This window comes from Paenibacillus sp. JJ1722 (assembly GCF_048282685.1).
Lineage (GTDB): Bacteria > Bacillota > Bacilli > Paenibacillales > Paenibacillaceae > Paenibacillus > Paenibacillus polymyxa_B.
This window is the reverse complement of the sequence record NZ_CP182500.1, coordinates 1,954,628-2,069,970: the sequence shown is the minus strand read 5'-3', so window position 1 is coordinate 2,069,970 and position 115,343 is coordinate 1,954,628. Positions and strand designations below refer to the sequence as shown.

Below are 115,343 nucleotides of genomic sequence, written 5' to 3'. Positions count from 1 at the left end.
CGATTCTGGCGGCGAATAAGCACCTGTTCATCATCCCATGCCAGTACAATGCCAACAACATCGTTGGACTCCAATCCATCGCGTACGACACGCACCTTTTCACCGGAGAGTCGATAAGCATCCAATTCTTCGTCCATAATCATCCTTGTCCCCTCCTTATTCACTTTTTTAACACAGCAACCATGATTCTATATACATGAAAAAAGTTTAAAAAGAGACCTAAACAATCATTTAGGTCTCTTCTCTCTTACTACTTATATGGATTGCCAACAGAGCGACAAATTATCCCGACTGGTTTACACTGTGATCATGTTCTTTTGTATCGTTCTTCTCGTACCAGAAGTCCAGCACTTGTGCAGACAACACTCGCTGATCTACATACTCCACTTGGTGAGCAGTAAATTCTTCTTTCCAAGAGAAGGACAATTCTTCGCATAGGTTAACCAACGTCAACAACTCAGACCAGGCCACATAGCGTTTATACCAAAAAAACTGAGGATGTTCAATCATATAGGGATACAAATCGTCGAATTCCGTATGCTTACAATCCAAGGCACGCTCAAAGTGTACTTTAGCCGCTGCCAGTTTTTCCAGAAAAAACTGTTCGGTCAATTGTTCTTTCCCCATGTTGCTGCCTCCTCTCCAAAACCTTATCTATATTATAAGCGAAATTGAAGCTCATGCAAAGGTTATTATTAGAAATAAGGCTCAGGAGTTTTGAATTGTTACTATTCAGCAAACTCAATCTTGCCGTCAGCTAACGACGAAATTTTGACCAATGACTCTACACGAATACCCTGCTCACGGATGGTTCTCGCTCCGGCCTGAAAGCTTTTTTCCACCGCGACACCGAATCCAATCAACTCCGCTCCGGAGCGTTGAATGATTTTAACCATGCCTCGTGCCGCATCACCATTAGCGATAATATCATCAATGAACAGAACACGATCATCTTCGTGAATAAATTGACGAGACAGCATAATATCCGTAACAATACCTTTAGTAAACGAAGGTACGCGTTCACATAGCGCGTCTGGATCAGCTAATAGGGTCTTTTTACGACGAGCAAATACCAACGGTACACCCAATTCCAATGCTGTCGCAAACCCGATGGCAATGCCTGAGGACTCCACGGTCACTACTCTGGTGATCTTCTCTTCCCGGAAACGTGCTGCGAACTCTCGTCCCATTGCCATTGTCAGCTCTGGATCAACCTGGTGATTAAGCAAACCATCCAGCTTCAGCACCTGATCTGATGCAATCACGCCTTCATTTAAAATTCGTTTCTTTAATACTTCCATTACATGACCTCCCACGACATTCCTATGCGGTAAAAGTACCATACTTCACCCGCCGCTTTCAAGCTGTAGCTGCTTTCCATGCGGTCATGTGACATTTTTTTTACGCTTGTTCCAGAACCATGCGGTGATTCCTCCCACAACGATTAAAAGAATAACGACCAGCCCTATCCGATGCGTCACCTTCTCCATTAGCTTCGCCACCTGCTCCCAATGCATGCCCACCGCATGTCCAATCCCCAAAAATGTACCGCACCACAGCAAAGCTCCTGCTGATGCATAACTGATATAGCGAAAAACGCCTAGACGGGTTGTACCTGCCAGATATGAGGATACATGTCTCAAGCCGGGGACAAAATATCCGAACAGGATTCCCCAGGTACCATAGCGCCCAAACCAATTTTCAGAAGAGGCAATTCTAGAAGGCGTAAGCCTCACCCATTTTCCGTATCGATGCAAAAGTGGTTTGCCCAGCAGACGCCCCAGGGTGTAGCTAAGCATCATACCCGTCATACTACCGAAAAATGTGACTGCCAGTGCAGCAATGAAGTTGTAGTGCCCTTGAGACACGAGCCCGCCGAAGGCGATCATTAGCACTTCGTCGGGTATCGGCATACCCGCTACTCCAAGTGCAAGCAAACCGAACATTGCCAAATATCCGTATTCCAGTATCCATGCAAGGATTTGACCCATAAATTACGCTCCCGTCAAGCTATTCATTAAATTCACTTTAATTATTTTCAGTCTCATCCAGTCATGTCCTATTTCAGTTGAACATAGTTTGTATTATATGCTCGCTGCAGCGTTATTCAAGCAGGCAAGGAGGGACTGGGGATGAAACGTAATATTCATGTTTTCCAGATTGCTTTTACATACATCGGTACAATCGTCGGTGCCGGATTTGCTACCGGACAAGAAATTCTGCAATTTTTTACGCAGTACGGTCGTTGGGCTACACTCACTATTATGCTATCCACAATCATATTTGTATGGTTGGGTACGAAAATGATGCTGATCGCTCATGATATTTCAGCCAAATCCTACGAGGACCTGAACAAACATCTTTTTGGCGCCAATGCCGGGAAATGGATTAGCTGGTTCACACTCATCGTGCTGATTGGCGTAAACAGCGTCATGCTGGCAGGAGCTGGCTCTGTTTTTGTAGAGCACCTTCACCTGCATTACCAAACCGGACTGCTTATTACACTGATTGGAACTTATTTGCTGCTAAGTAAAGGCATTAAAGCCATCTTGCACATGAACACCGTGGTTGTCCCTTTGATGATCATCATGTCTCTTCTGCTCGTTCACAGCACGCTCTCCATGCCTAATCCTCAGAGTTTTATTACGAATACGACAGATCACAGTACATTTCGAACCTTGCTCTCTCCACTGCTGTACACGTCCTTCAACCTGACTATGGCCCAGGCCGTGCTTGTACCACTTGGCAGCCAAACCTTTTCCCGAAGAACCATCCGCTGGGGCGGAGTTTTGGGAGGAATTGGTGTCGGATTTATGCTGATGGCTGCGCACTTTGCCATGTCAGCACATATGCCGGGTATTCAGCAATTTGAAATCCCTATGGGAAGCATTGCTTACCGTCTGGGTGCCTTTGTCGAAATCATATACATTCTACTCATTTTCATGGAAATCTTCAGTACCTTTGTAGCCGACATTTATGGAGTCAGTCTGCAAATTCGTCAGCATGTCCAAATTTCGCCCAAGCTCATCACACTATTCATTATGCTCACCTGTTTTTTAATCAGTCAGTTCGGCTTCAGTTCACTGTTATCTGTCCTTTATCCTATTTTCGGAATGCTCAGTCTGATGTGGGTTAGTAAACTGATCATAGCAGGACGCGGGAGACCTTTCCGTTCCTCACGTCCTCGCTCCAGCTTTCGGCATTCCGATTCCAAACCAGGTGATACTCGTCATGGTTAATGTGGAAATTTCAAATACATTTTCTTCAACTCGTTAACCGCTCGACTTAAAGAATAGCTTGATTTAGCCTTATCACAGGCAGATCTAGCCAGCTCATAACGATAGGCAGGGTCAGCAATGACCTTCTCTAAAGCGTCTGCCAGTGCCCTCGGATTGTCGGGTGGCACGAGCAGGCCATTTACCCCATCCTCAATCTGCTCCGGTATTCCTCCCACTTCTGTACCTACCAATGCCAGACAACTCAACGCTGCTTCCGCAAATACCGAACCAAAGGCCTCCGCCCGAGAAGGCAAAACAAATACATCAAAGAAAGGCATAAACTCTTCTGGATGAAGGGTATATCCATAAAAAATCGTCTCATGGTATATATCGAGCTGTCGTGCCATCTCTTCCAGCTCAGGGCGAACCGGACCGTCTCCAATAATATGAAGCACAAATTCCAGATTTCTTTTTTTAAGTTCAGCACAGGCCCGCAATAAAATATCCAGTCCTTTCGCCGGAACAAGGCGGCAAACGGTTATGAGCTGTGTCACTTCATTTTCGTGTGGAATGGGCTTGAAGCGCTTCTCATCATATCCGTTCGGAATGACTGCAATGTCTTGCGGATTCTGAACGTAAGGAGTTAAGTAATGCTGAAAAGAATGAGATACCGCTATCAAGCGATCTGCCTTCTGCTCCATTTCCCCATACAGTGACACCAAGAATTGGTGTTCAGGCCCGTTCTCCTCTATTTTCCCGTTTAGAATTAACTCCTTCTCATAGGAAGAGTGAATCGTCTGTACGAGCGGAATGTCAGGAAAAACAGTTTTCATGGCGATTCCGGCAATAGGATGATGGGCATGAATGAGGTCATAGGGCTTCTGAATACGAAGCCGTGTCCACCACAAATAGTCACGGTACGTCTGAATATATTTTTGGACGATTGGATATTGTTCATATCTCGTCCAGTCAAAGGTATCAAAAGTTACTTCGTCCCTACCCTTGTTGCGAATCCGTTTAGGGATTGAAAATAGCTCCATTTCCCAACGGGGGGATGTAAATCGCTCTTGCAGATATGGAATCATGGATGAAACGCCTCCCGGTTGCTCGGGTGGGAAAAAGAGAGCCTGTAGCAATTTCATGACGTGCTTCCCCTTTCAAGCATTAAACTGCCCGGATCACAGATTGTATGTATAGGTTTCCGGATTTTCTGAAAGATGATATATTGAGAATAAATGTTAGTCACAAAAGAAAATTATAACATTTTAAATGGGATAAATCCTGTCTATTGTATCGGAACGGTATCATCCGTTCAATAGATTGACTACTTTTGCAAATGGAGTCGGTGATGTTGACGTTGTTGTCCTTATCGGGAACCTTGGGTTTCCCATCTCTGGCCGGGGCCGTAAGTGCAGCCTGCGGTTTGTATATTATACTCATGATGGCACTGATGTGCGTGATCATATATAGCAGACAACGAAAAAGAGCCTATATCCTTTTTTCGGTTGCCGCTATTATTATTATGACATATGAAGCCATGAATCTCTATTCAGCAGGCGGAGGCAAGATGCAACTTCAAGGAATCGTGTGGAAAAATGCGCTGGAGGCGTCTGCCTTCGTGCTCATCAATGCCGCCGTATTTCAACTCTACCGGAAGCTGAAACGTGTGCAGACATGGACCTTGATGCTGCTGGGTGCGTTATTGATTTTGCCGGTTATTGCCTGGACTGCAGGTTTGTTACCCGCTTGGATCAGCACAGCGAAACTAGTTGGATTCACTCTGTTTTATCGAGTACTGGTACTTATACTGAGCCTTGTGTTCATAACCCCACGAATCGGACAGCCAAAGAAGTATGTAGCGGGCTTATTCATGTATTTGCTCTGGCTCGGCTATTTGTGGCTGCGAAATGACATCCCTGAAGAAGCAGGCAGGTCAAACGCAGTCCTATATATGTCATTTTTACCATTGCTGTACTACACTACGTTATTCATTATCCTATTTGAACGGATTGTGGAGCTGCTCCAAAGGATTTACCGTTCTTCCATCACCGATGGCCTGACAGGGCTATATAACCGTAAATATTTTTCGGGACGACTACGGCGATATATGGATCAAGGAATCCGCGTGTCGGTCATTTTTTGCGATATTGACAATTTCAAAAAGCTGAATGATACGCAGGGCCATGCTCGTGCGGATGAAGTACTCAAACAGGTCGCACAGATTATGGAGGATGAACTGGATGAAATCGGACTGACCGGACGATACGGTGGCGAGGAACTGGTCGCAATGGTTGTGGATCGACGTGCCAAGGTTGGACATGTCGCAGAACGTATCCGCGAGCGGGTCGCGGAAGAAAGCATTGTCACGATCAGTGTCGGATACAGTACAGTGAAGAAAGAAATGAACCCGGATGAACTGGTCAAGCAGGCCGATCAAGCAATGTACATATCCAAAACGACAGGTAAAAACAAGGTTACAGCTTATAAAGCAGCCGAAGTGAAAAAAAGCCGGGCAGCACGCGCACAATAATTCGTAAACTGCGATTCAGTGTTGAACGTTGAGTTTGAATAATTCTCTGTCAGGTTGTCTATATCATAAAATGACGCACAGGAATCTCATAAGAGCCTGTGCGTCATATATATTTAATCTGCCTATCAAACTTCTGACGTTGCAGATGCTATATCCCGGCCGATCCATGCCAATTCTTCGCTAGTCAGCTCTCGATAGCTGCCCAGTGGAAGCTGTTCATCCAGCTTCAATGGCCCCATGGCCGTTCTTTTCAAATAGGTCACCTTTTTACCAACCGCCTCGAACATACGCTTCACTTGATGAAACTTACCCTCATGGATTACAAGCGAAATATAGGAAATAACTTCTCCATCTGCCTGGTACGGATGTTCGTGACGAAGAATGGTCAACTGCGCGGGAAGGGTAACATACCCATCATTCAGTTCCACTCCTGCTGTAAATTGATGAATATCCTCCTCCGTGACATGACCCGACACGGTAGCCTCATACGTTTTAGGGACATGCCGCCGTGGAGAAAGTAGTTCGTGCGCTAGCTTACCGTCGTTGGTCAACAACAATAGTCCTTCTGTATCTTTATCTAAGCGTCCTACTGGAAAGGGCTCAAAATGTCGTTCTTCCGCACTCAGCAAATCCAGCACCGTCCGCTCCCTCGTATCTTCAGTTGCAGATATGACGCCCGGTGGCTTGTGCAGCATGATGTAAATATACTCCCGAAAAACAACAAGTTCCCCGTTCACTTCAATCTGATCCTGGTAGGGATGAACCTGTAAGCCGCTATCCTTGGTGGTTCTCCCGTTTACCGTGATCATCCCTTGCTTAACTTGTCTCTTGATATCACTACGGGAGCCATATCCCATATGGGTTAAAACTTTGTCCAAACGTTGCGTTTGTCTCCCTTTTCCACTCATACCGATGTCCACCTCCAGCCTGTAGGGTATTCATTTTTGAGCATGCCGTCCTGCCATTTGCCCCACCCAGCCGAATAACCATCAATGCACACGAGAGTATAGCCTTTGGGCTGGACTTCGTTCCGCAGTGCCATTCTCTCAACGGGGATGGACAAGGTCTCACCTTTTAAATACCGGATGGCCTCAGCATCTGAACTGGAGAGATTGATGCTTCTAACCGCCTCTGAAGGGCGTAATGCCACCGCCAGCGGATGTGAAGGCACAAAGCGACCATTCTTGTCGGTACCCATAAACCAGCCTGGTCGCACCACCTTAAGGCCGTCCAAACGATGTGATGCCAGTGGCGACTGATAAATGCGATCTCCGTAAACCACCGTATAGCCTGTTAAGCACACCTCCAGCTGCTCCTTCACAAATTGGTGATAGGACTCCAGCACATCCTGTGGGGAGCGTGCAGCGGATTTTACATTTTCTTTGCCAGAACGGGACTTATTGCCACCCAAGCCGCGCGCGGACTTTCCTTTACCGGACTTCCCGTCCATTCCTTTACCACTTCGTTTAGGCTCACCAGTCGCATGTCTTCCTTGACCGCTTGGCGTCAGCGCTTCCTTGACGGACAAAAACTGCTTCTTCCGTGGATACGCTGCATCTATGTTCAACGCCCTGTCATTCTTGTCCTCAAATGGAGTCAAATCCTCTGATTCAGTGTGATCTTCTGTCCCAGTGACACGACCACCCTGATGTTGCAACACAGCGATAAAATGGCCTTCTCCCTCTACGAGATGTGGCCAAAGGCGTGCTGTTCCCCGCAGTTCGGGGTGTGCTGCCGCGACCTCTTCACTCATCCATTCCGGGTGGCCTGGTGCAAAGCCTGCTTCCGATAGAACTGGGACTACGTCAAAATCGGGATGGGCCTCCAGAAATTCTGCGATCATTCCTTCATTTTCTTCTGGCGCAAAGGTGCAGGTCGAATAGACAATTCTCCCTCCTGCGCTCAGCATTGAGGCCGCTACACGCAAAATGTCCCGTTGCATGACTACACATTTATCCACCGAATGCGTCTCCCATTGTTTTGCCATATCCTCATCCTTGCGGAACATACCTTCTCCCGAGCAAGGTGCATCAATTAGTATCTTGTCAAAAAAATGAGGAAAGGCATCGGCGATTCGATCTGGGCTTTCATTCAGTACCACGGCATTACGCACACCGTACAATTCCACATTTTTAGCCAACGCTTTGGTTCGGTCCGTGCTAATATCATTTGTCACCAATACGCCGCTTCCTTGTAGTTTGGCAGCTATTTGGGTCGATTTCCCGCCCGGTGCAGCACACAAGTCCAATACAGCTTCGTCCTGAGCTACATTGAGCAGCTCAACTGGAGACATTGCACTCGGTTCCTGTACATAGTACAGCCCCGCATGGTAGTAAGGATGTAACCCCGGCTTTGTACCGTGCGGAATGTAGAAACCCGTGGCACACCACGGAATCGGCCGCAGTTCGAACGGAGAACGTTCCTTAAATTCCTCCACCGGAATTTTTAACGTATTGACGCGAATCCCGGCATGGGGCGTGTGGTCATAGGCGGTCATAAATGCTTCAAATTCGTCGCCGAGCAATTGCTCCATGCGCTTTACAAATGCTGTGGGGAGCTGTACACCCATAATCGTAATCATCCTGTCCTTTTAAAATAAATTTTATTGTACCATATTCAACCTGTTATCCTGCAATATCGGTGTGATTTACAAACTTTCACTACAAGCTGTAATGTTGTATAATAATGAGATTCATAGCTACATATTTTGAATTTTGATAGGAGAGATTGCATTGAACGCACAAAAATCCAACAAAAAAAAGCTTATACCTGTCATCGGCTTTTTTGTTGTGCTGGTCATTTTGCTTGGAGTGCTGCTCGCTTTAAATTCAGGCACTAAAAACAAGCTGTATGGCGTTTCCACAGCCTCGTTAAATCCTGCTACTCAAGAGCTGCTGAATGACCCGAACTATCAGCAAATTATTAAGCCAGAAGATCTACAGAGCAAAATTGACAAAAAGGAAAACTTCTTCGTCTATCATTTCGCGTCCGACTGTGTGCATTGCCGCGCCACTACTCCTAAGCTCTTGCCTTTGAGCAAGCAGGAGAACATTACGATGCACGAATTTAACCTGCGTGAGTATGAGGATGGCTGGGACAAGTATAAGATTGAGTATACCCCTACGCTCATTTATTACGAAAAAGGCGTGGAAAAGGAACGTATGGTAGGCGGGTTGAAGGAAAGTCCTTCGGACAATGGGTACACACTCGACGATTTCAAAGCCTTCTTTGAGAAATATAAAAAGAACGTAACCTCCTAGTCAAACGTTCACACACCTGAAACGATAAAGCAGCCCGATCCCCATGAAACGGATCGGGCTGCTTGCTTATCATGTGCTTCAAACTCAAGGCGCATCCTTCGTTTCCACCGAGACAGAGCCCGATCCGCCAGCGGCCTGTCTTCGCCTAATTGAAGCTTCCAGCGCCTGCTGACGCTGCTCATGCTTTTCCCCACGCCGAGGACCTCTCTGCTGCGGGATGTTGACTGGAATGGACGACGATGCCTTCTCCACGGCACGGCGCAACCCGGGCTCGACGATTTCAATCGTCAAATCCCGATAAACCGGCGGTTGGTGCTGAAGCTCCTCCGTGCAGGTCATAACAGCTTCAGCAAGCTGACGGGCGCAAACGCGCGCCTCGTCCACCAGCTTCGCCATATTAATGCCCAGCGCCTGCGAAGGAGCATGCTTCAACCGGTGGACCGCACTATCCAGCATCATATGTCCACCACGATAGTTACCATTCCGAAAATGATACAGTCCTGCAGCAACTTGCAGCAAACCTTTATATACAGGGTCACGGTCCAGCTTAAGCCACAGCTCTTCCAGTACCTCATGACATTCAAAGTAATCCCGATCCCGATTGAAGTATACCAAATAAGTCACGTACAGCGGTTCGTAGGAAAAGTTTGCCATTTAATATTCATCCCTGTCTTCTTCCTTGGTAGAGGCTTCTAGCATCTCTTTAACCTCATCGTGAAGCAGCTTGATTCCTTCCATGTCGTGCCGTTCCCACAGTTCATTAAATCTGCGCTGCGCATCAATCGTTTCACTGATCTTATGGTAGAAATACAGCCGATGCATACCTGTTAGCACTTTGGATACGATATTGGCTTCATCCTCGAACTTTTTCTGCGCTTCCAATATTTCAAGACGCATGGAAGACATCTCATTATCCAATACAAAGGCTGCCTCAGCTGCCTTTTTCAACCGTGTGCGCATATTATCAGGCAAGCTTTCACGATACTTATAGCTAAGAGAATGCTCAATAGTTGCCCAAAAATTCATAGCCAACGTACGGATTTGAATCTCTGCCAGCACGATTTTCAACCCCACTGCTGTCTGAACCGGATACTCCACAATCATATGAAAGCTGCGATAGCCGCTGTCTTTATAATTGGTGATATAGTCCTTTTCATACAGTACGGTCAAATCCTTACGTCTTCTGATATATTCGGCCACCCGCCGAATATCCTCTACAAATTGACACATAATGCGAATGCCTGCAATATCCTCGATTCCCGTCTCCAGCTGATCAGAAGGAACTTGTAATCTCTTCGCCTTATCGAGGATGCTTGATATTTTTTTAACCCGTCCGGTTACGAATTCGATAGGAGCGTATTCCTCGCGCTTTTTCAGCTCCGCACGCATTGTTTTGAACTTGACCTTAAGCTCTTCCACCGCCTGATCGTATGGCAGTAAAAATGTTCCCCAGTCTCTTCCGTCCATCCCCGTACCTCCTGTCTCTTCCGACAACACTTTTTTATCTGTGATCTGCACCAACAGCCTCGTTAATGTGTCTAAAGCCGTCCTTTCGAAGCAGCTCACGCAGGCCAGCATGTATAGCCCTATTTACTTCCGGCCCTTCGTAGATCAATGCTGTATAAATTTCAATCAGGCTTGCGCCTGCTTTAATTTTGTCATAGGCATCACGACTCGTGAAGATGCCGCCTGATCCGATAATAGGCAGCTTACCTTCCGTCTGGCGATACACCCGTCCGATGACCTCTGTGGAACGGTCACGCAGCGGCTTACCACTCAGCCCTCCTGTTTCACTCGCATTTCGGTGCGTCAGACCAGCTCTGGATATTGTTGTATTGGTCGCAATAATGCCGTCTACTCCACTGGCAGCAATCGCGTCTGTCATATATTCCAATTCCTCATCCGATACATCCGGCGCAATTTTAACCAGTACAGACTTGGCATTGCCATACTTTTTCGCCTGGACTCCCATCTCTGCCCGAACCGCTTCCAATAGCGACTTCAGTTCATGACCATGCTGGAGCTTTCGTAAATCCGGCGTATTCGGCGAGCTAATATTCACTACAAAGAAGTCCGCATATGGATACAGTGCAGAAATACACTTTTCATAGTCCTTATGAGCATCCTCATTGGGCGTGAGTTTATTTTTACCGATATTAACTGCGACCGGAACAGGTCGATGTTTGAGTGCAGCCAGACGTTTGGCCATGCTCTCAGCACCCAGATTGTTAAAGCCCATCCGATTGACTAACGCCTCATCGGGAGGCAGTCGGAACAAACGAGGTCGATCATTGCCGGGCTGTCCCACAGGTGTCACCGTTCCCACTTCCATAAATCCAAACCCGATGGAAGAAAAACCAGTAACCGCTTCTGCATTTTTATCCAGTCCTGCAGCCAGTCCAATCGGGTTGGGAAAATGAATGCCAAACAGATCAACGGCAAGATCCTCCGTTTCCTTGACTCCGTACATCCCTCGCAGTGTCGCTGCTCCACCAGGGAGTGAACCCGCATGTTTTAAGCCGTCAATGACTACATGATGGGCCGTCTCTGGACTCATTTTAAAAAAAACAGGTTTCGCAATCCTTCGATACAACACGATTCATCCACTCCGTTCTATGCCCTTGCACAATCCTAAAAAAACATCTCTACAAAATAGTTTAGCTTTTTCCATACCAAAAAGAAAGTAATTTGCGAGGTGTAGTATCAGAACAATTCAGTTGTCATGGAGATGTCATTGAAAATGTATAATCAAACCATTTACAATGGACATAGTAAGACAAGACCTTAGCCCGTTAGAAAAGAGGGATTGCTGATATGAAGACCAAGCGCAAGCCGCCCAGTCTGCAAAAGAAAAAGGATGAGGTGAACAAGAAAGCGATTGTATGGACCGCCGTCAGCTTTGTTCTCCTCATCATTGTGATTATTCTGGTCATTGTTTTAGCACAAGCAGGAAATCGTTAAACACCAAGTAGCAATAGCATCAAAACGTTAATTTAACCAGTGATAGGTTTTGCGGGGATTCGTCTGGTCATGCTGCGGCTCACTTGTAAATCGAGAACCAGGCACCAGCACTTGATCAGGCAATCCCCCGTTACCAATGACCACCTCCGTACCCGAAGGTACGAGTGCAAACAATTCCTCCACATCCTCTTTACCCATTCGGACGCAACCCAACGACTCATTTTTGCCAATGCTGTCCGGCTCGTTCGTGCCATGAATGGCATAATTCGTTGCAGACAGTTGCATTCCACGACTACCAAACTCACCGTTGGATTTACCGTTCGGATTTACTACTTTATCGGTAATCACAAATTTCCCTTCTGGTGTTCTTTCTCCACCCAAACCGATAGGATAATTTCGAATAAGTACATTGCCACTTACCAGGGCGAGCCTGTGCTTAGATTTGTCCACCACAATTCGCAGCGGTTGCCCCAGAAAAGGTCGTCCGTGCAATGACGATGCCAGTAATGGACTGCTTTCGGCCGACGAGTCAGCGTCTAAATCTACTGCCTTCCCTGTTCCCTGTCCAGGTGAAGCAAGTAAATTACGCACAGGTGTAAAAGCCTTCTTCATCCCGTCTGTCGTACCGTACATCGTGTTAGCGGGAAAGTCTCGAGTCAGTTCATCAAGACTCTGGGGAAGACGTTGATGCTGTGAGCGAAAAGCACGCATGGAGCTATTCAACACAGCTAATTCCTCCTGTCCAGCAGCCCATTTTAGACCTGCTTTGCGAAGATTTTCACTGTCTGACGGCTTGCAAGCACACGCAGCGGCGTCGTAAGACTGAACAGCTAATCCGCCGTTTCCTTTGTTCTGTACACTAAGTAATGGCTTCATGCCCTCTCTCCAGAGCAGCCACGAGCCCCCTTGCTCCATGCCCAACACCGTAGTCTTGGACGGCAATCGGCTAGTCTTAGCCAACATATCAGTAAGCCCCGTTCCAGCTCCACTCCCTTTTCGAGCTTGAGCCGTAAACACACCACCAACCACACCGATCTGGGCCATCTCCTTCGGATCAGCAGTGGCCACTTTCGTAACTTCAATATTATCAATTGCTGCCTGCTCAGTTCCGGATGGAACAGATGTATTTTCATTTGAAGGTCTCGGTGAATTGGCTGAAGGAACCCATATGAGCAGTAGTACCATTAACGCAGTTAACAGGTGGCGTGTTCGAGCCGTCCTTCGCTCCTTCTCCTTGGACATCTGAACCAGTTTATCCTGATATTCCATCCATACGTCTGCCGGAATCTGTTTATGCTCGAAGGCTTCGAACACTTCTCCTGCGCGATTGAAGCAATAATTTGCTTTGCCCTCCTGACCGCTGCTCTCATACTCTTTGCCGAGTAAATACCAGGCCATTTTATTATCAGGGTGTTTTTTTACATACGATTTAAGATGAGGCGAATGGTTCATCGGATCCTCCTGATCGTGTAATCTTGCATACTTCCTATTATGTATATCGGTAAAAATAGACTCGATGGACAGCACATAAAAAAAACGTCTATCGATGGACTTTCACGGAAGCCAGACCGCGTTTGGCAGAAGTTTTTTTAGATTATAGAATGGCTCAGCTCCGCTGAACTATTCTATAATCTAAAAAAACAGCACCGACAGCTTACTTTCACCGTTATACGGCGAAGGGAGCTGTCGGTGCTGTGCCTATCAAAGAAGCCTACGCTTAACCTTCTTTATTGAACGGCTCGTCTGCTACTTTAATGGAATCTGTAGGGCAACCGTCACAAGCATCCTGCATATCATCAAACAAATCATCCGAGATTGCCTTGATGCCTTGGTTTGCATCCCCTTCAAAGATCACTTCAGCCAAACCTTCATCATCATAATCATAAATGTCAGGTGCTGTAGCGCCACAGGCTCCGCAAGCAATGCATGTATCTTTTTCTACCCAAGTGTATTTAGCCATAACTTTTCTCTTCCTCCTATACAATCAAACAAACCAGCTTTTACATTCTATTCACATATTAATACAAACCCAATATTATTACAAATTATTTTCCTTTATCCTTCGTGTAAAAAATGCTTATAACGTAAGCTTCTGATGCTTGCAATAATCTATCCAAAAGTTCACTCCGGAGTTGGTAGATTGTCTTTTTGCAGCGAAGTTCCGCGCAGCTTGGAGTTGCGAAGAAGTACCGAAGGATCATCTCCCAGCATCCCAGCGGTCAAAATTGCATTTTCACCAAACTTATCGCGCAGTGCATCCATCGTCTTCAATAAGCTTTCTTTCTTAGGCTGATCCTGGTATTCAAATAGATCCATTTGAACGGCCGCTTCCTCCTTTGGAATGAGCTGCTGTAACGTAATCCCCAGTAAGCGTACAGGCTTATCTTCTCCCCAATGGCGACGATACAACGCACAAGCTTCCTTATATATGTCCTCTGCACTTTCCGTAGGAGTGCTCCTGACTTGAGAACGCGTAAAGGTCTTCATATCCGGCGTCCGAATCGTCAATTGTATACCTCCTGCCAGCATACCGTGTCGTCGAAGCCGCCGGGCCACCTGATCACTAATGTTAAGAAGTACCCGTTGGGCTTCTTCCAGCTTTACCACATCCATAGGCAGGGTAGTCGTGTGACCAATGGACTTGTTTGGCTCCCGTTCAGTGCTGACTGGTGAATGGTTAATTCCGTTAGCGGCCAATTTTAACCACGAACCCGTCACACCAAATACGCCAACCAGCATATGCTCATCGGCCTTAGCCAGTTGCCCAATGGTACGAATATTCATTTGTAGAAGCTTATCTGCCGTTTTGCGGCCCACACCAAACAATTGACCACAAGGAAGGTTCCACAAAATATTGGGTACATCACGCAAACGTAGAATAGATATCCCGCGTGGTTTTTTCAGATCAGAAGCCATTTTGGCCAGCAACTTGTTAGGAGCAACTCCAATTGAACAGGGCAGGCCCAGCTCGTCTTCTACTCTGCGCTGGATTTCCTCAGCAATTTCCATAGGTGTTCCAAACTGTTTGGAGCCAGAAATATCCAGATAGCACTCATCAATTGAAGTCGCTTCAAGCATAGGCGTATACGAATATGCAATGCTCATAAATGCTTTGGAATAACGACGATACAAGTGAAAATCAGGCTGTATTACAATGAGCTGTGGACAGATCCGGCGAGCCTGCTGAACGACCATCCCTGTTGAAATACCCAATCGTCGGGCTTCATAAGAGCAGGTTACAATTACACCTTTGCGCAGCTCACTACTGCCTGCCACCGCGGTAGGCAGTCCCTTATATTTCTCCGGCTCCTCCGCTGCATGAACGGAACAATAAAATGCATTCATATCCACATGCAGAATAACTCGCCCACCAGCCGGATAATAAGCACTGACATCTTTCATGCTCAACCCTTCTTTTTAACTGTAAATTCACCCATCATCGCGGGAATATGTGTTTTGATTTTATACTTGAGACACTTTTAAATGCTATTTCTATTTTACATAAAAATAATGGTTTTGCGGCTAAAAATGATAATTATATATTACAATTGAAGTCATAAGTTGATATAATCGACTAACATACGAACACGACAAACTAACGCTTTCCTGTTTTTAAGCGTTAAACAACTAAATTAATGTGCTTAAAAAAGCAGAGCATCACCAATCTGAGCAATCCGCAAAGGAGGAGTCCCTCATGTCCACCGCTATTTCTATCTTTGACACAACGCTGCGAGACGGCACTCAAGGAGAAGGAATTAGCTTGTCTGCTGATGACAAATTGAAAATCGCCAAAAAACTCGATGATCTCGGTGTTCATTATATTGAAGGCGGGATTCCCGGAAGCAACAGCAAGGATATCGAATTTTTCAAACGGGTACAAGAGCTGGGCCTTCAGGCAAAGATTGTCGCCTTTGGCAGCACGCGCCGCAAAGATAGCATCGCAGCACAGGATGTCAATTTGCAACGAATTCTGGAATCCGGCGCTCAGGCTGCTACACTTGTGGGTAAATCATGGGATTTTCATGTACACACCGCCTTACAGACGACACTGGAGGAAAATCTGTCTATGATTTACGACTCCATCGCCTTTTTAAAGCAAGGGGGCATGGAGGTTATTTTTGATGCCGAACATTTTTTTGACGGATATAAAAACAATCCCGAGTATGCAATGGCCGTTATGAAAAAAGCTGAAGAAGCAGGCGCGGATTGGCTCGTGATGTGCGATACAAACGGCGGTACCCTACCACATGAGATTCAGGAAATTGTCACTATGCTGCAAAGCCAGAGAACGAGGTCACAGTTGGGTATTCATACACACAATGACTGCGAATTGGCAGTAGCGAACTCTCTAAGTGCTGTACAAGCAGGCGCAAGGCAGGTTCAGGGTACCATCAACGGCTACGGTGAACGGTGTGGTAACGCTAACCTGTGCTCCGTCATTCCTAATTTGCAGCTCAAGCTGGGCTACGACTGTCTAGATATTGAAAAGTTAAATCAACTCCACAATACAGCCCGCTTTGTGAGCGAAGTCGCCAACGTCAATATGCCTGTGAACCAGCCTTATGTTGGCAATGCAGCTTTTGCCCATAAGGGGGGCATTCACGTGTCAGCCATTCTGCGCGACTCGCGAACTTATGAGCACATCGCTCCTGAACTCGTGGGGAACAAGCAGCGGGTTTTGGTCTCCGAACTGGCCGGGCAAAGCAACGTGGTATCCAAAGCGCAAGAGCTGGGCATCACCCTTGACCCATCCAGTGATGAGGCACGTGGCGTAATTAGCCGCATCAAGGAACTGGAGCATCAGGGATACCAGTTTGAAGGCGCGGATGCTTCGCTGGAACTGCTCATTCGTGAAGCAGGCGGTGAAGTGAAGGAAATGTTCTCTTTTGAGTCCTTTAAAGTGCTGGTAGAGAAAACAGCCGGCCGCCCGGTCGTATCCGAGGCATTCTTGAAACTGAATGTCGCAGGGACGAGTGTCTATACCGCAGCTGAAGGCAACGGTCCTGTCAACGCGCTCGATAACGCACTCCGCAAGGCTCTTTCTCAGTATTTCCCTGCCTTGCGGGACATGCATTTGGCTGACTACAAGGTACGTGTGCTTGACGAAAAGGATGCCACCGCCGCCAAGGTACGTGTGCTCATTGAGTCTAAAAATTACGAGGACGTCTGGAGTAATGTAGGTGTATCCGAAAATGTAATTGAAGCCAGCTGGGAAGCTCTCTTGGACAGTTTCCGTTACGCATTGTTGGAAGCACCAACTCCAAAAAACGATCAGGCAGAGCTTACTCATCATGGATTAGTTAATCACTAATCAGGTGCTCGCATGAGCTATAAGGTGCCTTTGGCGGTCTACTCGGCTCCCAAAGACACCTTCTTTTTTTGAAGAGTTTTTATTTTGCGTTCCAACTCCTGCTCACTGAGCATTCCGATTATGATTTCGCGGACCTGTCCATGATGATCAACCAGTACATGGGTCGGAAAAGCCACCCCTCCAAATCGTTCAAACAATGCTCCTTGCTCATCAAGTAAAATGGGAAATTGGAGATCCAAAGAGCGGGAAAACTTCTGTACATCCTCCAATCGATCATAGCGAGTTACATTGATACCATAAACATCCACATCATCTTTGTACTTACTATACAACTCATTCAGCATAGGTGCTTCTAATCGGCACGGGTCGCACCACGAAGCCCAAAAGCTAATAACCAAAGCTTTATTGCGCGTGGTCCCTACATCGTAGGACTTGCCATTTAACCCCTTTAAAATCAAAGAAGGAAGCCGTTGACCAGGCTTTATCTTTTTCATTACCTCTACCGCATGTGCTTCAGCCTCTACCTCTTTCTCAGCTTCAACTCTTTCTCTACCATATTCCTCTTTTAATGGTACATTTTTTATGGACAGGCTTGCTGCATAAGTTGTGTTTGCAATAACTCCCCATGAAGCCCCAACCACAACCAGCATAACCATCGCTCTGATGAAAAGAAATCTTTTCACGTCTTATCACCTGTCTTTCATCTAATGACCCTTACCTTCTCCATAGGATGCCCATACTGTTCCCACCTCTAACCTTCTAAATCTGAACAGGACGCAAAAAAACAGCAAACCCACGAAATCGCGAACTTGCTGTTTTTATGTGTATATGAATGCTATGCCTTGTACTGAATCAGGCATGACTTAAATGCGCGTAGACATCTGCCAAATTGGTCACGTTACGCTTCAGCATTTCCTGAACATACGCAACCCACAGCTTAGCCGTCATTTTCGCATCCTCTAACGCATGGTGCCGCCCTTCAATCGGAATGGATTGGTAGGCCAACAATTCATCCAAACTGTAGGTTTGATGTTGCTGTGGCTCGAGCCATTTGGCAAGCATCATCGTATCCAGAACACGATGAGTCAATTGGACTTTAGATGTTTTCCATAACGCAGCATTCAAAAAGGCCTTATCATGAGCGCTAGCATGTGCTACAAGTACTCGCCCACCTACAAAGGACATAAAGTCGTGCAGTCCATTCATAAGTGGTGGAGCTTGATCCGTCATTTCCCGGGTAATCCCAGTTAGCTCGGTAATGTGCTCAGGAATCACAGTCCGTGGATTAACAAGCGTATAAAACTGCTCTTTTTCCATAATCATGTCCCCGACAACCCGAATCGCCCCGAACGATAAAATCTCATCTCCATGCTGTGCTGAAAATCCCGTTGTCTCCAGATCAAAAACTACCGTCTCCAAACGATCCAGCGGGGTCCGCAATACTTCAGAGCGCCGTTGCTCCCGGGTTAAGGAGCGAATAAACGCCATCTGCTGAGCCGTAGGAGCCCCCATTACAGATGCGATCGCAGACGGTACTCCTCCTCTGCGGAGAGCGCTCCAGAAGCCACTTCCCTGCGCTGGTTCCTTCATGACCTTCTCCCTTCCATAAATCGCAACTGCCTTTGCAACGCACGATGCAGCCGTCGTACCGTCGAAAGCGCCTCGCGCAACTCATGCCAGCCTTTACCTTGTTTCAGCGGCTTTACAGCCAGGTAGCCATTGCTGACCAGCAATCCATCATTCTCCTTCACTGGCGTAGCCATTCGTAGCTGAAGCGCAATCCGAAAGGCTCGCTCGCAAGCATCGAGTAAAGGCAACGGTGCCGCTTCCAGCGATGCGAGACGACTGAGCCTTTTGAAGGTAGAGGTTTCCTCCACACCATGTTGCAATGCCAAAAAACGGACTGCGTTCACCAGCGGAATGTACAACCCGTATTTCACATCAAAATCGCCCGCATGCTCACCGAAGCGCTCGGTAACGATCTGACCTAAAATATTAAGTGTCGCTTTATGCCTCACTGTGTTCCTAAGTACCGCCGAGGGTAAATCAGGATGTTTTCGGAACAACTCATAAAAACTTCGTTTCCAGTTTGCAGATAGTCGCTCATCTCCAGCGATATGCCTCATATCAGACGAGATAATCAGATAACGGATCGGCTCCCAAGCAAAATCATCCGACCATTTCGTTAGCTGTTTTTGCCATCCAGACAATGTTTGACGCCACAACGACTCCGAGCACATTACTTTCCCTTCACATTTGGGATATCCCAAATACTCTAACATCGCAGACACTCTGCGACCAAACTCTCTAAAATACAATTCTTTGTCAGCAGATATTGTGTCACTGATAATCATACCGTTATCCTGGTCACTCCACAGCGTCGATTCCGAGCGCCCCATGCTTCCGAAGGCTATAAATGCGTAAGGGACGGGAGGAGGGCCGAAGCCATCCTCAACCATCCCTTTTTCGCACATTTGTACAGCTCTGGCCGCGATGCGGTCATGCATTTCATTCGCCGTTCGTAACCAGTCTGATAACGGAGCGGAGGCTTGGGAAGCCAGCAGCCATTTTTGAGAGTCGACCCTGGCCTGCCTTAGCGATTCAGGTGTATCTGCATGATCTATCGCTTCGGCGGAACTCACCCAAGGGGCCATATTTTGCAGTTCCATACTTCCATCTCCTCCGCTCATCCATACTGGTTCTTTATATTTTACATATTAGTTCACAATTCCAGAACGCTTTTCAGCCTCAGCAACCAACTTCATTTGCTCAGGATACCCGTACGTACCGTGTTCACTGATATCCAGTCCCATCGTTTCTTCCTCTTCCGTAACGCGAATACCCATAATTGCTTTCATCGCACCAAGAATAATGAAGGAAATGACGAACACGAAAGCCAAGGTGCCAATCAGTCCAAGCAGCTGTACTCCTAATTGGGTAAATCCACCACCATAGAACAGACCCGCTTGACCTACACCTGTTATTTTTACAAGCTCAGGAGTAGCGAAGAACCCTGTGGACACTGCGCCCCACATCCCTGCAACACCATGCACGGAGAAAGCATATACCGGGTCATCTACTCTTGCACGCTCAAACCATTGCGCTGTGAAGAAAGTGACGATCCCTGCAACTGCACCAATGACCAGTGCCGCCCAAGGTGCTACAAAGGCACAAGAACCAGTAATGGCAACCAAAGCCGCCAGCACACCATTTAACATAGCAGGAATATCTGCCTTTCCGTATACCATCCAGGATACGAGCAAAGCGAAAACTCCACCTGCCGCAGCAGCAATATTGGTAGTCAAGGCCACATATCCAAAGAATCCGTCGTTCATAGCCGATACCGCACTACCTGGGTTAAATCCAAACCAACCAAACCAGAGAATAATAACACCCAAGATAGAGTACACCTGATTATGACCAGGGATAATGTTCGGCTTGCCATCTTTATTGAACTTGCCCAGACGCGGTTTGAGCAGCAGTGTAGCGACGAGTGCCGCCGTAGCGCCTGTCAAATGGACTACCGTCGAACCGGCATAATCCTGCATTCCCAACTTACCAAGCCAGCCGCCGCCCCACACCCAGTGAGCTACAACCGGATAGATTACGATGGAGAATAAAATACCGAAGATAATGTATACACTTAATTTTGCACGCTCTGCCATCCCCCCGCATGCGATAGAAAGTGATACCGCAGCGAAAGCAAAGTGGAACAAAAACATAATTGTAATCGGAACATCCAGACCTGAAAGAGCATCAAACGATACTGCAGCATCCGTACCACTCATGAAGAAACCCGTCAGTCCCATAAATCCGTTGCCGCCATCATTACCAAAGCCGAATCCAAATCCAAGTGCCCAGAAGGACAAAGCCGCAACACCCGTGGTGAGAATCGTTTTACCAGCGACATGGCCCGCATTCTTCATTCGTGTCGAGCCTGCCTCCAGCAATGCAAATCCCGCTTGCATAAAAAATACAAGTATAAATGCCAAGAACGTAAAGGCCGTGTTTAACCCAGCTTGAAGTTGAATATTTGTCGGACCGTCAGCAGCAAACGCACCTACCGGAAAAGCTAATACTGTCAGCATGGCCAATAATACAACTAACCACTTTTTTCTCATGAAGCCCACTCCCTCGAATGTTAAGTTTCTTTACATTTCGTGAAATTCTTATTGTCATTATAATCAGAATACATGAAAGTTGACAAGATTTTTTTTATTATGTTAAAAAAAGATGGTCCCAAACAATCCATGTCACATTTACTAACTATAAAAGTAGCTTGTTTCTTCCGAAAAAAAGCATGACGTTTGACTGTATGGTTGGGAATCATGTAAAATATTCTTTATAAACACTCCGTTTGCAAATGCTAATATTGAAGGTTGAACGAAGAGCGCGAGGTGAAGACAGATGGGGATATGAAGCTGTATCGAATTGGTGAGCTAGCCAAGGCGGCTGGTGTCAGCGAACGAACTATTGATTATTACACAAAGCTTGGTTTGATCACACCTGAAGAACGATCATTGAAAAATTATCGGCTTTATAATGATGAAACCTTAAACAGGCTTGAACGTATTAACCAAATGAAACAAGAGAAATATAGCCTCGAGGAAATCAGACAGACACTGATTAAATGGAACTCGGTCGCGGGGGAAGAGCACGTCACGGACAAATTAACGAGTCTAGAAATGCACATGCAGCGTCTGGAACGTGAAGTCAATGAACTACAGCCTCTTCTGGGGCAGCTCAAGCCCGTTCAAGCGCGCAAGTTGCTTACTGGTCTACTACCACAAAGCGCCGCTTGTATCGAAGCTCTGAAGTATCTGCTGGAGCATAGTTCTATGATGTAGATGCCCGGGCTAGTGATGAACAATAATGGAGGGTTGCTTTATGATGGGTATGTATATATTGATTATTCTTGCGTTCGGATTATCCTTATGGGCGCAATTCCGTGTAAAAGGTACTTTTAATAAATGGTCTGATGTCCCAAATGAAAATGGGTTGACCGGTTATGATGCTGCTCGGCATATGCTGGATCGCAATGGTTTGCATGATGTGCCTATTGAACCAGTACCTGGTGCGTTGTCTGACCATTATGATCCAATGCAAAGAGTCGTACGGCTGTCCGAGCCCGTTTATTATGAAAAATCCATTTCTGCAGTTGCCGTAGCTTGTCACGAGGTCGGTCATGCCATTCAGCATAAAGAGCATTATCCCATGCTGGCACTCCGTCACCGGATCTTTCCGATCGTAAACTTCGCTTCCGGGATTGCACCGTTTCTGCTGATTGCCGGTTTCTTATTCAGCTACACGAACCTGATTGGCTTGGGTATCATCTTTTTCTCGGCTACTGTCGCTTTTCAATTAATTACATTACCGGTTGAATTTAATGCTTCCAACCGCGCCCGAGAAATTATGGTTTCCGAAGGGTTTATCCGTAGTGATGAAGAACGGGGTATAGCCAAAGTATTAAATGCTGCTGCATTAACTTATGTGGCTGCAGCTCTCGTTTCCTTGCTGGAACTAATCCGCTTAATCGGTATCTTTAACAGCCGGGATTAATTGCTTGTATTACAAAAAAGGTTGTTCCTCCACCAAGAGGAACAACCTTTTTCCTTTATCTAAAACCAATCAGCTATACTCACTGCCCTAAATCCGCTTTAGCACTTCCATTCGGAGTAGCAGCACTACCTTTAAGGCCAAAATATTGCAACAAAAAAGTTCGGAATGACTTTGCAACTAATGGTAGTTTGTCATCTCTGCGATGAATCAAGCCAATAGTTCGCGTGACCTCTGGATCAACAATCGACACTCTTGCAGGTTGAAGCGGGTTGGTCTGAAACAACGCCATTTCAGGCAAAAGACTGACTCCCATACCAGCCGCAACTAATCCGCGAATCGTATCTGTCTCTTCACCTTCAAAAGCGATATCCGGCGTAAACCCTGCCTCCAGACAAGCCTGCCAGACAATCGGACGTAACGAATATCCATCTCTGAACAGGATGAATTTTTCTCCTTTAAGCTGACTCAGCGTAATGTGTTTGGCCGTAGCTAAAGGATGATTGGGCGGGAGAACAGCAAACAACTCCTCGGTCAGCACCACATCCCCCTCTACATGATCATGACGATCCGGAAAAGGAGATACAAAAGCCAAATCCACCTCACCCGCTAACACATCACGAATTAAACTCGGGTACATCCCCTGTTTAAATCTGAATTTAACATTGGGATACCGCTTTCGGAATTCAGCCACCACCGTAGGAATAAGATGAATCCCCAAACTGTGCGGAAAACCGATGCGGATTTCGCCCCCCTCAGGATCCAAAAACTCATGAACTTCTAAAACAGCTCGCTCTAGATCTTTTATAATCGTCTCAACCCGTTTGCAAAATAGTTGTCCCACTGGCGTAAGCTGCAAATTGCGACCCTTTTGCATAAAAAGATTGACTCCCAGCTCCTCTTCAAGCTGATGAATTTGCCGACTTACCGCAGATTGCGCCACATGTAGCTCCTCGGCTGCCTGAGTGACATGTTCTTTTTGCGCTACCTTCATGAAGTATTGCAACTGTCGTAATTCCACTCCGATATTCGCTCCAATCTGTTTTTCAACATCCGGAAGAAGACGTCAATCGAACATCATCCTCTTTCTTCCCCTGCTAACTTACCGTAAAACTATCTTTAGTGACGTTTGCGTTGGCCAGTCAATCTGATCATTAATCCATAAAGGAAAAACCCACTGAGCAATCCCCCGAAGTGAGCGGTCCAGTTAATGTTCGCTACAGCGAAAGAAAACAGGATACCAAACCCAAGCAGCGTGTACAGCGTTTTACGCGAGGCGTCATCCATCAGTGACCGCTGGAACAGGGCAACGTATAGAAATGCTCCATAGATGCCATAAATCGCTCCTGAAGCCCCTACAGAGACTGTCGTTTCCGTCATCATATTGTAATGCGCGATGGACAGTATGTTCCCTACAATGCCCGTGACCAGATACAATAACACATAGCGGAAGGACCCCAGCAAACGCTCCAGCGGAGGAGCGAAGACGAGTATGGCGAAGGAATTGAACAGAAGATGATCAAACCCTGCATGTAAAAACATAGCTGATACATATCGCCACAGTTGATCAGTGAATGGCGCTTCATTAATCAAAGCTCCATATCGGATCAACGTCAAACTATTTTCCGATCCACCCTGTACGGTGAGTACAATAAACATCACAATATTAATGAGCAAAATCAGACAGGTTACTGGGTAAAACCGCAAATAACTTTTCCAGTTCTCATAACGTAAAAAAATCAAGGCAATCCTTCCTTCATGGGTGTCTCCACCTTATTCAAATTGGACAATGTCTTTTATAAAAGATTATAATAGATTTCGGCAACGATAACCAATGCTAAAAACCAAGGAGGCTATTACATATGGCACAAGAACGTACAGGAGCTGCTACTTTTAAAGGCAATCCTTTGACACTCTTAGGTCCTGAACTGAAGGTTGGAGATCAGGCACCTGATTTCAAATTACAGAAAAACCTGCTAGAAGCAGCTACGCTCCAAGACTTTGCAGGCAAAGTCAAATTGATCAGTGTTGTTCCTTCTTTGGATACAGGCGTGTGTGACGCACAGACTCGACGTTTTAACCAGGAAGCTGATTCCCTTGGGGATCAAGTCGTAGTGCTGACTGTCAGCGTCGATCTGCCTTTCGCTCAAGCTCGTTGGTGCGGTGCTGCCGGTATCGACCGCGTATTGACACTGTCCGACTATAAGGATCATTCCTTCGGCGAAGCTTATGGTGTGTTCATCAAGGAATTCCATTTGGATCATAGAGCTATTTTTGTGATTGATCAAAATGACAAAATCGCTTACGTAGAATACTTGAGCGAAATGTCCGAGCACCCTGACTATGAGCAAGCGATTGCAGCAGTGAAAAAACTCGTCTAAATCAAGACTGAATATTAAAAAAGCGAGTGAAGGGTTGCCTTCCTCGCTTTTTTTGACGTTTGGCTGCCACATCACTGCTCACACATCTACAATCACTGCACGACCTTATGAGCGGACAGCTTCTTGTCAATCACAGCGAACAATTGCAAAATGATGCGGTAATTCGCGCCTAAGTCCCCTAGCGATCCGCGTGAAGCAGAATAAATATCCACCGCACTCCGAACTGGCGAGACAGACAATATAGAAACGGTAATGTCGACGGTTCTACCGAACGCCGTTCGCTTCTCTAACGTAATCTCACCTACAGATGCTACCTCATGGAGTACCTTGTAGCCAGGAATTTTTTTCAAAATAGATGATACTTCTTCCCAAGCCTTGTCTCTCGATAAGTTATAATAGCGTGTCTTCATTTGGGGGTCCTTGACCCGGTCGCTTGTACCTTCTTGGCTGCGCACAATCCCTACCAGAGTCCTCTTCAACGACAAGACATTTCCTCCTTCACGATAATCGTTGCCATAATGCAGCACATCGGTTTTTTTGCTGCAAGCGCTTTATAAAAACGTTAAACAACAAAAATTTAACCGACCATACCTGTGGTATGCGACCTTAGTACCTCATGTCTTAGTTTAACATTGTTACATACAAAAAACACCCTGTTTCTGCACGAAGCATGAACAGAGTGTATTCATTATCTTTGGAGTACCCGCCGATGCCGTCCGACCATAGCGTCTTCTGAACCTGCTTTAGCAGGTGGGTGACCGCAGAATAAACTTTTGAAGTCCCCTTGTCAGGAATTGACAGGGCTTTTCAGCTGTTCATCCGTATAGATCTCCCTAGACATTGTCATTGGTTCAAAACAACAAATGACCGTAACGTGCATCGCAGGATGTGACCTTATTATAGCGCTTCTCACTCAGAAAGTAAATGCTAGGAGAAATATGTTTTATTTTTAGAGGTTATCACTTTTCTTGTCTTCAATGGTTGCCGTATCTTCATCTTTCTGCTTCATCTTTTCCATTTGATCTTGCATTTTGAGGAATGTTCCATAAAAATTAAAGAAAGCGAACCAGGCAACCACGCTGCCGATGAAGAATAGGAAAAGCACAGGATATTTGACTCCAATAAATATAACAACGGCGCTGCCGAGCATGGTGGAAAATACACGGAATGGTCGAATCAGCGTCAATAAAACCGCATTTTTAATAATTTGTCCGGTAGACATATGATAATGAGCCACCATCGAAAAGAAGTTAAACATAGACACAAGCAAAATAATGATAAGAATAAGCATAATTACGCCCACGATTTGCAAGTTGCTGAGTTGTGTCATATATACGGTATAATCCACATACATGATGACAAACAGCAATGTGTAAAAGATACCCCCGATCAGACTCTGCTTATAATTCTCTTTATACCCTTTAAAAAAGGTACGAAACACGCCCGTATCGGTATCACCCATTACCCATTTGCGAACCACTGTGAACATAGCCGATGTGGCTGGAAATAAAGTAAGCGGTGCCAAAATAGCCATCGCCCAGTTCATTTGTAAAGACTCATTAGCCAAATTCTGATTCATTACAAGTAGTTTCAGTATGAGGCAGAATACAAAAGGCGACGAACATAACACCCATAACAAATTTGTAGCCGCCAGTCGGGTAATCCACTCGGTCAGGCGGTAAATACCACCCATAGCTCCTTTAAACTCCAATGTCAGTCTCTCCCTCCGCAAGCCTTGGCAGTTCCAAGACTCATGTTGCTATGCCTATAAATTCCGGCTCTTGACTATATCATACCGTATTTCAGCCCTAATACGCCAGAGAAATCAATACATGACCCATTAAAGCAGATCGCTAAAAGGTTCATTCATACTGATCAATCATAACAAAAAAGCCGAAGCTTCATCTGCTTCGACTTTTCATTATTTCATTTCTTATTCGGAAGAGGAATCTTCACGTCTTGCAGGACGACGAGTTTCTCCATTGCTGCTCGGGCGTGGTTTACGATCTCCACTGTAGCGGCTTCCTGAATCACGGTTGTAGCCACCGCCTTCTTTGCCACGGTTGTAACCGCCATATCCACCTTTACTTCCACTACCGCCGGTACCGCCAGAACGGTTGGAATTGTAACCACCGTTGCTGCGACCGCTATAGTTGGAAGGCTTGCGACCGCCAGAACGCACGTCTGGTTTACGACGTTTTGCACGGATCGGATCTTCTGGAGTCAACTCAATCGATGCTTCTCTTTTCTCACCAGTCATCAGTTTCAGAGCTGCGGAGAGAAGTTGTACAGAATCATATTGCTCCAGCATTTGAATAGCCAAACCTTTGTACTCGTTCAGCTCACCGCTTTCTACAGCCTCTAGGAGACGTTCAGCAATGATACGTTGTTTGCCTTCCAGAGCTTCAGCCAAGGTTGGAAGCGGCTTGCGTGGAATGCGGTGACGAGTTACACGTTCGATAAAGTGCAAATGGTCAATTTCACGAGGCGTTACGAAAGACCAAGCTTCCCCTTCTTTACCTGCACGTCCAGTACGTCCAATACGGTGAACATAGCTTTCTGGATCTTGCGGAAGGTCAAAGTTCACAACGTGAGTTACGCCGGAAACGTCCAAACCACGGGCAGCTACGTCAGTCGCTACGAGCACATCGATGCTTCCGTCACGGAATTTACGCATTACAGCATCACGTTGGTTTTGAGACAAGTCACCGTGCAAACCGTCTGCAGAATATCCGCGTTTTTGCAGAGCTTCAGCCAGCTCGTCTACCCGACGCTTGGTACGACCAAATACGATAGCAAGTTCTGGGGATTCCATGTCGATCAAGCGGCTCAATGCTTCGAATTTTTGACGCTCAGGAACTTCGATATAGGCCTGATCAATCAGTGGAGCACTAACTTGTTTAGGAATAACTGAAACATGCTCAGGATTTTTGAGGAATTGCTCAGCCAATCTTTTAATATTAGGAGGCATTGTAGCCGAGAAAAGCATCGTTTGGCGCTCGTCAGGAACTTGCTTCAGAATGGATTGAATATCTTCCATGAAGCCCATATCCAACATTTCATCTGCTTCATCCAAAACAACTGTGTTTACATCTTCCAGCTTGATGGTTTTGCGATTAATATGGTCAAGCAAGCGTCCTGGCGTACCAATAATTATTTGAGGTTTCTTTTTCAAAGCACGAATCTGGCGTACGATATCTTGTCCACCATAGATTGGCAAAGTACGAAGACCTTTGAAACGGGAGAGTTTTTCGATTTCTTCAGCTACCTGGATAGCAAGCTCACGTGTTGGTGCCATGATCAGGGCTCTGATTTTTTCGTCGCTTCTAGAAATTTTGTTGATCAGCGGAATACCAAACGCAGCAGTTTTACCAGTACCTGTTTGGGCTTGGCCAATCATGTCTCTGCCTTGCAGTGCAATCGGGATGGATTGGGATTGAATTGGTGTTGCTTCTTCAAAACCCAGTTCTGTAATCGCCTGAATTACTTTCGGTTCAAGATCAAATTCTGCAAATGTCGTCAAATTTATTCAAACTCCTTCATAATGGTGGATGTGGTGGACAATCCACAATGTTGTCTGTATTCTTAAGTAGCGATATTATTGTATAAGTTTTCCCCAATACAGTGACAGTTTATTTAGACCTATAACTGCATCTTTCTGTAATGAATTTGGGGAACCTATCCGATACATCTTAAACGAATTTATCCTTTTTAAAACAGTTTAAATTTTAAGTGTTTCTCTGGACATAGGTCCCTACTCAAGAATATCCACATCGCATTATAGCACAGAACAATTCATGAATACCAGCAAGTTGCTTCCCGTATAATTTAAATGAGGTGAAATTAAGTTGTTAAAAATAGTGTTAAACTGCTTAACTGTCATTTTTGGAGCCGCTGCCATTGCATGCGGTTTTAATCTGTTTCTCGTGCCACACCACTTGCTGAGCGGAGGAGTAGCCGGGCTTTCCATGTTAATCGGCTACTTCACAAAATTTGATATCAGCGCGATGTATTTTATTATCAATATCCCGATGCTTATTGCAGGCTGGTTTATTTTAGGCAAGCGTTTTATTAGCCTGAGCATTTTATCCGTTGTCGTTACAACGTGGATTTTGGCGTGGGTGCCGGTGCAATCTGTCGTGTCGGACCCCCTGCTGGCCTCCGTTTTTGGTGGGGTAATGATCGGCGTTGGAGCAGGAATTTCCTTTCGGGTAGGAGGGTCCACGGGCGGTTTTGACATTATCGGTTCCATCGTCACTCGTTATCGTGACTTCCCCGTAGGAACTGTACTTGTTGGCATGAATGGACTGGTCATTCTTGCAGCAGGATATTTGAACGATGATTGGAATATTGCACTTGCGTCGATGCTATCTATTTTTGTGACTGGCAAGGTGTTGGATCAAATCTATGTCAGTCACACGAAGATTACCGTCTACATTATTACAGAGCACACCGACAAGCTACTGGAGCGGATGTTGACCACACCACGCGGTGTTAGCAAAATAAAAATTGAAGGCGCATTTTCACATACCGAAAAGGACATGCTGATGACTGTCACGACACGCTACGAGCTAGTTGAATTAAAACGCATCATTAAAGAAGTGGACCCTTCTGCTTTTGTCAATATTGTGGAAACGGTTGGGGTGATGGGTTCATTTCGCCGAAGATAAGCACAAACCTAAGTGTCAAAATACAGTTTCTGTGGTACACTATATGTGCGCTGTTCCCATAGTATATAAAGACCAGCTTTACCTGCTATTTCACAGGCACTTTGCTTTTCCGAATCGTATTGAATGATTCTTTTGGAATGATTCCGAGCAGGAAAGGGTGATTTTTGTGGAAATGGAAACGGTAAAACTGTCCGACATTGTCTTAAGATGGTACCCGGAAATGCTCCCTTCTCTCAAAAAGGATGAGCTGAACTCGATGATTGTGCTTCGGGACGGGATGGCCATACTCAAGCCAACGGATGCGCTAGAAATTATTCAGTACAGTATTTGCGAGCATCAAGACAATAATTATCTTCAATAAATTTCTTTACCAAGTGCCGCTTCTTCCGGTTGCATCTACGACCGCGAAGAGAGCGGCATTATTTATGCATTTTTATGGATTCAATGAACACCGGTTGGGTTAATCATGTAAGACTGTGCCTGATGATGATTCCAGTATTGGTTACAAGCGTGTTGTTTTTCGATACATAACTTTACGTATAATCAGGTAAGCGACATACATAAGGGAGAGAGTTAGGAAATGAATATGATTTGGGCAATTATGCTATTGGCGATGGGGATAGGCGGAAACGGGGATCAGTCAGCCAACGCTCCAAATGTAAAAGATACGGTGGCAACAACAATTAGCAGCGCCATGATTCAGGCTCAGCACAATAATATGAAGGTGGATGCCTCCAATCCTCCGGTTAAAATTGACCCACAACCGACGACTCCTGCTATCAAGGGCATCTATGTCACGGCTTATAGCGCAGGCGGTTCGCGTATGACCCAGTTGCTTGAACTGCTTGACAAGACAGAGCTCAATTCCATGGTTATTGATATTAAAGACGATGCAGGTTACATCACTTATCCAACGACCACTCCCGAGCTGCTCAAATTGGGCAAGCCGCAAAAATTCATTCGGGATATTTCCGGTTTGATGGACCGATTGAAAAAGCATAATGTTTACCCGATTGCTCGTATTGTCGTATTTAAAGATACTGTACTGGCCAACAAAAATCCCGAGATGTCTTTCCGTAACCCTGACGGCTCTGTCTGGAAAAACGGCAAAGGAGACGGGTTCGTTAATCCCTATAATAAAGAAGTATGGGATTATAATATCGCCATCGCTAAGGAAGCAGCCAAACTTGGTTTTAAGGAAATTCAATTTGACTATGTACGTTTCCCCGAAGGCTTTGAGAAAAGAGCAGACAAGCTGAAATATACCAAATCAGATCAATCCCGCTCGGATGCAGTCGCTGAATTCGTACAATATGCCCGCAAAGAGCTTGCTCCATTAGGTGTACGAGTATCGGTAGATATTTTCGGATATGCTGCATCCGTTCCTGCTGCGGAGGGGATCGGACAGGATTTCACTAAAATCTCCGAAAATGTGGATGTCATTTCGCCCATGGTTTATCCAAGTCACTACACCACAGGCTGGTTCGGTGTAAAAGATCCCGATAAAAATCCTTACCAGACGATTAAAGGCTCCATGGCCGATACCCACAAAAAGCTCGATCCGACGGGCAAGCTAAAGCCAATTATTCGTCCTTGGATCCAGGATTTTACCGCAAGTTGGTTGGGGAGCGGACATTATGCCAAGTATGGGAAAACTCAAGTAGAGGATCAAATTCGCGCGCTTAAGGATATGAAAGTGGATGAATATTTACTCTGGAATGCCACAAACCGCTATACAAGTGGAGTAACTTACAAATAATTTATCCCTCCGGACTTCTCGTTCTCTTATACAAAATTTAGAAATTATATAATTATTTCAAAGGCTGTCCCGTTGTTTGGCGAACGGGTGCAGTCTTTTTTATTACTGTTCAAATGTAGCGGTATCCCTTACAATAAATACTTACATGTTATGATATATACAAATAATCAATCCCTAGTAAATGAGGAAAACAAAAATGCAATTGACACTAACAACGGGGCAGAAATGGAAGCAGCTTTTCTACATTTTGCTCCCTATCCTGATTACCCAGCTTGCACTATCTGCCATGACTTTTTTCGATACGAATATGTCAGGGCACTTTTCCCCTGCCGATCTGGCTGGAGTAGCCATTGGAGTAAGCCTATGGGTTCCTGTACAAACAGGCCTTAATGGAATACTTATGGCTATCACGCCCATTGTATCTCAATTGGTAGGAGCACAGCGCAAAGATAAAGTCTCCTACTATGTCATTCAAGCACTTTGGCTCTCTCTCGCCCTGTCTATGGTCGTTTTGATTGCTGGCATTATTTTGGTCAAACCTATTTTGAACGGTATGAATTTGGAACTGAGAGTTCATAATGTGGCCATATACTACCTTTGTGCCATGGCCTTCGGGATTGTTCCTCTATTTGCCTACACTGTGCTCCGAAGCTTTATGGATGCATTGGGACAAACCCGCTTTACGATGTTAATCACGCTCATGTCGTTACCCATCAATGTATTGTTAAATTATCTACTTATTTATGGAAACTGGGGTTTTCCGCGTCTGGGGGGTGTGGGTTCCGGGGTAGCGACGGCGACCACCTACTGGATCATCATGCTGGTTGCCGGTATCACTGCGCATCGTGGAAAAATATTTGCCGAATACCGAATCTTTAACAAAATATACGGGATTGCTGCTGGTGCTTTGAAAGAGCTCATCAAGATTGGAGTACCGATTGGATTTGCTATATTTTTTGAGACTGCCGTCTTTTCAGCCGTCACCCTCTTCATGAGCAGTTATAATACAGCTACCATAGCCGCACATCAGGCCGCCATGAACTTTGCATCTACGCTGTATATGATTCCACTCAGCATTTGCATGGCACTTACGATTCTGGTTGGCTATGAAACAGGAGCTACTCGCCCGCGGGATGCCAAAGCTTATAGTGTAATGGGTATCAGCAGCGCAGTAGGTCTATCACTGATTACAGCTATTGTACTGCTTATCTGGGGTGAACAGGTCGCTCGACTTTACTCCACCGATCCGCAGGTCATTCAATTGGCACAGCATTTTCTAATCTATGCGATTTTCTTTCAGATATCTGATGCTGTCGCTACACCTACACAAGGAGCGCTACGCGGGTATAAAGACGTCAATCCAGCCTTTTTGCTCACATTCCTCGCCTATTGGGTCATTGGGCTTCCTGTAGGATATATACTGGCACGCTGGACTTCATTGGGGCCCTACGGCTATTGGATCGGTTTGATTACAGGATTGGCAGTAGGCGCTATTTTACTTCTCTGGCGTCTGGTGAAAGTACAACGTCGTTTCTCCGAAAAAAAACAACACGCAGAGGCTATCTAGCCTTTGCGTGTCTCGATTACATATGCTGCGCCTAAAGTTATTCGTTTTTTCTCCACAATCGCCACTTCGTTCAGCTTGGGAGGAAATAGAAAGTGTCTCTCCACATGTTGTTCAATCTCCTCAAATGCCTGTTCTTCATTTTCAGCGGCGAGAATAACGGTCAGCGCTCCTTCCGAACTGTCCACTTCGATTTTGAATAGGTACATGTATGACTACCTCCTGATAGGACTCAAAGCTAAAAAAATAGCGGATGACTCGGGTCATCCGCATAATTTTGATCTTTTCCAATATCAGAGCCGATCTATTTTACATAAAGGCTCTTATTATTGGGACAAACGCAAGGCCAGCTCATAAAGCTCCATATTGAAATCTTTTTTGGTATTTACAACCTTGTCAATATCTGTAGCTACCAACTTACCGTCGATCGTTCCGCAAGCCTTGTCAGATATGCCCTCAATCAATTGGCGAACAGCAAAGTCACCCAAACGGCTCGCCAGGTTGCGGTCAAACGCTGTTGGTGTGCCTCCACGTTGGATGTGTCCAAGCACTGTAACACGAGGCTCATAATCCGGACAGTTTTCTTGGATAACCTGTGCTACTGTTTCGCCTTTGCCTACACCCTCAGCAACAATAATGATACTGTGGCGTTTGCCATGCTTAAAGTTTTGTTTCATCCGATCGGATACTTCATTCAGATCAAATTCTACCTCAGGCACCAAAATCGTTTCTGCGCCAGAAGCCAGACCTGCATGGAGAGCAATATCGCCACAATGACGTCCCATAACTTCCACGATGGAAGAACGTTCATGGGATGACATCGTATCACGCAGCTTGTTGATTGCGTCCACTACGATACTAACCGCTGTATCAAAACCAATAGTGTAGTCCGTGAAAGAAATGTCATTGTCGATCGTACCCGGAAGACACATGGTTTTAATGCCTTGCTTGGTCAGTTTATTAGCTCCTTGATAGGAACCGTCTCCACCAATCACGACTACGCCGTCAATTCCACGGTTACGCAAAATTTGAGCGCCTTTTTTCTGTCCTTCTTCAGTCGTAAATTCCAGACATCTTGCAGATTGAAGTACAGTACCCCCACGTTGGATAATATCTCCAACGCTTCTCAGATCCATTGGAAAAATATCATCGTTCAAAAGGCCTTGATAACCGCGTTGAATCCCGAATACTTCCAGTCCAAAATACAATCCGCTACGTACGACGGCGCGAACTGCCGCGTTCATCCCTTGTGAATCTCCACCACTTGTTAATACTGCAATTTTCTTAACTGCTGTCATGATTTATGACCTCCTCAAAATAATCATATAAGCCTTCTTATCCATCGACTGTTTAATAAGAAAAACAAACGCATGAGCGGACTATTTTTCATTAAACGTCTCGAAACAGCGCGAACGTCCTGCTGCTCGCTAACTTTAGGGTCGGATAAATATAAAGCCAGCAATCCCTCGATAATCATCCGGTGAAAGGAGCTGGCAGGGACATCTGCAATATCAGCCCGCGCCCGATTCACAACGTAGGCGATCCGGTCTAGCATCATGTCGGTATCTTCATAATAATTGCAAAAGTTAAGATCTCCGCCCTTCCGGTCTTCGTCTTGATCGATTAGATAATCCAGCAAAATATGAAGACTGCACACATGTGGAAAATACGATGCATGTATTGAGGCAGCCCCTGCATCGGTCAGATGCTGGTCGCTGGCAGCAAGAAACAGCATAAAGACCCCCAGAGTTGAACCGGTAGCCGCAGCAAACTCATTCCAGCGCAACTCTGGTGTACGGTCTTTATGAAGCGACCACCAGTCCAAAAGCGCTTGTTCCCGCAGCTCGGGTTTAATATGCTTGTATACTTGCAAATCCGTGTATAATCGCGCCAAATCCTGAACGTAAGGCATTGCCGCCTCATAGCCCGGAAGCCTGCTTACACAAGACTGACAGGTTGTCACCAGCCCGGTCAAATAACCGCCATCCTCCTGCTCACGACGCAACTCATAATAATTCACTGGCCTAGCCGTCGGATTAACCGCATCCAGCATAGCCTGATGCAACAGCCTGAAATCATCCGGGTCCATGGACGTACTGCGATCACACAGGTTGTCCAGATAATCACTAATGGTCTGATACGCTACGATCAGCGGAATTAGCGTCTGCCGGGCAGACATATTGGCTGCGGCATAAACCGCCCCACCCACGCAGTGAAACGTCTTATCCGCTATGCTCGCAAGCGCCTGGCTTCGCAGCTCAGGGTCCGGAATTTGTTCGGCCTTGCTCTTCCAGTTACTCAATTCTAGTTTCGTTTCAGGGAGAATGTGCTTGTACATTCGGCTCATTAGACCTATGGGGCCTCTCGGTACTTGATAACGTCCTTGCTCAACATAACTCAAATGACGGTGCCTCCACATTGTTGTCTACGTAATTATACCTATCCAAACCATATCCATTATAATATGTTCGTCCTTTTAGCACAAATGAACAACCTCACTTTTTTCTTTAAAATTCAAGAAAAATGAGCTATTCTCACAAAAAGACTTTATACCTGTAATGTTTTATTAGTCAAAAATAGGAGTTACACAAAATCTATCCTTATAAGACTTTAATCGCAAATAGTATAAATGGCCTACCGCCTACCTATCCCTTGTCCTCTGCTGGCTTCACCCCTTGGATTCCCTCTCCCATGCTTGCCTGCTTCCATTTCCCGAAAGCATAATAGAAAATGACTGCTACGGCAGAGATAGCAAAACCAACAGGAAAACTCCACCATACAGCATCTAGACCATACTCATCGACAAATGCATAGGCCAAAGGTATACGAATGCCCCATAATGAAATAATGGTAATTAAAAGCGGTATCATTACGGAACCCGTTGATCGAACAACACCTGTAATGACATTGGTAACACCGAATATAACAAAAGACCACAAAGTGATCAGATTAATCCGCATGCCCAATTCCAATGCACCCCCCGTAGAAGGAAGGAACATGAGCAAGGCCTGACGGTTAAACATGTAAATTAATACCACAGCTCCACCAGTCAACACAAAATTATACACAATCCCAATCCAGGTTGTCATGCGCACTCGATCCCAACGTCCGGCTCCGATATTTTGAGCGGCAAAGGAAGATACGGCTGCACCTAACGCCATTGCCGGCATCTGCACATAGCTGGACAAATTATTGGCTGCTGTATAAGCTGCTGCTGCCACTGTTCCGTAGCCATTAATCAGATTCATTAAAGCAATCGCGCTGGTGGAGACAGCAATCATTTGCAACCCCATCGGCACTCCCTTACGGATTAGGGTCCAAATAATCTTCCAATCAAATCTGAGTAAATGAAGCTCTGAAGAAGTAATGCGCAAAAAATATTTTACTCGATATAGGTAAATGAGGATCAACACAAAGCTAATCCCTTGAGCGATCAGGGTAGCAGTAGCGGAGCCTCCAATGCCCATAGCAGGAATCGGTCCCCATCCGAATATTAACAGCGGGTTAAGTAGTACATCTAGTACGACGGAAACAATTAGAAAATAAAATGGTGTTTTGGAATCTCCAGCGCCTCTCATTACGGTCATTATGTAGTTATAGCCGTACAAAAAGGGCATGCCCGCAAAAATAATACGCGTATATGTGATCGCCATATCCACTGATTCGGCAGGTGTATTGAGTACATGAAGAATCCAAGGCGCACTCAAAAATCCGATAATACCTATAGCAAAAGCAAGCACCAGAAAAAAGACTGCACTTGTACCTACTACACGCTTGGTTTCAGCTACGTCTCCTGCTCCAATATTTTGTCCGATCATAATAGTGGCAGCCATGGTGACGCCAAAAATCGAACTGATAAGAAAAAACATTATAATATTTCCATTGGAAGCGGCAGTCAATGCGGCTTCTCCCAGAAACTTTCCAACCCAGATCGAGTTGATCGTTCCATTCAGGGATTGCAGAATGTTTCCGAACAGCATCGGCAAAGAGAACATAAACAGCGTTTTAAGATGTCTTCTGCTTAGTTTTATTACGTATAATACCCTATTCCTGCTCAATCTTCTCATATCGTAAACGTATTTACGCAAAAAAGCGCAGTCCCTTAAATTTAAGGAACTGCGCTCTCAATTCATAGTTTAACCGTAATATATAAGACATCCGTAGAAACGGAACCATTCTTACAATTCAGTTACACTTACAGTTTGATTACGTTAGCTGCTTGGGGTCCACGGTTACCTTCAGTAATTTCGAATTCAACCGCTTGACCTTCTTCCAAAGTTTTAAAGCCGTCGCCTTGGATTGCGGAGAAATGTACGAATACGTCCTCGCCACCATCCATTTGAATGAAGCCATAACCTTTTTCTGCGTTAAACCATTTAACTGTACCTTTCAAGTGAACAACCTCCTAAAAATACCGCCATCTATGGCGAATATCCATATTATACTTCATGCTTTTTCACAATGCAATTGATGTTTTTCCTGGTTTTTCGGGCTGGAATGATTTGCTTTTGCGGCGGAAACTGCGGTATCATGAACCAAAACATCTATAAAATCGGAGACATGCATATGATGAAAAAACACGAAATATACAAAAAAGACAATTGGAACATGATGACTGTCGAGGTGCAGGGCCGTTACATCGTTCTACGGGAAATATCCGATGATTGGGGCGAGGAAGCCCACACGTTTTTAAGCCGTCCGGCGCTGATGCATTGGGCTCAAAATCGGTTTCCCAAGCAGTCCTTTCAAGATAATGAGGAAGAGTGGCAGCGGATCATGAACGCTTTCAAACAGGTCTAGCCTATTCATGGTGTCCAACAGCTATCTCATCTTCATTATTCTGGCCTTCACGCTGGGCGGAGTGCTGATCATGAAGCGTGATACGATACCGACTCCTCTCAAAAAGTGGATGGCCCTCACTGCTGTAATCATGGTTTGCCTTGCCTTTTATCTTATTGTATACAGCTTATTAAATATAGGTTCCAACCCACAGTAAGGAAAATTATACTTTCGGGCGTAAGAGGTCATACTATGGCATAACAAGCCATGGTATAAGGAGGATCTGCCGTTACATGCATCCTGTAAAACCTCTTGCCCTGCTGCTTACGGTAAGCGTGGCGGTTTCTTCGTTTTGGCATCCGTCCCTTACTGCCGCAGCCCTACCCCACATTACGTTCGATCAGAGGAGGCTCTCCATGAGTGAAATTGTAAAACGCGCTGATGCGCCAGTGGAAAATACATGGAAACTGGAAGATTTGTTTCCCAACCGCAAAGCATGGGATCAAGAATATGAAGAAGTCAAACAACTAGCCAAAAAGGCTGAACATTTCCAAGGCAAGCTCAATTCAGCAGAGTCGATTGGCAGCTGCTTTAAATTGGAAGATGAATTGTCGCTTAAAACCGAGCGTGTATATGTGTACGCACATCTGCATCATGATGAGGATACAGCTGAACCTACATACCAGGGTCTTTCGCAAAAAGCAAAAAAATTAGGCGTTGAGGTTAGCGAGTCTCTTTCTTTTGTGACGCCTGAAATTTTGGCACTGCCGGATCATCAGCTTGATGCCTTCATTGAAGATCCAAAGCTTGCAGATTATCGGTTTACACTTCAAGAAATGAAGCGGGAAAAAGCACATATTTTGGGGAAGACAGAAGAAGCGCTGCTCGCTCAGGTTGGCAATCTGGCTCAAGCCCCGCAAACGATTTTTGGCATGCTCAACAACGCTGATCTGAAGTTTCCAAAAATTAAGGATGAGAACGGCAAAGAGGTTGAGCTGACTCATGGCAGCTACATTCAATTCCTCGAAAGTCCGCACCGCGAAGTACGCGAACGTGCTTTTAAAGCGGTATATGACACATATGCCAAAAATAAAAATACAATTGCTTCTACACTAAGTGCCAATGTAAACAAGAATATTTTTTATTCTCGTGTTCGCAAATACCCTTCTGTACTGGAAATGTCACTGTACGGTGACAATATTCCGAAGGAAGTGTACACGAATCTCATTGACACCATTCATGAAAGCTTACCCCTGCTCCATCGTTACATCAAACTGCGTAAAAAGTTGTTAGGTGTGGATGAGCTCCATATGTATGATTTGTTCGCTCCGCTTGTGGACGAATACAAGATGGACATTACGTATGAAGACGCCAAAACGCAAACAAAAGAAGGCCTTAAGCCACTGGGCGAGGACTATCTCGCTTCGCTGCAAAAAGGCTATGATGAGCGCTGGATCGATGTATACGAAAACGAAAACAAACGTACTGGTGCATACAGTTGGGGAGCTTATGGTACCCACCCATATGTGCTGCTGAATCATAAAGACAACCTGAACAGCATGTTCACACTTGCTCATGAAATGGGGCATGCGTTGCATTCGTACTATTCAGACAACGCATTGAAGTATAGAGATGCACAGTACACCATTTTCCTGGCTGAAGTGGCATCCACAACCAATGAAGCGTTGCTAATGGACTACTTGCTGAACAAATCAACCGATCCGAAAGAGAAAATGTACCTTCTCACCTACTATGCAGATCAATTCCGCACAACGGTATTCCGTCAAACCATGTTTGCGGAATTTGAGAAAATTGTACATGAACGCGCTGAACAGGGGGAATCCCTTACACCGCAGCTTTTATCGGAGATTTACTATGATCTGAATGTGAAATATCACGGGCCTGGCATGAAGGTAGACAAAGACATTGAAATGGAATGGGCACGGATCCCTCATTTTTATAACAGTTTTTATGTCTACAAATATGCTACTGGCTTCTCGGCAGCAACTAGTTTCTCGAAACAGATTCTGGAAGAAGGCCAACCAGCCGTTGACCGTTACTTGGGCTTCTTAAAGAGCGGTGGCAGTGATTATTCAATTAATATTTTGAAAAAAGCTGGCGTTGACATGTCCTCTCCGCAGCCGATCCGCGAAGCGATGAGCGTATTCGAAGAAGTCATTACAGAAATGGAAAAGCTAACTGAAGGAAAGTAAAACCGTGCGCACTTAAAATCCAGCATTGAAATGATGCACGGATAAATCCCTTGTCCATGGCGGGCAAGGGATTTTATAATGTAACGGGAGGAGGTGGCATTTTGAAAACACAATGGTCTTTGATCGCAGCTCTTGTTATTGCTCTGTTAACAGCTGTATTTGCTGTTATTAATGTGAATTCGGTTCAAGTGAACTTTCTATTCAGTATGGTTAGCATTCCTTTGATTCTGCTTATTCTTGGTTGCACTCTTCTAGGTGGACTTATTGTCGGTTCTTTCGGTATTTTCCGCCAATATAGGCTTCAGAGAGAGATTAAACGTCTGACTACTCAGCTTCATACATTACAAGAAGAGCACACATCCACGGTGGAAGCAAACGCGGATGTGACCTATGACACGACTGGGTCTTCCAGCACAGGGTCTACTTTCGACCAAGATATAGAGCAACCGTCCTCTAACCCTGATCGGTTGTCCAAATGAGGAGGAGCAACAAATGACGATTCAATTCAATGAAGATTATATGATGAACTTTTTAAATCAGCTACTGAACACGCCCAGTCCCAGTGGGTACACACACCATGTGATGGAGCTGATTCATAAGGAAGCTGAGAGCCTCGGGGTACCCATCGAATGGAATGCAAAAGGCGGTGCCATCTTGACTCTGGAAGGTCAGGAAACGGACCGTACGGTGGCGCTGAGCGCACATGTGGATACATTGGGCGCGATGGTACGTTCGATTACAGCACAAGGCACCCTACGTCTGACATCCGTCGGCGGTTTCATGATGAACAGCATTGAGAACGAATACTGCCTTATTCATACCCGAAGCGGACAAACGTATACGGGTACTATTCTGTCCAGCCATCCATCCGTGCACGTCTATGATGATGCACGAAGCTTTGAGCGCAAGGAGAGCCACATGGAGGTTCGGATTGACGAGCTTGTTGAGTCAAAAGAAGACGTGCTTCAGCTCGGTATTGCGGTGGGCGATTTTATTTCGTTCGATGCGCGTCCAGTCGTAACACCGAGTGGATTTATCAAGTCACGGCATCTGGATGATAAAGCTAGTGTAGCTGCACTGTTTGGTCTACTGGAATCTGCTGTACATGGAAACTGGAAGCCTCGACATACCGTTAAATTGCTCATTTCTAACTATGAGGAAGTGGGGCACGGAGCGGCTTACATACCTGAAGGAATCAGTGAGATGATAGCTGTCGATATGGGCTGTATGGGTGAAGATCTGAGCTGCAAGGAAACGGATGTTTCTATCTGTGCCAAAGATTCCTCCGGGCCTTACGACTATAATATGACGACCCGTCTGATTGAGCTGGCCAAAGAGCTGAATATTCCGTATGCGGTAGATATTTATCCGCACTACGGTTCGGACGCTTCGGCTGCACTAAGAGCAGGTAATAACATCCGTGCTGCTTTGATCGGCCCTGGCGTACACGCCTCCCATGCAATGGAGCGCACGCACAAGCAGGCCGTGGTGAACACTGCACGTCTGCTTGCAGCTTATGTGACAGTTTAATTCGAACGATAAAAACCGACCTGTTCCACTGGAGAATAGGTCGGTGAAGGCTTAGTGAAAGGAAATCACAGCTATGGATCTGAAAAAACTACGTTACTTTATCGCAGTAGCGGAAGAACTGCATTTTAACCGTGCTGCGAAAAAACTGAATATCACCCAACCTCCCTTGAGCCAACAAATTCAAAGCCTTGAAGAAGAGCTTGGTGTGAAGCTTTTGGAACGAACCAAAAGACAAGTTCGACTTACGTCAGCAGGAGCGATATTTTTAGAAGAATCCAGAAATATGGTTGCTCAATTGGAAAGATCTATTAAGATCACACAGCTTGCAAGTCAGGGGAAATTCGGACAATTATCCATCGCTTTTGTAGATTCAGCCTCTGGCAGTCTGATGGTTAATGCCTTGAAGAAATTCCGAGAGCGCTTCCCAGATGTGAAGCTTACGTTATTTGAAATGACATCTGCCCAACAACTAAAAGCCATACACGATGGCAAAGTTCATGTGGGCTTCCTGCGCAGTGCAGATCCATCTATACATATCACTTCTCGTCTTTACACCAACGAATCACTCATGGCCGTTCTTCCTCAGACACATCCGTTAGCCCACCATTCAACCTTGACTTTACGTTCTTTAGCGGACGAATCTTTTATCCTGTCTCCGCCTCATATGGGAGCTTCTTTTCATAATCTCATACTCGACTTTTGCGGACAACATGGATTTCAGCCTCAAATCGTACAGGAAGCCGTTCAAATGTATACGATCGTTAACTTGGTAGCGGCGGGTATAGGTATCTCCATTGTCCCCTCTTCCGTATCTGTCTTTCAACGCAGTGATGTCGTATTTCGTTCATTTCAAGAAGAGTCTCCGTCCATCCCACTTTATGCTGCATGGAAAACAGGTGCACATGAAACTGTTCTGACTCATTTTCTGGAAGTGGTTGAAGAAACAGCTTGTAACGAAGAGTTAGACATGTAAATCTCCTTGATCGTATATCTTAACCTGTTTTTCTCGGATCACGTTCAACAATACCATTTAAAACGCTATCCAATTGTCTCATGACCTGCCCATCTAGACGGACACCCGCAGCTTTTACGTTCTCTTTAACCTGCTCGGGCTTGGAAGCACCGATAATAGCTGAGGACACTTGCGGGTTTTGTAAAACCCATGCGACTGCAAGCTGGGGCAGCGTCAGTCCGCATTCTTCTGCAATCGGCTGAATTTTCTTTACTGCCAAAAGGACTTCTTTACGTAACCATTGTCCAGCCAAACGTTCGAAAAATGGTGACCCTGCTGTCGTAGAAGCTCGTGAACCCTCGGGTAACGGCTTGTCTGCTGTATATTTACCAGAAAGGATACCTTGTGCCAGAGGTGACCAAACCACCTGCCCAATCCCTTCCTGCTCACAAGCGGGAATCACTTCAGCTTCAATGACACGCCACAGCATGGAATATTGGGGCTGACTTGCCACGAAAGGGACCTTTAATTCCCTAGCCAGAGCAGCTCCTTGCTTTATCTGCTCTGCTGTCCACTCGCTTACTCCTACATACAAAACCTTCCCTTGCCGCACCAAGTCGGATAAGGCCAAAAAAGTTTCTTCAAGCGATACGGTTGGATCAAAACGGTGTGCATAATATACATCAATATAATCCGTTTGTAGGCGTCGAAGAGAAGCATGGCAGGCCTCCATGATATGTTTACGAGACAGCCCTTTATCATTCTGTCCGGTACCTGTGGGATGAAAAACCTTAGTACATAATTCAATACTTTCACGGCGTATTCCCTTTAAAGAATGACCCAAAACCGTTTCCGCAAGGGTATCCGAATACACATCAGCGGTATCAAACGTGGTAATCCCTGAGTCTAGTGCAGCCTTTACACAGGCTTGCGCTATGGTATCATCCACTTGGGCACCGTGGGTGATCCAGTTCCCCAATGCAATCTCACTTACCATCAAACCACTTTTTCCAAGTTTACGATATTCCATTTTCAATTCCTCCCCTCCATCTGCAATCCATTATACCCACTGTAATTTAATATTAGAAATATATAATTCACTCGCTTTTAATATGAAAAACGTATTAATAATTCGATAAAAAAAGCAAGCCCCCACTCTGAATGGTGACTTGCTTCTGTATTTTTAAGATTTACTTTGTTCAATCTGCTCGGCTAGCTCATTCAGGTAGGTCCAGCGTTCCATTTGGTGCTCCAGATGCTGTTCGGCCTTTGCTTGCTCAGCCATGAGCTCCTGTAGTCGTGCTGAATCACTGAAAGACTCTTCCATCTGCCGCTGAATGTCGGCCAACTTCTGTTCGGCTTGTTCAATCAGCTCATCAATTTGCTCATATTCCCGCTGTTCCTTGAAGGTGAATTTAAGCTTGGTTTTACTTGTCTCCTTGACTGAATCGGAAGGACCCGCAGACTTAGGCGCGGAAGAGCGATTCGAGGAAACCGTACTCGTCGAGACAGACGTATTCACAGAAGATTGAGCATTTTTACTGATCCATTCTGCATACTCGCTATAGTCGCCTACATGTACACGTACCTGTCCGTCCCCTTCAAACGCCAGTATTTTGTCCACTGTCCGATCCAGGAAATAGCGATCATGAGAAACAATAAACACCACGCCCGGGAATTCATCCAGATAGTCTTCCAAAACGGAAAGGGTTTGGATATCCAGATCATTTGTTGGTTCATCCAGCAATAGCACATTCGGTGCCGACATCAGAACACGAAGCAGATACAAGCGCCGTTTTTCGCCCCCGGACAGCCTGGAAATAACCGTCCATTGCGCGCTTGGTGCAAACAGGAAACGCTCCAGCATTTGTGCTGCTGTAATCGTCGAACCGTCTGCTGTACGAATCACTTCGGCTTCTTCCTTAATATATTCAATAACACGTAATGATTCGTTCATTTCCTGATGTTCCTGAGTAAAATAGCCTATCTTCACCGTCGGTCCCAGCACAACGCTGCCGGAATCGGGTTCTACACGCTGTGCAATCATTTGGAGCAGGGTGGATTTCCCACTACCGTTAGGACCTAGGATACCAACACGATCACCAGGAACCGCAATGTAGCTCAAATCCTGTATCAGCTTACGGGAATCTACCGATTTGGACAGATGCTCGATCTCCAATATTTTTTTACCCAGACGTGTGGAGGCGACAGACATATCTACAGATCCAGAACGAGCTTCCGGTTGCTGATCCCTAAGCTGCTCATATCGATCAATACGCGCTTTCTGCTTGGTGGAACGAGCCTTTGCTCCACGACGAATCCAGGCCAGCTCATTACGCAGCAAGTTCTTCCTTTTTTGTTCCGTAGACGCTTCCCGCTCCTCACGTTCTGCCTTCAGCTCCAGAAAACGGGTATAGTTAGCCTCATAACGGAAAAGGCGGCCATGATCCAGCTCCAACATGACATTTGCAACTCTATCCAGAAAATAGCGATCATGCGTGATCATTAACAACGCACCACGTCTTTTTTGCAAATACTGCTCCAACCATTCAACAGACTCATTATCAATATGGTTTGTAGGCTCGTCCAGAATGAGCAACTCGCAGGGTTGGATCAAAGCCGCCGCCAAAGCCACCCGCTTACGCTGCCCGCCGGATAGAACACCCATACGAGACTCAAACTGGGTGATCCCCAGTCGGGTAAGTATATTTTTGGCCTCACTCTCCAGCTGCCATGCCTGGAACGTATCCATTTGCTGACTTGCTCGCAATAGACGATTTTGAAGCTCCTCGCTACCCGGATTTAATTCCAACAACTCCATGATTTCCGTATATTCACGGACCGCCTTCATCTCAGGCTGGTTGCCATGAAAAATATGCTGGAGCACCTTCATTTCGGGATCAAACTCCGGATTTTGTGCTAGATACTGAATTCGCACATCGTTGTTCACTGCAATATTGCCATCATCTGGCGGCTCTAAGCCGGAAATTACACGTAAAAACGTTGATTTGCCGGTACCATTTACACCGACGACCCCTATTTTGTCACGTTCATCCATACCAAAGGAAGCATCCTCAAACAACATTTTCTCGCCATAGCTTTTCGTTATATGTTCAACGGTCATAATATTCATACGGATTCCCTACTCTTCCCCTATTTTGTGATGCATCCTGTTTATTTTAACACAGACACAGCCAATGATTAAAAAAACCGTTACCTGAACGAAGTCAGTACGGTTTTTTAGCAACAAGATGTCAGGATTTTTGTACCCCGGCTTTACAGCCATGCATAAATAAGTTCGCCGCTAATTCAGCCGTCTGATCTACGTCACATTCGCGGAAATCTTTATTCAATAAAATATCCATTTTTAGGCGTTCCAACATACCAATGAATGCCTTCGCATGAAACTCAGACTGCTGTACACCCTCTGACGCCAGTTTATTTTTGACCAAATCAGTATAGTCCTGGATAAATCCCCACATAAACTCCATTAGGTCGGGGTCACTGTTGGGGGTCATAAAAAATAATTTAGTATGCTGCTTGCGCTTGAAATAGTAGTGCAGATGCAAATTTGCCATCCGCAGCAGTCCTTCTCCCAAAGTACGATTGATTAATGCGCCTTGCATTTCGGCTAGGTATTGCTCGCAATCTCTACGTGTGACTGCTGTAAATAGCTGCTCTTTGCTTTTAAAGTACAAGTATACTGTGCCTTTGGCAACTCCCGCTTGTTCTGCAATCTCGGAAATTTTGCTTTCATAGAAGCCTTTGGTGCCAAAGACGGCGTAAGCTGCGTCCAAAATAGCTTCATATTTATCTCCGTGGATATCGCCCATCTTAGCACCTCCTTATACAAGGATTGAACACGGTTAATTCTTATAACAGTTAATTCCTTGTAACGATCTCCAGCCCTGTGTTCAGAGTATAAAAAAAATACCTGCAAGAGCGACCAATCCTCCGAAAATAGAACTAATGCTATTCACCCGATCATTGCTCATCCAACGCCAGCCTCGTACATAGACCGTCGTTTGTCCACAATGTGAGTCTACTTCTACTTCTCGTCCGCAAACCGTGCAGGAACGCATCATTTGCACTGTAGCACCTAGATAGGAATCAGCAAAGGCTCCCGCGCTACCGGATATACCTCCAACCAGTGCCCACAGCCATAACGGCAAGCTCGGCGTTCCTATGGCGTGTCCAAAGCCCCATGCACCTATGCCGATCAGTACACCCCCAGCCAAGGCCGCAGCCGTTCCCAATACAGATACTCCACCTGAGGTTCCGGGTGCCAGCACCTTCCCGTTAAGCACCGAACGGGGTGGCCTACGACTCAGGCTGCCAAATTCCGTTGCCCACGTATCGGATGTGACCGTAGCCATGACACCGACAAAAGCCAGCTGCCACGTAACATGGGGCCATATCGCATAGCCCAGGCATAACAGCATACCTAATCCCCCATTGGCCCATACTTGGCCTGCATCCCGGTTTCCAGTTTTGGCATACGATTTTTCCAGCTCAGCCTTGCGCTCCTTTTTGAACCTCGACAGGAGGGTCGACGTGATAAAGAACAAGAGCAATGTGCCGAACCAGAACAGGTTACCCGCCCCATAATATACGGTTCCCATCAGTACAGCCGCGGCAAAGCCTGATAAGGTTAAGGATTTTTTATAAAATGCAGCTCCCGCCACCACAGCAGCACAAAGCAATCCGATGATCCAGTCCATGATATACCCCCGCTTTTGAAATGAATCTCCGTTTTTCTTTTTTCGTTCTGTATATTATTGTACAATGCTCTACACTTATATAAAAGCCGTGTCCCATGCTTTGGCACAGGACACGGCCTTCACAATGCTTATCTACGGGAATCGCTCTTTACTTCCCAACTACCAAGAACATTCCCTTTTTTAATCCTCATCCATGAATGCCGTTCACAAATTTATGCAATGGTGAAGCTTCCCTGACGATCACTCCCCCACAAAAGCTCAAAGCGATCCCCGCTTGCTGTAGGCCCTACTCCTGCTGGGGTACCTGTAAAAATAATATCTCCTTCACCCAGCCCATAATGAGTAGCTATGTATTCAACGATATGCTGGATAGAAAAAATCATATCTTTAACATGTCCACGCTGGACTTCCTGTCCATTTTTGAGCAAGGAAAAATCCTGCTGCTCCAGCATGTCCAATTTTTCTAAAGGCAGGAATCGTGTCACAGGAGCAGACGATTTGAAGCCTTTGGCGGCGGTCCATGGATGGCCTTTTTTCTTGAGGATACTTTGTACATCACGCAGGGTAAAATCAATGCCGAATGCAAATGCGTTCAGACACGTATCTGCAGACATGCCTGGTTCGTATTTACGTCCTACAGCCACGACCAGCTCAGTCTCAAAATGAATATCTCCCTGCCCCTGGGGAAGCTCCAGCGTGGCGCCATCCAGCGGCACGACTGCATGAGACGGCTTCAAAAAAATCATCGGTTCTGCGGGAACCTCATTACCCAGCTCCTCCGCATGCAGCTTATAATTGCGTCCGACACAATAAACATTACGAATTTCCACGTTCATCACGATCCGTCACCCTTCCCGCGTATGTAGTTCAATTGATTAACGAATAAGTTTACGTATATAGTGCCACATCCGGTGCTTGGAAAGCAAAAAAACCTGCTCCCAGCGATCCGGCCAATTGGTGCAAATCATCAATTCAGGATGCATTGAGGACAATCTCCGCATTATACGGCGGTCATCCACCGTCCACGCCATGACAGCAATACCGCGTCCGGTGAGATCTTTCATCAGGTTTCGATCCAAACGCGGATAGCCTATGGATAAAAAAGTGCAATGTAGCTGCTCCAGTTGCGTTGCCAAATCATCTGGGCGCGCATCGATAATCAATCCGGTACGGATCTCAGGAGACAGCTCCTTAGCCCGGCGTAATGCGGCACGCTCAAAAGAGGTTAATACCACCTCTCCCTCCATCCCTCTCATCACAATTTCCCGGAGTACGGCTTTCTCCAGTCCCGGATACATATCTCCCGCTGTTTTAAGCTCAATATTGAGTGATACGCGGCCACGACATAAATCCAGTACCTGTGCGAGGGAAGGGATTATTTCTCCACGGTATTCTGCACTTTTCCAGCTACCAGCATCAAGTTGTTGCAATGCTTTCCAGTCTGAATCCTTTACTTTCCCTATACCATTCGTCGTGCGCTCCAGCGTAAAATCATGAATTACCACCGGAACACCGTCCTTTGACAGCTGTACATCCAGCTCAACCCAGTGTACAAACGGCTGCTCCAATGCAAGCTTAAAGGCTGCCATCGTGTTCTCGGGAGCAATACCCGAAAAACCGCGGTGAGCCACGCACAAATGATTCATCTTATTATGACCTCCATCCATAAAGGAGTCCCTCATAGGATCGTTCCGTCAATTCCCATATAAAAAATTTCTTTTCGAACTTCTATTGAGCGCTTACTTTACCATCCGTCCCTATCGAAACATTTCCTGGTGACAGTGCCGCCACTCTCTGCAAAATTTTACTGGCCTCCGTATCCTTCAATGGAATCGGTTGACCTAGCTCCGCCCGGTAAGGGGTCAGCTTCATTTCGCAAGCCCCTTTTCGGGTGCAGGTTGCCTGAAATATGGCTGTATCCCAAGTGGCTGGCACCGTTGATTTAGAAAAAATAAAATTGCCTGTGCTGTATGCGATCCATTTACCTTTATATTGCTCCATCCCTTGAAGCACATGTGGATGACCACCAATGACAAGATCAGCTCCAGCATCAATAAAAGCATGCGATAACTCGGTCTGATGGGGCTCAAGTGCAGTAGCGCGCTCCTTCCCCCAATGGGCAATGACAATCACCAGATCGGCCTGCATTCGTGCCTCACGGATGGACTTTACGATAGCGGACGAATCATAGGCTCCTGCTACACCGGGCAGTTTGGCGCCCGCATTCCAGTTGGCTTCAGGCATGACACGTGTAGTCCCCAACAACGCAATTTTGATCCCTTTACGTTCAAAATAATGCGGCGCATACGCTTCTTTTGCATTACGTCCGGCTCCAGCATGGGCTATACCTTTTTCATCCAGATACTTCAGTGTATCCAGTAATCCGCCTGTGCCCTGATCCAAAATGTGATTGTTGGCCAAATTGACAGCATCTATCCCTGCCGCAGCCAACGCAGTTAACGCCTTGGGCGAAGATTTATACACATACGTTTTATTTAACGCACCCACACCATTCGTTGTCACGGGCGTTTCCAGATTGGCAATCGTCAGATCGTCTTTATGAAACAAGTTTCCGAGATATTGATACGGAAACTCAAACCCATTCTGTTCCAATCGCTGCTCAACTTTACCGGAAAATTGCACATCCCCTACAAAGTGAAGCGTGACTGTCGGAGAATCTGCACCGTCTGTTTTGGATCTTTTTACATCCTCCGTTCCTCCCTTATCCGCGGATGGATTACCGTCGTATTCCTTATTGGACGTATCGTTCCCTGCTTGCCCGTCTTTCCCCGAGGATAATTTTGCTCCTGAAGAGCTGCCTTCGGGAGCATTTGTGTCAGACGTTGTCGCGGGACGATGGCTTGTGTCTGAAGCAGCAGATTGCTTCGTTTCATCGTCAGCAAATTGCTTATCTGCATGGGAGCCTTCGTCCAGCTGTTTATTTGACAAGTCTGTAACATTTTCACTGACCGAGGGAGTAGACCGCTCTTCACTAGCAGATTCCGTTTGGATTTTCTTCTCCGTTTGCGAATACCCGGCATTTTCCGCAAGAGAGGCACTGTTGTCGTGTTCAAATATGTAATAATAACCGAAAAGACCTACGATCATAAGCAGCAGGACCAGATTCGTAATAATCCAAGCCTTGCCTATTTTTGGTTTTCTTGCTTTCTTGCGACCTTCATTTCTCTGTGATCTGGGAGGGTACATTCTTCACTCCTTCTATGCTATTGCATATGCATAACTTCTTTATTAGCTGGCGAATTTTACACCTTCTCCATTATATATCAAATTTCAATATAAATAGAACCCCTCGCCTGGATCGCGAAGGGTTCATCATTGAACATTTACACCTGTACCTGGACCGCTTCCTGCTGTGTCGTTTGGACGGCATGGGAGGCCCATTCCTTAGCCTGACGGATGCAATCCGGTAAACCAATCGCATCATAGCCAGCACCCAACACATACACTCCCGGCATGGCAGTGCGTAACTCTTCCCGCAAATCAGCTATAGCCTGCGGATGCCCTACCGGATATTGCGGCATGGAATTGCGAAGACGTGTAATTTCCGTGAACAGCGGAGTTGCTGTAACTCCCATCATCTCTTTCAAATCCTTACGTACCAGTGCAATCAGCTCATCATCCGGTAACTCTACAGTGTCTTCAGCTCCTGCTCGCCCTACATAACAGCGCAACAGCACCTTATCATCCGGGCTAGTATGTAGCCACTTGGCAGACGTCCATGTGCAAGCGGTCACGCTGCGTCCTTCTTTGCGAGGGACCAGAAAACCAGAACCGTCAAAGACATTCTCAATATCATTTTTATCGAAGGCCATGACCACGTTTGCTACGGAGACATAATTAACGGCTTCCAGTGCAGCCACATTGACATGATCTCGCAATAGCGGCGCAGCAGCAAAGTTGGGAGTCGTTACAAAAATATCATCCGCCTCCAGCGTCTCTCCATTATCCAGCATAACGCGATATGGGCTGTCTCCACTTTCCGTGGTCTTTGTGAATTCTGTAACAGCCATTCCGGTGCGTAAATCACAGTCATACAAATCATTCAGCAACGCATGCACCAAACTTTGCAAGCCTTGACGGAAGGTCAAAAAGGCGCTTTTTTTCGTACCTGTATGTGTTTCAGCTGGTTTTCGGCCTGTCATCATCCCGTGAATGAGGCTTCCGTACTGCTGCTCTACCTCAGCAAATTGTGGGAAGGTCGCCTGCAAACTTAGCGTCTTCATGTTGGCAGCATAAATCCCCGCCAGCAGTGGCTCGGTTACATTTTCCAGCACTTCTTTGCCCAGTCGGCGTTCAATAAAATCACCCAACGCCTCATCTCCCGGTACACGGCGAGGCGGAATGACAAAATCCATCATAGCCCGCATTTTCCCGCCTAGAGAGATCAAGCCGCTGCGCAAAAAAGGTTTCAGCTCTGTTGGAATCCCCAGCACCAGCCCAGGAGGCATCGGATGAAGCTGTCCTTCATGCAAAATGTATGTCTTTTTAGCCTCAGGATTTGTGCTCACCAGTTCATGATCCAACTCCAGCTCTTTTGCCAGGTCTATCATGGCCGTTTTACGGGCCAGAAAGGAATCTGGCCCCTTTTCAATTACAAAACCATCTTTATGCAGCGTTTCAATTTTCCCGCCCAGCACGGAAGCTTTCTCCACCAACGTAATTCGAGGTGTATAGCCAGCTTCTTTGTACATTTTTCGTGTATAAAAAGCAGTGCTAAGCCCGGTCAAGCCTCCGCCTACAATCACAATATTACGTAACTTTTGCTCCATTATGTCCTCATCCCTTTTTCCATTGGTCTATGATGACATCACTAAGCGTCTCCATATACAGTGGATCACTGTTGAGTGAATCAATACGCTGAAAACGCATATCCAATTCCTTCGCTAACGCCTGTGCTTCAATATCCAGATCGTATAACACCTCTAAGTGATCAGAAACAAAGCCAACTGGCGCAGCCAGCACATACTCCACTTGCTCCTCTTTAAGACTGTGCATGGTATCCAAAATGTCTGGCCCCAGCCATGGCTCTGCTGTACGACCGGCGCTTTGCCACGTAAACTGCCAGTTGGTAATTCCCGCCTTGTCCGCAACAGCCTGCGATGTAGCCATTAATTGCTCAACATAAGGATCACCCATAGCCAAAATCCGTTCAGGCAAGCTGTGCGCACTAAACAGAACACGAACCTCATCCCGCTTGGCTCCAGCTTCTTCAAAAAGCGCCAGTTTGGCGTTTACACGCTCAGTCAGCGTCTTAATCAGCTTTGGATGAAGATAATAGCTCTCCACAAATGATATGGCTAGATCCAGTTCCTGTGCCTTAGCCTGTGCGCGCTTAATATAAGTGCCTACACTCATAACGGAATAGTGAGGAGCCAGCACGACACCCACCGCTGTACGAATGCCATCATGCACCATAGCTTCCACACCGTCTTCAATAAACGGTTTGGCATGTTTGAGTCCCTGATAACAGACAAATTCAATGTCCGGGTTGCGGTTTTCCCGATTTAAGGTTTCCTGCAAGTTTTGAACCTGCCGATCCGTGTTCTGCCGCAGCGGAAACACACCGCCTACAATAGCTTCATAACGATCCTTTAATTCTTTTAACTGCTCCGGCGAGGGAGCATTGCCGCGACGAATATGTGTATAATAGGCTTCCACCTGATCCAGACTCTCCGGCGTCCCGTAGGACATGACCAGTACACCCACTTTTGTTTTCATTAACAGATCACCTCTTAACATTTCTAATGTATTCATTTTTTGACAAAACCGAGCGGGAATACTCATGTACATAATTAGTAAGCTCTCTTAGCTTATCTAGCGAGGCCTCAGGAAATAAACCATGACCGAGATTGAAAATGTAACCCGGCTCCAAAATGCCTTCATCTACAATGGTTTTCGCATACTGCTTGATAACATCGATTGGCGCAGTAAGCACATAAGGATCCAGGTTTCCCTGTACACCAAAACCGTTCCCCAAGCGACGACGTCCTTCAGGTATACTTACCCGCCAGTCCAGTCCAATCACATCGGCTTTTAACCCATTCAAGTGTGGGAGCAATTCACCAGAGCTTACGCCCGGAAAATAAATTTTAGGTACATCCAGATCAGATAGTTCATGGAAAATACGTGTGATAGTCGGCAGCACAAAAGTTTGAAAATCATAAGGCGAGAGCGCACCTACCCAGCTATCAAACAATTGAAAAGCCTTACCGCCATTAGCGATATGGGCTCGCACGTATGTAATAACCATGTCTCCTAGCTTATCCATCAGGCGATGCCACAGCTCAGGCTCTCCATACATCATCGCTTTGGTGCGAATATATCCTTTCGAAGGCCTTCCTTCTATTAAATAGCTTGCAATGGTAAAAGGCGCTCCAGCGAACGTAATCAATGGCACGTTCAGTTCACGGTCCAAAATACGAATCGTTTCCAAAATATGACCCAAATCGCGTTCCACATCAATTGGACGCAACTTATCTACGTCTGCAGCTGACCGGATCGGATTATCAATAACCGGGCCAATATTTTTGACAATATCAAAATCAACCCCTAGAGAGGCTACCGGATTCATAATATCAGAATATAAAATTGCAGCGTCCACCCCAAGCTTGCGCACGGGCATCAAGGTCACTTCTGCGGCCAACTCGGGCTGGCGGCATATTTCAAGCAACGTATATTTTTCTTTAATTTTGCGATACTCAGGGTCATACCTTCCGGCCTGCCGCATGTACCATACGGGAATATGATCCACAGCTTGCTTGCGGCAAGCGCGGATAAAAGTATCATTGTAGGTCATGACTTCAGCCTCCAGTTCGAATCATAAATACTATATTTTATTATGCCCTTTTTCAAGAGTCGTAACAACCGCAGCTCTCGAACAAACCATGACAAACCCATGACATTTGGATAAAGTTTCAATGAAGTGTGCTATACTAGAGAAATGGCTTTTTTAAAGCTCCGGAGAAGTTATGCTTTGATAAGTAGGATTTACAACAGGATGAGAATGGGCAGAAAGGAAGTGAAAGCACATTGAAAACGTGGGAGACGTGGAAAATCAATCTCATTGTGCTTTGGTTCGGTCAGTTTCTGGTCAATGCGGGTATCACGATGATTACTCCGTTCCTCGCCCTGTATCTGGCTCAGGACCTTCATGTGAAGGGAGAGCACGATATTGGTCTATGGGCCGGAGTTATTTTTGCCGCTAACTTTTTGACCTCATTTATGTTCCAGCCTTTGTGGGGCAAGCTGGCTGACCGATATGGACGTAAAGTCATGCTGCTTCGCTCAGGCTTTGGTATGGCTTTGGTCATCGGATGTATGGGTTTGGTCACCCACCCGTGGCAACTGCTGGCGCTTCGCCTGCTGAACGGTACGATTTCGGGTTTCAATCCGGCATCGATTTCCCTAGTGTCGGGTACCACTCCCAAAGAGCGAACCGGATTCGCTATGGGGATTATGCAATCCGGTCAGATGGCTGGCACGATTCTCGGCCCTCTGCTAGGCGGATTTTTGGCTGACTGGGTCGGATTCAGACCGATCTTTTATATTACAGGCGCTCTAATTTTTATAGCCTCGCTCATCGCAATGTTTCTGGTTAAAGAAAATTTCAGCAAAACGGAAGCCGCACGTATACCGCAAATTTCGGTTCTTGCCGGATTAAAGGAGCTAAGCCATACGCCCCAGCTTCCGGCTTTGTTCACCGTAACGTTTCTACTCCAGTTTGCCATGATCAGTACGGTATCTCTGCTGCCGTTATATGTGCAAAAGCTGTATGGGTCGGCAGAAGGAATTGCGTTAATTGCCGGGTTCGTTACGGCTACTACAGGCGTATCCAATATGGTTGCTGCACCGCTCCTTGGAAGATTGAGTGACAAGATAGGAGCGCACAAGATCTTGACCATTGCACTGCTCGGAACGGCGGTTATGCTCATTCCGCAGGCTTTTGTCAATGAAGTATGGCAACTTGTCATTATCCGTTTTTTCATGGGTGTATTTATGGGCGGTCTGCTACCAAGCGTAAATGCGTTGATTCGCACGTATACACCGGAAGGAATGGAAAGCCGTTCTTTCGGCTTCAATACCAGTTCGCTAGCGCTCGGAAATATGCTGGGTGCTGTCATTGGCGGGGTGCTATCCGGGTTTATTGGCATCGAAGGACTGTTTATCATGTCAGGTGTCCTGTTAATCGTCAACATATTCTGGGTACGCATGAAGCTTTTTGATCGTAAGGCTACGCCTGATTTCAGGTAAGATAACCTTCGGGTAAGACAAGCCTGCCTTAACAGACAAGAACCACCTTGTTCACGCTGCCGTGGACAAGGTGGTTCTTTCTTTATATGTGGCTATACATGGAGAATGAACGCTATTTAACTCGAGCTAGCGCCAATCCATCGTACGCTGGCAAAAGCGTGCTGACCAGCCGTGGATCTGTTGCTATCGTTTCGTTAAAACGTCTCACGGCCTGGACGGCAGGGCCGTTCTTATCCGTATTCAGCGTCCGTCCGCGAAGGAAACAGTTGTCTCCCGCAATAATGGCACCCGGATTCGCCAGAGCAATCGCATATTCCAGATACACTGGGTAATTTTCCTTATCTGCATCAATGAAGAAAAAATCGAAAGTTCTTCCCTCTTCCTGAAGTTCCTTCAAGCTGTCCGCTGCGGGTCCGATACGATATTCGACACGGTCACCGTATCCGTTGTTTTCCATATGTCGATGTGCCAGCGCTGCGTACGCTTCTTTCAGCTCCAGTGACACAATGCGGCCCTTTTCTCCCAGCCCACGAGCCAGACATAATCCACTGTAGCCGCCTAATGCGCCGATTTCCAGTACATGCTGTGCGCCAGATACTTCAATTAGAAAGGTCAACAGTTTTCCGTAAGGATGAGCAACGGATACTTCCGGCATACCTTCTTTAACGATAGCCTCCCTAATACTGCGCAGTGCTTCATCTTCTTGTACCAGCTGGTCTACATATTGTTCAGGCGTCATATTTGGTGTAATTTCCACGGTTCATCTCTCCTTCTTGCTTAATCATAGCGCAGGTTGGACGTGATGTCCTTCGTAAATTTTTTACCTTAATGATTTGTCTCTTCGAGTACAATGACCTATACTATAGGGATTGAACCAAGCTTACATGATTATGGGGACGGAGTGAATACGTTTAATGACTCAACTGCAACTAATTGCAACTGCGCCAATGGGACTTGAAGCCGTCGTGGCCCGGGAACTCAGAGAACTCGGGTACGAAGATCTGACCGTTGAAAATGGCCGTGTCGTTTTTACCGGAGATTATATGGATATATGCCGGTGTAACCTGTGGCTTCGCACATCAGACCGCGTGCTTATAAAAATGGGTGAATTTGCTGCAACTACCTTCGACGAGCTGTTCGAGGGTACCAAAGCATTGCCTTGGCAGGATTGGATTCCTGTAGATGGTGAATTTCCCGTAGAGGGACGTTCGCACAAATCACAGCTTAGTAGCGTACCAGCCAGTCAGGGAATCGTCAAGAAGGCGATTGTAGAGAAGCTCAAGGAAACCTACCACACAGATTGGTTTGCTGAAGATGGCCCTCGTTACGTCATTGAGGTCATTCTATTGAATGATCGTGCATTGCTGACACTTGATACGACCGGTCCAGGACTGCACAAACGCGGCTATCGTAAGCTCGTTACAGAGGCGCCTCTCAAAGAAACGATGGCTTCTGCTCTTATTCAGCTTAGTCGCTGGAGCCCTGACCGACCATTCTATGACCCATGCTGCGGTTCCGGTACTTTATTGGTCGAAGCTGCCATGCAAGCCTGGAACATTGCGCCAGGCCTGAGACGTACCTTTAACTCGGAAGACTGGCCTGTCATTGGCAGAGAATTATGGGATCAGGCTCGCGACGAAGCGATGGATTTGACCCGCGATGACATTCCTTTTGAGATTGCAGGTAGCGATATCGACCCAAATGCCATACAAGTTGCTGAGGCAGCTGTAAAAGCAGCAGGCTTTGCTAAAGACATCCCTCTTAAGGTAATGCCTGTAACTAAAGTCAGACTCGAAGGACAATATGGTGTGATGATTACAAACCCACCTTATGGCGAGAGACTGAGCGAGCAATCCGAGGTGGAAAAGCTGATCCGTTCACTCGCACGCACGGCAGCCGAAATGAAGACTTGGTCCTTCTTTGCCATCAGCTCCACCAAGCAATTTGAGCATTATTGGGGCCGTAAAGCAGACAAGCGCCGGAAGTTGTTTAACGGCCGTATTGAATGCCAATACTATCAGTATCTAGGCCCTCTGCCTCCGCGCCGCAAAGATACTTCGCCGTTGCAGCCTTAAATATGATGAAGTTTAGGCCAGGAAACGAACCCTCTGTTCGTTCTTCTGGCCTGATTTGTGCTGTATTTTCTTTACTTAATCATTGAAATGCGCGAGATGAGCGCTATAATAATTAAAGGCATTTCGGTTTTAACATTACGTTAATATGTAGTTTATACTAGCCGAACATTTCTGCCGGAGGGGGTAAAGTGTTGGTTATTCGCACGTCCAGTGCAAGTCGCACTGGTAACACGTTCAGCAGAGTGCTGCTGTCTCGATATTTTGGATTAGGTCTGTTTTTTGTACTTATGATCGGCAAGCTCGTACTGATTCACTATAACTTGCATGCCCAAAATATTGACATGAATCCGCTGGATTATGTCATCGCTATTGGTTCTCTTTTACTTGTGAGCTTCTGGACCTTATGGCTACCACGTCGCGGACGTTTGATTGCTCTTGTGGTGCTCGATGTTTTGCTCACCGCGCTCATTTATTCCGACATGGTTTATTATCGGTATTTCCAGGATTTCATTACGATTCCCGTCTTACTTCAAGCCGGACAAGTTGACTCTCTGGGCGGAAGTATCGCATCCCTTATGTACTGGTGGGACATTTTCTTTTTTGCAGACTGGATTCTATTCATTCCGTATGTCATATTTGTGGCTTCGTTACGACGTCGACTTACAACGAATGATACTTATTTAGAAGCATCCCGAAGCTCGTTCACAAGGAGGTTCCTGCTTCGCTTCTCCAAAGGGGCATTGGCCTTCCTGATTGGCTATGTATTGACATTTGGGCCGATCAAATATTATACCTCCACATGGGCAACTGGCATATTTGTCGGCAACTGGTGGTCGATGGCCTTGTACAACGTAACCGGATTGATCGGATTTCATGGATATGACATCTACCGCTATGGTCAGGATCACCTTGGTCCCCAGCCTACATTGGCTCAAGCAGAATCCGATAAGGATAAGGAATGGTTTAATCAGCACCAAAAGTTGCTTCAGGTTAAAAATGATCTATCTGGCAAGTATAAGGGCAAAAACGTGATGGTCATACAAGCTGAAGCGTTCATGAACTTTTTTATCGGTAAACAGATCAACGGTCAAGCGATTACGCCTAACTTTGACAAACTGACGAAGGAAAGCATGTATTTCAACAATTATTTTCACCAGACTGCGCAGGGTCGTACTTCGGACGCGGACTTCTCTACACATGCTTCGCTGCATCCGCTCCCTACTGGCTCGGTATTTATCCGTTATGCGGACCATAAATTCGATACGTTACCTTCCATTTTGAAGGATACTGGGTATAGTCCCAATGCGTTTCACGTGTATGACAGCAGCTTCTGGAACCGTTACACCATGTATAAGGCAATGAACTATGACAAGTTCTACAGTAAAAAAGATTTTAAAATAGATGAGCCACTGGGTTGGTCACTGGGAGATAAATCCTTTTTCCGTCAAACGCTCAATGATCTCACCACCGAAGTTAAGCAGCCGTTCTACGCCTATATGGTCGGTATCTCCAGCCATCATCCGTACAACCTGTCACCTGACGCGGTAGATTTAGACGTTGGCGAGTTTGAAGGTACCATGTTCGGAGACTATCTGAAATCTGTCCATTATGTAGATGAAGCACTGGGCGAATTGGTAGATCAGATGAAGAAAGACGGACTGTGGGATGATACGATCCTGATGTTTTATGGGGATCATGACAATTCTATTAAAGACAAAGCACTGTATGAGAAGTTTTTAGGCAAGCCACTTACGGATCTGGACATGCAGAAAATCATGAATCAGGTGCCATTGCTTGTGCATCTTCCCGACGGAAGTCAGGCGGGCACGTATACGGAACCGGCAGGTCAGTTGGATCTGACGCCTTCCGTAATGCACCTACTTGGGATTTCTACAAAACCATATCATTTTATGGGAAACGATCTGTTTAGCGGGAAGCCTCGTATGGTTGTGCTGCGTACTGGTGCTTTCACCGATGGACGAGTGTACTACATTCCATCTGAAGACGGTACATTTTCCAAAGGGACCTGTTACAACCTGAATACAGGCCAGCCTACAGATGTAAACGCCTGCGGACCGGGCTATACCGAAGCTCTCAATCGGTTGAACATATCTGATCAGGTTATCACATACGATCTTATTCGCGAATGGGAACCACAAACAAAGAAGTAACTCCTTCTGTATCTAATAGACTTTCTGTGGGAGGTTGCTGACATAGCATCCTCCCCGAACTCTTTTAAGGATGCCGATCGCATACCCACCCTGTATATAACAAAAAAGCACGATCCATCAGCTTGTAAGTGCTGTGGATCGTGCTTTTTTATATGGATTGTCACTCGACTGCGCTAGGAACGCAACGTTTTTTTAGCTTGTTCAAGCCGTTGTACCTCTTCACCAAGCATGTCCTCTGCAACTTCTACTGAGTCGTCACCAAGGCTATCCTTTGCCTGCTGTATGGCATGTTCCGCATGAGTGCGAGATTGCTCCGCCTGTTCAATCAGTTGCTCAGCCGGATGTGACAATGCCTGAGAGACGGCATTGTGTAGCCTGTCCACCGAGTTTTGTGTTTGAGCTTCAACACTGTGATTGTCGAGATTAGAATCATATTGGGCCATGAGTCACTCCTCCTTCTGGGCAGTGGTCTACATCCATTAGCATGGATCAGAAGAAGGAGAACTATTCAAAAATTGCGAATGCTGCGTACTGGAACTATTTGATAAAGCGCGCAGCCTTCTCCAATACTTCATCCTCTGTGGCCGCACTCACATAACGTCCGTTCACATATACAAACGCTCGTTTCCCACAAGGACCGCAATACGATTTGCAGCCGATTTTGATCTCGGCATCTGGTGCCATCTTTTGCAACTTGGGCAAGATCGTTTTCAAGCGGATATGATTGCATTCATCACATACGCGAATATCATTGGCCATCTGTCATCCCTCCGAGCTCCGGCTTAGTGGTCGCCGTGATTACCTTGGGAAGGGTTAGTAATGACAAATCCTTCTTCGGGGAAGTACAAGTAATCAATTTTTACACCATCCAGCAGCGGCTGGCCGTTTTCCAAAATTACGTCAATGCCTTTATCTGTAGATACGACAGTATCTGTTTCTTTAGGCGTGTCCAAATCCAGCCCGTAATGAGCATGATCTCCATGAGCATGAGTAATAACAACGCGCAGGCTCTTCCCTTGATTCTCTTCCTTATCCAGTTCAAGTTTCAATACTTTAGCTGCGTTACGAGTAATTTTGCAGTTCATCAAACTTCATCTCCTTCATATTCATTAAATGAAATGTGGTTCATTGGATACATATCCACACCACACAACCTAGCGGGTAAAATCAACAACTCAAATAATTAGCCTCTATCCCAGAGGGAAAGAGGTACTATGGCAGCATAGCTGCGTCTGAAACATCATCATGAGCCAATAGATCACAATTATATTCAGCATAGCAAAAGGCAATATTCCTATTGTAAAGAAAATCGTGAAAAATCGCAATCACGAAATTCATAAGCTTATCTACCGAACACGTACATGCTGCTTTTCAAGCACATCTGGATATTTTCGTTCGGCACGGGTGACAAACCAATTCATAAGCAATAGCGTCACACCAATATCGTCGATGGGCATAAATGGCATGACATCAGGTAATACCCAATAGAGCAATACAGGCACCGCAAAGAGTAACTTTTCTCCCAGCGGAATCCTTGATGAAGTAATAAATCGGGGCATACGACGAAATACATGTGACCATTGACGGAGAGATAGTAATCTTTTCCACTTCATAGTTGTTCACTCCATTTCCAATGCTCCTAAGTATATATACCCCATTGAAGGGACATGTAAAGAGGAACACTTATAAAAAACGTGTTCCTCCTAATACGTGCAAATGATTCGATACGTTTCAGTAGGCCGAATTTTTCACCATGACAGCACTGTTGCCATTAACATGCCCACTTCTGCTGCAATATCATCGTAATCACGCATGGGCAGCGGATTTACACCTAGACCGACTTCAACGGTAAACCCTGGTTTACCAAATCGCTGTATAAACCAATCCTTGTACCCTGCATCGCTCCCACCCAGCTTTACCGCCCGGTACCCTGTTGCGGCAGCTAGCCGTAAGGCCCAATCTCGGCTCTCCTTAGGCTCTAGATCCCGATAATTCCAATAGATCTCCTGTCCCTGACTGTGTATGGATAACACCATGTCGAACTGTTCGCGCTCCGTCAGATCGGCAAGCGCCTTGGACTCTGGTTCAGACAAAGGTGCAGGTCCTGCATAGTCTCGTCGAGACGGACCTATTTTACCGCGTCTGCGTACCTCTTCTTCCCAATATGCCGGAAATTGATCGTTGAGGTCGACACCACGAATATTGGCCTTCCAACCGCGATAATCAGCACGTCCTTCATTCCACTTTTTGAGATCATGATACAACGGATGAGTTGGGAGTACACCTTGTTGCACCAGCTCTACCCCATCCGGGTTGACCATCGGAACCACCCATAGGGATGTATGCTCCAGCAAATCCTGCGGAGAACCTCCATACACCCATTGAGAGGTCCCTATATGTTTCCCATCGATCCCTTGTGCATATTGCTCTATAAAACGCAGCAAACAAGGCGTCGTCAGCCATTCATTAGCATGAACAGAAGCATTGGCATGAATTTTACGGGTTCCCTGCCCAATACGTACATAAGGAATATCCTTCCCCATGACACTGGTGCCAATGCTGCCAACTTCAATAAACGGATATCTGCGGGCCAAGGCCGCTAGGTCTTCCTTTAAATCTTCATATCCATACTCTCCACGTAATCGTACAATCTGATCCTCATGGTCTTCAGGAATAACAATTATTTTTCCTTCCGTAAAATCATGCTCCGCAAGTCCTGGATTGGCTAGCCGTAACTCATCAAGCTCCACACCAAACTGCTTGGCAATCTGTCTTGCAGACTCACCAGGCTGAATAACGTATTTACGATCCGTAGACGGACGAATATATAACACTTGACCACTAATCAGATAGGGTTGCGTGGCGGCCCACGGATTATCTACGATCAAAGTATCCGCCGATAGTTTAAAAGCCGAGGCGACCCGGTGCAATGTATCTCCTTTTTGAACGATATATTCCCTCATCTTACTACGCCCCTTCCATCTGCCTTACTGCATGTTATGCAGACGCGGCGTGTCTTGATGTAGCGAAAAGCAAAACAACCGACTTCTTTTGTCCAATGACAAAAAAAGTCGGCTGTCTCGTTAATCCAAATTGGTGACTTGCCAGACGACAGGCGTTTGGCGAATTTGCTCCCCGAGCCACTGTGCGGCAATGCGCTGGAACAATTCAGGATCGCCGGAACAAAAAAGCTGATGCACCGGCGTTTCGTCCCCAGCTTCCAACTTGCCTTTGTTATACAAAATGGTACTCGTCTCACGCGCCGTTTCATCTGCCGAGCTAATGAGCTTTACTGCAGGCCCCATGACTTCTTGAATCGTTTCCTTCAAAAAAGGATAATGCGTACAACCAAGAATCAGACAATCAATCGGATACGTTTGAATAGGTCTCAATGTCTCCTCCACAACCTGCGATGTCGTCTTGGAGCGGAATAACCCTTGTTCCACCAATGGAACAAGCGCAGGACAAGCATGGCTCACCACGTCTACATAAGGAGACAATTGCTTGAGCGCAGCTGTATACGCTCCGCTTCGAATCGTACCGACAGTCCCAATCACCCCGACATGCCCGGTAACCGTCGCGCTAATCGCAGCACGAGCCCCAGGGTGAATGACTCCGATCACCGGAATGGATACCTTTTGGCTTATATAGTCCAATGCCGCGGCAGTAGCCGTGTTACAAGCAATAATAATGACTTTCGGATCAAATTGAATCAGAAAATCAACCATTTGCTCTGTAAATTTTTTAACCTCTTCCGATGGTCGGGGGCCATACGGAGTGCGCGCAGTGTCTCCAAAATAAATGATTTTTTCCCGTGGAAGCTGACGCATGACTTCTTTTACAACCGTCAAACCTCCTACACCGGAATCCAATATTGCAATCGCTTGCTGCACGTACACACCGCTTCCTTTTTTGTTCAAATATGAGTTGTTTCATCTCGGAAAGCTATCCGTTGCTACATACCTTATGTCGTATTAATGTAAAAGGTACCCCAAAAGATTACCCTAAAACGAGGAAGTGATCAATAAAAAGGCTCCACCCCAACGGGAGAAGCCACGAATTCAAACCGTATTCAGTGTTTCACCTACGTTTTACAGACCGTTACAGAGCATCTTTTTCCGTATCTTCTTGAACAGTCGCTGATGAAATACTAACCTCAGGAATAATTTCACCCTTTTTACGCCATTGCCCAATTTCATGAATGACGGCTGAGGCTGTCTCCTTAATTTTGTCAGTATACTCAATTGAAGTGTCTGAAATTTTCCCCGCTAGCTCCTGTCCCTTATCACTTACGTTGCGCGCCTGATCTGTAATATCCTGACGCAGCTCACGACCTGACTTAGGGGCAAATAATAAAGCAGCTACCGAACCAACAATGCTGCCTGCCAACGCGCCTCGGATAAAACTTTTGCAGTTCTCCTTCACCTTCATCTCTCCCTTATGCCCGGGCGAATGCCCATCTGTTAGTGCATTATAAGCATGGAGAGCTTGTCATGATACAGAAAACAAGCCTGAAAAGTTTTACTTTTTTTTAGAGCGGATACGATACAGGCAACAACGGCCCCCATCCGCCAAACAATCCTCACGAACAACCTCGGCATCAAGCAGCTCCTCAAACATTTGCTGCTCGCATTCACAAGCCTTGCGGTAACGGCCTGCAATTTGAGAGATAGGACAATTGTATTCCACAATAGAGTAGCTACCATCCTCTTCCTCGTGCCACTCTGCCATATATCCGGAAGCATTCTGGATGCCCGAAAGCTTTTCCACACGTGAGGCCAGTGTAGTCTTCCCCTCCATGTGAGGGGCGTAGCGCTTCATCATTTTACGTTTTCTACCATCAAACAGCGAGTAAACAGCTTCCATTCCCTGTTCTTCATCCAGCTCCTCTAACAGTTCCAGTAACAGATGATCATAATTACGAGGAAACTGCTCGCTTCCCTGCTCGCTCAGACTGTATAAAAACGTCGGGCGTCCCATCGCCTGTCTCACGATCGTAGCCACGATCAGACCATCCTGCTCCATCAATTTGAGATGCCTGCGCACTCCCATTTCGGTAATGCCCAATTGAGCTGCCAAGCTTCCGACGCCCACAGGTCCCTGGGTTTTCAATAATGTCATGATCATGCGCCTAGTGGGCATTTCGGGTACGATATACTTATCCGTCACTTTTGCCTTTACACTCCCTCGGGCTGGGGACCCAATTCCTTATTTAAATAATCATACACGTTAGATGCAAAAAGCTCCAGCAACCCAGGCAGCTTTGGTGTAAGCGGGTGAAGGCTTGTCCGGTCCCAATGGAAGTACTCCTGTACTAGGGGTTTACGTAAGCCTACCAGCTCTACTAGCGAATGAAATACGGTATCATCCAGTACACCTTCCTCATGAATGATACCGATAATATCCTCATAGCTACTAGCGTCACGCATAATAAATCCGTCGATGATATAGCTTCCTACGTCCGTTACCGTCTCAATTGCCAGATGAAGGCAGCGCTCCTGCACTAGCCCCTGCAACAGATCGCCGTTCCAGGCAGCAGAAGTCTGGCGAAGTCCGGCGACAATGTCGGGAACAGCCCCTAGTCGAAGCTCAATTTGTTCCCGGTTGACATAATACAAGGTCCTGCACCTCCAGTAATCGCTTTAGATTTCATAATCAACTGCGATAGATACATCCTTTACTTCATTCATGTGTACAATAATTTCCTGATGGACAGGGTGTACCTGATACGTTTGCAAATCCTCCAGTGTTTCGACAACTGCGGTAAGGGAAATATCATAAGAACGTTCCGAACGAATCACATCCGTACCTACTTCGAGTGACAGCAGCTCTTTGATTTTGCCGTTCATGCTGCGCAAGATGGATGCTGTGTGCTCAATGCTTTCGGGGGAGCGGTCTTTCAATTTGAACAAAACAATATGTTTAATCATGCGTATAGGCTCCTTATCTTAAAATGTTCTCTTGAAAATTTTATCATAACGCCCCACATACGGAAAGAAACTTTGTAATTCTAGCGATCTTTTCCGCCATTTTTACCATCAGACTCCTTGTCCTTTAACAGGGCAAAAAAATTCTTGAGCTTCGGTGGGAGCGGTAGACCCATTCGTGAACAGTTTTCCGTAATAGAGATCAATTCATTGGATAAATAAAAGTACGTTGCCGCCCCTTTCATGATTTCGGTACCCATCAGGAGATCCACGTGATGCGCCAAAGAAATTACCATTAGCATTAAAGCCTTTCTAGCCAGCCCCCAAAAGCCGGCTTTACTGCTTAAACCTTGCCCAGTCTTAATTGCTGCGGCGACTCCAGTCACATAATCAACAGCCATTGCAACCGTGAATAGCACCATTAGCTGATTCCAGCCGCCAAAGGCAAACGTAATAAGGGCTCCTGCGGTAGCGCAAATCATACTAAACATACTCGGATTAATATTCATACCTCTCCTCCTCTCGGGGCGGTTACTGTAATATATGCAGCGACGTGGTAACCCGTAGAGTCATATGACCTGTGCATAGACATGAATTCATAGATTCATATAAAGCATGCTGCAAACTTCACAATTCCGAGCGAATACAACAAAAAGACACCTTTTCAACCACTATATAATGGTTGAAAAGGTGCCTTTTCTTTCATGCTATTCAATTAACGATGATCATTCCAAAAATTAAGCGGAGTCAGGTTATCATTCAACGGCTCGAACGAATATCCTTCTTTCTGCAAAGCGGCCATGATTTGTGGAAGCACCTTGATCGTAGATGGCTTATCATGCATAAGAACGACTGGTGTTCTGCCTTGCTTTTTCAATCTTCTAATATCACTTAGGACAGTCTGTACAAAATGCTCTGGATTTTTAGTATAACGCCAATCATTCGAATCTATGTTCCAGTCCCAAATATGATAGCCTGCACCTGTCAGTTGATCGCGGTATGCTTTCTTCAAATATGGTTTGCTGCCATAAGGTGTACGAATCAAAGAAGTGCGTTTCCCTGTGGCCTGAAATAAAATCTCGTTATCCTGATTCATCTCTGCGAGTGCTGCTGCCGGGGATGCATAGATTTTCTTCACCTGATGCGTCATCCCATGCAAGCCCAAACCGTGACCCGCCTCTACCATTCTTTTCATCACTGCGCTATGTTGACGAATTTCAGGTCCCAGCATGAAGAAAGTAGCCTTCGCATTATATTTGTCCAAAATATCCAGCAACTGCGACGTATGCGCCGTAGGACCATCATCGAAGCTCAAATAAATCGTACGGCTGGATGATGAGGCAGTTCCCTTGTTGCCTGAATTGCTGGCTTTGCCCGGTTTGACAGCTGCGTACTGTTTAATTTGTGTCGCGAATGTATTTAAAAATTGTGCATCTGACAAGCTAGCATTTGCGTTCTGAATTCGATACAGATTACTTGTTGGAAGCGTAATAGTGAAGCCAAACGCATCGGTCAAAGTGCGAATTGGCACCATTGTACGATCTCCACGCTCGAACACATCCCCCTTGTTCAAATCCAGCGTAAAGCTGCGATTATGTCCAGTCAGTACCAATGTATTTCCGTTGGCCGAAGTAGAAATCCCCATCTTTTGCCCTAATGTAACGATAGGAACATACAACTTATCATTTTTCATTACGGGCTGAATGGTATTCGAATCTAGCAACACATCATTGACCCCCAGCAAAGGAGCCTTCGCTTGTGCACTCGCCGTATTCGTATGTATACCTAGCAAACCCAAACAACAGATTGCCATCAAGCATACAGCCATCCATTTTGCATTTAAAAGCTTCATTCATTACACCATCCTGTGCTGTATTTTATAATGTGCGGGAGCTATCTCTAGCTTGTCTATGAAGTTATACAGACATGACGATATAGACATGGCAATATAGACATTCACTCAACATATAGAACATAAACGCGTATGAACCGACTGAACCTGACGTCTTTTCGTTCCCCCTATATATATTAATAGATTACCAGACTATAGTAGGTAAATATAGTAAAACAATTTGAAAACAATCTCGCAACCCCCCTGCCAGAGAAGGTTACAAATTTGTGAATAAATTGGCCGGAGTTAATAAGAGTACAAGCGATTAGTAGATTCTTTTGATGGAACTAGAACCTACCAGAAGAAAATGAAGGTAAGGTACTTGGAGCAAGATACAGTGGTATCTGAAGATTCTGGGTTTCTAATAGAAAATGGAATGTCAAAAAGGAGTATTATTTAACCCATTTACTTGATACTAGGTGTTGATATAAAAGAAAGACCTTGAGGATTGCCGCCCCCAAGATCTTTCCGTTTGCCTATTCTATTAATGATACCTCGAACCTCTTTTTAACTTCATCCAGATAATTAGCAAGAAACAAATCCTTATTTGTAAATCCTAAATAATATTCGTAGTCTTCCTCATCAATAGACGAATAATATTCCTGATGGAATAAAACATTGAAATGTTGTTTAAAATCTGAACCCTTCTTAATGACAATACATCTAAATAAATTATCAATTTCAATTGCTTTAATAATTTCTTCTTGTTTCATCGCCGAAAACCACATTATTTTCGGCGGTGTCTGATTCGGTTCATCCCAATGAGGTATAGATTCCCCCCATGGCAATACCCACTCAGAATTCACAAAAACACACCTCTCTAAGATGAATTCCTGTGTATTTACATCAAATAAATCCATATTCCTTTCGTAAAAGGAAAATAATATAATTGAATCCTTTTCAATAAATAAGCTTATCAAGTCAGCAATGTTCTCTGTTGACATATTATGCTTAATCACACCATAAGGCTGTTTAAAATTTATTTTCAAATTCATCATCCTATTCATTCGAAATAATAGTAATCCAATGTGGTTCTACCTGTCTTCGGGTCAATGAATTAAAAATGCATTGGAACATATTGATCAGGATCATAGATTTATTATCAGTCAAGAAGTTTTAATAACAAAGACCACAACACGAAACTATCTGGTATTGTGTACAGGCATATTAGAGGAATATTATACGGGAGAAATGAGGGTTAAGTTCGTTTGGACTTAGCCGCCCAATTCATTCGACACTGGGTAGGAGTAAAGTAAGACCTTGAGAGGATTTACTCGTCTCAAGGCCGTAAACTACAGTGGGTTCTAAGTCAAATTATACTATTTAGAAATATCCACATTGATTCTTTTTAGCTGTATCGCCAAGTTCCAATTCAAAGGTTTGGTCTTTGATGAGCTAAACCAGTTAGCCCCCTCACTTAGCCACCTAATCCTATATTCTTCGATTGACTCTGGAATGTCCTTTGCATCATCATCAAATCCAGACTCAAATCCACAACAATTACATATTTCGTGAGTTGGAAAACCATGTTTATCCCATTGAGGATAGTTCAACTCATTATAACTACAGACTGCACAAATAAATTTACTCATAATGGCATACTCATACTCTTTATGGATTGGTTGTTGTAATCCTCATGAAATAATTGTAACCGCATTTTGGTCACTACTTCCAAATTTAGGTTTATAAAGACTCCCTATGTGGTTAAATAATTCAAAATTCCACTTCAATACTTGTGCATTTCCAGCCTCTACATCATTAAAAAAACTCTAGCATCCATACCCTACCTACCGTTGTTATTTTCATCCAATGTTAGACAACTCATATTGATTCGGTACTTTTGTCGGTTTTAAAATCTCCAATCCCAGCCATCGCTACCTCCACCGGTTGACACATTTTTCAAATGCAATTGTTCTCGACTGTTCCTCTGAAAAGGATTGATTAAGTCAATACGATATTCATATCCACTCTTTCTCCCTGAATAAAATCAAACTGTACAATTCAATTCTGCTATTAACAATGTAAAGCAACTACTATGCCAACAACCTATTCAAAAATTATTTATAAAAAGAATAAAAATTACAATATGAAACCATTATAGTAGAATAATCTCCATTAGTCTTTACGAGTCTTGTATTAGTATCACCGGATTAATCGAATAGATTTTACCAGTAATGTTACAAAAAAAATAATAAATTTAGTGATTTTAGTACATGGCTCGCAAATATTGAAGTTCTGTGGTACTGTCCCATAGCTCACCCGAGTAATGAAATGGATTGGATACCTTCTCCAGTGAAGAAGTTATATCTCGCCAAATGTCATAGTTATGTTACTAGACTTATAGAATTATACGGGGGCGTAAAAAAGCACCTGAAATCACCATAAAGAATTTCAAGTGCTTTATAATTTTGTTTTAAGTTACTCGTATAGTCGTCCTTTGCAGCTTTGATAATGACATAATATACACGCGTTGAAAACTGGTTATTGCTGAACAAGCGAGAATAGTCTTCGTTTGTGGTCTAATAAAGCCCCTTCTCGAAAAAAGGAATTTTTCATCTTCCTCATTATTTGGCTTCAGGAAAATTATCCTTGATTGGTGGAGTAGAGTCCCAGCTTATCAGTTTAATACGGTACTTATCAAATAATTCATTTGAATTGGAAAATTGAGTGTTAATAGTCCTTCCATCATTTTCAAAAACCCTTCCATCTTTTTTAATGATAAAGCCTTCTTGTTCAATAAATATAGAGTCAGCAACGGTTTGCTGATACTCGTCGGTGCTATCCAAATCACCCATATAGTACTCTGCAATCCCTGGATGATAGGATATTTCTATTCTACCATTTACTTTTAGTAAAGGTAGAAATATACCTCCACTGGATAAACTTTCCTTCCACTTACGATATTTGCCGCGAGCTTCATTTGAACCAATGCCATCATATTCGCATATTAAAGTATCTTGAATAACCTTTCGTTGCCCGTTAATTTCATATTCCAAACGAAATGGAAATTTCCCATATGCGATTTCAGGATGTGAGGGATTGGGTTCTAATTGAATCCCTATGAATATTAGAAGCCAAGGTAAAGCAATGAACGCTATGATTGCAAATGCCAACAACAACGGAATGCTTAGAATTAACAATGTTTTCTTCACTTTCATTTATACCTCTTCTCCTGCAAAGCCTCTATTACTGAGCCCATTTTATGGTTTCTGATCATTTGCCAAGTCTTATATGCTTTAGAGTGCCACCACTTAATTTCATACTGCGTAGGTAAGTAAACCGTTTTTCCAGTGCCTACTTCACCCAAAGTCTTGTTCAAAATTTCGTCCTTAACTACATAATTCGTTGCTCTTGCAGTATAGTTCCTATCACTTAAACCATATTTACCTAGTGAAGGTACTGCAGGATTAATTGTAATGACATTTTTATTAGTCACTATAATCCTTACAATCGTAAGAGAAGAACATATTACCTCCATTTCCATTAATAATGTCACATTTTAATATATCGACACCTTAAACTTCCATTTTTATAGGCCAAATGGACCTTATTTTCCATAAACCGGTTAAGCCCATGGGATTAAAAGAAAATCAGGAGAGGAGTCACTTGCAAACCCCCCTTCGGGTATAGTAGTATGTGGTTAAAAAAAATCGGAGGGTATATGCCTAAACAACAAGATAAACATTCCATTCAGGCGTGGTCTCTGATCAATCGCAAATATTTGGGAAAAGGTGTGCGTGTCAAACGTTTTCGTAAACCAACACGCTGTCAAGTGCGCAATCGCGTTTTGCTTGCCGTTTTGATGGCTAATGACATTAAACTGTCCCAACTTGCCGAGGAGCTTTCCATTTCCTCCCGTAGTGTCAGTGCGTGGGTATATGAAGGTCGCATTCCCGGCAACACTAATCTGGAAAAGACGTGTAATACACTTGGTTATCCGCACCATATTCTATTTAATGAAGAGGTTGTCCGGCGTTCACCACTCATCTGTCAACCAGCGCCGTCCCGTTTTATGAAACGGACTGTGACTCGTTCTCCGGTTAAAAATCGGATCTTGGCGGGTCTATGCATGGTACATGATATTTCGGTGACCGATGTGAGTCATTGGATTGGTGTTCACCCCGGTACATTTCGGAAATGGTTGCATCAGGGTACCGTTCCTTCGCAAACCTTCCAGGATCAGGCGGAACAGTTTTTCCGTATTCCAAAATCCATTTTGTTTGCTGATGCCATGCTGAAAAAGTAAAAATGTCCGTAAAAGAGAAATAGTTGTAATTTTCATGAAAGTCTTTGAAAGGAACGCATTACCATCTTTCATCCGCTGAGACTTTCACATCATGTAATTCACAGAATATAAAAATGCAAAAAAGCACAGTCTGCCGATTCCTCGGCGCACTGTGCTTTTTAGATAACAGACCTTTAAATACTTCTTGCTTATATTTTGTCAGCTTTTTAAGAATGAATGCTTGCCGTTTCAGTTGAACGTTTGGCTTCTTCCTTGATGGACTTTAGCTTTTTCATCATCGGATTGCCTCCACGTCCAAAGTAGTCGTGAAGACGGCTGTATTCCTCGTACAGCTTATCATACACGGCCGCGTTCTCAGGGATCGGCTTGAAGCTCTCGTCCCGTACACGCGCCATATGACGCGCTGCTACGACGATATCGTCGTACCCTCCAGCTTCAGCTCCCGCAGCCACTGCTGCGAACATGGCTGCACCCAACGCAGGAGTTTGGGTAGAAGCAGCGACCTTAATTTCCCGTCCGGTTACGTCAGCATAAATTTGCATCAAAAGACGATTTTTCTGCGGCAATCCACCGCACGTATACAATACGTCTACTGGCACGCCGTTATGATGGAATGCATCGATAATTTTACGTGTTCCGAACGCAGTTGCTTCCAGCAATGTACGATACACTTCCTCTGGCTTCGTCAGCAACGTATATCCGACAATCAGCCCCGTCAGGTTGGTGTCAACCAACAAAGAACGGTTACCGTTCCACCAGTCGAGTGCCAGCAATCCGGTTTCGCCCGGTTTATATTCAGCCGCTTTACGCTCCAGCCATACATGGACGTTCACACCTTCCGCAGCTGCCTGCTCCTTCACTTCGCCCGGAACAGCATGTTCCACAAACCATGCGAAAATGTCTCCTACCGCCGATTGTCCAGCCTCATACCCGTAATAGCCCGGAATAATTCCGTTCTCTACAACGCCACACATACCTTCTACTTCTTTTTCTTCCTCACCGAGGAGCATATGGCAAATGGAAGTTCCCATCGCCATCACCAGCTTGCCTGGTGTGACGACGCCTACTGCCGGAACAGCCGCATGAGCATCCACATTGCCTACCGCTACTGCCGTTCCCGGGTTCAGTCCGAGTTTTGCAGCCATCTCCTCTGTTAATCCACCCGCACGGGCACCCAATTCATAAATCTCACCGCGCAGCTTCGTATCCGTCAAATTATCTAGACGCGGATCGAGCGCTCTGAAAAATTCACGATCCGGATAACCATCGCGATGATGGTAAATAGACTTGTAGCCAGCTGTACACTGATTACGTTTCAGTTCCCCGCTGAGCTGGGAAATTACCCAGTCGGTCGCTTCTACAAAGCGGTCTGTTTGATTATAAATGTCCGGTGCCTCGTTCAGAATTTGCCAAATTTTTGCGATCATCCATTCGGAAGAAATTTTCCCTCCATAGCGGGGCAGAAAGGCCTCTCCTCGCTGCGAGGCAATGGCATTTAAACGGTCCGCTTCATCCTGTGCTGCATGATGCTTCCACAGTTTCACCCAACTATGCGGGTTATCTTTTAGGTTCTCGTCAAAGCACAACGGTTGTCCTTGCGCGTCGATCGGCAGCATCGTGCATGCTGTAAAATCAATTCCGATCCCGATGATATCGTCTGGAGAAATGCCAGTCTCCTTCATAACGGCAGGTATAGAAATAGTCAGCACTTCAATATAATCAGCCGGATGTTCCAGCGCCCAATCCATATCCAACTTGCGTCTGCTACCAGGCAATACTTCATCAATAACTCCATGACGGTAAAGTGTTACATGTGTAGCAATTTCAGCTCCGTCAGACAGGTCAACAATGACCGCACGGCCAGACTCCGTTCCATAATCGACACCAATTGTATACTTGCTCATTTGTGTGCCTCCTCCTTTATCGTTGACCATCATAAGCGTTCGCCCCATGCTTGCGCAGAAAATGCTTACCCAGCAGCGCCAGATCCACTAAGGTGAATTCTGGATTCCGAACGAAAGAACGGTATAGTGCCAGATGATGTGTAGGCGTATCTGACGAAGGCCGAAGGTCAACCTCGACAATATCGCCTTGTAGAATCAGTACAACCAGTTGCTCCGCTTTCAGTTCTTCATAGGCCACTCCTTGGAAGAGCCAAATTGGCCTCCCATACTTCCTTTTTCAATTGTTCTAATATGTATAAAACACACCTTTTACTATCATTTCTGAAATCTGCAATGGAGGAGGTGACTGAAACTAACTTCAAATGGAAAATTACAGGAAGATCTTAACGACCCTTTATCCTTGGTTCCGCTTTCATTATATGCTTGTACGTACAACTTAGCTAGTCTTTTTTATGTATTTTCTCGATAGATTTATGTACTCATTTTCAGAAAAAACATAGCAAAAACAGTCTATTTCTGCAATCCAGAAAACAGACTGTTCGGTATGGCGAGTAACATGCCCATCAAATATTAAACGTTGAAGCTGTACACTTACTAACTTGTCCTGACATGTTAAGACTGATCTCCCAGCCTAGTGTTCTCCAGGCATTACCTGGACAGGCCCAGTAGATTCACGAACGATGAGCTCAGGAGGTAGAATTAACTGACGATCTTCTTCATGGTACCCCTTCTCTTCAATCATCGACAGCATGGTATCGGCAGCACGTAACCCCAATTCTTCCTTTGGATGCCGAATTGTCGTTAGCTTGATTTCCGTTGCTGTCGCCAAAAATGAATCATCAAACCCAACCAGCGATAGATCATTGGGAATGTTCAGGCCCGCCGAACGTACAATATCCAGGAGTCGAACAGCCAACTCATCATTATAGGTCACCCATCCAGTAGGACGCTCACCCGCCTCCATCGCCAGCAGCCTAGACGCACGTTGTAGCGGAATCTCATTTTTTTCTTCTGTCCGGTAAGTCGTTACTGCGTTCGGGTGTAATGTCACTCCATATTTGCGGTGAGCGGCCACAAATCCCTTCATACGAAGAATCCCCTGCATATCATCGGTTTTGAAAAACCCAGCCAAGCGTCGATGTCCCAGCTTAATCAGATGCTCGGCCGCCAAAAAACCACCCTTTTCATCATCTACCCGCAGACATGGCGCATCCATTTCCTCATAACGCGCATTGATCATCAAATAAGGAATTTGGCGATTTTCCACGGTTAAATAATAGTTCAGATTGGGGTTACGTTCTCCACTTTTGGTCGGTTCGATAATAATTCCGCTCAGCGGTTGACTCAACAGCATTTCCAGGCATTGACTTTCTTGCTCAGGGTCATTACCTGTGCTTGACAGGAGCATCTTGTATCCCTGGCGACTCAATTTGGATTCAATTCCCTGTACAATGGATGGGAAAATATAATCCGATATATAGGTTGTAACGACTCCAATCGTCTTTGGATCTTCGGGCTGCTTGCTGTTCCGTGTCGCGACAAAGGTTCCCTTACCCTGCATCCGAAACAGCCAGCCTTCCTGCACCAGCTCACCCAGCGCCTGACGCACCGTTTGCCGACTAACCGCAAATTGTTCAGACATTTCATGCTCAGATGGAAGCTGGCTTTGTGGTTCCAGTTTGGATGAATGAATCCAGGACAAAATTTCCTGTTTAACTTGTATATATTTGGGCGCCATAATTTCCTCCGTACTTGCAATATCGTGTACCTGTTCATATTCCACGATTATAGCATACCGTTCATTTGTACATACAAATGTTACAGGAGCAGGATATCGTCGTATTGCTGCCGGAGGTGTAAACCCATTCACTTATCCCTTCCTTGCCACACATAACTGGCCGAATATCTAAGGACAATTTGTGTAGATGTTGCACATTACGAACGAAGCAATTGATGTTCATTCATATACTTAAGTCCTGTATAGCGATCACGCAAGGTATGGGCCGTGCGCAATGCACGCGCAAGCTGTTCCTCCGTAACCCCCAGCTCGGCAATGGTAGATGGGCCTCCGACCTGAGCCAGCCATGCACGCATCTGCTCCGACGTAGGCAAAGCCCGATACACCTTAAAAGCCTCTACATCCTGACTGGCTGCTAAATCCCTGTACAGGTCAGACAGCAATGCGGATGCTACGCCTACTTTGGCACCATGCAAAACTTGCTTGCGTCCCTCTGCAATAAAATCCATTTCAATTCGGTGGGAAATATGGTGCTCTCCCCCTGACGCTGGACGGGAATGATCTATCATCAGCATCGAAATACCAGATGCAATCAGCGCATTCATCAATACCTCGACACCAGCCTTGCTGCCTGCCGCAATCTCGTCGACATGCTCTACACAGTCACGCAGAGCCTCCTCAGTAATGCGATTAGCCACAGGTGAATATGGCTCGTTTCCCAAATCTCTGGAAACATGCCAGTCCGCTAGTGAGGTGAACTTACCGAGCATATCGCCAAAACCGGCCGCAGTCATCGTCTGTGGCGCATTTGCCAGCACGGACAAATCAGCAAAGATCGCCTCTGGCGGAACTGCTTGGAATGTCTGCTTGCTGCCGTCCACAATTAGTGGTGCGCCTGCGGAGGTAAAACCATCCACCGAAGCAGCCGTCGGAACTGACAAGAACGGACGATTCATTTTATAACATACGAAGCGAACCAGATCATGAATCGTGCCGGAGCCTACAGCAAGTACAGCCTGACTATTATCCGCCACACCCAGCAGCACTTTCATAATGTAGGTTTCATCAGCAATCACATCCCCTACAGCATTCGGAGGTAAGCGGACTACATCAACTGTCAAACCTGCCTCACGAATCAGCTCAGCCACTTTTGTTCCAGCCGCCGCCGAAGTATGCTCATCTTCTACCAGAGTTACATGACGATAATCCTGTTGGTTCAGATAAGGAACAACAGACTCCAGTGCTCCATCCCGTACCTCAATAAACAATTCAACCTTTCGGTGAGGATGATCAGCGTTACTAGCCTGCGCCTCTTCGTTCCACAGCTTGATCTGCTCATTCATATTCATTTCATCAGCCTCCTGAAAAAGGAATAATTTGCACAAGAATGATCCATAATGATTAAGAGATTCCGTTTGAAAACGATTACTATTTAATTGTACGCACAAGTGTGTGTCCAAGTCCAGAGAAAAAGTACAAGTTACTTTTTAATTTATATATTCGAAAGGAACATGTTTATGAAATTTGGAACGGATATTGCCTGTGCACTTGGGTTACTGGCAGGTACAACGTTTGGCAGTGGTATTGCTTTTTTGTTCGGCTGGCAAGCTTATCGGGCACTGACTTCTGTTGCAGTCTTTGGCGTTGCGGGGATTGTCATTACCATTGCCGTTTTTCGCTTGCTGCACCGTAAGTCACTTTCCACGTCTAATTCTCGATAAATGCTGTTAGTGAAACGAGTGCAACTTGTTTTTTTGCCAATATACATAAAAAACGGGTCTCTTAAGCAATTGCATCGCTTGAGAGTACCCGTTTTTGTTTTACAAATATTCACTTATAAAGTTGTATCAACCTCTGGATTAACATCTAATTCATAATCAATTTCATCAAACCCGAATCCAAATAATTGGAGGAAATCCAGACGGTATTGTTCGAGATCGCCTAATTCAGATACATTTTCTGTAGTGATTTCGGACCAAGCTGCTTTGACAGCCTGCTGCACATCGTCTCTCATTTCCCAGTTATCTAGACGGATGCGTCCTTCTTCATCCGTTTCCACAGTGGACCCACTGTATAGCGTCTCGAACAGACGTTGTGCCTGCTCAATACATCCCTCGTGCAGTCCCTTTTCTTTCATGACCTTAAACAGCAAAGAAATATACAAAGGCACGACTGGAATTGCCGAGCTGGATTGTGTAACCAAAGCTTTATTCACAGAAACATAGGCTTTTCCATGATAACGTTCCAGTTGCTTTGTTAGAGTATGTGCTGTAGCTTCCAAATCATTTTTAGCTTGGCCAATGGTTCCTTTACGATAGATAGCCTCCGTAATTTCGGGACCAATATACGAGTAAGCCAGTGTGGTTACTCCTTCAGCCAGCAGATCAGCTTCTTCCAACGCTTTTAGCCACAAGGACCAATCTTCGCCACCCATTACCGTGATGGTGTTCTCAATTTCCTCCTGCGTAGCCGGTTCTAGCGTAATTTCTGATACGACACCTGTATTGGTATTCACTGTTTTATTAGAAAAAGACTGTCCGATAGGCTTGAGAACGGAATTAAAGGTCTCACCCGTATCGGGATGTGTCCGTCGCGGTGAAGCGACACTATACACAATCAGGTCTACCTTGCCCAGCTTTTCCTTTACCAGCTTCAACGTCTCCTGCTTAATTTCATGAGAAAAAGCATCTCCATTAATGCTTTCTGCTATGTAGCCAGCTGCTCTGGCCGCTCTTTCAAAGGCTACCGTATTGTACCAGCCTGCTGAAGCCGTGCGCCCCTCTGATGCGGGACGTTCATAGGATACCCCTATGGTGTCCGCTCCCAGACCGAAGCTCGCAGCAATACGAGAAGCCAGCCCATATCCAGTAGATGCTCCGATCACAAGTACCTTTTTAGCTCCTTGTATTGATGTGCTTTCTTTGATGTAGTTGATCTGACGGTTAACATGAGCCGCGCATCCTGCAGGATGTGCAGTCGTACATATAAAACCACGGATTTTCGGTTTAATAATCATTGCAAGGGTCCCCCTACTTTAGCATTCATTTAATATGGATGTAATGGTTGTCCAGTCATAACTATATAGCAAATCAGCTTGCGGCTCAACACATAACATAACACTTGAAGACAGCCGAAGAAAACTACCGTAAACATCATAGTCTGCAACGCTTTTTTACTCCACTATTCATTTTGAATCATTTTCTAACAACATCACATCTTCTCCTTGCTGTTGTCTTATTTGGATATTAGCCCTTCCCCAAGAACACATTAAGTCAATAATTTCATTTGCTGTAATTCCATATTCCGTTATATAATACTCCACTTTTGGAGGCATTTGATTATACACATGTCTACCTATGATACCATCCTTTTCAAGTTCGCGAAGTTGCTGTATAAGAACCTTTTGAGAAATGCCCGGAATACTACGCTGTAATTCACTTGTCCTTTTTCTACCAGACATTAATAAACAAATGATTAATGATTTCCATTTACCTCCGATGATCTCAAGTGTTGCTTCTATGCCTAAATTATATTGTTTCATAGTACCACCTCTTCAACGCTAAAAATAACAAAGTTTATCTAATTAATTTTATAATTGCGTATCTTCACTCTAAGTCCAATGCACACTTTCAAGTAACTATCTTACTTTATTGTGTGTATTTACTTTTTTTGAAGCATACAGAATAATAATAGAGCATCTACAAAGGCAAATATGTTACGTAAGAAAGGTGATTTATGATGAAAACTCTTGTGATTTTAGCTCATCCCCATATCGAAGATTCTAGAGTAAATAACAGATGGAAACGAGAATTACTTCAATATACCAATGAAATTACAATTCACGAAATTTATAAAGAGTACCCAAACTGGAGCATTGATGTTTTGAAAGAGCAAAAGTTACTTGAAGCACATAGTAATATCATATTTCAATTCCCTTTATATTGGTATAGTTACCCGCCTTTATTAAAAAAATGGATGGATGATGTTTTTACTCATGGATGGGCTTATGGTTCACAAGGTGATAAGTTAAAAGGAAAGAAGCTAGGGATAGCCATGTCCATTGGCGATAAAAAAGAAAATTACTCACCTACTGGTTCCGTTTCTTTTACTGTAGATGAAGTTATAGCACCTTTTAAAGCAAGCGCAGTGCATGTTGGCGCGATAACATTACCCTATTTCGCTGTCTTCGGAGCCTCGTTTCAAGCAAGCGACGAAGACATTAATCAGAGTGCAAAGGACTATATTAAATATATATTTCAGTATAAATAAAATAGTTATAATGGTACACGCATCTTAACCATATAAAAACAGGCTCTTGGTGGCATCCAGCCAATCCAAGAACCTGTAAATGTTAGGCTATGATGCGGTCGAGAGGACTCGAACCTCCACGGGGGTTAGCCCACACGGACCTGAACCGTGCGCGTCTGCCAATTCCGCCACGACCGCATATTATGTATTCACACCGATGTTTTTCAGTCACCGTAATTAAGATTATATCTTCCATAGAACATAAAATCAAGCCATTTTTATTTTGTATTTTCTATGAATCATTTCCGCAAATATAAGAAAATCACTGGATATCACAATCCATATATGGTAAAATGGGTCCATCAGGAAAGGAGGTGCGTCAACATCAATAATCACATGTTGAGCGTATCCCTTACCCGGTCCGTTATTCTCTAATTTACAGAGTTGACGGAGGCGCGGGATACGGATCAAAGCTTTAATTAAGCGCCACGGGTAGAAAGACCGTCCTCGGACGGTCTTTTTTATTTCAACATCATCTATAAGATTACATACTGCACTGTGAAAGAGGAGATACGATGTCGATTAGACCCGCAAATGTGGAAGAGCTCAACGAGTTGACAGCCATCTGGCTGGATGCTTCCATAGAAGCCCATCATTTTATTGCTCCGCAGTATTGGGCATCACAAGTTACCGAGATGGAAAACAGGTACCTTCCCCTCGCTCAAAACTACGTTATCATACAAGATGATCATAGCATTGGCGGCTTCGTCTCCATGTTGGATGGATACTTGGCGGCTCTGTTTATACGTGTTGATTCTCAAAGAAAAGGCTATGGCAAGTTACTACTAGATTGGATCAAGAAGCAACATGATGAGATTCAATTAAAAGTATACCAGTCGAACACGAAAGCATTTAACTTCTATACCAAAAATGGATTTACCATTCAAGCGGAATCTGTTGATGCCGAAACTGACGAGAAAGAATTTGTGATGGCATGGACAAAACATGAACGATAATGAAACACCTTTAGCTATATAGTCTTCTTATTTAACCTATAGACCTCGGTATATAAAATCTCTTTAAACGGAGCAAAATCCTGTTCAGCCAGCGCACCTGGATAGCTCATAATTTGAAGCCGCAGATCAGCCTGTCCTTCTCTTAAAGGGGGCTGTACATAGTCAAAATGGTTCAGATGAAACCCCAAACGTTCATAAAAACCAATTCTTCTCCGAGTCCATTCATCCACTGGTGGCTCAACCTCCAGTACTACCGGTTTACCGGACTGTGAAATAAACTTGCTCATAAGCTCTTTACCTAACCCGCCACCTCGTATAGCCGAATCTACGGCAATATGCTCTACAAACCGAAAATCTGTAAACTCCCATCCCGCCAAAAAAGCAATTATTTGCCCTTGTTCGTCCTTTTTGGTAAGTAAACGATAACATGGATGATGAAGCAGAGCCCTCTGTGACTCGGATGTTCTGCATTCCGTTTCAGGAAAAGAAGCCTCCATAATCGCATATACTTGAGAGAATTCAAGTTCATTCATTTATACTTTCAACTCCTCTAACGTTAACTTGTTGGTCTACTAATGTCATTTACATTAGGGCCCTAACCCTTTAGACCTTGTTTAATTCCATAAGCGTCAGCAATATGTGTTCCAACAGCTCTGGAATGTCTTCCATCTGATCTTCGTTAATTTGTCTGGAAAATCGGAGTTCAATCCTGTTTTGGTATGTAGACGTCTTCTCTCCGTAAATCTGACTAATCGTTTGTACCGGTCTAAGATCGGGCTTCCAAATTTCGGCCAGTATATTTTCAATCCGGCTGCATTGTGACTCAATCTCACGAATTTCCATGTAAAAACTCAGCAACAAGACACATCCCGGAACTTGATCTTTGATTTCCAAAATTTCCGCAGCCAAGTTGTTTAAATCCGCCTTTAGTTGAATCTCTGCTGTCACACCCGGGTGTTCTCTCAGTCTGAATTGGACAGCAAATTCACGTGACATCACAGACATTTCCAATCTGTCAATCCGCTGTATAATGTCAATACGTGAATCCAGACTATCCAGATCGTAAACCGTATTTTCCATAGCCACTTTTAAATTATCAAAAACCGTCGGGTCGAACATATTTATATTTTTCACCTCCAATTATGGAGTATAACATAACACCTGTTACTCCCAAAATAAAATGCCCCTTTTCACTAAAGCATATTAGGATGGGATTTTATAGGTATACAGTAAGTTGGTCGATTCCTATGTCGAAGTTTAGTGAATATATTTGTAAAAACACATAATTGTAACAAAAAAATATATTTTTTTGATTATTATCCTATATTATATTCCAATATTATGGAATATAATATATAATACTGGATGGGATTGGTTATACATATTCATATAAATCCCAAAATAAAAGAAGGGAAGAGATTATTAAATGAAAAAGGTAGTTTTTTCCGCACTAGGTCTTGCACTTCTATTAAGTACATCCACCGCCGTTGCATCTGCTCAAGAAGCAGCACCCACATTGCAAAAGGAATCTATCCAACTTTCTGGAAATGGGACTGACAGAGAGCCTAATAACTGGTTTGATGAAGCTAGTGAAATACTGGCGGGAGTTGACATCTATGGGGAAATAGGAAAACACATTGATGGAGGGTATGCAGGATATTATGACACTAGCGATTATTATAAGTTTAAAGCTTTTCAGTCTGGTTGGTATCAATTTAATATTCAAGGGGAGATATATCCTAATACATGGCTGAGACTTGGTTTGGCTGACAGTAACGGGCATTTCATTAGATACGCAGAAGATCGCCAATACGCTTTAGGTAAAAATCTTGAAGCTGGCAAATGGTACTACCTGGTAGTAGAGACACCCAGTGCTGAGCAAGGTCAATTGTTCAGCTATAAAATTACTTCTACGATTAAATAGATTAAAAAATAATTGAAGCATAACAAAAAACGGGATCCTCTTTACAAGGACCACGTTTTTATATCTTTGAGCACCTATTGTCTTATGACAAACGCAGCTATATCTCCGTAGTAGAAAACTGACGACGGTTTACGTTCATACCTTCTTTGTACTTGTGGCTCGTTTATACTTCTTCATCTTAGAAAATCACCACCTTACAACAATTTTATTATATACCCTCAATATAACTAATCCTTTTTTGTATATCATATATCTAGAGAATGATATAGAATAATAACCCCATAATTAAATCACCAATATATTCATGTAAATGAATATAAATCTAAAAAAGAGAGGAAACTTATTCATGAAAAAAACATTGTTAGCTTCATTAGGTCTTACACTTATGCTGAGTACTACTGCTGGTATCGCTGCAGCCGAAGAAACAAATCCTGCATCAAACAAGCAACTAAATGCTGTTTTAACCCTTACTGGAAATGAACAGGAACCAAATGACAGTTTTGAAGAAGCTAACTACCAGCTAATAGGAGAATCTGTTCTTGGGACCTTAGGAGAAAGCAAAAACGGGACCTGGGAAGGCTACGATGTTTTTAAATTCAAGTCTTTTAAAGCAGGTACAGTTGAATTTGTAATTGAGGGTGAAAAGTATTCCGATGGATGGTTGCAACTAACTCTTTACGATAGCAATGGAAAAAGAATTAAACGTTCAAAAGACGGTCAATACTTTTTAACAAAAGCGCTTGATGGCGATCAGGAATACTACCTTGTTGTTGAGTCACCGGGCCTTCAACCAGGAGGACATGTATTCTGGTATAAACTTTCTTCTAGAATTGTAGATTAAACAAAAACCTACTGATCAACCTTCTTCATGCCTGCCTACTGTCGTACTAGTATAAACATACAGAAGGCAAATAAAACATAACTACTCCAAAAAGCCTCACCCCTTTCTCAAGGGGCGAGGCTTTTGTAGTTCAGTCATTCTATTCGGTGCACTTAGTTCTTTTACCCCTGTGTAAGTCTTACGACAAACGTGAGCTAAAGTCCTCGTAGGAGAACTGACGGATTACCTTAATGCCCTCCTCGTCGTTGTAGCTGGCGATGGCTGGCAGGTTGACTCCGTTGAACATGTGGTTTTTGACCATCGTGTAATGGGCCATGTCGCAGAATACAAGCTTGTCTCCCGGCTTCAATGGCTCTTTAAAGGAATAGTCTCCAATCACATCTCCAGCCAAGCACGTAAGTCCACCAAGTCTGTAGGTGTAAGCATACTCACCAGGCTTGCCTGCATCAATGATATTCGGGCGATATGGCATAGCCAGCACATCAGGCATATGACATTCAGCCGAAGTATCCAGAATGGCAATATCCATTCCGTTCTTCATGGTATCCAATACGGTAGCCACCAGATATCCAGTATTCAAAGCAATAGCTTCGCCTGGCTCCAGATAAACCTGCACACCATATTTATCCTGAAAATATTGAATACAGCGTACCAGCGTGTCCAGATCATAGTCTTCTCTGGTAATATGGTGACCGCCGCCGAAATTGAGCCATTTCATATTCTTAATGTATGGCCCGAATTTCTCATCCACGACTTTAATGGTGCGCTCCAGCGTATCTGAATTCTGTTCACACATCGTATGAAAATGAATACCATCCACGCCATCCAGATCCTCAGGTCTAAAGTTAGCCAGGGTCACACCCATTCTGGAGTTGTTGTAGCAAGGATCATACAGCGGCGTTTCGATTTCCGAATATTCCGGATTAACCCGAATGCCGATGTCGATTTTTTTGGAAGTTACGCCTTGCACTCTGCTTTTGTAGCGTTTCAGTTGATCAAAGGAGTTGAAAACAATATGGTCAACATACTTCAATAGCTCATCAAATTCACTGTCAACATAAGCAGGTGCGTATACGTGAACTTCCTTGTCCATTTTTTCGCGACCAAGTCGTGCCTCGAACAACGAACTGGAGGTTACGCCTTTTAAGTATTTGCCAACCAGAGGAAAGGTCGAAAACATCGAAAATCCCTTAAGAGCGAGCAAAATGCTGCAGCCTGTCCGCTCTTGGACGGAATTTAAAACCTCAAGGTTTTTGACAAGAAGTCTTTCGTCAACAAGATAACAAGGTGATGGAAGTCCTGTAATATCAATATTCATCACAGACCTCAATCAAGCAACGTTGGCGTAAAGTTCTCTTGCCATGGCAATCCGTGTTTATTTAGTGCTTCCATAAATGGATCTGGATCAAATTCCTCAACGTTGTAAACGCCTGGTTTTTTCCAGATACCTTTGATAATAAGCATTGCGCCGATCATGGCAGGAACACCAGTTGTGTAAGAAATGGCTTGAGAGCCAACCTCTGCATAACATTCCTCATGATCACAAACATTGTAAACATAATACGTTTTTGGTTTTCCATCTTTCACACCTTGGATGATGCAACCAATGTTCGTTTTGCCTTTTGTTCTTGGTCCCAGAGAAGCCGGGTCTGGCAAAATAGCTTTCAGGAATTGCAGTGGAATGATTTGTTGTCCTTCGTAATCAATAGGCTCGATCGAAGTCATGCCTACGTTTTGAAGTACATTCAAATGATTCAGATAATTGTCCGAGAACGTCATCCAGAAGCGGATTTTTTTCACGCCTTTAATATTCACTGCAAGAGATTCCAGTTCTTCATGGTACAAAAGATATATATTTTTCGGTCCAATTTCAGGAAGGTCGTATACCTTTTTCTCAGAAAGTGGCTCAGTTTCAATCCATTCTCCGTTTTCAAAGTAACGGCCCTTCGCCGTAATTTCACGAATATTGATTTCCGGATTAAAATTAGTTGCAAAAGGATATCCGTGGTCCCCTGCATTCGCATCCACAATATCAATCGTATGAATTTCATCAAAGTAGTGCTTTTGAGCATAAGCCGTAAATACTCCAGTTACGCCTGGATCAAAACCGCTGCCCAGCAGAGCTGTAATTCCTGCTTTTTCGAATCTTTCTTTGTAGGCCCATTGCCAGCTGTATTCAAACTTCGGCGTATCCGGCGGTTCATAGTTCGCCGTATCAACGTAATGAACACCTGTCTCAAGGCAAGCATCCATTATCGTCAAATCCTGATAAGGGAGAGCCACATTGATAACTACATCCGGTTGAAAGCTTCGAATCAAGTCAATGACCATGTCGGTGTTGTCAGCATCAAGCTGAGCCGTTTGTATCTTCGTACGACCTCCACCCAGCTTCTCTTTAAGCGCATCGCATTTCTCAACAGTTCTGCTTGCGATACAAATTTCTTCAAATACATCTGGGTTTTGGCAACATTTATGCACCACAACGCTGGCCACGCCACCGGCGCCAATAATCAATGCTTTTCCCAAAATAAATAACCTCCTTATTCCATACGCTAATCGCTAATCATTCTTGCAAACAAAATGATTATAAAGACATCCCACCAAATAATCAAGAAAAACGACAATTTGCTGTATCAAAATTCACAGGAGCATGTCACAAAAACTTTACAAATCCCAAAATTAGGCATAAAAACTTCGTAAAGTGAGCAGAAAACAAACATTACCCCATACATACCAGGGAAGTCAGCACGCATTTAACGGAAGTTTTTTTGAATATAATGCTCATAGCCCTAAAGAGTTAATATTATCTTATTTCTAAACAAAAGACCACCCCTCCGCATCCTATGAAGAAGATTCATGTGGGGGTAAAATTATGGGCTGATAGCGTAATGCCTCATCTACGATCTCTGCCGCACTCAAATCACGATCATCCCAGTAGATTAAATTACTGATCCCCGGATGGGGCGTATTTTGCATCACTATGGTCAGCATGCTGTCGATTTCCTCTTCTGTTCCCTCATCTCTGATGATTTTTTCCACCAACTGTATAAGCTCACTTCGGTTTAAATTTTGGAGTTCCTCGCTGGCTCGATCCAGACTCATGTAATCCCCCTCCTTTGTATTGAGTATGATCGGCATTGTGTGGGCCCATCCTTTCTTCTGTAAGCGCTATATGACCTATTATGGAGATTTAAGAAGTGTTTATGATAAATAAAGCCGCCCCCAGTACGGGAACGGCTCTATACAGTAAAGCTTGTTAGACCATGATTTTGCAAATATCATTCGTGAATTCAACCGGATCTTGCAGCGGCAAGCCTTCGATCAGCAAAGCCTGATTATACAGTAATGCCGTATAGAGGTTTACTTTCTCCTTATCCTCGGCAAAAGCTTCTTTCAAAGAGTTGAACACCGCATGGTTTATGTTGATTTCCAGCACTTTATTCGCTTTGACATCGGCGTTATTAGGCATAGCGTTCAAGATTTTCTCCATCTCAATCGTCACTTCGCCGTCTGCGGACAGACATACCGGATGTGTCTTCAAGCGCTTGGAGGCTTTAACACTGGATACCTTGCCTTCCAGCAAGCCCTTCATGTACTCGAACAGCTCTTTGTTGTCGTTTTGTTCTGCTTCTGTTTCTTTCTCGTTTTCGTCAGGCTCAATGCCCAGATCGCCGCTCGATACAGATTTGAATTCTTTCTCTTTGTAGCTTAAGAGCATTTTAATAGCGAACTCATCAATATCATCGGTGAAGTACAGAATTTCGTAGCCTTTATCGGCCACCATTTCGGTTTGCGGCAGTTTTTCAATACGCTCGTTGGACTCGCCGGAAGCATAATAAATATACTTCTGATCCTCTGGCATACGTGATACGTATTCGTCCAAAGTAACCTGCTTTTTCTCTGTAGAAGAGTAGAACATGAGCAGATCCTGGAGAGTTTCTTTATGTCTGCCGTAATCGTTGTAGACACCAAATTTCAATTGTCTGCCAAATGATTTGTAGAATTGATCATATTTCTCCCGGTCATTTTTGAGCAAGGTCAGCAATTGGCCTTTGATTTTGCTTTCGATATTTTTGGCAATCAGCTTCAGCTGACGGTCATGCTGCAGCATTTCTCTGGAAATGTTGAGTGACAGGCTTTCGGAGTCAACCATACCTTTGACAAAGCTAAAATAATCCGGCAGCAGGTCAGGAGATTTTTCCATAATCAGCACACCGTTAGCATACAATTCCAGCCCTTTTTCATATTCCTTGGAGTAGAAATCAAACGGGATATTTTCAGGAATAAACAGAATAGCTTGGTACACTACCGCGCCATCCGCGCTGACGTGGATATGCTGGAGCGGCTTGTCGTAGCCATAGCGTTTTTCCGCATAGAAATTTTGATAATCCTCGTCGGTCAGCTCGCTTTTGTTTTTTCTCCAGATAGGAACCATGCTGTTGATACGCTGTTCTTCTTCGTAATCCTCGAACTCGTTGTCGCTTCCCTCTTTCAGACGCTTGCCTGTAATATCCATTTTAATCGGATAGCGGATAAAGTCGGAGTATTTTTTAATCAGTGCTTTTAAACGATACTCGTCCAAATATTCGTCGTAGGACTCATCTTCGGTGTTTGCTTTGATTTTCAGAACAATCTCGGTTCCAACCTCGTCCTTCTCAGCTGCTTCAATGGTATACCCGTCTGCACCTGTGGATTCCCATTTATAAGCAGTATCACTTCCCAAAGCCTTGGTAGTCACTGTAACCACATCGGCTACCATAAAAGCTGAATAGAAGCCGACGCCGAATTGACCGATGATGTCATGACCATCCTTGGATTCATTTTCATTTTTGAATGCCAGCGAGCCGCTCTTAGCAATAACACCCAGGTTATTTTCTAGTTCTTCCTTGGTCATACCAATCCCAGTATCACGCAGGGTTAGCGTTCTATTATCCTTATCGGCAGTTACTTTGATATAATAATTTTCTTTGTCAAAGACCAGTTGATCATCCGTCAATGCTTTGTAATAAATTTTGTCAATCGCATCACTTGCATTGGAGATCAGCTCTCTTAGGAAAATTTCCTTTTGCGTGTAAATCGAGTTAATCATCATTTCTAGCAGACGCTTGGACTCAGCCTGAAACTGTTTTTTCTCCATTCGGATATCTCCTTTCAGATATGAACCTATGTAAGGCCAGCAGATATGAGCTATGCAAACGATTCAACTTTGTTAGCACTCCCATCATTCGAGTGCTAGCCTACCTTTTTTATAACATTCCTCATTTTTTATGTCAATATCTCGGTTGGCTGAGCAGTAAAATTACATTTTAGGAAATCGCTAGTGTCTAATGTGCTTAAACATCACGTTAAACATTTCGACAGAAGATGGAAACAGCCCCTGTACATGGGGAAGCAGATTACTCCTGATCCGCAGCTCATCCTCATTCAAATGCTGTAGGTCTTCATGAAAGAACCAAACAATAGGATAATCGCCGTCCTTATGTCTGCTGCCTGCATTTAAACAAACGGGACCCTGATCGTCCTCTGCTATTGCAAAAGGAATGTAGCCTGCTGACAGCAGAGGTGACCATTGATCAATCAAATCATAAAATGCCTTTAAGCCTTGACCTACAGGCAGACGTGGAAACTCAACAAACGTACAATCGCTCCAGTATACTCCCGGAATGGATTCATTATCGAATTGTAAAGATACATAATGGTAGGACATGATAAAACTCCTCAGCAGGGGCGGCAGCTCAAAATGGTATTTTTCCTCCATCTCCCGAACTTCCTGTTCAGTAATCTGTGAAGGGAGAGGCTTCCATTTGATCCATCCCTCCTCGTCGACATTCCCATCACGCATTTCAATCGGTACATTTTCTTCCACATCCATAAAAAAGGCTTCATCCATTTGAGCAAATAGTTCCTTCATGGATGTACGAATATCCGCTTTCTTGTCCATGTCCTCACACCTCTTTCCTCTCTATTCACATTTTGCATCATGGGTTAATGCCAAATGCCATCTATCTGAAAATAGCATTGTAATCATGTGTTACTACACTTTTTAAGTTCAGCTTATCAGAACTTGCTTTTATCACCATTTGCGGAATATTAGTATTACCAGCGCAATGGCTCATAGTTCCGCCAGATCACCCAACGCGCTGTCTCGTGAATTGGTGCGGTGCCAATGCTATATTCGTCCTTCGTGCCGCTCTGCAAATCAATCAAATGAAGCATACCTCCATACGTTCCAACCGCCAACATACCTTCATCAGGTGTAACTGCCAGCCCGGATAACGTACTGCCGACAAAATAGCGCCAAAGTTCACGACCCTTCCTGTCAATCAGGCGGAGATAACCGTAGGCATCACCCAAAATAGATCCTTGTGTCAGCGCTGTTGCAGCGTATACTCGCATTTCTTCATTCATTATCGACCATTCTTCCTTATTCTGAGCAAGACCCTGCTCCACCTCAGCAATCGACACTTGAATGGTGGCACCGTTGTAGAAATGACAGGCATTGTACCAAACGTCCAGATCATCTTTGGAAAATATAGCATAATGCGGATAACTAGAACTTGGCTCCAATGTATGCACCGTCTTATCGGACAGATCCATAAGCATATGCTCACTCATCTGGCTGCCGTAAGCGATCCAGCGTCCATCCCTCGACACAGCTCCATGAGCCATATCCACAATCGTGTCTTCCAGCTCTAGTTTTCTTCGTTCAGACGCCTTGGGATGGATCAAATCCACCTGATCAACACCCAGCAAATAAACACCGTAACCGCAAACCAGCAGAAGTCGCTGTCCATCGCCAAACGGGATCACTTCATCTAATATATCTTCAGGATGCTCCTCATCTCCCAAGCACTCCAGATCAGGAATGGATGCTTTTAAGCGTCCTTGTATATCCTTCCACTGAAAATGTGCTGTCTCTTCTCCTTGCAGATTTCGGTCCGGTTGACGAACAATACGAATCCCCTGTCCATCCACCAACGCAAAATAAGTCCCGTCCGGCGAACAGCCTACTCGATGCAGTCCGGGGATTTGCAAGATTCCATCTTTCCCGTCACATAGATCGTCCCACGTTCCCGAGGATTGCCCGCATGTACAATGATTTCATTGGCTCCATTCACAAAAGCTATCGGCCTAACGGCTTGCAAAGCCTCCTCGAACGCTGGTGTAAGCGGCCAAGACGCGGCTGGAATTTCTCGACGTAACTGCTCCATTTCACCAGCTTGATTTGCCTCCTGAATCATACGAAAAATATCTTTAGCCATCTTGGGGCGTTCGTCCTGCTTTGGCTCTGATTGCTCCTGCTGCCATTCACTTTCCATGCCGACTCTGATAAATTCATTCACATCTGCGGCATACCTTTTTCCTTCCTGTCGCCACTTTGCTGCCATTTCATGATTCAACCAACTCATTTGCTTCCCCCATCCAGTGTATGTATGCCCTGTTTGTTCTACAGGCTTTGTTCATTATGTAAGGTGGTTTCTCACCTTTGTCAGCACAGACCACAGGTCTGTCACTGCCTTCACCTCTTCATAGTCCAGATAGGCATCGCGCTTGGCATAATATTTTACCGCCATAATCACCATCTCAAGCGTCACTGGCTGTCCGGCAGCCTTAAGGACTTCCACAATACTTTCGAAGGTCGCCAACTCAAACCAGGTTTGAACCTGACGATCCGGCACCCACTTGGGAATATACTCATCTTGTTCGTTGGTTACGGCTGTACCCTCCTCTGCACATTCCTCTAGCCAATGCTCATCCCAATAATAAATCGGTGTGTGAACAGGGTCCTGATCCCATTGATCCACATTCACATATAACCAGTTATTATGCAGTTGCCCCACGCTACGCACCAATTCCTGCAATCCTTCAAATACACGATAAGATGGGCGCTCTCTGCGACGGTAATCCTCAAGTCTTGTCTCATACCTGCTCATCTCCAACCTCCCGCTTCCTATATCAGCTAAACACTCAAAATTCGCATAACATACATTTACAACTTATAAAACCCGATATAATTACAAGCACCTCGTAAAGTGTCAAGACTACATAAGGAGATTGATCTATTCATGAAAAGAATCACCGCACTTGTTATCCTGTCCTTGCTATTACTTGTATCCCCGATCTACGCTGCTGCCCCAGCACCTATGCTGGTCTATGTGGACCAGAGTAACCACTCCTTCATCCCGCTTCGTCTCCTGAACAGCTATGAAGGGATCACACTCAACATGACGGCAGCGGACAAAAAAATAGAAATTGCGCAAGGCAATACTCGGATTACCCTATTTGCCGGAAAATCTACTGCCAAAGTGAACGATCAAACGGTCCGTTTGCAAAATGCTCCTTTTACCGATAATGGTTCGACCTATGTACCCTTGCAGTTCATCAGCCAATATCTAAACCTGCAAGTCTCATGGCAAAAGGAAACCTCAGCTGTACGCATTAAGCAGGGTACAACGTCCGTCACGCTTCCGGTACTTACCGGTAAGCTACCCGGAAATACTACACCCATTACGACGGCTCATAAAAGCTTCAAGGTCGGATCTCGTACCTTTTCCGCTAAGGTGGTCACCATCTCTATGCTCCATCCCAAGGTAAGCCTAGATGTGGCTCTGGCAGGCAATACTATCGGCAAAGTGGAAGACTTAAGCAGTCTCGCCAAACGTAATCAAGCGGTTGTAGCCATAAATGGTACATTCTTTGACGCCTATACCAAAAGCTCCTACAAAACGCCTTACGGCTACCTGGTCAGTCACGGAAAGATGTTGAAAAAAAGCTCCGGCGACCAACGGACGGTCTTCACCTACGATGCGAACCATTTAGCTGAACTGGTGTCAGGTTCTGCCTTTGAACAACGGTTAAGCCAAGGTAACGTCGAAGGTGCCCTGCAAGCTGGGCCTCGTCTGGTCACAAATGGACAGGTTTCCCTAAATGTCAAAGCCGAAGGCTTCAAGGACCCAAAAATATTAACAGGCGGCGGCGCCCGCAGCGCAATAGGAATGAGTCGGGATCATAAGCTGATCCTCCTGACCACAAGCGGAGCGACTATACCGCAGCTCGCCCAACTGATGAAACAGGCCGGAGCTTATCAGGCCATGAATCTGGACGGCGGTGCTTCCAGCGGGCTGTATTACAACGGCTCCTACCTCACCACACCCGGCCGCCAAATCAGCAATGCCATTATTGTAAAGTATCAATAGACGGATAAAGGGCTGCCTTCACGGATGTGTAAGCCGTGGGGATAGCCCTTTTTCCATTTTCCCCCGGTTCCGGTTGTTCCTGCTTCCACCTGTTCAGGTGGCTTGTATGGACCATTACGGGTTGATCCTGCAACCTACAATCGAATCAGACCCGTAAAGCTATTGGTGCCTTCGCTTCCTTTTTTTAAAGAAAGATAAATACGATTGTCTTCTCTGCTCGCCAAGCATTCATAAAGTCCGGGTTGCACAGAAAGGAACGTCCCTCCCCATACACATTCAGGCTCCAGTCCACCACTTGTGGCTTCCTCCCCTGCTCCAATAAATAGGTTACCTGAGGGAACCTTCAAAAACAGTCGTACAGCAGGCTTGTCAATATGATCTGTCATCACAACCTCATAGGTCCCGTCGGCTCCCAGATTCAAAAAAGCTACATTTCCCGCATTCAACTCGCCCAGCTCGTCCTCTTCGATGGACCACCAATCCGGATCATCGTCCAAACGATGCTTAAGTGCTTGCGTATCAAATAGGCAGAGAGTCGCCGTGTCTGTCGTAAATTGAAATGGACTGCTTGCCATATTCATCATGCGATCCTCCTGATTTTGGTCAGCGAATTTCCGTTTTTCCACGTCTTACGCTATCCGTATTGCTATATACTTGAGGGAAAATCTCCCTGTATGTAAAGTATAACAATGCTTGCAGAGCCAGACAACATACAGGACTAACACCCATTCTGCATAAAAAAGCCCTCCCTCACGATGTCGTGAAAGAAGGCCGATTTGTGGATTTAAGCGATGCTAACCTGCTGTTAGATCAGAAACGACTTAGTAATAATCACCAACAAAATGAACAATACCAAAATCGCTCCTGTGGATGTCCATGCTCCACCGTAACCTACTTCACCCATGTCTGAATCCCTCCTTGCGTTAAAGCTTACTCTTATCGTATGAAGAAAAGCGGATTACGACAGGGCGAATTGGCAAGTTTATTTGCCATGGAAGGGCTATTCAGAAAATGGACTGATACATCTCGGATGGATCGCTAATCACTCGGGATGACAACTGGCAGAGAATGTCGTCCGTTCTTCGCAGTAACCTGCTCACATCCTTGTACTTCATTTTTTGAAGGAGCGGGGTTTCTAACTGGGATGAAAGAAATTGAGTGGTACCTATAAATACAACAACATCCAATCCCGGGTTGGTTTCGGTATGTAATAAGTGCAGCAGATCAGTCATGGACAGGAATCCGGGAGGGAAAAGGCTGTTGTTTTCTTTCATATATAGAGCTTTTAACATGGAAGTCAACGCCCAGTCACATAGGATAATGCAGCATTGGACTTGATTGTGCTTGTACAGGATTTGGGCTAGTTTCATGTGGTATTGGGATAGAGTGTGAAAATCAGTTATTGAATTATGTAGGTGTTGTGAAGGTCTGGATGGTTGGGTGGGACTTGGAATAAAGGTAGAAGGAGCTTCTTTCATATCTATTCCTCCAGAGAATTTTAAGAATAGTCTTATTATACTCTAAAATAATACTTATAGATATTATTATTATTTATTGTATTCATTATTCAATGTTTTCATTTGGATATCTTGTCTACACTTTTAGAATAGTGAGGTGTAGACGATGGAAGATAAAGAAGTTCTCAAATTAGTGGGCGCCAGAATACGTGCTTTGCGAAAAGAAAAGGGATTGTCTCAGGAGTCGCTTGGGGAAAAAGGTGGATTCCATTTTTCATACATAGGGCAGATTGAACGTGGAGAAAAAAACGTATCTTTAATAAATATAGCTAAAATTGCTAATGCATTGGATGTTAATTTGATTCAGCTTTTTGCTTATGTAAATGAGGATATTAAGGTTACAAAGCATGAAACTGATATACAAGAAATCGTAAAAATGCTCCAAAAATCGAGTCCAGAGAAAGTACGCTTGGCGAGGAATGTGATAAGGGAGATTACAAATTAAAAAAGATTTTTTTGTTTTCAAAATTATGAAAATCAAATAAACCCACCTGTTTCTTAAATACAGGTGGGTTCTTCGACTATGGTTGTCTCCACACTCCAATATGATGAGAGACCAAATATTACTGCACCTTATAGCGAGGCCTTTCTCCAGTATATCTTCCCGTATATTACTACCACGCACTCCACGTGTGTCGAGACGACGGAAAGAATATAGTTAGATCAGAAAATGGTATGTTTATTCAAAAATTGAAGAATAGAATCATTTATTAATTGGAGCTTTTCTCTAAGCATATACGGTCAATGCTACAATCTGGAGCAACCAGACGCCGTGAGTCTCTAACAAGCGGGCATAATCTATTAGTTGCTCTTCTGTAGCCAACTCATCTGTTCACTAGCAAAAATGAATCCACTCTTCTACAGGAAAGGTTATCTTCATTTACACATAATTCTTAACGCTACCGTCTAAACTTATTGAGAAGAAAATTCCTAATCAAAACAATTATAACTTCTGGTAGAAACACAATAAATATATATAGGGGTATGATGAATGGTAAAGATGCAATGAAAACCTCTGCCACCTGCCTCCCCTCAATCCAAAACAACCAAATTGGTACTGATAAAATCCATAACAATACATTAGAAATCATTAAATGTCGAAGGTTTTGCCAAAGAAAACAAAACAAAACTGCAATGACTGCTGGTATCCCCCATGAAACTATCTTGGCACCATTACTTAATATCACAAATGCCGTAATGGGATAGAGTATTACGATTAATATCTGAACCAATCTATTATTATAAAAACTCAATTTTTTCATCTCCCTCATCTTTATTTCAACAAACTAATTATTTCAACAAAATAATTCCATTTTAGGATAATCATACATTATTATTCTATTTACTTCCAGTATATTTTGTGTATAATAAGTATTGCATTTAAATTTATGGAAAATGGCGGTGTATTATGAAAAAATTATAGATTTTTTTGCCTGCTCTACTAATACTTCTTTTCTTTACCTCTTTTCTTGGTATAACTTCTGTAAGTGCCTCTGAAGTTAATCCTTCTGTAAGTGTTTCCAAAGTTGATCCTTCTGTAAGTGCTTCTGAGGACACATATGGCTTTGCGCCATCAGCGTTAGAGCCAGATTCAACCTATCCAGGGACCAATATCAGAGTTAGGGTAGGAGATGTGCTTTATTCATCAAAAGCATTAGGCGGAAATGCACCGATTGTCGGACATGTTGGAATTATTGGGCCTGATTATATGGTTTATCATGCAAATGCCGTAAATGATAATCAAGGAGAAGGTGGAAAAAGGGATACCATTTCTTATTATCAATCGAGGCATAAGGCTAATGAATCAATCGCTGTCTATAGAGCAACTCACGGCCTTAACGCAGCTTATTGGGCAAAAAACAATTACTCTTCAGTAACAAGTTACTATATACCTTGGGCTTCTTGGGATAACTTTCAACTTAAAACTATAAACCCTAATTACTGCTCTAAATTCATTTGGCAAGCCTTCTATTATGGAAACTATAACACAGACTTTATTATAGGATATTATACTCCAAATAAAGAGGCTTTTGTGACTCCAGGTCAAGTCATTAACAGTAATGATCTTACATATGTGGGTTCATTCAAAAGTCGTAACTAAAACATAAATATGCATTTTCAAAGCAAACAAAAAACGTATTTAGTCGAGTAAACTAAATACGTTTTTTTGTTTACACAGCTATTCGATCAAGTGAGAAATGAAAGTATTGATAATGACCGCCACTGTACACAACTTAACCCCCTTCTCCTACTTCCAAAAATAAACATAGTAAATCCCCCAACCAATGGGTCATTCTGTAAACTAAATCTCTCTTTTAACCGATAAATACATATGCTGGGTTGTTACTTAAATATCACCTCTCGCCCCTTTTTAGCGTACAAACCTTGTAATACATATCTATCTTGACTGACAGTTGTACTCATCTGCGTCTTCTTTAATCAGAAGCAATTTCAAGATGACGTGCTTTACTTGGAAATACCCATCGCATCTAGAAAGGAGTCTTGAACTCACTTGAGCGTATTATCAGATGGGATCGGATATGAAAGCCTGCGCTTTTATGGTCCCTTTCAGCCACTACACATTGAACTACTTCAAATAACACGTGCCATCAACGATCATGCCTATTTACATATCAGTGGCATGCTCTCTGAAGAACAGGGAGCGGCTTGTATTGATCAAAATATGGAGCAAGAGCCGATTGTGATTCGTCAGTTGAATGATCAGGGACAATTGCTGAGAAGGCTGTTCCATGGGATTGTTACACGTATGTCCGTACACTGCGTACGAGGCGTGTATACGTTTGAATTGGAGGCCGCTTCCCATTCATACCAGATGGATATTAAACGTAAAAGACGCTCCTATCAAGATATTCACCGCACCTATGATGATCTGGTCACAGCACTGGTTCGAAAATATCAGTACGGAGATGCCATTGATACAGTAAGCAACTATGCCAAACTGGAGACATTTGTTTTACAATATGATGAGACCGATTGGGCATTTTTAAAGCGCCTCGCTTCTCGCTTTGGTTCGGTACTTGTGCCAGAGGTAACCGCAGCCTCGCCCAAGGTTTTCTTCGGGATGCCAGAAGGCAAACAGCATAAGGTGGAGCGGGATGTATTTTATCGAGTACGTAAAACGTTTCATGAGCTGGATGCGGAAAAGCCAGGCGAACGTGCTGGCTCGTATGTCACCTATATGATCGAAAGTCTGCAATACTATGCGCTGGGCGACCTCACCACGTTACCCATTGGACAAGGCAAAGAACTGGTCGTGGTTCGAGCAGTGACAACCTTAGCGGATGGCTTACTAACTAGGAAAACAATCCCTTCAATATAAGGCCGGCATATTGACCGATCTGATCACTAGAGCATGGATGCCTCGATGTTTTCCCTTATTTGATTTTTCATGATAAAAATTCACTACATAAAAAGTCCAACGACGACCAGTAAAACGGTCTTCCGTTCATTGCTTACTATTTTTCTTACGAATCATGCCAAATAAAAAAATCAATAATAAAACAGAGAACAAAAATATATAACCTATTAGCAAGGGTTTTAGATTAGATTCTCCTGTATATAATCTTCCTACTAGAATAAGAAGCATAATTAATGATAGCCCAAAATTTTCACGGTTATATTTCCTTGTCTTATATTTAATAATTCTATAAATTAGAAAAAATAGTAGCAAGAAAGATACTATTGAGATAATAACGAAAACCATATTTGCATGTCCCCCTTTAAAATAAAATTACATACGTTGAATATAATTATATGCTTGTTTAAGACTTGAATTCATATCGTCCAAATTAACTACATATATTCCAGTAGACGACAAAATGTTACAAAACAAGTCGTATATTGAGCTCTACTTTTTTCATATTTCGTTTTAAATATGGCTTTTATATATACAGTTAGCCTTCTATTTTTGTTCTTCTAAAAGTGCTATCTCCAATCCCTATTTCCAGTAAAATGATATAGTCAAACTCCCCAAATAACTTGGTTATGATAATTCTTAAACTTTCAAAAGCTTACTCCTACTTGAATCATGAGTGGGAATGAGCTTTTTTATGAAACAATAACTTGCCATCCCTCCCCATCAGAGTTAACATACACACACTTCAACCACGGGAGGGAAAATGTACAATGTTAAATTGGCCAGATTGGTTTCTCGAAGCGTTACCCAGAGATTTCATCATTTAGAACTCGCCAGCAAACAACAGGTTTCATATTCAACAGACGACAAAAATCTATTCACTCAAATGGATCATTTCAAGATCTGTTATCCGAATGGCAAGAAACCTAGGCTATCAGCTAGGTAAGGACAAACACTTCATCTATATGGAAGGAGTGAAAGACGGGATTCGATTGATTTTTCCCATCATGGAGTCCACAGTTAAACATTAGCCTACTGATAGTGTTAGTCTATGGTTTTTTAGTCCAGAATTTCATTTATGCCGTCCCACTTTTTAAGGTAAAAAAATAAAATGGGCTGATGAGAGAAGCGTGTCTTTTCCGCGAACGCATTAAATAGGTTATTATCAAATTGTTACAGTATTTCGTCGTGCTTAGAACTTGAATGAGTTCAATCGACACGCCTTAATTTTCGCTTGTTGCTCAATCTCCAACAATAGTTCTTATACTTCTATTCTGATGGTGATTAAGATATTTGCAATGTTGATGAATAGTACGTATTTTAAAGGGCAGTTATTAGGTTTATAACAAAAAAACACGCCCCCAAGTGGCGTGTTTTTGTATTACGAACCTCTCCAATCCAATTCCCCTAAACCCTTACTTCCAAATCTCGTCTGCAATCTCTTTAATGAAAGCAAGCTTTTTCCACTGCTGCTCTTCTGTCAGAATATTGCCCTCTTCTGTCGAAGCAAAACCGCATTGTGGGCTGAGGCAGATGTGGTTGATGTCGACGAATTGAGTCGCTTCCTTAATACGATTAATGACCGTCTGCTTGTCTTCCAGTTCACCTGTTTTGGAGGAAACGAGGCCCAGTACGACCTGCTTTTGATCTTTCAGATGCTTAAGCGGTGTGAAATCACCTGCACGGTCGGTATCGAATTCGAGGTAGTAGCCGTCGATGTTGTCGATGCCGAACAGAGTTTCAGCTACAGGCTCATAGCCGCCAGAGGATGCCCAGGTGGAATGGTAGTTACCACGGCATACGTGGGTCGTAACGACCAAATCGGCTGGGAGATCATTCACCGTTTCCTGATTCACACGGGCAAACAGCTTTTTGGTATCTTCCACATTCTCACCCGCATGCTGTCTAGCTTCCCAATAGTTTTTATCACAGAGCATACCCCATGTGCAATCATCCAGTTGTAAGCTGCGGCAGCCCTCATTGTACAACGCTTGAATCACGGATTTGTAAGCTTTGGCGATATCCGTCACCAGCTCATCCAGATTGCTGTAATACATATCGGTTGTTTCTTTATTTTCGCCACGCAACAGCTCGGCCAGGAATTGCGCAGGTGCCGGGATCGTCTGGCGCGCGATCGCATCCTCACCTGCTACTTGCTTCAGGAATTTGAAATCTTCAATGAAAGGATGACGGGAATGTCCGATTTTACCGGACAAGCGTGCGGTTTCCGCTCTTGTTTCCACACCCTGGAATTGGTAGCCGTTCGAAAGCTGTACCTTTTCCACGCCGTCCAGACCCCACATAAAATCAAGATGCCACCAGGAGCGTCTGAATTCACCGTCTGTCACGGCTTGAAGTCCTACGGATTTTTGCTTTTCCACTAGCTTGATAATTTCGTCATCTTCAATCTTTCTCAGCTCGTCCGCAGAGATTTCATTATTTTGAAATTGAACTCTGGCGTCTTTAATCGCTTGCGGGCGCAAAAAGCTGCCGACCATATCATGTCTAAAAGGGGTCACTTTACGTTGGGATGCATTGTCAAGGATGCTGCTCATTAGGGTTATCTCCTTTTTCGCTTCTGTAGTGAAGTTCTTGTAAGAAAGATAACATACATTTTCAGTTATAAGGTAACTCCAATAAACTATAGCTAGTTATAGCCTAAGGCTATATCCAATCTTTTATTCCCCTATCGCCTCATGCAACGCTTCTACATAGACGGTAGCCAGCTTGGAGAGTGCAGCGTTTTTATGGCAAATCCATCCCACATTAATAGACTCATCACATTCCAGAGGGACGGAGATAATGTCGTTACCGTTCAGATCCGCACTGATCACCCCGGTAGAAATCGTATAGCCGTTCAAGCCAATGAGCAAATTAAAAAGGGTCGCCCGGTCATGGACACGAATGCTTTTGGGATGTGACAACGTACTGAGAATCTCCTCGGAAAAGTGAAAGGAATTGTACTCCCCTTGTTCAAAGGACAAATACGGATACGGATGAAGCTGATCAATGGTCACGATAGACTGTCGAGATAGCGGATTATTGGCACTGATAAAAATATGCGGCTTGGCCGTAAACAGGCTATTGAATTGCAGATTCGCATCTTTTAGCAGCTTGTTAATGACCTTGGCGTTAAATTCGTTCAGATACAGGATTCCAATCTCACTGCGCAGGCTTTTGACATCCTGTATGATTTCATGGGTTTTGGTCTCTCGTAAAGCCAATTCATACTCTTCTTGACCATATTGATTCACTAGATTCACAAATGCATTTACAGCAAAAGCGTAATGCTGCGTGGACACAGCAAAATGCTGTGGTGAAGGCTTGGCATCCAGATAGCGACTTTCCAGTAACTCCGCCTGCTCAACGACCTGGCGTGCATAACCGAGGAATTCCACGCCTTCCTTGGACAAAGAAATCCCCTTATTGGTACGCTCAAAAATGGTGATATGAATTTCTTCCTCCAAATCACGAATCGCGTTCGACAGACTGGGCTGGGAAATGAATAATCGCTTCGCCGCCTCATTCATGGAGCCATGATTGGCAACCTCAATGACATATTTTAATTGTTGTAAGGTCAATGCATAATGTCCTTTCCGTTTGTGTTTCTTCTATTATATAATACATAATTACACTTCTGGAAAAGGGATAGTTGTTGCTTAAATGAAATCAGCCTCTCCCCCTAAGGTTTAAAAAATATAAACACCTCCCTAAATGAAAATCTTCCATTCAGGGAGGTGCTCTAGTTATGATACTTTAATTAACGAATTTCACCGTTTGTGGAGATCAGCTTTTGATACCAATAGAAGCTTTGTTTACGAATACGACGCAGATCCTTGAGATCAAACTCCTCACGATCCACATAGATAAAACCGTAACGCTTGCTGGAGCCCTGATGGGTACTAACAAGATCAATCGCAGACCACGGACAGAAGCCGAATACTTCTACACCGTCTGTAATAGCCAGTTGAATCTGCTCGATATGTTTCTTGAAAAAGTCAATGCGGTAAGGATCATTCACTACATCCCCTTCTTCAAGCTTGTCAAAAGCGCCCAAGCCGTTCTCTGTCACGATTAAAGGCAAGTGGTAGCGAGAATAAATTTGGCGTAATGTGGTTCTAAAGCCGACCGGATCAATCTCCCAACCAAACTCCGTCGTTTGCAGGTTGGGGTTGATGGAACCTCGGTACGCTCCGGGTTCACCCACAATTTCATGCTGATCTCCTGTATGTGAAAAATCATTTCCGTCATCTAAACTTTCTCCTACGGTTTGAGAGGTATAATAATTAAATGCGATAAAGTCCGGGTTCCCCTTCGCTAAAATGTCCATATCCCCTTCTTCAATGACAGGCTCATAGCCTTTCTCGACCAAATAGCTCCACGCAATGTGATTGTAACGGCCAAATACAGCCATATCCAGATAGAGCCAGTTGCGAATGGCTGCATAGTTATCAGCCGCCAGTGTATCTTCCGGCTTGGAACTGGCTGGATAGATAACCCCGATATTCGGCGCAGGTCCAATTTTCGCGTCAGGTAGCATTTCATGGCACAATACCATTGCTTTCGCCTGCGCGACTAACATATGATGATTTTGTTGATACAGTACCCTTTGTGGATTTTCGAGACTTGTATCTAATGTGCCAATAGAACCGGGATGGAGAATCAGCATGTTCTGCTCATTAATGGTTAACCAATATTTCACCCTGTCTCCAAAGTTCTCAAACAATGTTTTGGCATACTGTTCGAAGGCATCAATCGTCTCCCTCTTCGACCAACCGCCTTGTTTTTCAAGAGCATAAGGCAGATCAAAATGATACATAGTAACAATCGGTTCAATCCCGTATTTAATTAGTTCATCAATTAATGAGCTGTAAAACGCGATTCCCTTCTGATTAACTTCACCTGCGCCCTGGGGATAAATACGTGTCCAAGCAATAGAGAAACGATATGCTTTAAAGCCCATTTCAGCCATCAGAGCTACGTCTTCTTTGAACATATGGTAATGATCACTGGTTACCTTAAAATCAGTGACCCCTTCGACGTGATTAGCCATGTCAATGACAGAAGGTCCTTTTCCATCTTCGTCCCATGCACCCTCTACTTGATAAGCGGAAGTGGAAGCTCCCCAGAAAAAATTTTCAGGAAATGCCTTCAATTGATTATGTTTCATGATCTAGTCCCTCCAGTTATAGTTATATCCTTCTGATGTTCGCAATTCATATATGTGATGATGATGCTTGCCAGTATCACACAACCAAAGTTAACAATACTTCATTTTTTTGAATCTGCTCCTGATTTGTCTCAAATACGTCCACTTTATGTTGCGTAAGTGTGACGATGACAGGCGTTACGATTTCGTATCCTGCTTCAATAATCTGCTCCCTGTCAAATTGGATTAACAAATCGCCCTGTTTCACGCTGTCGCCCTCTTTAACCACTGGATTAAAATGCTTCCCTTTCAGCGAAACGGTGTTAATTCCGATATGAATTAATATCTCTGTACCTGCACTGGAAGTCAATCCTATGGCATGTCCTGTGGGGAACAGCGAGGTTACGACTCCATCTATTGGCGCTACAACCTCGCCGACAGACGGTTCAATGGCTAACCCTTTTCCCATGGCCCCTGTAGAAAATGCAGAATCATTCACTTGACTCAGTGGTGTGGTCCTGCCTGTGATCGGGCTGTAGATTGTTTCTTTCTTGATATCAACGGCCTTGGTTGCTGTAACAACAGGCTCTGGTTCTGCTGTTTTCACGGATTCAACTGTTTCTGGGGCCTCCCCCTTTACCTTGCTTTCATATCCAAAAATAAGGATCAGCATCGTTGCAGCTATAAATGAACATGCAATGGCGATAACATAAATTAAGGTTGGCGTATATACTGGAATTGCAAAAATGTTGTGAAAAACATAAGCCGTCATTTTCACTCCAAAATGTCCATTGATAGCTCCGCCTAGAGCGCCTGCGATAATGACAATCGGAATGACACGTTTATAACGAAGCACCAGACCATACACAATCGGCTCTGTCACACCAGCCAGCAATCCTGTAATACTCGTGGAACCGGCAAGAGTTCTAAGTGTTTTATCTTTTCTCGCCTTCAGGAAGATACCAAATGCGACACCAATTTGAGCAAATACAGCTGCTGCAGCCATCGCCTCAATCGGATCACCGCCAACACCGATATTTTGAATCGTAATGGGTGTAAAACCCCAGTGAAGTCCGAAGACGACCATAAAGGTCATAAAACCGCCAAGAACAATCCCTGACAAAATTCCACTTACACCGATTAACCATGTCACACCTGAAGAAATCCAATCTCCTACCCCTGTACCGAAAGGTCCGAAAGCCATCGCAGATAGCGGAACCATAATCATCAAAGCCAGCATCGGAACTAAAAATAGTTGTAAATCCTTAAGAATGATCTTCTTCAAAAACTTATCCACCAACGCATATATGCTAATGGATATGAAAATCGGGAAAACACTGGCGGAGTAGTTCATCATGACCACCGGTATTCCTAAAAACGATACATCAGAGCCTTTGTCCATCAGCCCCGTAAAGTTGGGTTCCATGAGAGCCGCACCGATCACACCAGCTACATAAGGATTCGCCTTCAGCTTTATACCAAGCGTGATCCCAAGCAAAATCGGCAAAAAGTAAAACACAGCATTCCCTGCAGCAGACAGGATCATATAAGTATCACTTGTTACAGACATCCATCCCAGCAAGGTCAAAACCGTCAGGAGTGCTTTTATCATCCCCGAGCCCGCCATCGCCGGAATCAACGGGGAGAAACTGCCGGAAATGACTTCAAAGATTGTGGATATGACCGATGTTTTTTTACCACTGGATTCACTGGCTGTAGAGGAATTCGATTCAAAATTCCTGTTTTTCATGATCTCCGCATATACATAGGCAACATGGCTGCCAATAACAACTTGAAATTGTCCTCCGCTTTCAACAACTGTAATGATCCCCTCGTGCTTCTCAAGCGCTTCTCTTTCGGCTTTTCGTGAATCCTTCAGGTCAAATCGGAGTCGTGTAGCACAATGGACAAGCCCATTGATATTTTCTTCTCCTCCAACGAGACGTACGATGTCCTCGCCCATTTTCTTATGGTCCATGTTCATTCTCCTCTTGGGCAGATTGCCTGAAAACAAAAAAATACCTAAACGAAAGGCCTGTATGATCAAAGAACATGATCACTGCCATTCATTTAGGTATCGCCTGCTTAACCAGTAACAATCCTTATATTTAAGTTGTGAGCCTACTATAAATCACTTAGAAATCGTTTGCAAGCTTTTTTTTCTAAGAAGTAGCCATATCGTTTCTGGAGGTTACACGCTGTATATGAATTGTCAAATACACTTTTTCGTCAATCGACATAGCACTTTCATGCTTTAATTCCAAATATTGATTGATTAATTGGGTGCATTGAAAAGCCCTCGCATATTTATCTTTGACCTGATCATACAAGAAATTGTCACCTGAAGCCAGTTGCTCTTGTTCATTGCTCAGCAATCGTTGGGCAAAGTACTGCAAATGAGTAATAAACCGGGAATAATTGAATGAAGTTTCATCCAGTGTAATCTGATAGTAATCGGTTACAATGTTGAAAATGTCATCAATGACCTCGGTAATCTCAACCGTTTGTTTCATTCCCTGACCGTCTTGTCTTGCATTTACAAAATGCATAGCAATAAAGCTGGCTTCATGCTCATCCATTTGGATGCCAAATTGAGCATGGATGATATCCAATGCATTCATTCCAATCATAAATTCTTTCTTGTAAAATTTTTTAATTTGCCATAGCAGTGAATTTTTAAGTCCCACGGATTTTCTGTATCGAGAGATAGCAAATTGAATATGATCAATCAGAGAAATATAGATATTATCACTAAAAATATCTCCCATTTCCCTTTTCGCGCTGCCTACAATTTCATCCGCCACCTTTAAATACTCTACAGATGTTTCTCCAATGAGATCAATTAATTTTTGCGGAATTTTATCAGACTTTAATACAAAGGTTTTTTCTATTTTTTCCTCATCAACCCTCTGACCATTTTTCTTTTTAAAACCCAGACCATTCCCGATGACAACAAATTCATGACCCACCTGATTTTCGGCCCGGATGACATTGTTGTTAAATATTTGCCGGATGATCATTTATCTGCTCACCTCATTGATGTAATGACAAAGTTTGTAATAACAAAAAAAACCAAATAACGACTAAATCAATTAGTCATTATTTGGGTATCGCCTGCTAACCAGTAACAATCCCGAAGGGCACTTGACCCTTCATTCAATTACTCTTACTATACCGCTTTCAAAGCAGAATAACAATACAATCATGCTGAAAAGTCTTCTGGGAAGATCGTTTATGAACAAATCAGATAAAAATACTGAGTATCATCACGATACCAAAAGCACTGAACCCGAGAATGGTTTCCATGACTGTCCACGTTTTCAGCGTTTGAGGTACGGACAGGTTCATGTATTCTTTAACAATCCAGAAGCCGGAGTCATTCACGTGGGACAAAATGATCGAGCCTGCTCCGGTAGCCAACACCAGTAGCTCCGGGCTCACCCCCGGCATCGTGACTGCAATCGGAGCGACAATACCTGCCGCCGTCGTCATGGCTACCGTGGCGGAACCAACGGCGGCCCGGATAAGACCTGCAATCACAAAGGCCAATACAAGCGGAGACAAATGTGCATGCTGGGCAAAACCTGCAATCGCATCTCCTACACCGCTGGCAGTCAGAATCTTGTTGAAACCACCGCCTGCACCGATCAGCAGGATGATAGAAGCAACCGGACCCAAGCAATCGTTCGTAAACTTCAATAGCTGCTTGCTATCGAAGTTGCGTGCATAACCAAAAGAGTAAAGCGAGAACAGCAAAGCAATCAGCAACGCAATAATCGGACTGCCGATGAAATCAATGACCTGTCTGAAGACGTTGGCTTCTGGCAAAATCAGATCGACAATCGTCGCCAGCAGCATCAGGATAACGGGAAGCATAATGGTGAAGAGTGTAATACCAAAGCCCGGCAATTCTCTTTCTTTCGTTTCTGTAAATTGTTCCATCAATTCACTCGAAGTCTCCACCTTGATACGTTTGGAAATCCAGCTTCCGTAGATCGGACCCGCAATCGCTGCGGACGGCAATGCTACGATAAGCGCAAGGAAGATCGTTTTACCAATATTCGCGTTAAAGATACCTACTGCCAGCATCGCTGCCGGATGCGGAGGGATAAGACTATGCACAACCGCCAATCCAGCCACGAGAGAAATTCCGATTTTGATCAGCGAAGTTCCGGTATGCTTGGCGATTACGAATACGAGCGGAAACAACAGTACGATACCTACCTGAATGAATACCGGGATACCACAAATAACAGCGACCACCATCATGGCCCAGTGAACATTTTTCTCACCGAACACCCGCACCATGGTCTTGGCAATCTGCTCCGCACCACCAGACTCAGCCATCAGCTTACCCAGCATCGTACCCAGACCAAGAACAATGGCGATAAAACCGAGCACACTGGCCACACCTTCTTGATAAGCTGTCACAATACTTTTCAGCGGCATACCTGCAATTAGACCCATGAATACAGCACCGACGATGAGCGCGACAAATGGGTTCATTTTGACTTTAGCGATCAGCAGAATCAGTCCAATAATAGAAATAAGTGCATACAATAACAAACTTGCATCATGACTGAGTCCGAATACGGAATACATGTTATAACCCCCTCATTAAGTAAGCGCTCTCTAAGTTTGTTGAAAAACAGGGGTTAACCCTGCTCGTTTTCAATTTTCTCTACGGTTTCCAGCAATGTTCGTTCTCCGCCCACATTACCAGGGAACACAATATACGGAATGCCGCTGAATTTGGCTTCGTTTCCGGTCAGCCACACAGGGATGCCTGCCGCAACCTGGCCGAGTACACGTGCTTTTCGGATAGCAAGACCTTTGGTTGCCACATCACTGGAAGTAATGCCGCCTTTGGCGATGATAAACTTAGGCACCGTCTCAAGCGACTGTACGATTTCGACCAGTGCACCGGATACCGTTTGACTAATTTTGAAATTATCAGCTTTATTATCTACCGCAATGAGTTTGCGGCTACTGTATACCACCACATTGTTGCCCGCAGCCAGTTGTGTATTGGCTTCTGCGATAACACGGCTTAATTCCTGTGTGTAGCCCTCAGAATCCAACACCCGTTCCACATCAATTTCAAGACCCACAATTTCCGGGTACGTAAGTAACTGCTCCAGCTGTTTTGTTGTTTTTTGAACATAGGAACCGACGACCACAATACCACCGTGACCTTCCTGTCCACTTGCAATCAGTCGTTCCTTTGGCAAATATTCCTGGTCAGATATCCCGGCATACGATTTCACAAAAGAAGCAGCTGTGCGGAAAATAAACGTTTTCCCTTGCTCTTCTGCTTTCAGCAGCCCCAGTGATACTACATCCATATCCGCATACGAAAGCACGTTGACGATGATTGGTACGTTATCCTTCGCTTGTAGCAATACTTCTTGCACAGCGTCTGGTCCCTTGCGAATCTGTTCCAGTGAAATGACAAGACATTCCGAGGCATGAATACGGCCTTCTGTCTTTTCTTCCACCCATGCCGCCAAATCACCGTTTTCATAGCCAAATACCTTATCCTTAGCAAACTCCGACTCATGTACGGGAATTAGCGTATCGTCCTCCACCATATAGTGGGTGTTGCCTCCAGTTACTCGCCCAGCTTCGAAAAAGGCTGGAATGATCAGATGACCGTCGTAGCTCCGTCCACTTTGACGCGATCCTTCTTCTGCCAGTACGTCCGTTTCCAGCGGGTAATACCCACGCAACATGGAATCACTACGGCTGACAAAGGTAAATGATTTGCCCTTTTCGGTGGCGACAGCCTGTACGTTGCGAGCAATCTCGCGGTTAATCCGTTCTGCGGTTTGCGCATCAAGTCCGCGTGTATTGGTCAGGATATAAAATAGCGTTTCCGGTGAGTCGAATGCTTCACGAAGCAATGCTTCATCCCACTGCGTCAAAACATCAATATCATGAACGGTTTGTACCCCGGTCGGATCATCGTCTAATACGATAATTTTCCGTCCTCTGGCGTCATTAATCCGGCGAATTTCCTGACGCAATCCTTTGCTGTCCCATTCAGGAGGCAATTCTGCTTGAAGAGCTAACAACGAAGTATATCCTGCATTTACATTCATGTGATCTCCACCTTATTCAAATTCTTGATTAGCATGCTCTACTACTCTGCTTTTACCTGTACGCCTGCGAGTTTTTCAAAATATTGCACGATTCCGCCGTGATCATCCGCCGCTTTACCATCCACTTTGAGTGCGTGGAATATTTCCAGCAGTTGGCTACTAAGTGGCAACGGTACACCGATGTCATGCGCGGTTTCCATAACGTTCGTGATGTCCTTGAGGTTAATATCAATCCGACCCCCAGCTACAAAATTCCGTTGCAAGATCAGAGGAACTTTAGCATCCAGTACCGCACTGCCTGCCAATCCACCGCGAATCGCTTGCACCATTTTTTCAATATTAATTCCCGCCTTGGCTGCAAATACAAGCGCTTCGGACATGGCCGCGATATTCAGGTTCACCATGATCTGGTTAGCCAGCTTTGCCGTTGTGCCGCAGCCGTTATCACCAACCAAGGTGATATCCTGACCCAGCACATGCAGAACATCCAAGACATGCTCAAACACTGATTCTTTGCCACCAACCATAATCGCCAATGTCCCATCAATTGCTTTCGGTTCGCCACCACTGACAGGGGCATCCAGCATGTGCAGACCAGCCTCAACGGCTTTCACCGACAGCTCTTTGGAGACGACTGGAGAAATCGAGCTCATATCAACGATAACGCTTCCAATACTAGCCCCTTTTAAAATCCCGTTCTCACCCAAAATGACTTCTTTCACATGATTGGAATTCGGCAGCATCGTAAAAATGATTTCACTGCGCTCCGCAACTTCCTTCGGGGATGCCGTTGCATGTGCGCCTGACGCAACCAAAGCAGCGACGGTTTCCTGATTAATATCAAATACGGTCAGCTCATAATCCGCTTTCAAAAGATTTAACGACATCGGACGACCCATAATACCTAATCCAATAAATCCAATTTTCTTTGTCATGTTAAAGTCCCTCCATAGCTTTTCAAATTCGATTTCCTATTCAGGTTTTTTAGAAAAACCCATTTGTAAACGCTTTTTATCACATGTAAGCGCTGTTAATTCGTCTTCACATCTGCGATTGTACACAATAAATTCATTTTTGTATACAAAAATTTAAAATTTGTATCAATTTTTATCAAATACATAGGAAAGACATTGTTTAACCTCCATCTTTTCGCTAAAGTAGACGTAGAGGTGAATGACATGCAGTACAGCAGCAATAACTCTCGAACGGCGCACCAGCAATCTTATGAAACACTGCGTGATATGATACTGAACGGAACCATCCCTCAAGGAACCAAGTTGGTTGAGGAAAAGCTTGCCACGCAGCTCGGTGTAAGCCGCACGCCTATCCGTGAATCCATCCGCAAATTGGAGCAGGAAGGGCTTATCGTCAATAAACGTGTAGTCAAGCTATCTGAAACCGACCTGCGCAATACCTTTGAGCTACGGATGCTGCTTGAAGGACATGCGGCGCGCAGCGCGGCTGCCTACTTGTCCGAGACAGAGCTACTGGCTTTGGAGCAATGTGTGGACATCGGGCGTTCCGGCTCGCTGGATGAGGTGATGCAAGCGAACAAAGAGTTTCATGAGATCATTATGAAGGCCAGTAATAATTCGATGATGATTGATTTGTTTAATCGGATGCAATCCGTTATTTATTTATTCCGTCATACGGTCGTCTACTATCATCGTCCCTTTCTGATTGATGAGCACCAGCATATTTGTGAGGCTATCCGCGCACATGACGGCGATACAGCAGAACGGCTGATGAAGGAGCATCTCCAGGCTGATCTGGACTTTTGCCTGCATCTGATCAGATAGTCCTTCGCTTCTCCATTTGTATGCCATGCCAAAAAAACCGCCAAACACTCGGAATCCCTTGTGCTTAGCGGTTTTTTTAGGTTCATGTTTAACTCTCTTTCTCTTTACAAAATACCTCTTTGGCAACCTGAATAGCTGAGGCTGCCCGGGGCCATCCTACATAAAAGGCAAGCTGTGTAATGACCTCAACCAGTTCTTCCTCCGAAATCCCGTTCTCCTTGGCCAGTTTCAGGTGATAAGGGAGTTGATTTACATGCTCACCCGCTACCAATGCGGAGACGGTGATGAGACTCCGTTCTCTGAGAGATAGCTCACTTCTTCTCCATACATCTCCAAAAAGAACATCCTCCGTATAACCTACAAAAGCGGGAGCAAAATCACCGATGGTTTCTCGAACACTCGATTTGATCAATTTATGCTTCATACAATCATCTGGGCAAGTCCGTTGCCAAAGGACCAATCCTCTAATTCAGTCTCTACCAGTGTTACAAATACATCCTCCGGTCTAACCTTACATTCAATAGATAAGAGTTCCGCTAACTTTTGGTAGAAACTCTTTTTTTGTTCCGTAGTTCTACCCGTTCCCATTGTAATTTGAATATACAGCAGCTTATCTGTTCTGGGTACATTCAAATAATCGGGACTATAATAAAACTCGCTTTGCTTATGAGCATGAAAAACCTGAAAGTAATCTTTTTCCGGAACCTGAAAATGTTCGATCAAAGCGTTCATGATACAGCGGCTAATCCAAGGCAGCTCTTGCTCTGTGTATTGCTGCTCCATGTATCCAACTCGTACAAATGGCATGCTCATCTCTCCTATCCGTTGGGATAAGATAATTGTACTCCCCCTTACTTTCATCTGTATAATTGAAAATAATCATAAATATATTCAATTTCACCGATGGAGATGAGCATGCGTGGATCTGAAAGAATTAACTACATTTCGTACCATAATCGAAGAAGGAACGTTTTCAAAAGCTGCTGCCAAATTAAACTACGCTCAGTCTACAGTCACGAGCCAAATCCAGAGGCTAGAGAAAGAGCTGGGATTTCAGCTTTTTAAAAGGGGTTGGGATGCGGAGTTAACGTCCCCAGGCAAACTATATGCCGAGGAGATAGACGGGCTTATTCAGCATTGGAATTTTGTAATGGACCAGGCGAAGTCTCTGAAAAAGGAGGAGATTGGCACGCTTCATATCGGTGTGATTGAAACGGTGGCGGCTACCGTACTGCCCTTGGTTCTGCAGCAGTTTCGAGAGCATAAACCGAAAATTACGTGCCATTTTACAGTTGGAAACACGGATGCACTCGCACATGCTTTGGTGGACGGTAAGCTGGATTTTGCAATCTCCGGGGAACCTCACTCGATTCCTTCCTTACACTTTGAACCCATATATCACGAACACATCGCCTTTATTGTGTCCCGTAATCACCCTTTTGCGGTAAAAAGTGAGCTTCATCTCGAAGATCTGTACGAGTACCCGCTTATCGTCGGAGGTAAGAATTGCTTGTACCATATACGACTGGAAAAAGAACTTTCCCGCTTCCCGTCGATGCCGTTTTTTTATACTGTCAGTCAAATTTCGTCGATCCCCACATTTGTAAAAACGATTCCTTCAGTTGGAGTGGTTCTATCATCAATGCCTATGCAGGAGGAGCTGGTCACCGTCCCCCTCCAGTTAACAGACCCGAATATTCCTATTGGACTCCTACAAAACAACCATCACCAGCAGTATATGTTTTCGGCCCGAAAGCTGTTTATACAGCTGGTTAAGGAGCTTTGTAGGCTATAGCTCCAATGCAATAACTACTAATAAGCTATATAGGCAAAGCCGACACCTTTGCATAAAGAAAAAGCCGCCAAACACTCAGAAACCTGGTGTTTAGCGGCTTTACTATTTTGAAGGCCTAAGGAAATGTGACCCTCTTTTTATTTTTTCACTCCTGTGATACCCGTTATTTCGCTTCGAGCGGTTTTTTCCACAATCCCAGAATGAGCGCGGAAATCACGGAACCAATCGCCACTGCAAGCAAGAACAACAAAGCATGATTGGCAAGAGCTGCTACAAAAATTCCGCCATGTGGAGCTGGAAGATTGATTTGCCAGAACTGCGTCAGACCACCAGCAATCGCTGAACCTACAATACAAGAGGTCAGGACACGCAGAGGATCAGCAGCTGCGAATGGAATGGCTCCTTCCGTAATGAAGGACAATCCAAGTACATAGTTCGTCAAGCCAGACTTGCGCTCTTGCTCAGTAAACTTATTTTTGAAGAACGTCGAAGCTAATGCGATCGCCAACGGAGGTACCATACCACCCGCCATAACAGCCGCCATCATAGCTCCGTTCGTGTTACCACTGGAAGTAAAGACACCGATCGAAAATGCGTAAGCTGCTTTGTTAAAAGGTCCACCCATGTCGATCGACATCATTCCGCCCAGAATCAGACCCAAAATAACTGCATTACCTGTTCCCAAATTGTTCAGAACATTGACAAGCCACGTATTAATACCACCGAAAATCGGATCGAACAGGTAGAACATAATCGCGCCTGAAATTAGGAGTCCAAATACAGGGTATAACAAGATTGGTTTTAAACCATCCAGCGCTTTCGGCAGACCTGCAAAAGCTTTACGCAGGAAGATCACCACATAACCAGCCATGAAACCAGCTGCCAGACCGCCAAGGAAACCTGCATTAGAGTTTACAGCCATCAGACCCCCAACCATACCTGGCATCAGTGCCGGGCGGTCTCCAATGCTCATCGCGATAAATCCGGCCAGTATCGGAATCAGGAAGTGGAACGCACCTGTTCCACCGCCAATTGTCTGCAACAGTTGGAACAATACATTGTCTTCTCCTGCCACTTGTTCAATCAAGAAGGAAATTGCTAACAAAATCCCCCCGCCTACAACGAATGGCAGCATATGAGAAATACCGTTCATTAAATCCTTGTAGATTTTGCTGCCCACGCTGCTCTTCTCCGCTTTCGACTCTTCAGCACTGCCTTTACCTTCACTACGATAAATTGGGGCATCGCCATTCAGCGCTTTGCGGATCAGTTCCTCAGATTTACGGATGCCGTCGCTTACCGGTCTTTGCAATACAGGTTTACCGTCAAATCTGGCCATTTCAACCTTCTTGTCAGCTGCAACGATTACACCTTTGGCACGGCGAATTTCATCCGCTGTCAGTACGTTTTGTGCGCCTTCCGAGCCGTTCGTCTCTACACGGATATTTACACCCATTTCTTTCGCTTTCTTAATGAGAGCATCTTCTGCCATAAACGTGTGTGCAATGCCTGTAGGACAAGCGGTCACTGCAACCACAAATTCGTCAGAATTCGGATTGCCAACGATAACGTCTGGCGTTTGCTGTGCTTTGGCATCCTCTTTCTTAGCCTCTTTTGCTTTCTTGGCAGCTTCTTCTTCCGCCTGCTTGGTATCAAACAGCATAGATACTTCATCCGGTGTTTGCGTTTTCATAAGGTTCCCGATAAAATCGGTATCAATCAACAGCCGGGAAAGGGCAGCCAGTGTGCGAAGATGCGTATTTGCTGCTCCCTCTGGAGCCGCAATCATGAAGAATACTTTCGCCGGCTCACCATCCAACGATTCGAATTCTACGCCTTTACTGCTTTTGGCGAAAACGACGGTCGCTTCATTCACGGCTTTGGTCTTGGCATGCGGCATCGCAATGCCGCCGCCAATTCCAGTGCTGGATTCTGCTTCACGTTTGTAAATCATTTCTTTAAACAAGGCACGGTCATTAATACGTCCACTTGCTTCGAGACGAGCGATGAGCTCCTCAATCGCCTCGTCTTTTGTCGTCGCCTGCAGGTCCATGATCATCGTTTCTTTAATCATCAGGTCTGTTATTCTCATTTTTCACACTCTCCTAAGTTCGATCAGCGTGTCGAGACACGCATAATAAGCTCATGATGCAGCTGGATTACCGTTTTGAAATCGTGACTTGCGGCCGTAATTGTTCAATCTTCTCTCTAGTAGCCAGATCATCGGAGAACGCAGTTGCGCTTCCGGATGCCACTCCTGCACGGAATGCTTCGATCGGATCGCCATGAAGAGCCAGCGTACCCACGAATCCAGCAATCATTGAATCACCTGCGCCTACAGAATTTTTCACCGTTCCTGCTGGTACATTTGCGTGATACACTTCATCTGCCGTAATGAACAAAGCCCCTTCTCCTGCCATGGAAATCAGTACATTTTTTGCACCTGCTTCCAGCAGCTTACGACCGTAAGTGACGATCTCCTCCTTTGAATGAATAGTTACGCCAAACAACTCAGCCAGCTCATGGTGATTCGGCTTGATGAGCAGCGGTTTATGAACCAGTGCCTTCATCAGCGCCTCACCTGTGGTGTCGATGACGAATTCAGCTCCAGTTTGCTGGCATACGCTAATCAGCCGATCATAGAAGTCTCCTCCAAGTGACGGCGGGATACTTCCCGACAAGACGACAATGTCATTTTTCTGGAGTCCCGCCAGCTTTTGCACCAACGCATCGGCCTCTTGCTCACGAATCG

113 protein-coding genes, 1 tRNA gene, 1 other RNA gene and 3 pseudogenes (2 of these 118 running past the window's edge) are annotated in these 115,343 nt (G+C 44.6%); 33 read left to right on the top strand and 85 right to left on the bottom strand.

What is annotated here, in order from left to right; genetic code table 11:
* The 4 genes from ACM1ND_RS09390 to ACM1ND_RS09375 form a co-directional block, all read right to left on the bottom strand.
* Nucleotides 1-143: the 5' portion of a hypothetical protein gene (locus tag ACM1ND_RS09390; RefSeq protein ID WP_023988044.1), read on the bottom strand. The gene continues 79 nt to the left of window position 1, outside the view; 143 of the gene's 222 nt are visible here — the first part of the coding sequence; its start codon is at nucleotides 141-143; the stop codon falls past the left edge of the window.
* A 139-nt stretch (nucleotides 144-282) separates the two neighbouring features.
* Nucleotides 283-627 (bottom strand): hypothetical protein, encoded by a 345-nt coding sequence (locus ACM1ND_RS09385; protein WP_007429850.1) that lies wholly within the window; start codon nucleotides 625-627, stop codon nucleotides 283-285.
* 101 nt (nucleotides 628-728) lie between these two features.
* Nucleotides 729-1,301, bottom strand: coding sequence for a xanthine phosphoribosyltransferase (locus ACM1ND_RS09380; protein WP_023988043.1), 573 nt, complete (start codon nucleotides 1,299-1,301; stop codon nucleotides 729-731).
* A gap of 84 nt (nucleotides 1,302-1,385) precedes the next feature.
* Nucleotides 1,386-1,991 carry a DedA family protein gene (locus ACM1ND_RS09375; RefSeq protein ID WP_023988042.1) on the bottom strand — a complete coding sequence of 202 codons (606 nt, stop codon included), beginning with the start codon at nucleotides 1,989-1,991 and terminating at the stop codon, nucleotides 1,386-1,388.
* A 141-nt stretch (nucleotides 1,992-2,132) separates the two neighbouring features.
* Here ACM1ND_RS09375 and ACM1ND_RS09370 point away from each other — a divergent pair, with 141 nt between their 5' ends.
* Nucleotides 2,133-3,239, top strand: a complete 1,107-nt coding sequence (locus ACM1ND_RS09370) for a membrane protein (protein WP_023988041.1) — start codon at nucleotides 2,133-2,135, stop codon at nucleotides 3,237-3,239.
* On the opposite strand, the gene ACM1ND_RS09365 is transcribed toward ACM1ND_RS09370, so the two are convergent.
* Entirely contained in the window at nucleotides 3,236-4,360 is a 1,125-nt protein-coding gene (locus ACM1ND_RS09365) for a glycosyltransferase family 4 protein (protein ID WP_023988040.1), read from the bottom strand. The two genes, ACM1ND_RS09370 and ACM1ND_RS09365, sit on opposite strands and share 4 nt — an antisense overlap.
* A 206-nt stretch (nucleotides 4,361-4,566) precedes the next feature.
* Here ACM1ND_RS09365 and ACM1ND_RS09360 point away from each other — a divergent pair, with 206 nt between their 5' ends.
* Nucleotides 4,567-5,748, top strand: coding sequence for a GGDEF domain-containing protein (locus ACM1ND_RS09360; protein ID WP_053325169.1), 1,182 nt, complete (start codon nucleotides 4,567-4,569; stop codon nucleotides 5,746-5,748).
* Nucleotides 5,749-5,873: 125 nt separating this feature from the next.
* On the opposite strand, the gene ACM1ND_RS09355 is transcribed toward ACM1ND_RS09360, so the two are convergent.
* Entirely contained in the window at nucleotides 5,874-6,656 is a 783-nt protein-coding gene (locus ACM1ND_RS09355) for a pseudouridine synthase (protein ID WP_418027616.1), read from the bottom strand.
* Nucleotides 6,653-8,317 carry an RsmB/NOP family class I SAM-dependent RNA methyltransferase gene (locus ACM1ND_RS09350; RefSeq protein ID WP_418027615.1) on the bottom strand — a complete coding sequence of 555 codons (1,665 nt, stop codon included), beginning with the start codon at nucleotides 8,315-8,317 and terminating at the stop codon, nucleotides 6,653-6,655. Before ACM1ND_RS09350 ends, ACM1ND_RS09355 begins: the two co-directional genes overlap by 4 nt.
* Nucleotides 8,318-8,480: 163 nt before the next feature.
* Between ACM1ND_RS09350 and ACM1ND_RS09345 the strand changes: the two genes are divergently transcribed.
* Complete coding sequence (locus tag ACM1ND_RS09345) at nucleotides 8,481-9,008, top strand: thioredoxin family protein (RefSeq protein WP_013309735.1); 528 nt, start codon at nucleotides 8,481-8,483, stop codon at nucleotides 9,006-9,008.
* 84 nt (nucleotides 9,009-9,092) lie between these two features.
* Here the strand turns inward: ACM1ND_RS09345 and ACM1ND_RS09340 are convergent, their stop codons facing one another.
* Genes ACM1ND_RS09340 through ACM1ND_RS09330 form a run of 3 tightly spaced genes read right to left on the bottom strand, consistent with a single transcriptional unit; the run spans nucleotide 9,093 to nucleotide 11,604 of the window.
* Nucleotides 9,093-9,662, bottom strand: coding sequence for a DUF309 domain-containing protein (locus ACM1ND_RS09340; RefSeq protein WP_418027614.1), 570 nt, complete (start codon nucleotides 9,660-9,662; stop codon nucleotides 9,093-9,095).
* The gene (locus ACM1ND_RS09335; protein ID WP_023988035.1) at nucleotides 9,663-10,475 is read right to left on the bottom strand and encodes a GTP pyrophosphokinase; all 813 of its coding nucleotides are present in this window, start codon (nucleotides 10,473-10,475) and stop codon (nucleotides 9,663-9,665) included.
* Nucleotides 10,476-10,509: 34 nt separating this feature from the next.
* The gene (locus ACM1ND_RS09330) at nucleotides 10,510-11,604 is read right to left on the bottom strand and encodes a quinone-dependent dihydroorotate dehydrogenase (RefSeq protein ID WP_023988034.1); all 1,095 of its coding nucleotides are present in this window, start codon (nucleotides 11,602-11,604) and stop codon (nucleotides 10,510-10,512) included.
* Nucleotides 11,605-11,822: 218 nt separating this feature from the next.
* Between ACM1ND_RS09330 and ACM1ND_RS09325 the strand changes: the two genes are divergently transcribed.
* Complete coding sequence (locus ACM1ND_RS09325; protein WP_023988033.1) at nucleotides 11,823-11,969, top strand: hypothetical protein; 147 nt, start codon at nucleotides 11,823-11,825, stop codon at nucleotides 11,967-11,969.
* A 27-nt stretch (nucleotides 11,970-11,996) separates the two neighbouring features.
* On the opposite strand, the gene ACM1ND_RS09320 is transcribed toward ACM1ND_RS09325, so the two are convergent.
* From ACM1ND_RS09320 to ACM1ND_RS09310, 3 genes are all read right to left on the bottom strand, one after another.
* Nucleotides 11,997-13,421 (bottom strand): L,D-transpeptidase, encoded by a 1,425-nt coding sequence (locus tag ACM1ND_RS09320; protein ID WP_034095011.1) that lies wholly within the window; start codon nucleotides 13,419-13,421, stop codon nucleotides 11,997-11,999.
* A gap of 265 nt (nucleotides 13,422-13,686) precedes the next feature.
* A complete protein-coding gene (locus ACM1ND_RS09315; RefSeq protein ID WP_023988031.1) occupies nucleotides 13,687-13,929 on the bottom strand; it encodes a ferredoxin in 243 nt (80 codons plus the stop codon).
* Between the two features lie 161 nt (nucleotides 13,930-14,090).
* A complete protein-coding gene (locus tag ACM1ND_RS09310; protein ID WP_023988030.1) occupies nucleotides 14,091-15,371 on the bottom strand; it encodes a DNA polymerase IV in 1,281 nt (426 codons plus the stop codon).
* 292 nt (nucleotides 15,372-15,663) lie between these two features.
* Between ACM1ND_RS09310 and cimA the strand changes: the two genes are divergently transcribed.
* Nucleotides 15,664-17,280, top strand: coding sequence for a citramalate synthase (gene cimA / locus ACM1ND_RS09305; RefSeq protein ID WP_023988029.1), 1,617 nt, complete (start codon nucleotides 15,664-15,666; stop codon nucleotides 17,278-17,280).
* A gap of 38 nt (nucleotides 17,281-17,318) precedes the next feature.
* On the opposite strand, the gene ACM1ND_RS09300 is transcribed toward cimA, so the two are convergent.
* From ACM1ND_RS09300 to ACM1ND_RS09285, 4 genes are all read right to left on the bottom strand, one after another.
* Complete coding sequence (locus tag ACM1ND_RS09300) at nucleotides 17,319-17,963, bottom strand: TlpA family protein disulfide reductase (RefSeq protein ID WP_418027613.1); 645 nt, start codon at nucleotides 17,961-17,963, stop codon at nucleotides 17,319-17,321.
* Nucleotides 17,964-18,132: 169 nt separating this feature from the next.
* Entirely contained in the window at nucleotides 18,133-18,870 is a 738-nt protein-coding gene (locus ACM1ND_RS09295; protein ID WP_023988027.1) for an exonuclease domain-containing protein, read from the bottom strand.
* The gene (locus tag ACM1ND_RS09290) at nucleotides 18,867-19,949 is read right to left on the bottom strand and encodes a DUF294 nucleotidyltransferase-like domain-containing protein (RefSeq protein WP_418027612.1); all 1,083 of its coding nucleotides are present in this window, start codon (nucleotides 19,947-19,949) and stop codon (nucleotides 18,867-18,869) included. Before ACM1ND_RS09290 ends, ACM1ND_RS09295 begins: the two co-directional genes overlap by 4 nt.
* 48 nt (nucleotides 19,950-19,997) lie before the next feature.
* Complete coding sequence (locus ACM1ND_RS09285) at nucleotides 19,998-21,401, bottom strand: ammonium transporter (protein ID WP_023988025.1); 1,404 nt, start codon at nucleotides 21,399-21,401, stop codon at nucleotides 19,998-20,000.
* A 294-nt stretch (nucleotides 21,402-21,695) separates the two neighbouring features.
* Between ACM1ND_RS09285 and ACM1ND_RS09280 the strand changes: the two genes are divergently transcribed.
* Both ACM1ND_RS09280 and ACM1ND_RS09275 read left to right on the top strand, forming a co-directional pair.
* Nucleotides 21,696-22,127 (top strand): MerR family transcriptional regulator, encoded by a 432-nt coding sequence (locus ACM1ND_RS09280; RefSeq protein ID WP_023988024.1) that lies wholly within the window; start codon nucleotides 21,696-21,698, stop codon nucleotides 22,125-22,127.
* Between the two features lie 40 nt (nucleotides 22,128-22,167).
* Entirely contained in the window at nucleotides 22,168-22,839 is a 672-nt protein-coding gene (locus ACM1ND_RS09275; RefSeq protein ID WP_023988023.1) for a zinc metallopeptidase, read from the top strand.
* Between the two features lie 79 nt (nucleotides 22,840-22,918).
* On the opposite strand, the gene ACM1ND_RS09270 is transcribed toward ACM1ND_RS09275, so the two are convergent.
* Both ACM1ND_RS09270 and ACM1ND_RS09265 read right to left on the bottom strand, forming a co-directional pair.
* Complete coding sequence (locus ACM1ND_RS09270; protein ID WP_023988022.1) at nucleotides 22,919-23,857, bottom strand: LysR family transcriptional regulator; 939 nt, start codon at nucleotides 23,855-23,857, stop codon at nucleotides 22,919-22,921.
* Between the two features lie 98 nt (nucleotides 23,858-23,955).
* The gene (locus ACM1ND_RS09265) at nucleotides 23,956-24,579 is read right to left on the bottom strand and encodes a rhomboid family intramembrane serine protease (protein ID WP_023988021.1); all 624 of its coding nucleotides are present in this window, start codon (nucleotides 24,577-24,579) and stop codon (nucleotides 23,956-23,958) included.
* A 119-nt stretch (nucleotides 24,580-24,698) separates the two neighbouring features.
* On the opposite strand from ACM1ND_RS09265, the gene tpx reads away from it, so the two are divergent.
* Nucleotides 24,699-25,217, top strand: a complete 519-nt coding sequence (gene tpx / locus ACM1ND_RS09260) for a thiol peroxidase (protein WP_053325164.1) — start codon at nucleotides 24,699-24,701, stop codon at nucleotides 25,215-25,217.
* 92 nt (nucleotides 25,218-25,309) lie between these two features.
* On the opposite strand, the gene ACM1ND_RS09255 is transcribed toward tpx, so the two are convergent.
* The 4 genes from ACM1ND_RS09255 to ACM1ND_RS09240 form a co-directional block, all read right to left on the bottom strand.
* Nucleotides 25,310-25,702, bottom strand: a complete 393-nt coding sequence (locus tag ACM1ND_RS09255; protein ID WP_013309718.1) for a DUF1499 domain-containing protein — start codon at nucleotides 25,700-25,702, stop codon at nucleotides 25,310-25,312.
* A gap of 211 nt (nucleotides 25,703-25,913) precedes the next feature.
* Nucleotides 25,914-26,108: non-coding RNA, 6S RNA (gene ssrS, locus ACM1ND_RS09250), on the bottom strand.
* Between the two features lie 58 nt (nucleotides 26,109-26,166).
* Nucleotides 26,167-26,928, bottom strand: a complete 762-nt coding sequence (locus ACM1ND_RS09245) for a YesL family protein (protein WP_023988019.1) — start codon at nucleotides 26,926-26,928, stop codon at nucleotides 26,167-26,169.
* Nucleotides 26,929-27,150: 222 nt separating this feature from the next.
* Nucleotides 27,151-28,740, bottom strand: coding sequence for a DEAD/DEAH box helicase (locus ACM1ND_RS09240; RefSeq protein WP_023988018.1), 1,590 nt, complete (start codon nucleotides 28,738-28,740; stop codon nucleotides 27,151-27,153).
* Nucleotides 28,741-29,065: 325 nt separating this feature from the next.
* Here ACM1ND_RS09240 and ACM1ND_RS09235 point away from each other — a divergent pair, with 325 nt between their 5' ends.
* From ACM1ND_RS09235 to ACM1ND_RS09220, 4 genes are all read left to right on the top strand, one after another.
* The gene (locus ACM1ND_RS09235; RefSeq protein ID WP_023988017.1) at nucleotides 29,066-29,887 is read left to right on the top strand and encodes a YitT family protein; all 822 of its coding nucleotides are present in this window, start codon (nucleotides 29,066-29,068) and stop codon (nucleotides 29,885-29,887) included.
* 172 nt (nucleotides 29,888-30,059) lie between these two features.
* Nucleotides 30,060-30,248, top strand: coding sequence for a hypothetical protein (locus tag ACM1ND_RS09230; RefSeq protein WP_080683009.1), 189 nt, complete (start codon nucleotides 30,060-30,062; stop codon nucleotides 30,246-30,248).
* Nucleotides 30,249-30,467: 219 nt separating this feature from the next.
* On the top strand, nucleotides 30,468-31,646 hold the full coding sequence (locus ACM1ND_RS09225; protein ID WP_028542824.1) for a putative glycoside hydrolase: 1,179 nt from the start codon (nucleotides 30,468-30,470) through the stop codon (nucleotides 31,644-31,646).
* 196 nt (nucleotides 31,647-31,842) lie between these two features.
* On the top strand, nucleotides 31,843-33,213 hold the full coding sequence (locus ACM1ND_RS09220; protein ID WP_418027611.1) for an MATE family efflux transporter: 1,371 nt from the start codon (nucleotides 31,843-31,845) through the stop codon (nucleotides 33,211-33,213).
* Here the strand turns inward: ACM1ND_RS09220 and ACM1ND_RS09215 are convergent.
* The 5 genes from ACM1ND_RS09215 to ACM1ND_RS09195 all read right to left on the bottom strand — a co-directional run bounded on the left by ACM1ND_RS09215 (nucleotide 33,210) and on the right by ACM1ND_RS09195 (nucleotide 37,603).
* A complete protein-coding gene (locus ACM1ND_RS09215) occupies nucleotides 33,210-33,419 on the bottom strand; it encodes a DUF3906 family protein (protein WP_023988014.1) in 210 nt (69 codons plus the stop codon). The two genes, ACM1ND_RS09220 and ACM1ND_RS09215, sit on opposite strands and share 4 nt — an antisense overlap.
* A 117-nt stretch (nucleotides 33,420-33,536) precedes the next feature.
* A complete protein-coding gene (gene pfkA / locus ACM1ND_RS09210; protein ID WP_023988013.1) occupies nucleotides 33,537-34,508 on the bottom strand; it encodes a 6-phosphofructokinase in 972 nt (323 codons plus the stop codon).
* Nucleotides 34,509-34,531: 23 nt separating this feature from the next.
* The gene (locus ACM1ND_RS09205; RefSeq protein ID WP_013309708.1) at nucleotides 34,532-35,611 is read right to left on the bottom strand and encodes a tetraprenyl-beta-curcumene synthase family protein; all 1,080 of its coding nucleotides are present in this window, start codon (nucleotides 35,609-35,611) and stop codon (nucleotides 34,532-34,534) included.
* Nucleotides 35,612-35,855: 244 nt separating this feature from the next.
* Nucleotides 35,856-37,277 (bottom strand): MATE family efflux transporter, encoded by a 1,422-nt coding sequence (locus tag ACM1ND_RS09200; protein WP_081326383.1) that lies wholly within the window; start codon nucleotides 37,275-37,277, stop codon nucleotides 35,856-35,858.
* Between the two features lie 128 nt (nucleotides 37,278-37,405).
* Nucleotides 37,406-37,603 (bottom strand): cold shock domain-containing protein, encoded by a 198-nt coding sequence (locus ACM1ND_RS09195; RefSeq protein WP_013309706.1) that lies wholly within the window; start codon nucleotides 37,601-37,603, stop codon nucleotides 37,406-37,408.
* A 173-nt stretch (nucleotides 37,604-37,776) separates the two neighbouring features.
* Between ACM1ND_RS09195 and ACM1ND_RS09190 the strand changes: the two genes are divergently transcribed.
* The 6 genes from ACM1ND_RS09190 (at nucleotide 37,777) to ACM1ND_RS09165 (ending at nucleotide 42,705) form a co-directional block, all read left to right on the top strand.
* Nucleotides 37,777-38,010: a hypothetical protein gene (locus ACM1ND_RS09190; protein ID WP_013309704.1), complete on the top strand. Its 234-nt coding sequence runs from the start codon at nucleotides 37,777-37,779 to the stop codon at nucleotides 38,008-38,010.
* A 7-nt stretch (nucleotides 38,011-38,017) separates the two neighbouring features.
* A complete protein-coding gene (locus ACM1ND_RS09185) occupies nucleotides 38,018-38,206 on the top strand; it encodes a hypothetical protein (protein WP_025715827.1) in 189 nt (62 codons plus the stop codon).
* Between the two features lie 199 nt (nucleotides 38,207-38,405).
* Nucleotides 38,406-40,202 carry an oligoendopeptidase F gene (gene pepF, locus ACM1ND_RS09180; protein WP_254347995.1) on the top strand — a complete coding sequence of 599 codons (1,797 nt, stop codon included), beginning with the start codon at nucleotides 38,406-38,408 and terminating at the stop codon, nucleotides 40,200-40,202.
* A 56-nt stretch (nucleotides 40,203-40,258) separates the two neighbouring features.
* Nucleotides 40,259-40,681: a LapA family protein gene (locus tag ACM1ND_RS09175; RefSeq protein WP_254347983.1), complete on the top strand. Its 423-nt coding sequence runs from the start codon at nucleotides 40,259-40,261 to the stop codon at nucleotides 40,679-40,681.
* A gap of 13 nt (nucleotides 40,682-40,694) precedes the next feature.
* Nucleotides 40,695-41,732 carry a M42 family metallopeptidase gene (locus ACM1ND_RS09170; protein ID WP_254347981.1) on the top strand — a complete coding sequence of 346 codons (1,038 nt, stop codon included), beginning with the start codon at nucleotides 40,695-40,697 and terminating at the stop codon, nucleotides 41,730-41,732.
* Nucleotides 41,733-41,805: 73 nt separating this feature from the next.
* Complete coding sequence (locus ACM1ND_RS09165) at nucleotides 41,806-42,705, top strand: LysR substrate-binding domain-containing protein (RefSeq protein WP_023988007.1); 900 nt, start codon at nucleotides 41,806-41,808, stop codon at nucleotides 42,703-42,705.
* A gap of 19 nt (nucleotides 42,706-42,724) precedes the next feature.
* On the opposite strand, the gene ACM1ND_RS09160 is transcribed toward ACM1ND_RS09165, so the two are convergent.
* From ACM1ND_RS09160 to hemE, 10 genes are all read right to left on the bottom strand, one after another.
* Nucleotides 42,725-43,714, bottom strand: a complete 990-nt coding sequence (locus ACM1ND_RS09160; RefSeq protein ID WP_023988006.1) for an aldo/keto reductase family protein — start codon at nucleotides 43,712-43,714, stop codon at nucleotides 42,725-42,727.
* A 153-nt stretch (nucleotides 43,715-43,867) separates the two neighbouring features.
* Complete coding sequence (locus ACM1ND_RS09155) at nucleotides 43,868-45,817, bottom strand: ABC-F family ATP-binding cassette domain-containing protein (protein ID WP_076264300.1); 1,950 nt, start codon at nucleotides 45,815-45,817, stop codon at nucleotides 43,868-43,870.
* 121 nt (nucleotides 45,818-45,938) lie between these two features.
* Entirely contained in the window at nucleotides 45,939-46,517 is a 579-nt protein-coding gene (locus ACM1ND_RS09150) for a TetR/AcrR family transcriptional regulator (RefSeq protein WP_023988004.1), read from the bottom strand.
* A gap of 81 nt (nucleotides 46,518-46,598) precedes the next feature.
* Nucleotides 46,599-47,405, bottom strand: coding sequence for a DUF92 domain-containing protein (locus ACM1ND_RS09145; RefSeq protein WP_023988003.1), 807 nt, complete (start codon nucleotides 47,403-47,405; stop codon nucleotides 46,599-46,601).
* Nucleotides 47,406-47,617: 212 nt separating this feature from the next.
* Complete coding sequence (locus ACM1ND_RS09140; protein ID WP_023988002.1) at nucleotides 47,618-48,241, bottom strand: fumarylacetoacetate hydrolase family protein; 624 nt, start codon at nucleotides 48,239-48,241, stop codon at nucleotides 47,618-47,620.
* A gap of 39 nt (nucleotides 48,242-48,280) precedes the next feature.
* Complete coding sequence (locus tag ACM1ND_RS09135) at nucleotides 48,281-49,051, bottom strand: glycerophosphodiester phosphodiesterase (RefSeq protein WP_023988001.1); 771 nt, start codon at nucleotides 49,049-49,051, stop codon at nucleotides 48,281-48,283.
* Between the two features lie 82 nt (nucleotides 49,052-49,133).
* Nucleotides 49,134-50,612, bottom strand: a complete 1,479-nt coding sequence (locus ACM1ND_RS09130; RefSeq protein ID WP_418027610.1) for a CapA family protein — start codon at nucleotides 50,610-50,612, stop codon at nucleotides 49,134-49,136.
* A 137-nt stretch (nucleotides 50,613-50,749) separates the two neighbouring features.
* Nucleotides 50,750-52,195 carry a protoporphyrinogen oxidase gene (hemY, locus tag ACM1ND_RS09125; protein ID WP_028542838.1) on the bottom strand — a complete coding sequence of 482 codons (1,446 nt, stop codon included), beginning with the start codon at nucleotides 52,193-52,195 and terminating at the stop codon, nucleotides 50,750-50,752.
* A 7-nt stretch (nucleotides 52,196-52,202) separates the two neighbouring features.
* Nucleotides 52,203-53,144 carry a ferrochelatase gene (gene hemH, locus ACM1ND_RS09120; RefSeq protein WP_028542839.1) on the bottom strand — a complete coding sequence of 314 codons (942 nt, stop codon included), beginning with the start codon at nucleotides 53,142-53,144 and terminating at the stop codon, nucleotides 52,203-52,205.
* A 7-nt stretch (nucleotides 53,145-53,151) separates the two neighbouring features.
* Entirely contained in the window at nucleotides 53,152-54,222 is a 1,071-nt protein-coding gene (gene hemE / locus ACM1ND_RS09115; protein WP_023987997.1) for a uroporphyrinogen decarboxylase, read from the bottom strand.
* Between the two features lie 233 nt (nucleotides 54,223-54,455).
* On the opposite strand from hemE, the gene ACM1ND_RS09110 reads away from it, so the two are divergent.
* Nucleotides 54,456-55,676: an MFS transporter gene (locus tag ACM1ND_RS09110; RefSeq protein ID WP_279831210.1), complete on the top strand. Its 1,221-nt coding sequence runs from the start codon at nucleotides 54,456-54,458 to the stop codon at nucleotides 55,674-55,676.
* A 112-nt stretch (nucleotides 55,677-55,788) separates the two neighbouring features.
* Here the strand turns inward: ACM1ND_RS09110 and ACM1ND_RS09105 are convergent, their stop codons facing one another.
* Entirely contained in the window at nucleotides 55,789-56,433 is a 645-nt protein-coding gene (locus ACM1ND_RS09105; RefSeq protein WP_023987995.1) for an O-methyltransferase, read from the bottom strand.
* Between the two features lie 157 nt (nucleotides 56,434-56,590).
* On the opposite strand from ACM1ND_RS09105, the gene ACM1ND_RS09100 reads away from it, so the two are divergent.
* Nucleotides 56,591-57,751, top strand: a complete 1,161-nt coding sequence (locus ACM1ND_RS09100; RefSeq protein ID WP_023987994.1) for a THUMP domain-containing class I SAM-dependent RNA methyltransferase — start codon at nucleotides 56,591-56,593, stop codon at nucleotides 57,749-57,751.
* A gap of 188 nt (nucleotides 57,752-57,939) precedes the next feature.
* Nucleotides 57,940-59,922 (top strand): LTA synthase family protein, encoded by a 1,983-nt coding sequence (locus ACM1ND_RS09095; RefSeq protein WP_023987993.1) that lies wholly within the window; start codon nucleotides 57,940-57,942, stop codon nucleotides 59,920-59,922.
* A gap of 173 nt (nucleotides 59,923-60,095) precedes the next feature.
* Here the strand turns inward: ACM1ND_RS09095 and ACM1ND_RS09090 are convergent, their stop codons facing one another.
* The 16 genes from ACM1ND_RS09090 to ACM1ND_RS09015 form a co-directional block, all read right to left on the bottom strand.
* Entirely contained in the window at nucleotides 60,096-60,365 is a 270-nt protein-coding gene (locus ACM1ND_RS09090) for a hypothetical protein (RefSeq protein ID WP_023987992.1), read from the bottom strand.
* Between the two features lie 94 nt (nucleotides 60,366-60,459).
* The gene (locus ACM1ND_RS09085; RefSeq protein ID WP_007429791.1) at nucleotides 60,460-60,681 is read right to left on the bottom strand and encodes a DUF1450 domain-containing protein; all 222 of its coding nucleotides are present in this window, start codon (nucleotides 60,679-60,681) and stop codon (nucleotides 60,460-60,462) included.
* A 23-nt stretch (nucleotides 60,682-60,704) separates the two neighbouring features.
* On the bottom strand, nucleotides 60,705-61,007 hold the full coding sequence (locus ACM1ND_RS09080) for a heme biosynthesis protein HemY (RefSeq protein ID WP_013309686.1): 303 nt from the start codon (nucleotides 61,005-61,007) through the stop codon (nucleotides 60,705-60,707).
* Nucleotides 61,008-61,268: 261 nt separating this feature from the next.
* Nucleotides 61,269-61,535 carry a hypothetical protein gene (locus tag ACM1ND_RS09075; protein ID WP_023987991.1) on the bottom strand — a complete coding sequence of 89 codons (267 nt, stop codon included), beginning with the start codon at nucleotides 61,533-61,535 and terminating at the stop codon, nucleotides 61,269-61,271.
* A gap of 135 nt (nucleotides 61,536-61,670) precedes the next feature.
* Entirely contained in the window at nucleotides 61,671-62,885 is a 1,215-nt protein-coding gene (locus ACM1ND_RS09070; RefSeq protein WP_418027609.1) for a M14 family zinc carboxypeptidase, read from the bottom strand.
* A 120-nt stretch (nucleotides 62,886-63,005) separates the two neighbouring features.
* A complete protein-coding gene (gene racE / locus ACM1ND_RS09065) occupies nucleotides 63,006-63,815 on the bottom strand; it encodes a glutamate racemase (RefSeq protein ID WP_418027608.1) in 810 nt (269 codons plus the stop codon).
* Nucleotides 63,816-64,023: 208 nt separating this feature from the next.
* Nucleotides 64,024-64,347, bottom strand: coding sequence for a YtxH domain-containing protein (locus ACM1ND_RS09060; RefSeq protein ID WP_418027607.1), 324 nt, complete (start codon nucleotides 64,345-64,347; stop codon nucleotides 64,024-64,026).
* 96 nt (nucleotides 64,348-64,443) lie between these two features.
* Nucleotides 64,444-65,091, bottom strand: a complete 648-nt coding sequence (locus ACM1ND_RS09055) for a helix-turn-helix transcriptional regulator (protein WP_028542843.1) — start codon at nucleotides 65,089-65,091, stop codon at nucleotides 64,444-64,446.
* 8 nt (nucleotides 65,092-65,099) lie between these two features.
* A complete protein-coding gene (locus tag ACM1ND_RS09050) occupies nucleotides 65,100-65,540 on the bottom strand; it encodes a DUF86 domain-containing protein (RefSeq protein ID WP_418027606.1) in 441 nt (146 codons plus the stop codon).
* 24 nt (nucleotides 65,541-65,564) lie between these two features.
* Nucleotides 65,565-65,852, bottom strand: a complete 288-nt coding sequence (locus ACM1ND_RS09045; protein WP_013309679.1) for a Dabb family protein — start codon at nucleotides 65,850-65,852, stop codon at nucleotides 65,565-65,567.
* An 80-nt stretch (nucleotides 65,853-65,932) separates the two neighbouring features.
* Nucleotides 65,933-66,358: a phage holin family protein gene (locus ACM1ND_RS09040; RefSeq protein ID WP_013309678.1), complete on the bottom strand. Its 426-nt coding sequence runs from the start codon at nucleotides 66,356-66,358 to the stop codon at nucleotides 65,933-65,935.
* A 206-nt stretch (nucleotides 66,359-66,564) separates the two neighbouring features.
* The gene (locus ACM1ND_RS09035) at nucleotides 66,565-67,701 is read right to left on the bottom strand and encodes a polysaccharide deacetylase (protein ID WP_068940234.1); all 1,137 of its coding nucleotides are present in this window, start codon (nucleotides 67,699-67,701) and stop codon (nucleotides 66,565-66,567) included.
* A gap of 515 nt (nucleotides 67,702-68,216) precedes the next feature.
* A complete protein-coding gene (locus tag ACM1ND_RS09030; protein WP_341058566.1) occupies nucleotides 68,217-68,735 on the bottom strand; it encodes a hypothetical protein in 519 nt (172 codons plus the stop codon).
* A gap of 324 nt (nucleotides 68,736-69,059) precedes the next feature.
* Nucleotides 69,060-69,332 carry a hypothetical protein gene (locus tag ACM1ND_RS09025; protein ID WP_071558942.1) on the bottom strand — a complete coding sequence of 91 codons (273 nt, stop codon included), beginning with the start codon at nucleotides 69,330-69,332 and terminating at the stop codon, nucleotides 69,060-69,062.
* Between the two features lie 972 nt (nucleotides 69,333-70,304).
* On the bottom strand, nucleotides 70,305-70,898 hold the full coding sequence (locus tag ACM1ND_RS09020; RefSeq protein ID WP_418027605.1) for a hypothetical protein: 594 nt from the start codon (nucleotides 70,896-70,898) through the stop codon (nucleotides 70,305-70,307).
* The gene (locus tag ACM1ND_RS09015; RefSeq protein WP_418027604.1) at nucleotides 70,895-71,224 is read right to left on the bottom strand and encodes a hypothetical protein; all 330 of its coding nucleotides are present in this window, start codon (nucleotides 71,222-71,224) and stop codon (nucleotides 70,895-70,897) included. The genes ACM1ND_RS09020 and ACM1ND_RS09015 overlap by 4 nt, the downstream gene beginning before the upstream one ends.
* 177 nt (nucleotides 71,225-71,401) lie before the next feature.
* Here ACM1ND_RS09015 and ACM1ND_RS09010 point away from each other — a divergent pair, with 177 nt between their 5' ends.
* The gene (locus tag ACM1ND_RS09010; protein WP_007429779.1) at nucleotides 71,402-71,986 is read left to right on the top strand and encodes a helix-turn-helix domain-containing protein; all 585 of its coding nucleotides are present in this window, start codon (nucleotides 71,402-71,404) and stop codon (nucleotides 71,984-71,986) included.
* A gap of 206 nt (nucleotides 71,987-72,192) precedes the next feature.
* On the opposite strand, the gene ACM1ND_RS09005 is transcribed toward ACM1ND_RS09010, so the two are convergent.
* The 4 genes and pseudogenes from ACM1ND_RS09005 to ACM1ND_RS08990 all read right to left on the bottom strand — a co-directional run bounded on the left by ACM1ND_RS09005 (nucleotide 72,193) and on the right by ACM1ND_RS08990 (nucleotide 76,977).
* Nucleotides 72,193-73,890, bottom strand: a complete 1,698-nt coding sequence (locus ACM1ND_RS09005) for a ribulokinase (RefSeq protein WP_053325142.1) — start codon at nucleotides 73,888-73,890, stop codon at nucleotides 72,193-72,195.
* A gap of 112 nt (nucleotides 73,891-74,002) precedes the next feature.
* A pseudogene (locus ACM1ND_RS09000) lies at nucleotides 74,003-74,183 on the bottom strand (class II aldolase/adducin family protein); the annotation flags it as partial.
* Nucleotides 74,184-74,521: 338 nt separating this feature from the next.
* Nucleotides 74,522-75,628, bottom strand: coding sequence for a GntR family transcriptional regulator (locus ACM1ND_RS08995; RefSeq protein ID WP_023987978.1), 1,107 nt, complete (start codon nucleotides 75,626-75,628; stop codon nucleotides 74,522-74,524).
* Between the two features lie 197 nt (nucleotides 75,629-75,825).
* Nucleotides 75,826-76,977: a sn-glycerol-1-phosphate dehydrogenase gene (locus ACM1ND_RS08990; RefSeq protein WP_053325139.1), complete on the bottom strand. Its 1,152-nt coding sequence runs from the start codon at nucleotides 76,975-76,977 to the stop codon at nucleotides 75,826-75,828.
* Between the two features lie 168 nt (nucleotides 76,978-77,145).
* Between ACM1ND_RS08990 and ACM1ND_RS08985 the strand changes: the two genes are divergently transcribed.
* The gene (locus ACM1ND_RS08985; RefSeq protein WP_023987976.1) at nucleotides 77,146-77,349 is read left to right on the top strand and encodes a hypothetical protein; all 204 of its coding nucleotides are present in this window, start codon (nucleotides 77,146-77,148) and stop codon (nucleotides 77,347-77,349) included.
* A 113-nt stretch (nucleotides 77,350-77,462) separates the two neighbouring features.
* Here the strand turns inward: ACM1ND_RS08985 and fabV are convergent, their stop codons facing one another.
* Complete coding sequence (gene fabV / locus ACM1ND_RS08980) at nucleotides 77,463-78,644, bottom strand: enoyl-ACP reductase FabV (RefSeq protein ID WP_028542854.1); 1,182 nt, start codon at nucleotides 78,642-78,644, stop codon at nucleotides 77,463-77,465.
* A gap of 168 nt (nucleotides 78,645-78,812) precedes the next feature.
* Nucleotides 78,813-79,169 (bottom strand): winged helix-turn-helix transcriptional regulator, encoded by a 357-nt coding sequence (locus ACM1ND_RS08975; RefSeq protein WP_023987974.1) that lies wholly within the window; start codon nucleotides 79,167-79,169, stop codon nucleotides 78,813-78,815.
* Nucleotides 79,170-79,366: 197 nt separating this feature from the next.
* Between ACM1ND_RS08975 and ACM1ND_RS08970 the strand changes: the two genes are divergently transcribed.
* Complete coding sequence (locus ACM1ND_RS08970; RefSeq protein ID WP_053325138.1) at nucleotides 79,367-79,897, top strand: NAD(P)H-dependent oxidoreductase; 531 nt, start codon at nucleotides 79,367-79,369, stop codon at nucleotides 79,895-79,897.
* Between the two features lie 93 nt (nucleotides 79,898-79,990).
* On the opposite strand, the gene ACM1ND_RS08965 is transcribed toward ACM1ND_RS08970, so the two are convergent.
* Nucleotides 79,991-80,074: transfer RNA gene (locus ACM1ND_RS08965), tRNA-Leu, on the bottom strand.
* Between the two features lie 377 nt (nucleotides 80,075-80,451).
* Between ACM1ND_RS08965 and ACM1ND_RS08960 the strand changes: the two genes are divergently transcribed.
* The gene (locus tag ACM1ND_RS08960; RefSeq protein ID WP_418027603.1) at nucleotides 80,452-80,892 is read left to right on the top strand and encodes an N-acetyltransferase; all 441 of its coding nucleotides are present in this window, start codon (nucleotides 80,452-80,454) and stop codon (nucleotides 80,890-80,892) included.
* Nucleotides 80,893-80,906: 14 nt separating this feature from the next.
* Here ACM1ND_RS08960 and ACM1ND_RS08955 read toward each other — a convergent pair whose 3' ends face one another.
* Nucleotides 80,907-81,425, bottom strand: coding sequence for a GNAT family N-acetyltransferase (locus ACM1ND_RS08955; protein WP_023987972.1), 519 nt, complete (start codon nucleotides 81,423-81,425; stop codon nucleotides 80,907-80,909).
* A gap of 70 nt (nucleotides 81,426-81,495) precedes the next feature.
* Entirely contained in the window at nucleotides 81,496-82,011 is a 516-nt protein-coding gene (locus tag ACM1ND_RS08950; RefSeq protein ID WP_418027602.1) for a hypothetical protein, read from the bottom strand.
* A 307-nt stretch (nucleotides 82,012-82,318) separates the two neighbouring features.
* On the opposite strand from ACM1ND_RS08950, the gene ACM1ND_RS08945 reads away from it, so the two are divergent.
* The gene (locus ACM1ND_RS08945) at nucleotides 82,319-82,816 is read left to right on the top strand and encodes a hypothetical protein (RefSeq protein ID WP_341058210.1); all 498 of its coding nucleotides are present in this window, start codon (nucleotides 82,319-82,321) and stop codon (nucleotides 82,814-82,816) included.
* A 346-nt stretch (nucleotides 82,817-83,162) separates the two neighbouring features.
* A complete protein-coding gene (locus ACM1ND_RS08940) occupies nucleotides 83,163-83,657 on the top strand; it encodes a hypothetical protein (protein WP_341058208.1) in 495 nt (164 codons plus the stop codon).
* Nucleotides 83,658-83,835: 178 nt separating this feature from the next.
* On the opposite strand, the gene nspC is transcribed toward ACM1ND_RS08940, so the two are convergent.
* The 7 genes and pseudogenes from nspC to ACM1ND_RS08905 all read right to left on the bottom strand — a co-directional run bounded on the left by nspC (nucleotide 83,836) and on the right by ACM1ND_RS08905 (nucleotide 91,591).
* Nucleotides 83,836-84,975: a carboxynorspermidine decarboxylase gene (gene nspC / locus ACM1ND_RS08935; RefSeq protein ID WP_028542859.1), complete on the bottom strand. Its 1,140-nt coding sequence runs from the start codon at nucleotides 84,973-84,975 to the stop codon at nucleotides 83,836-83,838.
* Nucleotides 84,976-84,983: 8 nt separating this feature from the next.
* Nucleotides 84,984-86,183 carry a saccharopine dehydrogenase family protein gene (locus ACM1ND_RS08930; RefSeq protein WP_013309649.1) on the bottom strand — a complete coding sequence of 400 codons (1,200 nt, stop codon included), beginning with the start codon at nucleotides 86,181-86,183 and terminating at the stop codon, nucleotides 84,984-84,986.
* A gap of 315 nt (nucleotides 86,184-86,498) precedes the next feature.
* Nucleotides 86,499-86,759, bottom strand: a complete 261-nt coding sequence (locus ACM1ND_RS08925; RefSeq protein WP_023987968.1) for a bacteriocin immunity protein — start codon at nucleotides 86,757-86,759, stop codon at nucleotides 86,499-86,501.
* Nucleotides 86,760-86,913: 154 nt separating this feature from the next.
* Nucleotides 86,914-88,794, bottom strand: a complete 1,881-nt coding sequence (htpG, locus tag ACM1ND_RS08920) for a molecular chaperone HtpG (protein WP_023987967.1) — start codon at nucleotides 88,792-88,794, stop codon at nucleotides 86,914-86,916.
* Nucleotides 88,795-88,974: 180 nt separating this feature from the next.
* Nucleotides 88,975-89,598, bottom strand: coding sequence for an SMI1/KNR4 family protein (locus ACM1ND_RS08915; RefSeq protein ID WP_023987966.1), 624 nt, complete (start codon nucleotides 89,596-89,598; stop codon nucleotides 88,975-88,977).
* A 155-nt stretch (nucleotides 89,599-89,753) separates the two neighbouring features.
* Nucleotides 89,754-91,066 (bottom strand): annotated as a pseudogene (locus tag ACM1ND_RS08910) (hypothetical protein).
* Between the two features lie 54 nt (nucleotides 91,067-91,120).
* The gene (locus ACM1ND_RS08905) at nucleotides 91,121-91,591 is read right to left on the bottom strand and encodes a DUF7716 domain-containing protein (protein WP_076157030.1); all 471 of its coding nucleotides are present in this window, start codon (nucleotides 91,589-91,591) and stop codon (nucleotides 91,121-91,123) included.
* Nucleotides 91,592-91,723: 132 nt separating this feature from the next.
* On the opposite strand from ACM1ND_RS08905, the gene ACM1ND_RS08900 reads away from it, so the two are divergent.
* Complete coding sequence (locus ACM1ND_RS08900) at nucleotides 91,724-92,854, top strand: phosphodiester glycosidase family protein (protein ID WP_418027601.1); 1,131 nt, start codon at nucleotides 91,724-91,726, stop codon at nucleotides 92,852-92,854.
* Nucleotides 92,855-92,988: 134 nt separating this feature from the next.
* On the opposite strand, the gene ACM1ND_RS08895 is transcribed toward ACM1ND_RS08900, so the two are convergent.
* Nucleotides 92,989-93,438 carry a DUF6386 family protein gene (locus tag ACM1ND_RS08895; RefSeq protein WP_023987962.1) on the bottom strand — a complete coding sequence of 150 codons (450 nt, stop codon included), beginning with the start codon at nucleotides 93,436-93,438 and terminating at the stop codon, nucleotides 92,989-92,991.
* Between the two features lie 221 nt (nucleotides 93,439-93,659).
* On the bottom strand, nucleotides 93,660-93,758 hold the full coding sequence (locus ACM1ND_RS08890; RefSeq protein WP_014599622.1) for a hypothetical protein: 99 nt from the start codon (nucleotides 93,756-93,758) through the stop codon (nucleotides 93,660-93,662).
* 719 nt (nucleotides 93,759-94,477) lie between these two features.
* Between ACM1ND_RS08890 and ACM1ND_RS08885 the strand changes: the two genes are divergently transcribed.
* The 3 genes and pseudogenes from ACM1ND_RS08885 to ACM1ND_RS08875 all read left to right on the top strand — a co-directional run.
* Nucleotides 94,478-94,816: a helix-turn-helix domain-containing protein gene (locus ACM1ND_RS08885; protein ID WP_069079891.1), complete on the top strand. Its 339-nt coding sequence runs from the start codon at nucleotides 94,478-94,480 to the stop codon at nucleotides 94,814-94,816.
* Nucleotides 94,817-96,004: 1,188 nt separating this feature from the next.
* Nucleotides 96,005-96,472: a hypothetical protein gene (locus ACM1ND_RS08880; protein WP_418027600.1), complete on the top strand. Its 468-nt coding sequence runs from the start codon at nucleotides 96,005-96,007 to the stop codon at nucleotides 96,470-96,472.
* A gap of 411 nt (nucleotides 96,473-96,883) precedes the next feature.
* Nucleotides 96,884-97,684, top strand: a pseudogene (locus tag ACM1ND_RS08875) (contractile injection system protein, VgrG/Pvc8 family); the annotation flags it as partial.
* Nucleotides 97,685-99,162: 1,478 nt separating this feature from the next.
* Here the strand turns inward: ACM1ND_RS08875 and ACM1ND_RS08870 are convergent.
* The 8 genes from ACM1ND_RS08870 to garR all read right to left on the bottom strand — a co-directional run bounded on the left by ACM1ND_RS08870 (nucleotide 99,163) and on the right by garR (nucleotide 109,932).
* Nucleotides 99,163-100,302, bottom strand: a complete 1,140-nt coding sequence (locus tag ACM1ND_RS08870) for a 5-methyltetrahydropteroyltriglutamate--homocysteine S-methyltransferase (protein ID WP_418027599.1) — start codon at nucleotides 100,300-100,302, stop codon at nucleotides 99,163-99,165.
* 123 nt (nucleotides 100,303-100,425) lie between these two features.
* Complete coding sequence (locus ACM1ND_RS08865) at nucleotides 100,426-101,328, bottom strand: LysR family transcriptional regulator (protein ID WP_418027598.1); 903 nt, start codon at nucleotides 101,326-101,328, stop codon at nucleotides 100,426-100,428.
* 179 nt (nucleotides 101,329-101,507) lie between these two features.
* Entirely contained in the window at nucleotides 101,508-102,917 is a 1,410-nt protein-coding gene (locus tag ACM1ND_RS08860; RefSeq protein ID WP_023987953.1) for a glycoside hydrolase family 1 protein, read from the bottom strand.
* A gap of 76 nt (nucleotides 102,918-102,993) precedes the next feature.
* Nucleotides 102,994-104,874, bottom strand: a complete 1,881-nt coding sequence (locus ACM1ND_RS08855) for a beta-glucoside-specific PTS transporter subunit IIABC (RefSeq protein ID WP_418027597.1) — start codon at nucleotides 104,872-104,874, stop codon at nucleotides 102,994-102,996.
* Nucleotides 104,875-105,058: 184 nt separating this feature from the next.
* Nucleotides 105,059-105,916, bottom strand: coding sequence for a BglG family transcription antiterminator LicT (gene licT, locus ACM1ND_RS08850; RefSeq protein ID WP_023987951.1), 858 nt, complete (start codon nucleotides 105,914-105,916; stop codon nucleotides 105,059-105,061).
* A gap of 223 nt (nucleotides 105,917-106,139) precedes the next feature.
* Complete coding sequence (locus ACM1ND_RS08845) at nucleotides 106,140-107,498, bottom strand: GntP family permease (protein ID WP_023987950.1); 1,359 nt, start codon at nucleotides 107,496-107,498, stop codon at nucleotides 106,140-106,142.
* A 53-nt stretch (nucleotides 107,499-107,551) separates the two neighbouring features.
* A complete protein-coding gene (locus ACM1ND_RS08840) occupies nucleotides 107,552-108,997 on the bottom strand; it encodes a four-carbon acid sugar kinase family protein (RefSeq protein ID WP_279831317.1) in 1,446 nt (481 codons plus the stop codon).
* A 41-nt stretch (nucleotides 108,998-109,038) separates the two neighbouring features.
* Nucleotides 109,039-109,932: a 2-hydroxy-3-oxopropionate reductase gene (gene garR, locus ACM1ND_RS08835; protein ID WP_279831319.1), complete on the bottom strand. Its 894-nt coding sequence runs from the start codon at nucleotides 109,930-109,932 to the stop codon at nucleotides 109,039-109,041.
* 243 nt (nucleotides 109,933-110,175) lie between these two features.
* Here garR and ACM1ND_RS08830 point away from each other — a divergent pair, with 243 nt between their 5' ends.
* Nucleotides 110,176-110,796 carry a GntR family transcriptional regulator gene (locus ACM1ND_RS08830; RefSeq protein WP_279831321.1) on the top strand — a complete coding sequence of 207 codons (621 nt, stop codon included), beginning with the start codon at nucleotides 110,176-110,178 and terminating at the stop codon, nucleotides 110,794-110,796.
* Between the two features lie 88 nt (nucleotides 110,797-110,884).
* Here the strand turns inward: ACM1ND_RS08830 and ACM1ND_RS08825 are convergent, their stop codons facing one another.
* Both ACM1ND_RS08825 and ACM1ND_RS08820 read right to left on the bottom strand, forming a co-directional pair.
* The gene (locus ACM1ND_RS08825; RefSeq protein WP_023987946.1) at nucleotides 110,885-111,220 is read right to left on the bottom strand and encodes a carboxymuconolactone decarboxylase family protein; all 336 of its coding nucleotides are present in this window, start codon (nucleotides 111,218-111,220) and stop codon (nucleotides 110,885-110,887) included.
* Entirely contained in the window at nucleotides 111,217-111,603 is a 387-nt protein-coding gene (locus tag ACM1ND_RS08820; protein ID WP_023987945.1) for a tautomerase family protein, read from the bottom strand. The genes ACM1ND_RS08825 and ACM1ND_RS08820 overlap by 4 nt, the downstream gene beginning before the upstream one ends.
* A gap of 112 nt (nucleotides 111,604-111,715) precedes the next feature.
* Between ACM1ND_RS08820 and ACM1ND_RS08815 the strand changes: the two genes are divergently transcribed.
* Nucleotides 111,716-112,591, top strand: a complete 876-nt coding sequence (locus tag ACM1ND_RS08815) for a LysR family transcriptional regulator (protein ID WP_279831326.1) — start codon at nucleotides 111,716-111,718, stop codon at nucleotides 112,589-112,591.
* 163 nt (nucleotides 112,592-112,754) lie between these two features.
* Here the strand turns inward: ACM1ND_RS08815 and ACM1ND_RS08810 are convergent, their stop codons facing one another.
* Both ACM1ND_RS08810 and pfkB read right to left on the bottom strand, forming a co-directional pair.
* Nucleotides 112,755-114,683: a PTS fructose transporter subunit IIABC gene (locus ACM1ND_RS08810; protein WP_279831328.1), complete on the bottom strand. Its 1,929-nt coding sequence runs from the start codon at nucleotides 114,681-114,683 to the stop codon at nucleotides 112,755-112,757.
* 67 nt (nucleotides 114,684-114,750) lie between these two features.
* Nucleotides 114,751-115,343 carry the 3' portion of a 1-phosphofructokinase gene (gene pfkB / locus ACM1ND_RS08805; RefSeq protein ID WP_023987942.1) on the bottom strand. The gene runs 319 nt beyond the window's last position, so 593 of the gene's 912 nt are visible here — the last part of the coding sequence; its start codon lies off the right edge, out of view — the gene reads right to left on this strand; its stop codon occupies nucleotides 114,751-114,753.

Coding starts and splice junctions, on each gene's coding strand:
- ACM1ND_RS09020 (WP_418027605.1), bottom strand. CDS start 70,898: ATGAAAGTGAAGAAAACATTGTTAATTCTAAGCATTCCGTTGTTGTTG.
- ACM1ND_RS09220 (WP_418027611.1), top strand. CDS start 31,843: ATGCAATTGACACTAACAACGGGGCAGAAATGGAAGCAGCTTTTCTAC.
- ACM1ND_RS09360 (WP_053325169.1), top strand. CDS start 4,567: ATGTTGACGTTGTTGTCCTTATCGGGAACCTTGGGTTTCCCATCTCTG.
- ACM1ND_RS09010 (WP_007429779.1), top strand. CDS start 71,402: ATGCCTAAACAACAAGATAAACATTCCATTCAGGCGTGGTCTCTGATC.
- ACM1ND_RS09040 (WP_013309678.1), bottom strand. CDS start 66,358: ATGAATATTAATCCGAGTATGTTTAGTATGATTTGCGCTACCGCAGGA.
- pepF (WP_254347995.1), top strand. CDS start 38,406: ATGAGTGAAATTGTAAAACGCGCTGATGCGCCAGTGGAAAATACATGG.
- ACM1ND_RS09025 (WP_071558942.1), bottom strand. CDS start 69,332: ATGAGTAAATTTATTTGTGCAGTCTGTAGTTATAATGAGTTGAACTAT.
- ACM1ND_RS09315 (WP_023988031.1), bottom strand. CDS start 13,929: ATGGCTAAATACACTTGGGTAGAAAAAGATACATGCATTGCTTGCGGA.
- ACM1ND_RS08820 (WP_023987945.1), bottom strand. CDS start 111,603: ATGCCATTTGTACGAGTTGGATACATGGAGCAGCAATACACAGAGCAA.
- ACM1ND_RS09285 (WP_023988025.1), bottom strand. CDS start 21,401: ATGAGAAAAAAGTGGTTAGTTGTATTATTGGCCATGCTGACAGTATTA.
- ACM1ND_RS09335 (WP_023988035.1), bottom strand. CDS start 10,475: ATGGACGGAAGAGACTGGGGAACATTTTTACTGCCATACGATCAGGCG.
- tpx (WP_053325164.1), top strand. CDS start 24,699: ATGGCACAAGAACGTACAGGAGCTGCTACTTTTAAAGGCAATCCTTTG.
- ACM1ND_RS09185 (WP_025715827.1), top strand. CDS start 38,018: ATGGTGTCCAACAGCTATCTCATCTTCATTATTCTGGCCTTCACGCTG.
- ACM1ND_RS09085 (WP_007429791.1), bottom strand. CDS start 60,681: ATGGCCAATGATATTCGCGTATGTGATGAATGCAATCATATCCGCTTG.
- ACM1ND_RS08970 (WP_053325138.1), top strand. CDS start 79,367: ATGAAAACTCTTGTGATTTTAGCTCATCCCCATATCGAAGATTCTAGA.
- ACM1ND_RS08905 (WP_076157030.1), bottom strand. CDS start 91,591: ATGAGCAGGTATGAGACAAGACTTGAGGATTACCGTCGCAGAGAGCGC.
- ACM1ND_RS09090 (WP_023987992.1), bottom strand. CDS start 60,365: ATGGCCCAATATGATTCTAATCTCGACAATCACAGTGTTGAAGCTCAA.
- ACM1ND_RS09145 (WP_023988003.1), bottom strand. CDS start 47,405: ATGGACTGGATCATCGGATTGCTTTGTGCTGCTGTGGTGGCGGGAGCT.
- ACM1ND_RS09350 (WP_418027615.1), bottom strand. CDS start 8,317: ATGGGTGTACAGCTCCCCACAGCATTTGTAAAGCGCATGGAGCAATTG.
- ACM1ND_RS08860 (WP_023987953.1), bottom strand. CDS start 102,917: ATGAAACATAATCAATTGAAGGCATTTCCTGAAAATTTTTTCTGGGGA.
- ACM1ND_RS08985 (WP_023987976.1), top strand. CDS start 77,146: ATGAAATTTGGAACGGATATTGCCTGTGCACTTGGGTTACTGGCAGGT.
- ACM1ND_RS09215 (WP_023988014.1), bottom strand. CDS start 33,419: ATGTACCTATTCAAAATCGAAGTGGACAGTTCGGAAGGAGCGCTGACC.
- ACM1ND_RS08870 (WP_418027599.1), bottom strand. CDS start 100,302: ATGAGCAGCATCCTTGACAATGCATCCCAACGTAAAGTGACCCCTTTT.
- ACM1ND_RS08940 (WP_341058208.1), top strand. CDS start 83,163: ATGAAAAAAACATTGTTAGCTTCATTAGGTCTTACACTTATGCTGAGT.
- ACM1ND_RS08950 (WP_418027602.1), bottom strand. CDS start 82,011: ATGTTCGACCCGACGGTTTTTGATAATTTAAAAGTGGCTATGGAAAAT.
- ACM1ND_RS09370 (WP_023988041.1), top strand. CDS start 2,133: ATGAAACGTAATATTCATGTTTTCCAGATTGCTTTTACATACATCGGT.
- ACM1ND_RS09190 (WP_013309704.1), top strand. CDS start 37,777: ATGATGAAAAAACACGAAATATACAAAAAAGACAATTGGAACATGATG.
- ACM1ND_RS09170 (WP_254347981.1), top strand. CDS start 40,695: ATGACGATTCAATTCAATGAAGATTATATGATGAACTTTTTAAATCAG.
- ACM1ND_RS09290 (WP_418027612.1), bottom strand. CDS start 19,949: ATGGAACTGCAAAATATGGCCCCTTGGGTGAGTTCCGCCGAAGCGATA.
- licT (WP_023987951.1), bottom strand. CDS start 105,916: ATGATCATCCGGCAAATATTTAACAACAATGTCATCCGGGCCGAAAAT.
- ACM1ND_RS09015 (WP_418027604.1), bottom strand. CDS start 71,224: ATGGAAATGGAGGTAATATGTTCTTCTCTTACGATTGTAAGGATTATA.
- hemH (WP_028542839.1), bottom strand. CDS start 53,144: ATGAAAACAAAAGTGGGTGTACTGGTCATGTCCTACGGGACGCCGGAG.
- ACM1ND_RS09075 (WP_023987991.1), bottom strand. CDS start 61,535: ATGAAGTGGAAAAGATTACTATCTCTCCGTCAATGGTCACATGTATTT.
- ACM1ND_RS09175 (WP_254347983.1), top strand. CDS start 40,259: ATGGCGGGCAAGGGATTTTATAATGTAACGGGAGGAGGTGGCATTTTG.
- ACM1ND_RS09375 (WP_023988042.1), bottom strand. CDS start 1,991: ATGGGTCAAATCCTTGCATGGATACTGGAATACGGATATTTGGCAATG.
- ACM1ND_RS09165 (WP_023988007.1), top strand. CDS start 41,806: ATGGATCTGAAAAAACTACGTTACTTTATCGCAGTAGCGGAAGAACTG.
- ACM1ND_RS08915 (WP_023987966.1), bottom strand. CDS start 89,598: ATGGACAAGAAAGCGGATATTCGTACATCCATGAAGGAACTATTTGCT.
- ACM1ND_RS09295 (WP_023988027.1), bottom strand. CDS start 18,870: ATGAAGGAACCAGCGCAGGGAAGTGGCTTCTGGAGCGCTCTCCGCAGA.
- ACM1ND_RS09340 (WP_418027614.1), bottom strand. CDS start 9,662: ATGGCAAACTTTTCCTACGAACCGCTGTACGTGACTTATTTGGTATAC.
- ACM1ND_RS08955 (WP_023987972.1), bottom strand. CDS start 81,425: ATGAATGAACTTGAATTCTCTCAAGTATATGCGATTATGGAGGCTTCT.
- ACM1ND_RS09160 (WP_023988006.1), bottom strand. CDS start 43,714: ATGGAATATCGTAAACTTGGAAAAAGTGGTTTGATGGTAAGTGAGATT.
- ACM1ND_RS09100 (WP_023987994.1), top strand. CDS start 56,591: ATGACTCAACTGCAACTAATTGCAACTGCGCCAATGGGACTTGAAGCC.
- hemY (WP_028542838.1), bottom strand. CDS start 52,195: ATGGAGCAAAAGTTACGTAATATTGTGATTGTAGGCGGAGGCTTGACC.
- ACM1ND_RS08895 (WP_023987962.1), bottom strand. CDS start 93,438: ATGATGAATATGGCAAGCAGTCCATTTCAATTTACGACAGACACGGCG.
- ACM1ND_RS09320 (WP_034095011.1), bottom strand. CDS start 13,421: ATGAACCATTCGCCTCATCTTAAATCGTATGTAAAAAAACACCCTGAT.
- ACM1ND_RS08995 (WP_023987978.1), bottom strand. CDS start 75,628: ATGGCGCCCAAATATATACAAGTTAAACAGGAAATTTTGTCCTGGATT.
- pfkA (WP_023988013.1), bottom strand. CDS start 34,508: ATGACAGCAGTTAAGAAAATTGCAGTATTAACAAGTGGTGGAGATTCA.
- cimA (WP_023988029.1), top strand. CDS start 15,664: ATGTCCACCGCTATTTCTATCTTTGACACAACGCTGCGAGACGGCACT.
- ACM1ND_RS09280 (WP_023988024.1), top strand. CDS start 21,696: ATGAAGCTGTATCGAATTGGTGAGCTAGCCAAGGCGGCTGGTGTCAGC.
- ACM1ND_RS08975 (WP_023987974.1), bottom strand. CDS start 79,169: ATGAAACAATATAATTTAGGCATAGAAGCAACACTTGAGATCATCGGA.
- ACM1ND_RS09045 (WP_013309679.1), bottom strand. CDS start 65,852: ATGATTAAACATATTGTTTTGTTCAAATTGAAAGACCGCTCCCCCGAA.
- ACM1ND_RS09130 (WP_418027610.1), bottom strand. CDS start 50,612: ATGTACCCTCCCAGATCACAGAGAAATGAAGGTCGCAAGAAAGCAAGA.
- ACM1ND_RS09070 (WP_418027609.1), bottom strand. CDS start 62,885: ATGAGGGAATATATCGTTCAAAAAGGAGATACATTGCACCGGGTCGCC.
- ACM1ND_RS09080 (WP_013309686.1), bottom strand. CDS start 61,007: ATGAACTGCAAAATTACTCGTAACGCAGCTAAAGTATTGAAACTTGAA.
- ACM1ND_RS09200 (WP_081326383.1), bottom strand. CDS start 37,277: ATGAGAAGATTGAGCAGGAATAGGGTATTATACGTAATAAAACTAAGC.
- ACM1ND_RS08825 (WP_023987946.1), bottom strand. CDS start 111,220: ATGAAGCATAAATTGATCAAATCGAGTGTTCGAGAAACCATCGGTGAT.
- ACM1ND_RS08830 (WP_279831321.1), top strand. CDS start 110,176: ATGCAGTACAGCAGCAATAACTCTCGAACGGCGCACCAGCAATCTTAT.
- ACM1ND_RS09140 (WP_023988002.1), bottom strand. CDS start 48,241: ATGAACGTGGAAATTCGTAATGTTTATTGTGTCGGACGCAATTATAAG.
- ACM1ND_RS08960 (WP_418027603.1), top strand. CDS start 80,452: ATGTCGATTAGACCCGCAAATGTGGAAGAGCTCAACGAGTTGACAGCC.
- ACM1ND_RS08925 (WP_023987968.1), bottom strand. CDS start 86,759: ATGAGTCTGGATCGAGCCAGCGAGGAACTCCAAAATTTAAACCGAAGT.
- ACM1ND_RS09365 (WP_023988040.1), bottom strand. CDS start 4,360: ATGAAATTGCTACAGGCTCTCTTTTTCCCACCCGAGCAACCGGGAGGC.
- ACM1ND_RS09325 (WP_023988033.1), top strand. CDS start 11,823: ATGAAGACCAAGCGCAAGCCGCCCAGTCTGCAAAAGAAAAAGGATGAG.
- ACM1ND_RS09230 (WP_080683009.1), top strand. CDS start 30,060: ATGGAAACGGTAAAACTGTCCGACATTGTCTTAAGATGGTACCCGGAA.
- nspC (WP_028542859.1), bottom strand. CDS start 84,975: ATGAATATTGATATTACAGGACTTCCATCACCTTGTTATCTTGTTGAC.
- htpG (WP_023987967.1), bottom strand. CDS start 88,794: ATGGAGAAAAAACAGTTTCAGGCTGAGTCCAAGCGTCTGCTAGAAATG.
- ACM1ND_RS08810 (WP_279831328.1), bottom strand. CDS start 114,683: ATGAGAATAACAGACCTGATGATTAAAGAAACGATGATCATGGACCTG.
- garR (WP_279831319.1), bottom strand. CDS start 109,932: ATGACAAAGAAAATTGGATTTATTGGATTAGGTATTATGGGTCGTCCG.
- ACM1ND_RS08945 (WP_341058210.1), top strand. CDS start 82,319: ATGAAAAAGGTAGTTTTTTCCGCACTAGGTCTTGCACTTCTATTAAGT.
- ACM1ND_RS08840 (WP_279831317.1), bottom strand. CDS start 108,997: ATGAATGTAAATGCAGGATATACTTCGTTGTTAGCTCTTCAAGCAGAA.
- ACM1ND_RS09310 (WP_023988030.1), bottom strand. CDS start 15,371: ATGAAAGATGTCAGTGCTTATTATCCGGCTGGTGGGCGAGTTATTCTG.
- hemE (WP_023987997.1), bottom strand. CDS start 54,222: ATGACCTACAATGATACTTTTATCCGCGCTTGCCGCAAGCAAGCTGTG.
- ACM1ND_RS09005 (WP_053325142.1), bottom strand. CDS start 73,890: ATGAGCAAGTATACAATTGGTGTCGATTATGGAACGGAGTCTGGCCGT.
- ACM1ND_RS09380 (WP_023988043.1), bottom strand. CDS start 1,301: ATGGAAGTATTAAAGAAACGAATTTTAAATGAAGGCGTGATTGCATCA.
- ACM1ND_RS08855 (WP_418027597.1), bottom strand. CDS start 104,874: ATGGACCATAAGAAAATGGGCGAGGACATCGTACGTCTCGTTGGAGGA.
- ACM1ND_RS09155 (WP_076264300.1), bottom strand. CDS start 45,817: ATGAATATTATGACCGTTGAACATATAACGAAAAGCTATGGCGAGAAA.
- ACM1ND_RS09275 (WP_023988023.1), top strand. CDS start 22,168: ATGATGGGTATGTATATATTGATTATTCTTGCGTTCGGATTATCCTTA.
- ACM1ND_RS08845 (WP_023987950.1), bottom strand. CDS start 107,498: ATGTATTCCGTATTCGGACTCAGTCATGATGCAAGTTTGTTATTGTAT.
- ACM1ND_RS09355 (WP_418027616.1), bottom strand. CDS start 6,656: ATGAGTGGAAAAGGGAGACAAACGCAACGTTTGGACAAAGTTTTAACC.
- ACM1ND_RS09385 (WP_007429850.1), bottom strand. CDS start 627: ATGGGGAAAGAACAATTGACCGAACAGTTTTTTCTGGAAAAACTGGCA.
- ACM1ND_RS08890 (WP_014599622.1), bottom strand. CDS start 93,758: ATGGGTGAAGTAGGTTACGGTGGAGCATGGACATCCACAGGAGCGATT.
- ACM1ND_RS09030 (WP_341058566.1), bottom strand. CDS start 68,735: ATGAATTTGAAAATAAATTTTAAACAGCCTTATGGTGTGATTAAGCAT.
- fabV (WP_028542854.1), bottom strand. CDS start 78,644: ATGATTATTAAACCGAAAATCCGTGGTTTTATATGTACGACTGCACAT.
- ACM1ND_RS08900 (WP_418027601.1), top strand. CDS start 91,724: ATGAAAAGAATCACCGCACTTGTTATCCTGTCCTTGCTATTACTTGTA.
- ACM1ND_RS09150 (WP_023988004.1), bottom strand. CDS start 46,517: ATGGGCGATATCCACGGAGATAAATATGAAGCTATTTTGGACGCAGCT.
- ACM1ND_RS08990 (WP_053325139.1), bottom strand. CDS start 76,977: ATGAATATGAATGAGCAGATCAAGCTGTGGAACGAAGAGGCGCAGGCT.
- ACM1ND_RS09135 (WP_023988001.1), bottom strand. CDS start 49,051: ATGAATCATTTGTGCGTGGCTCACCGCGGTTTTTCGGGTATTGCTCCC.
- ACM1ND_RS08885 (WP_069079891.1), top strand. CDS start 94,478: ATGGAAGATAAAGAAGTTCTCAAATTAGTGGGCGCCAGAATACGTGCT.
- ACM1ND_RS09225 (WP_028542824.1), top strand. CDS start 30,468: ATGAATATGATTTGGGCAATTATGCTATTGGCGATGGGGATAGGCGGA.
- ACM1ND_RS09035 (WP_068940234.1), bottom strand. CDS start 67,701: ATGAAGCTTTTAAATGCAAAATGGATGGCTGTATGCTTGATGGCAATC.